Genomic DNA, 115343 nt, shown 5'->3' with positions numbered 1-115343 from the left:
TGTTAGAGTCTATTTATCACCTATTTCCTGCTACCATTCACCCTATGGTCGTACATTTCACAATTGCCATCAATTATCTGTCATTGCTGGCTGGATTCATTGGCGTGTTTCGTCCAGGAGATAGATTTTACGCGCGGTCTTACACCTATCTCCTCATATTGGCCATTTTATCCACCATTGCGGCAGGAGTTGCTGGTGTCATCAGTGAATCCTATCTAGTTCATATTTCTGCTGGGGCAAGAGCTATGTTGCCTGTGCACAGAAAGTTTGGTGAATTGACGGGAGTGGCTCTGGTCATTGCTCTGGCTTTCCAATGGCTACTAGCTCGCCGTAAAGATAGAATTTCTTTACTCGCATTTCTCTTTAGTATTGTAGCTGCGGTCCTGGTAACAATTACTGGCCATTTGGGAGGGACCATGGTCTACCATTACGGACTTGGCGTTCATACTTCTATCAAAGGTTAACGATGATTGGACGTTTCCGTTGTCCATCGGGGTGGTTTTCACTATCAGCGGCCACCCCTTCTATAACCGCAGTCAGGATATTTTAAGGAAGTGGTTTTTTTGAAAGGCAAGCAAGGTTACAAGCCTGGGAAAATCATCATGAAAAAACACTCAAGCCGTCATAAAAAACGCATGTTAGCTTTGCAGGTGGGTGGACTTGCGGCGCTTGGTCTAGTTATTTTGCGGATTGCCAACATTCAACACGCCATGGGCCATGAATTGCTCACAGCAGCGGCTAAGGTACAAGATGTATCCAAGGTAGAATTGGCTCCACGCGGAGAGATTCTGGATTCTGCAGGACAGCCCATTGCTTATGATGTGCCGGCTTATATGATGGATATTAAAATCTCCGATTTTTCTAATAAAAAAGCTTTAGCGCAAAATCTCTCCAAAATATTAAACCTTCCTTATAGCCAAATTTATCCCCTGATTGCTCAAAAGTATGATTGGATTCAATGGAACCAGCCTATTCTTGCGACCGCCAAAGATGCTATTGAAAAATTGTACGGCAATGGAAAGCATGCGACAGATTTCAGTTTTACAGCCACAGAAAAACGATTTTATCCTTTTGGTAGCTTTGCGGCGGCTACAGTAGGTTATGTCGGTCCTAATGGTCAGGGAGTAATGGGGATAGAGGCGGAGGAAAACAAGCTCTTAGAAGGGACTCCCGGAAAAATCGTCTATAAACAAGACGCGTTAGGATTCCCGTTGCCTGGAACGGTGCATACTCTTGTTGCGCCTAAACCGGGGGATTCTGTGGAACTGACCATCAATCCGGTCATTCAAGGTTTTGTCGATCACGTTATGAAAAATCTAAATGCAAAGCTTCACCCTGAGCATGCAACCATGATTGTCATGGATCCCTGGAACGGGCAAATCCTTGCCATGTCCAATCAGCCGGATTTTAATCCAAACCATTACTGGACCGCAACTTCCAACGCTCTCGATCAAAATTGGGGAGTGTCAGCCGCATTTGAACCGGGATCGACATTTAAACTATTTGTCTTGACGGCTGCATTGGCGACTCATTCCATTAACCTCAATCAAACCTATATGTCCGGGAAAATCACCATTGACGGACGAACCATTCATGATTGGAACTACTGGGGTTGGGGTAGAATCAGTTTTTTAAAGGCGCTTGAATACTCTAGCAACGTAGGTTTTGCAAAGATTGCCATGAGGGTGGGTTGGAGTAATTTAATGCATTATCTTCGCCTGTTTGGTCTTACCCAACCAACGGGTATCGATTTGCCGGATGAAGGTGACTCCATTCTCTTCCCGCCTTCACAGGAAGGTAAAATCGAATTGGCTACCACAGGTTTTGGTCAAGGTATTGCCGTGACCCCGATTCAACTTGTGGATGGTGTTTCCGCAATTGCCAATGGTGGAACATTGTATCGGCCTTATGTAGTCCAAAAAATTATTTCTCCACAGGGAAAAGTGATTAAAACCATAGAGCCTCATGTTGTCCGACGCGATATTGCGCCTGCTTCTGTATTGGCAACTGTGCGACACGGTATGATACTCGATGTTTCACAAGGTATTGACAACGCAGCGTATATTAAAGGCTATGAGATTGCCGGGAAAACAGGAACGGCTCAAGTGGTCAATCCAAAGACAGGGAAATTTTATAGTTCCAGGTTTATCACATCTTTTGTAGGCTTCGCTCCTGGGTGGGCGCCGAAAGTGGTTATCTATTGTGCGGTAGACTGGCCTAAATTGCCTGTCAACGATACATGGGGCAGCACAACGGCTACACCAGCCGTACGCCAAGTCATGAAAGATCTAATGAACTACTATGGCATAGCTCCGCGTACGGCTACCTCAGCCCAAACCTCTATGCTGACTCATCCTGCCCAAAAAACTGTCTATATCCAGAACCTGCCCAGTTTAATTGGAGATTCTGTTCAGGAAGCCCAAAAGGTGGCTCATGGTTTAGCAGGGTCGCTTGTGGTCAACGGTAACGGATCAACCATTCTCCGTCAGTGGCCGCTGGCTGGTAGTTCGGTCCAAGCTTCTCAACCCATTTATGTCTGGACAAGTACAGGCCGAACTCAAGAAAAAATGCCGTCGATCCGAGGTCTTACGTTAACACCTCTGCTACAACTCTTACACGATTTTGGCTTGCACCCCATCATTTCTGGCTCGGGATTTGTGGTCGGTAGTTCGATTGCTGCTGGTCAGCCCGTTTATCCAGGTGAACAGGTGCATGTATCCTTGCAGGCTCCGACACTTTCATAAGTCAACGCTCAGAGTGCTAGAGTGCAACCACGTGATGCTTGCCCTTTTCATTTCTCTCTATCCTTGTATAACAAAGGGATGGAATGGTGAAGATGACGTCTAGACAAGTCAATGTATAGATTTACATTTCTGGACGTTGGAGGGTACTTTGGATTGCGTGACATTCATGTAAAGCCTGTTTCTTACTATCCATCGGAAAATCTTGAATATCCAATGATGACAGAACCACAACTCATCACTCCCAATGAATTGTTTTACGTTAGAAATCATTTTGAATACCCTTTTGTGGATGTCCATCAATGGTCGCTTTCCGTAGAAGGTATGGTCGTTCAACCCCTTCAGTTAACTTATCAAGATTTACTGAAGATGAACTTGGTTACCTTGCCAGCGACTCTTGAATGTGCAGGTAATAAGAGGTCGTTATGGGACAAGAAAGCGCAAGGAGTTCAATTTGGTCTTGGTGCCATTAGCCATGCTGAATGGAGAGGCGTGCGACTCAAAGATGTCTTAGAACAAGCTGGAATATCCAATCAAGCGAAAGAAGTTGTTTTTCAAGGACTTGATAGTGGCCAGCGTCCGGATATGGAGGAACAGGTGTTTTTTGAAAGAAGCCTGCCTCTTGAAAAAGCGCTTCATCCCGATACGTTACTCGCACTAGAGATGAATGGTCAACCTCTGCCATTCAAACACGGATTCCCTTTGCGTCTTCTCGTGCCGGGGTACTATGCTATGGCTTCAGTGAAGTGGCTGCATCGTATTCGTGTAGTTCAAGAAGCATTTAAGGGGCCTTTTCAAAGTATCGATTATGTCATTCTAGAGAAACCCAATGATTATCCACATGCCAAGCCTGTTTCTTCCGTTGTCATCAATTCCTCGATAGCTTCTCCAACGGAAGAAGAAGAAATCGCTATTGGCCAGCATGTTATTTGCGGTTATGCCTGGGCTGGAGAGCATTCTGTGAGTAAAGTAGAAGTAAGCACGGATGGAGGGAAACATTGGAGAGAAGCTCAACTGCTCGATCCGGATATAGCGTATTCATGGCGGCGCTGGTCGCTGGATTGGCGTGTTGATCAACCGGGAGTCTATACATTGATGGCCAAAGCGACCAACGAACTTGGCGAATCTCAACCGATGAAAGCGAAATGGAATAGCAAAGGCTATCAAAATGATGCTGTTCACGTCGTACATGTTCATGTCGCCGATGCAAAACTGACAGAGAATTTACTGCACGGAAAGGCTTGATTTAAAGCGCTTGGTACAAATCTTCCATAGACAGAAAGATTCCAGCGGACAACTCAGTTCACGTTTTGGACATAGACAGACTGCGCTGTGCTAGGCTGTGAATGACTTGTATCCGTGTTGCCTTCTGATCCCTGATTGGAAGGTGATGTTGAAGATGAAGTCGTTGTGATGCTCACACTGGAGGGTGCCACATAATGACCGCGAATGGTCACCAGAGTTCCATAGTGGACAAGTGTCCAAACTTGTGCAGCATGAGCATACGGCAGTTCTACGCAACCAAGGCTCTGCGGGAACCCGTAACTGGCTCGAATAAACCCGTGTATAGCATCGCTTCCGTGAAAATAATTAACATCTGGGATACCGGGATCGACATATTTGCTGCCATTAGGATTTTCTCCACGCATGGTCTGTGATTGAAAGCGTAAATAGATAGCATATGTACCGTCCGGTGTACCCGCTCCAGGAATACCAGTGTTGCAAACAGACTGATAGATCCACTCACCATCTTTCCAGATGCGCAATGTTTCCGGTGCTGGATTTTTGGAAACCAACACGTATGTAAAGCGATGCGGATCTGCGACGGCGTTAGGGGAAAGAATAGCTTGCCATACGGCTGGTCCGGCAATTCCATCAATGGTGAGGTTATTGACATGTTCAACCGCAATGACAGCAGCTCTGGTTAATGCGGTATAAGTGTCAGGTTGCCACAAGTTTTGAAGGGTAGAGGGAATATTTCCATACTTCCAAACAAATGTGACTTGTGGTGGATTTTGAATGTTATTCAGAGTAATGTCCGGAGCGCTGCCTTCAATCGTCACAGGCAGATATCCCAATTCAGCTAAACGTTCGTTTAACGCCAGAACTTCAGGACCCGTGGTTCCCAAGCCAAAACTGGGGTATGGTGATGAGGGAGTGACAGAGTTCTGTTGATGGCTGTTGGAAGATGGACTGGTGCTTTGTTGTAAAGAGACCGTCTTCACTGTGGATTGAGTTGGATTTGTATGGTCAGAAGACTGCAAAACTTTAGGGGCCAGAGATTGTGGAACAGGAAAAAGAGATAATCTGGATTTTAAATAAAGTACACCACAACCAGTGGACAAAATAGCCAGACCCAAGGAAACGCCTACAACAGTGAAGCGAGAGAAACGCACATCATTCACCCCGTTTTGTTATCCATATCTATAGAAAAATTTCATGTTACTGGATAGACGTTATGGCGAGCTATTTTGTGACACAAAACTTATACATTGCTGTTGCTCGTTAGAATGGCGTAATGGGCAGGGTGGGTTAACACTCGCAGTTTTCCAGTCGATGTGATGTCGATATAGCGAGCAATGGTTGGCGTTTGCAAATTTTCCACCAAGGTGGACTGCCCGGTTTGCAAATCAAATTTGTAGACGGCAGTAGCTAAACCTTGCTGATTGATAGCGGCGTAATAAAAAGTATTTCCTACGCATCCTATCAAACCAGCGTTTTGCTGGATCAAATGCACTGACCAGTGATTGAGATGGGGACTTTGTGTTAAATATCCAACATTAAATGTTCCGCCGGCGTAATCTTCAAAGTAGAGAATATCTCCCGTTTCTGAAACAGAGATATTGCGGATATCTAAACCGCCAAAGTGGGTTTGAAACATATTTCCATCTGTATCGTAGTGATAGACTACACTGCTGCTTGAGTCGGCAATTAAAATGTACATGTCGTTGGTATAAGGACTATCAGTAATTTTAAGAAACTGCGCATTAGGGGAAAGACCAGCAAACGTTTGAATTAAGCGAGTAGAACCTGTCAAGAGATTGGCCGTCTTTAAAACCAATTGGCCATTACCATCATTTTCGCCTACAAAAACTTCATCATTGCGAATCCAGCGCAAAAACGTGATCGGATTGGAAAATGTTTTCGAGTAGAGCAATTTCTCGGTAGATAAGTTTTTGATTTTGAGCGTGCCATTGGAATTAACATAAGCCACATAATTTCGATTGGGTGAAGTCAATACCAAAGGAGAATATAACTTCTCTATAGAGTCTAGATGTTGTTGGGCTATCAGAGATATTTTTTGCTGCTGCTGGTTCAGTTGCAAACTAACCTTTTGTGCTCTCTGTTCGGAATGAATCAATAGAGCATTATAGTGTTGAAAAAACAAAAATTCCGCAACAGCAATGACAGCTGCCACCATGAACATGCGTCTGCCCAAATGCCTTTGTTTCTGCGCATGTTTTTGTGGTTTCTGTTGTTTAGGTATTGCCATGACAGTATGTGAACGTTTTACAGTCCTTGCCATAATCAATCATACCTTTCAATTACCGGCTGGAAAGATTAAGAAAGCAGTGGCGACTTCTCTTTCACCTAACACGTCTGTCGGTTGATTGACAAGTTTCCCGTTATACATCATTGTACTCGATGAACCGCCGTCTAAATTGGCGGCAGTAACAGCTCCAAGTCGCAACATTAAATTTTGCATTTGCAGAAGTGAGGCGCCAATGTCGTTAGGGCCGTGAATACCTCGACCATCCGTCACAATAAAAATCAATGTTCCATCAGATTTTTGTCCAATCACGGTTCGTGGCGCATATCCCCATCCACCATTGCCGTTTTTGATCATTCCTTGTCCATTTTGAACAAGCGTAGGTCCAAAAGTCAGTGCCTGCGTTACATGCAGTTTTTGCAATTGTGACAAGGTGTATGGGCCAGTAATTAATTGACCTTCGTTGGTTAAGGCAATGACGGTTTGGTTACTGGATTGTTGATCGGTAATGACTTTCCCGTCCATAATGGTAATACCTTGAGGCGACCCGCCAGTTCCCCGCCAGTGCTGGACATCCTGAAAAGCTCCGCCGTTAATGCCGCCGATAGCATGGTAATAATTCAACATTTCACTCAATGTCATGCCAAATTTACCGATATACTTTGTGACTCCCACTCGAACACGGGTCGGATCGGGAATAAACATAATATCGGCAGTGTATGTGCTGCCGTGATAAGTCTCTATACGGACAGCAGTCGTTTTAGAATGTAGAAAATTTTCTCGCACGACATGCGTTGATGCTTGTTGGATGTCGCGAAGATGAGGCTTTGCCGACTGAATGACTTTTTCAGGAAGTGTATCTAAAGCCAATGGTTCAAGTAAATATCCATGCATGGTGGTTTCCAGTGAATCAATCACATATTGTCGAACTGCTGGAAATGGCCCATGGAAAAGCAAAAGGGAGCCCAACACAAATGCGTACACAACCGCCATAATGCTGTATAAAATGAAACGGACGGCACGTCTTACAAACATAGGATAACGCAACTCCATTTCCTAAAAGTCGAGTTTCATGCTTATCGAAGAGATAAAACAAGAGAGAACCATGTTCTCGATCCGCTCTTAGGGCAACACACCTTCTTCAGGTTGCTTGTAAGCAAAGGAGTGCAGCCAGGCAGTTGCTTGAAAATGATCGGAAAGCCACTGACTTTGAGGGAAATATTCATGGTGCATCTCAAAATAAGCGTTAAAGAGTCGATGCGCAATATGGGACGCTGTAGTCGTACTTGCTCCACCGCCGGGAACCATTACGGCAATAGCAATCTGTGGGTGATGAAAGGGCGCAAAAGCAATGGTCACAGAATCGTCTACGCGTTTGCCATTCAGCACAATTTGTGCAGTTCCCGTTTTTCCGGCTGCATGGTAGGGCGATCCGGCAAATCCTCCTTGATACAGCAAACCGCCTGGAGCATTGGCCATGAGATACATGCCTTGATATACAGCGTGTAAATCTTTAGGATTGAGTTGAATGCGAGCCTGAACTTTCGGATGCATAGTATAGATAGGTTTGCTGCCTGGTGCTCCTGGTACTTCATTGGCCGGGTAAATAGCTTTAAGGATATAGGGTCGATACTTCACGCCTTTGTCGGCAAGTGTCATCACATATTGGGCCATTTCAATCGGCGTAAACTCTTGGGACTGTCCAATATCAGCAAATGCCAAGTCTGGTAAAGCGCCCCAGTTATTGAAGTACCCATATTTTTTCATACTTGCTTCTGCTTTGAGCAAAGGGTAAGGCACTTCTTCATAATTTTTCTTTGTGTCTTCTTCGTAGAATTGTCCTTTGACTTCTCCGGGAAGATCGATACCCGTTAATTGACCTAGCCCAAACTTGTATTCCCAGCCAAAGATGGTATCCATCGCTTTAACAAATCGAGTTTTAACCCATTGCGTATAGGATTCGTGATTCGGATAGTGCTGGTTTGTCCAGCCGCCAAACCACATGGCCAGTTGATAAAAGAAAGTATCGTCAGAATGCTCAAGGGCTAGAATTACATTGACAGGTCCAAAACCTGGAAGATACCAATTGTGAAAGATGCGGTTACCAATCTTCAGATAGCCTTTATCATCCACTATCGTATTGGGGGTAATCGTTCCCGTTTCCAATCCTGCAAGTGCATTGGCAGGTTTAACAGACGAACCAGGGTATTCAGGGCTTTGAATCGCATTATCAATTAAGGCTGAAGTTTGGTTAAGATATTTTTCATGTTTCATTAAGTTTCCATCCACAAACCAATTTGGATTGTAGAATGGATAACTGACCAAAGCCAATACGGCGCCTGTTTTGACGTTTAAAACTACGGCAGATGCCGAATTAATTTCATATCGCATCACATCGTCTCGTTGAATAAAATCCGAAACAATCTTTTGCGCCTCTGCTTGATAAGCCGAATTGATGGTAAGTTGGATATTATCCCCCGATTGAGGCGGGGGTAATAGACCCAAACTTTTAACACTGCCATTACTGTGTATTAAATACTGCTCATATCCAGCTTTTCCTTCTAAATATTTGTTGTACTCTGCTTCGATACCCGTTTCACCGACTGTTTGGTTATTTAAATAATGGAGTTTATTGACATAATACGATTCATTTTGTGGGGTAATAGGTCCCACGTAGCCGAGAATGTGTCCGGCCAAGTCGCCTAGTGGATATTGGCGTACATAATCAGTTTGAATCTCAATACCGGGGAGTTGATGATGATGTTCAGAAATATAAGAAATGGCGGTATAAGATAAATTTTGTGCAATCCTTACTTGCGGGGATAACGGACTGGTGTTCATTTTTTGTAAAAGTTTCTGAACTGTCGTATGAAAGATGGGAGCCAATAATTCAGCCATTTTCCGATAATCTTGGTGCACATGGGGGACTCTGGCCAGATAGGCATCATAGATATATTGATCGCGTGCAAGTATGGTGCCATTACTGCTGTAAATATAGCCTCGTGGAGGTAAAACGGGAGTGGAGACAACCGCTACATTGGAGGCATCCGTTCGGTATGTTGCGCCTTGCACAACCTGTAAATAACCCATTCGTAAAATCAAACTGGTAAACGCAAGAGTGGTCATGCCGGAAATAAACCAAAGTCGGCTGGCTGGCATTTTTCTCCTAGTTTTGGTCGATCTCTTTTTTGCCATAAGCTCCTCCGCGTTTTGAATAGGAAGATAAAAATATAAATCGATGAAGCGACTCTTTTATCATAATCAAATTTGCATTGAAAATGGTGAGTCAAGAAATGAACAATTTTAAAAACATCTTTTTATCTCAATTTATTGGCTGTTATGATTGGATAGTCTTGGTGCCAGGAGAATAAAGTGTTTGAAATGTATCCTCGATGGATAAGAAAGAAATGTCATTGGGAAACCTAATAGCAAACTTTTGTGAAAAAAATATTGCAAGCATGCACAAGTTTACTTTGGGTTTTAAATTGTGAGGTTGATTCTTCCATAAGGCTTCGATAAGATCGGGTCAGCAAGATAATATAGAAGTTAAAATATTCATATCTACAACTGATTGCTTGGTTTAGCCAGGACTGAAAGAATAAGATGGTTTCGGGTGATGCGGCGTGAGGAGGTCGTCTTTGTGAAAGTTTATATCGTTTATGACAGTGAAAACGGCCATACAGAAGTTTTAGCTAAAGCGATTGCAGAAGGGGCGCGCACTCAACCGCAGGCAGAAGTGTTTTTGCATCATGTCCAGGATGCCAACCCGCGTGATTTGACGGAGATGGACGCTATTATCTGGGGGTGTCCAGGACACTTTGGCACTATTTCGTCTGGACTGAAAGCGTGGATAGATCAATTAGGGCATCTCTGGGCAACAGGCAAATTGGTGGGCAAGGTGGGTGCAGCTTTTTGTACCACTGCAACTGTTCATGGGGGCATTGAAATGACCTTAATGAATTTACTGACGCCCATGTTGCACAACGGTATGATTATCGTTGGCTTGCCAGGCAATGTGCCGGAAAACGTATTGTACGGAAGTTATTATGGTCTTGGTGTAACTTGCCCAGTAGAAGAAGATGCTTCAGCTCCTATGAATGCACCAGCGGAAGAGTTTTTAGTACTCGGTCGCGTCCTTGGAAGACGTGTGGCTGATGTGGCGGGGAAGTTATTTGACCATGCATAAACCATGGTTTACAGCAGGAACACTGCGTATGGGCGGATGGGGGAAGAGAGCATGAATTTTCTGGTTATTTTTGTGTTGGCAGTTGTTGTAATTGGCATTCTTTTGATTTTCTTTAATTGGCGTGCGCTGGATTCCAATTCGGAAAACTCTCAGGGAAAAAAGGAGAACCGAGCTTCGGAAGCTATGGAAGTTGAAAATTCTGGTCATGCTCCTACAACAACCGACCGCCCACCGCTTACAGAAGAAGCGGCAGAGAACCTTGAGGCAACCGCGTCGTTCATTTCTCGTGAAGCACCGCGGGAAGAACTAGAACCTTCTCCGGAGCGCAAACCAGTTATGTCGGGTAGCAGTGATTCTTTTTATCGAGCCGCGTTGCGCTCCATGGCAGAACAGAAGAAACAACAGCCAGAGCATATTGCAGAAAATCAAACGGAAGATCAACAGGAGCGGTAAATGTCATCACGCGAGGAGTACAACGGAGTGGAGAGGGTCTTGCTCTGTCCGCATTGTAGCGCAAAAAATCGCGTTAAACTGGAAGCTGTGCAAAGGGCTCGTTGCGGAATTTGCCATGAGCCTTTATCGGATTCACTCTATCAAGTGCTTGGAGTATCAGCTTCCGCTGGCATGCCAGAAATCAAACGAGCGTATCATAAGCAAATTCTTGTCTGGCATCCAGACCGCCATGCAGGAGACGAATTGGCAGCCAAACGCTTTCAGGCATTGCAGGAAGCTTATCGTATTTTAAGTCATCCAGAGAGACGTGCCTCGTATGATCTGGCTCGCCAGGCAGAAATGGAGAACTGGGCCAAAGCTTCCCGCTCCTTTGAACATATGAAGAAAGAAGCAGATGGGAAAAAAGACTCAACTCAAAGTCCGCTGCCTCCTAAAAATCATCATCATGAAACGCCTATAGATTCATGGGATGTTCAGACTTCCATCGGGTTTGGGTCAGTCACCTACGGTTTGTTGTTTTTAGGAGCGGGTATTTTACTGTTTATTATTTGGGCAAGCCTTCGTACATCAAGTTCATGGGATGTTTCCTGGATATTGTGGACAAGCGCTGTTCTCGGTGGCATCGGCATATTAAGAATTCTTCTCTTTCTGTGGGATGAGTGGTCAAATCAAGATCCCTCGTCGAAATCGCGAGGATAGACGAAAAATGTGAAAAGTGGAAAGCGCCTGCATCTCAGTTCAATGGAGATGGCAGGCGCCTTTGTGCGTATGGGCAATTTTTACTAACTCTATGGTTATTGCTGCTGTGTCAAACTAGCCTGATTGGTAGAGATAAGCCCCGTTTCCATTTGTCCTGTCAATTGATTGGCAAATTGAATAGTGATATAGCCTTGGCTATTTGGCGCTGGGTTATTGCATACCACAAAATTGCCCGCATGTAACTGAGTCAACACTTGGCTCGGATTGGAAGCGTTATACACGGTTACTTCTGTGTTGGTTGAAGTTGGGTCAGGCACGGTAATACGATACACATTCTGTAACTGTATATAATTGGAGTCTACCCAACCGTACCCGGCCAGGTCATACCATTCAGTAACAATGCCGCCAGTCATTCCTTGTTTCATCTCTTCAACTTGAACAGTGGCGCCGTTTTTTAGCATTTGCGGTGGAGCAGGGTTAAACATTGCCCACATACTGTAATCCCACTGTCCATTGACAGGAAGGTTGTGGGATTGTTCAAATTGGTCAACAGCAGCTTGTGTATCCGGTCCGAATTGTCCGTCTACCGTAAGATTAGCATTGTCTACTTGATTCAGATACTCCTGTACGGAAGCGACATTGCTGCCAAAGGATCCTTCAGAGAGTGTGCCAAAAAACATGTTCGATTCGCCTTCGCCCATCGAACTGTAATAAGGCAAGCCGTTATAATCGGGATCGGCCACAACCTTGCCCACGGCTCCATTCATCAAAAAGACAGGTTCTGTTGTAGACGCAGGTTGTGGAGGGTTGTCATTCGGCGTGTACTGTACATAGTCATTGACTGAGCTTCCCAGAGATGTGGCAAATTGGTTCATTAAATTGCCAATGTCTGTCGCCCAGTTGGGATCGGTTGCGTAATTGACGTTCATGCCAGTCAGGGTGGGTGAGACGTAAAGTGAGCCGGACGGATCGAGATAGTTGTTGCGTACTTCCCAAGCTTGGAAACGAATGGCATACGCTTCACTCGGGAACATGCCAGCATCATTTCCTGGATTGCTGTCGTATGCTCCGTAACCAAACAAATTGTTTTTCGCAAGCGCGATTTGGCTCTTACCCCAGGCACTCTCTAAAATTGCGTGCGAGACAAGATAGTTTGCGTCTACACCGTAAGTATTCTGCGCCTGCATAAATACAGTTCCTAAGCCGGTCATGGGCGATCCGTTGCTCGACAGGTAGCTGTCGATGCTGCTTGCCGTAACGTCAGAAGGAGCTGGAAAACGCAAATCCACATTGGTAAAACTCGGTCCGTTATTTGCTGACGTACTGCTGGAACCAGTGTTTGATGAAGTGCCGCCAGCAGAACTGCTGCTTCCTGAAGTGTTACTGGAAGGTGGCGGATTGTTGTTGAATTGGAATCCATTTTTTTCTTCAGCTTGTAAAGTGGCTACCTGTAGTTGCTGCCAAGTGGTCTGGTCAACAATACCCGTCACAGGCAAACCTGCGGATTGCTGGAACGCTTTGACCCCTCCCTCAGTCATGGGGCCAAAAATTCCGTCAACGGGTCCTACATTGTCTCCAACAATGTTTAAATCATTTTGTAGCAATTGGACAGTTTGTCCGGTATCCCCGAATTGGGCAATAATGGGATCGTTGCTTGCCGAGTTATTGCTTGTCCCACTGCTGCTGGAACTCGGATTGGTTCCGTTTGAACTGCTGGGCGTTGAGCTAGAGCCTCCCTGTGGGTCACCGCTGCTGCCCGATCCTGAACTGGTACTGCCATTCGCAGAGGTACTTGGGTCTGGACTGCTATTCCCTTGCGAACTGCCACTTGGGTTACTCTTGCTGCTTGTGCCGCTGCTCGATGGACTAGTTGCACTGGGAGCAGGAATACTCCATTCACTGCCATTCCAAGTGGTTTGCAAGTTAACGCGCTTGAGCACCTGTTGAATATACCAGATGGGTACGTACGTAGTTGGGCTGTTGGAATCAGGATCGACTTGCACTGAAGTTGGCACAACCAAAACGGCTTGGCCATTCAGTTTGACAATAGCCGTATTGGGAGGAAGGGTTTTTGGCACGGAAGGCAGGTTGGAAAGCTTAGCCGTCATATTGGAAGGGGCTTGCAACGACCATTCACCCGGTTTCCAGGTGCCTGCAATGCCGGCTGCTTTCAGAGCTTGTCCTACGTACCAGAGAGGCATGTATGTCGTACCGTTTTCCACGAAACTATAAGGTGTAGAAATGACATTGCCAGAAAACGATATCGTTTTCTTCACCATTTGTATAGGTGGAGTACTGCTCGATTGGTTATCTGATAATTGCTGAGAAGATGCGGTAGATGAGGCCGATCCGCTAGTAGAACTTGCGCTGTTACCCGTTTTGCTTGTTGTTTGCTTGCTTTGAGAAGACTGGCTGCTTTCAGAACTTTTGCTGGAAGTTGTGCTGGTAACGGTCACACCGCTACTAGCTTGATTGCTAAGATACCAAGATTTCCCGTTCCATTCGCTTTGTACACCAAATCTTTGCAAAACTTGACTCACATACCAAATTGGAACGAATTCTACAGCTTGTCCACTGGCCGGATCGACATGAACCAAACCAGGAATGTAGTCAACCGTCTTTTGATTGAGACGAATGACAACTGTGGATGGCGAAAGTTTTTTTGGTTTCTGTGGCAAATGGGAATCGTTGACGGGAACAATGGAGGGTACTTGCAACGACCATACATTTTGCATCCATTTAGAAGAGACACCAATGCTTTGCAAAGCATATTGAATATACCAAAGTGGCATGTAGGTGGTGCCGTTTGCCACGACTGCATACGCTTGTGTAATTTTTTGCTGGTTAAAATAGATGGTTTTGGCGTGACTGGAAACTGTCATAGACGATGCGGATGGCTGGGTGGCTGCCTCCACCGTGTTGACCGATGCGGCTAGCATGATGACGGCCGGAAGACTGACAAGAAGAGATGTTTTTTTCATGACCTACCTCCGATTGCTGGAGTTTGCTGTGAATGAACAGGATTGTTGAATCCTCAAGTTTGGCTCTCTAATCAACAGGGTCGCTGGAAAACAAGAAACTGCGACCGTCGCAAGAAAAATTCTCCAACAGCCCGAGTGCGACATCCTGTCGATTTTGATGGAGTCCGCAAGGCAATTGAGGCGCGTGTATAGCAATAAAATGGAAGAGGTATAAGATTATAGGCTACAGTGGTAGGTTACACGATCCTAGTTAAACTGTAGCAGGAATGGTCGAATCCTGTCAATTTGAATCGTTTTATTTCTCAAAATTAAATAAGAAAAGTTTTATCTTTTACGTCATTGAGCCCTATAGCAAGCCGTGCTATCATCCGAATCAGTAGAGAAAAAGATAAAGAGTGGCGACGGGGAAGCGGAATTTCATTCTTTACGGGGGTTAATTGTATGAAGAAAAATAAAAAAATCTGGCCTGTTTGGGCTGCTGGTGTTATTGCGGCGGCAGCTATTGGAACAGGGATTTATGGACTGCAGCAAATCAAACATCCTCAAACCAACCCTGGGAATATGACGCAAGAACTCAGTTTGCAACCTAGCACGCAGCAGGCGCCGAAGGTACTGGGGATGCGTAAATTTCCATATCCCTATCAGGCTATGCTCGCCATTTCATCAGATGCAGATCATGAGACGCTGCGCAAATTCAATCTTATCCATGAGTTTATCAATACACACGACATGACGCCTTTTGGATACTATGGCATAGGCATTCCTTTTGCGGATTCTTTCTTTATGTATAACGGCAGTAACACTGACAAAGTTATCGACTACGGTAATGTTCGCAAACCACATGAACTTTCCTGGTTCAAAGGCACCAGTAATCAGCCCTACGCGGCAAGCATATTGAACTACTATATCCACGTAGGCTGGATAGACACGCTTCATTCGTGGGGCGATTTCACGATGAAAGACCCGTTTGAAACTCGTTTTTCACCCGAGCTTGCAGCACAGGCTATTCAAGCGTTGAAAGCCAATGGAGACTACCTTACTGTTTGGACAGACCATGGGAATCAAAGCAATGTAGATGATATGGGGGATTTTGGACTTACGCGGTTTTATCGATATCAACAAGGAGCCAATCCGTGGTCGCCATACTATCATGCTGATATGACCATTCCTTACGGTGTTCGCTTTATTTGGGCGGATGGAGCAAATGACCATTTTGGTATGTCATCCATGATTTATCCTATGCGATTGCCCAATGGCGATAAAGTTTGGGGTTTCTGGAGGTACACAAGCAACGGATGGAACCGCTACGGTCAACCGGAATGGAACTGGACGGTTGGTGATTTGTCGGAGCAGATTACTCGTCAAAAATTGGAATGGCTTGAGCAACATCATGATTACAGCATTATTGCCCAGCATTTGGAGGCTCTGAACACTAAATTGCCCTTACCACCGAATGCGATAGATGCTCTATGGTTGCTAGCCGGTCAGTACGACCAGAAAAAATTGCTCATCGCAACCACCAGCCAATTATTGAATTACAATGTCGTACAACAGTATGTTCGCTATCATGTCACTTATGGAGATGGCAAAGCGTACATTCACATCGATGGTGTGGTCGATCCAGTGGACGGGTCGTATATGCCAACGCTTGCAGATATACGCGGGTTAACATTCTATACAACCAATCCGAATAATACGGTGATTGAACTTGGCAACTTGCCGGTGCCAGACAGCCTCATTGTAAGAAATCCGAGTGATGGTCATGCACCGAGTATTGGGATTCGTTGGTTTACATGGAGCACCAAAAACTATGCAATCAATAGTAAATCGGTCTATTAATGTTTATCAGTGATTTTCGGCTGCCAGCAAGGCTTGTCTGCCTTTTGGCAGTTTCTTTTTTCTTAAAATAGTTCTCTAAAAACATGCCAAAGGTGAACAAATATAGGATGCCTAGAATATAAAGTTAAATTTTTTTGAAATGAGGAACAAGAACTGGTACAGACAGTATACTTTTGTGTGAATTTCATGTTAAAGTCAATCTGGACAGTGATTTCCTAGCAATAGCTTCCTTTGCATAATAAAAATGTCGAATCTTGTTGAATGTTGTAAAAATATGTAGAAATCAGGTTGGTTGGAGTAGAGAATCATTTGTCCTCAATCGTTTCGGCATACGGATTAACTTCCCAATTGGGGTGATAAGACTGGACAATCTCTCTTCTCCAAATAGCATGAAAGATGCCATAAACCACATGCTCTCTATATCGGATTTTTCTATTCTCTCTCGATTAACAGAAGATGCCTTCTATATCTGCAAACTAGATCCCTATAAAACTCCAAGTGTGATTTTGGATGTCAATCCATCTGCTTGTTGTATGCTTGGGTATTCCCGAGAAGAATTGATAGGGAAAAGTACTAAAGAAATTGTGCATCCTAATTTGCATAATCGGCTCTCTTCTTTTTTCGAAACTTTGGAAGAGGCTGTTCCTAAGCAGTACCATTCTGTACATGTTTGTAAGGGTGGTAAATTGTTGACTGTTGAAGTCACAGCACAACTTCTGACTGTTCAGGATGAGGTTTATGCGTTTGCTATATGCCGTGATATTACGCCACAGATTCGTTCAGAACAGGCTTTATATCATCTGGCTTATTTTGATAGCCGGACGAATTTTCCCAATCAAAGTTGGCTGCAAGAAAAAATCAGCAGTGTCTTTGGACGTTTGCAAGATGAGAGAAAACTACTGTTTCTTGCGATTTCGTTTGATAATTTTTACATTGTGGCAGATGCTTACGGTTGGAAAATGGCTAACCATGTAATGGAAGAATTGATGTTGCAAGCGCAAACTTGTGATACTGAAATATATCTTGGTCAGTCAGAACGGAACGAATTTCTACTCGTTCATCCGATTCAGGATGAGGAAGAAGCTGTAAACTGGGCTGCTCGATTGATGAAAAAATTAGAGAAAAACAATTTTTCACAGACACTTTTATTTCGTCCACGCATTATAGGTGGTCTCTATATCAATTCTATTGTTGAATTAGATGCTTTTGAGAAAATCAACTCAGCCATAGAACGTTCATTGACAGCATTACACTTAGCACGTAGCAGCGGCAAATCTCAGCTTTGTTATCATCCGCAGATGGTCATGGATGTACTTCGTCGTCAGCATTTTTATAATTTGCTCAGAGATGCTATGGATGAAAAACAATTTTATCTAGCATATCAACCGATTTTTGATATCAACCAGAAATTAGTAGCTGCAGAAACCTTGCTTCGACTGAATGGACCGAATGGTGCAATTTCTCCTGCTGAATTTATTCCAGTGGTAGAACGAACAGGCATGATTCATGACTTGGGCGAGTACGTCTTACAACAGGCTTTTCAAGATTTCTCATCGTTATATCGTCAAAATTTGGAGTCTCCATTGATACTTTCGATTAATTGTTCTGTACATCAATTGGAGCATCCGAAATTTTATCCCTATTTATTGAAACTATTTTCTCAACATATCATTCCTCCCACTATAAATTAATGTTTTCTTCTATTTACTCTCTCATTCTCACGATTACGCACCTTGACAATTTGAGAGGGATTGCCAGAATGCTAGATGTGCCAATTTTCAAACGGATACTCCGTGGCAGGAACAGAGATTGGCGTTAATTTACCAATACATGGAACATAATGATGTTCGCACCTTTGGATGTCCACACGTTCCCTTGCGGTTTACCCTCCCATGTCACACTGGGTCTATGCCCTCACATTCCTTCGTTCTACCTCTCAAGGGGTGGATGCCGTTTCTTGCTCCTTTGCTGGGTCGTTGCCCTTATGGAATAGTTACTACGGCTTATCCGTGCTTTCGTTTGTCTTGGTCTTTCATCGTGTCTCACAAGCGAGTAAGTTGAAGTACGAGTTTGAATCAGTTAAGCAGCCATCTGTAGTTGGGACTTCCGAAGCGGTCCCAGTAAATCTTCAGAGTTGTACGGTACTTGCTTTGTCCCCAATGTGTGCAGGACACGAATGAGCTTTCCACACAGCGCAATGAGCGACTGTTTCTTCTTCAAGGGATTGCATGTTCGTGTCGTATAGTAATGGTGCAAAGCCTTGAACTCTGGATTCGTAGCTACCATCGGTAATATCGCTCGGAATAGAAGTGCCCTCAGCCGTGAGCGTCCACGTTTAGAGATGCCAGTTTTCCCTTTTCTCTTGCCAGAGCTGTTTTCTTTCAAATTGAGTCCAGCAAGCCGAATGATCTGCTGCCCATGGTCATATCCCTGAAGGTCACCGACTTCAGCCAGGAAGCCAGCAAGTGTCGTTACACCCATCCCTGGTACACTCAGCATCTCGTCAGTGCCTGGAATCTGGTTGAGCAGTTGCTCCACCTGAGCCATGATTTCGTCACGTTGCCGAGTGAACATGTCGTATTGCTCCAGTAGAGCCGTCAGTTCCAACCGAGCAGCCTTGAGTCCCTCTTTCAGACCAATGGACTTTTCAGCGGCTGTTACGAGCCATTTTGCTCGCTTTATACCGACAGCCCGTTTCACACCGCCACTTTTCCACTGGTTCACAATCTCACTGGCGCCTAGTAAGACGAGGTCCTGTGGAAACGGAGACTCACGCAGTGTAATGAGAGATGCCTTGCCTTCCCAATCCTTGAACACCTGGGTGTATTCCGGAAAGAACCGGTCGAGCCAGTTCTGTATCCGCCGCTGCACCTGACCTAGATTCACCATAACCTTTTCCCTCAGGTTCATGAGGATTCGTAAATCCGCATAGACACCTGTTGGGAGTTTGGGCTCGGTGTACTTGCCGTCCTTCACGAGATTCGCAATGACCTTAGCATCCTTGTAGTCGTTCTTCGTCGGCGAGTTATCCTCCAACTCTTTGCTCTTGTTGACGTGATGCGGATTCACGAGCACGAATCGAACGTTCAAGTCTTGAATGAAGGCACCTAACGGGAACCAGTAGTGTCCGGTCGGCTCAACGCCAAAGACGACATCCGTCTTGCCGTGCAGCCGTTGCAACTCCGTCATCCACGTTACGAGTTTCGTCAGACCCTCATCGTCATTGCTAAAAACGCACTCTCTACCGAGCTCAATTCCACGAAAATCAATGGCTCTCGCTACATGCGTTTGCTTCGCAATGTCCGCTCCCACAATGATGGTAGCGTCGGTAATTTGTTGGATTCGTTGATTTTGCTTCTGTTGCATCTTATACTTCACGTTGAGCGTCCTCCTCAATTAGGGAATGAATGTCCTGCATTCGGAACCCAGCATACAGGAGGCGCTCTTTTTGTTTCAAACCCGAAATTAATTCATTACAGGAATGGCTCCTTCTCAAGTAAAACTCGAACTCACAGAGACCGTCATGCTCAACAGTGCCGTCCATCTGGAAATGATCAAAAAGCTGAAAGACCTCGGTGTGATGATAGCCATTGATGATTTTGGCACTGGATACGCCTCTTTCACTTATCTGCTCGATATTCGACCGGATGTCATCAAAATCGATCAATCATTTATCCGTAAATTGGCTCAGGTGGACAAGCCGGATCGGGACAATGAGCGAATTGTGGCTTCGATGCTGACACTGGCTCGTCAGCTAGGAATTTCCACTGTCGCAGAAGGAGTAGAAACAGTACCGCAATTGCAATGGCTACAGCAACACGGCTGCGATTATATACAAGGATATTTGCTAGGCAAACCTATGCCATTTGTTGAATTTGAAAAAGTAGTCAAATATTCGACTTCTGTTTCAGGCAGTATGGAATCGCAAGAAAATATACTGTGATTTTCTCTTTTCCAACTCATGATGTAAGCTAAAAATCAATGGCGCACCGAAATCGGTGCGCCATTATTTCACAACTGGATCGAACCGGAGTGGCTCAAAAAATTCACTAGGGCATTAAGAATCGCAAGTTCGTAAGCAGTGCATAGCTACTATGCAGATTTTGCCGCTCTTTGACAAAAGCCAGAACAGTAGGATTTTGAAGGGCGGGGAGTCCTCCCTGTTGGGCAATTAAAGTTATCATTTTGGCTACGTCTCGAGTATGTTTGTCGCTGTTTGCCAGTTCTTTAGCGGCAAATTGTATGGCCATCTGGTTGTTGCCAATGCCAAGTTCTGCAGTTGCCAGTGAGTCGAAGGTGAACGAATCGAGCACATACGGTTGCATCGGCGGCAGATAGGGCGGCAAATGCTGAACGATTGACAAGTTTTTTTGGTACTGCTGATAGAGTGAGAGAGCAGCAACAAGTCTTTGTCTTGCCACGCTAGGATTACTCGGAGCTTTTTGCATTCCGTCAATGGTGGCGGCGTTAATCGCAAGACTGACATTTGAAGGGAAGAAAGGAGCGTTACGGAAAGCTCGCGCTGCAGCCTCGTAGGCGAGAGAATAATGCCTATCCTCAAATGCGATGGTCGCCAATTGAGATTGCACTGTAGCGTTATATGGGTCGAAATGTAAAGTTTTTTGCAAGATAGAGATGGCTTGTTGCAAATTCTGTTGGCTTGATCCGTTTGCCAAAAATGCGTTGGCTTCATCTGTTAAATAGGTTGTATTGTAAGGGACTATATGCACGGCTTCAGCGTATAGATTGATGCGTCCCTCTTCGCTGAGTGTGGCGTTTGCGTTTCGCACTAAATTCTCTGCGTGGACAGTTTGCGCTGATTGATACAATCCAGTCAGACAAAGCAGACATGTGATTGTCGTTGCCGTTCGCATCAACCAACCATGTAAAGGAACAGAGAATCCTTGTCCAGATAGATGTGAACGCAAGGAAAAAGCAGAACCGACACCGAGGAAAAACAGAAATTCCATGGAAAGAAAGGCAAAATCCCAATCCATCAGACTGTGGGCAAACAGCATCAAAGCCATAACGGATAGTGCCCGTCTGCCAGCAATAGAGACATCTGTCTCAAGAATGGTGCGCCATGGGGCAATCACAGTTCGCAAGAGTGGCCATAAGACGAAGAGCAGGGCACAGATTCCCAAGATGCCAATATTCATTAAGGTGTCCATGAAAAACGAGTGTACCTGCGTGCTGTAATATGGGTAGGATTCTACTCTTTCAAACATGGCTGCCCATGCTCCGTAACCTTTTCCACTGATAGGGTTATAGGCAAAAATGCGCAATCCGTCTCGCCAGAAAATAAAACGTTGTATGACTGACAATTGATGGACATGATAGCTGTGAATCTTGTGTAGAAAACTTTTTGACTTAATAGCTGCTATGCCAAGGATACCGATCATGTAGACAATGGTAATAACAGGTAGAGTTTTTTTGGCAGATAGGAGAACGCTCGTATAGTCTCGAAAGGGAACAGAAAAAGCGAGAACTAAAAAGAATGGCAGTACGATTCCAATGACAAAGGCAACCCAGCCGTTACCAACATCCTGATGCAAAATGGCTGAGCGTAGAAGCGTGTAAGATAAACCAGCTCCCACCCATGCAGCGGCAAAAAAGAGCAGAAATCGCGAACGGGCAACCTGGCTGCCTTCTTGTGTCTTTAGTCCAATCAAAAGACAGATGAGAACAATAACAAAAAACAGTAATGCGCCACGAGAATCAGAAAGAAGCAAGCCAGCAAAATCAAGAGCGGCCATGCCTGTAAAAAACGCGCGCAACATAATCCATCGTGGTGAAAGTGCGCAATACGCCATTAGTCCAAGTCCAATCGCCGTTACAAATGACGCGTACGTGTTATGGTACTGGAAAACAGACGATACTTGCAGACTTGGTGAAAGAGTGATAGCGCTTGGAAATAATAGTTGCCCCCAGCCGTTGGCAAAGCCAATAGCATTGATACCTATAGACGAAATCCCGAGTGCACACAATAGATAAGTTGATGCAAGCGAGAAGTGCCCATAATTACGCATCAGCGCAAAGGGAAAGATAAGCGCTAAAGCATCCAGAGCGCCCTCAACTGCCAGCGGCAGGCTGGCTGCATAAAAAAGCGAGAGGAGATAAAGGATAACATACACAGCAAAAGCTACATCAAACCAACTTAGATGTACGTATAAAGGTTTTTCCCCGGTTGAGGGCTTGTCCACAAACCAAGAAATGATTCGAAAGACAAGATAGAATGAAAGCAGAATAAGCAAAACGAGATCGATATGCGCGTGACCGCGGCTAAAAAAGACGCCATTGTTATAAAAAGGCATCCAGGCAATGAAAGCGGATAGCGCAATCCAAAAAAGATGTTGACTCAAATTTCGGATGCTGGATGACTGCAACGGACAATTCCTCCAATACTGTGTTCGAATCATGTGTATTGTATCACGGGGCAAGGAGAGCTAGATCGAAAAATGTCACATTTTGTTGAAACCGAGCCTTTTTGACTTTGCCCTTTGGACAAGCTCGGTTATAGTAAGAAGGGCTGGAAATGAATCGCAGCCTGTTTTGCATTTCATTAAGCATTCGGGCTAGCAAGCATGGGCTAAGTGCTTCCATACAGAGAAATATTTCTGAGACAAGCCCAAAGCGAGGAGAGGTGACAAGAAAAATGAAAAAACTTCTTTTATCCCTGACAACTGTAGCTACACTCGGTCTAGTTGCTGGTTGTGGCACTGTCAATCAAACTGCCAATCAAGCGGCCAATCAGGTTCAAAAGACTGCTAACCAGGCCATCAAGACACCCGGAGGAGTCATGGTAGGTGCTACCGCATATTATGGCGCAGCAAATCTTAAAAAATTTGAGAACGCGGCCAAGGCGCAACCTAAGAGCGAGAAGGCGCAGATGGATGCAGGTATTAGTGCCTTTGATAACCAGCAGTTTGAGAAAGCCATCACTTATTATCAGAAGGCGGCTCAATTAAACCCTAAAGACCCAATTCCTTTAAACAATATAGGTAATGTCTATTTCCGGGGGTTGAAACAGCCAAGCCAGGCTTTAGCGTATTACAAAAAAGCTACACAAATAGGTCCAACATACGGAGTTGCGTGGCTTAACTTATATCTCGTACAGATACAACTGAACCAAAAACAAGCAGCCAAGCAAACTCTTCAACAGGCTTTGAAAGTAGTGCCAAAATCCAACGCTTACTATTCAGACTTGCAAAAAGATCTGAATTCCCTGAAGTAATGTGCTTTCTATATAGATCGATCCTCCGCAAGACTGTGTTCTAGTTTTGCGGGGGATTTTTTAATTCTAAAAATAGAATGAACCTTTTGTGCATAAGATATTGAGAATTCTATAAGCTAACTGTACAATAGGAGAAAGTTTGTCTTTCCATTAGTGGATATTCCATACAACGACTAGTATTTATAAAAATAGATGAGAGATTGTCGGAGGGAAAAGGGGAAATGGACGTGCTCAAAATTCCACAAGCCAAATCTTTGTTGAATTCTGAGGATGCCCATGCCTCCAAGGAATGGCCACCCAAGGTTCGACGTGAAGTAAATCCTGCTCTCTCTGGTGAAGATGCTGTTCATCGTCGCCGTTCACCGATGGAAACCAGTGAGCGGTTAGGAGAGGAAGGGCTGGAAATGGCCGCGAGTGATGCTGCGCAATTAGCGCTGTACGAACACTTGGATTTGCTTTCCGACATTCTCAAACATATGTCCGATCCGTTGGCAGTTGTCCGCCAGGGGCCAGATGGTGAGTATACTTACATTTTTGGCAACCCATCAGCGGAAGCGCGTATTGGGGGCTGGCAGGGACTTACTGGACGTTCTTTGCATGATGTGCACAGTATCCATGTGCTCGAACAACTCATTCCACTTATGCGCACTGTAACGCAAAACAGCGGGCGGCATGTGATGGATATGGATTTTGAAGGCTGGTGCGGCGAAGTGGTTGTTGACCCTCTTCCGCAGCGGCTTGCTGAGCATCGCTATTTTCTTCTAACTATACGTGATATATCTGAGCGTAAACGCTATGAAAAGAAACTGAAAAAGGCTGCCTATCGCGATCCGCTGACTAAGCTCCACAATCGTCGATACTTAGATCGGTGCCTACGACTTCTTCGTAATTCTCGCGCAACATATGGACTTTTTTATATTGACTGCGATAATTTTAAATTTATCAATGATCGTTATGGTCATGACGCAGGCGATGCGTTTTTGGTGCAATTTTCAGAACGTTTACGTGGAGCGGTGCGCCAAAGAGATGTGGTTGTGCGCCACGGTGGAGATGAATTTATTGTGCTCTGCCGAATACACGGACTGGAAGAGTGTAATCTGGTAGGACAACGTCTCGTTCGTGCGTTGAGTGGACAATATACCATCGCTGGGCAGACCATTGAGGGCGCGGTTAGTGTAGGGGCGGCCTGTTATCCGGTGCAAGTGGAGTCGCTGGAAGACTTGATTTTGGCTGCAAACGAAGCTATGCATCAATCCAAACATGAGCGTAAAGGACAATTGACCGTGTACCGGTTTGTTTCGCCAAAGCTGGAATCGTTGCTGAAACGTTGAAACCGCTTGTTTCTCTGTTGGCGAGATATTGCTTATCAAAGCAGTACACGGTCAAATGCCATTCTTACCCTTTAATCTCCGGAGTTATCCCCTGTATTGCCATATACTGATCCTGTGGTTGACCCGTCTCCTGAATCACTGCCGTTATTCTGTTGTGAATTGTTTTGTCCGTCTTGTCCATCATTTTGATGATCTTGACTGTCGCCGTGATCTCCATGTTTTTGAGAAAATTGTTGAATCAGGTTTTGCAGAACTGAGTTTGCGTAGCCCGGATTTCCTTCCGTTTCTTGTTCAGCTCTTAACAATCCTTTGGCCCAAACATTTAAATCACTCGTGCTGTTATCCGATGTGCTCGTGTTGGTGGACGTACTCGTACTGCTTAGCAATCCATTTAATTGATTCAATACTTGTTGCTGGTCATTGCTCGGAAGTTTCTCAATACTTTTTAGAATATCTTTAAAATCTCCCACCTGTTGATCTAGGTTGCTGTTCTCACTGGAAAGTTGTTGTAGGCTCTGTGATGGAGAATCCATAGAGAAGTTTTTGACGTCGCCATTCCACTGGTTCACAATACCTTGTTTTTGGAGCACTTGCTGTACTGCATAAAGTTCAGCATAAGTTGTGCCGCCATAAACAAGAGCACTGCCCTTGATGCCGTCGTAATTTGCGATTTCTTTCTGAGCCTGGACAAAGTTGCTGGTAGCTGCAAACACAGCACCTCCCGCAAGCAGCGAGCCAAAGAGCGTACCAACGACTGCACCGGTAAGGAGAGATTTTTTGTCTGGCTGTAATTGACTGAACCATTTCTTCATCAAGTTTACCCAACCCCTTTTACTTCGATGGATGAAGCCAGTAAGCTATTGAATCTGGCTTGAAAGAAAAGAAAAACTGGCAGACAGGCTGGAGGACACCTGATTGCCAGTTAAACCACGTAATCATTCATGAGTGGCAACTGGCAAGCATGGCGATTCTCTCGCTTTAGCCCCTTTAGCTTTGCGTCCCTGCATTTCCACAGGTTTGCCTTTGACACATGTTAAATTTAATTCTTAAATTTGTTTTTATCATAATCATTCTATTCGGGCTTGTCTATAAAAAATAGAATATAATTAAATATTTTTGCATATTTCAACCTTTCTCCATCCGCGAACCGAATTGATAAACCATAGATGCTCCGCATGCAACACGTCGTCCAACGTTAGCACGCTTTCTTCTACAAGTCCTCGTTTTAAAAGATGTTGGCGCAGCGTACCTGCTAAAAGGCCACAATGGCGATGGGGTGTCCAATAGCGACCCTTATCCCATACGACTAAATTACCAATCGTGAATTCAGTTACTTCACCACGCTCATTCCAAAGTAAAGTATCAAGTACATTAGGATTGGTTGAAACGTGTACTTGATAAAGGTTTCGATAGGTTGTTTTGTGATAGAGAAACAAGTTTGTTGAGTCCACGGGGTTTTGGGCAAGCATGATTTTTAAGACAGGGTTTTGCCTGGTGCTTTCTGGGTTTGGCAGTGCATCGGTTCTACCGTGCATACGTTCTGTAGGTTGAAAGTTGATATCATATCCTCCTTTTGCATCCACAGTCAGACGTACGCGCAAAGCTGCTTCATGAAAATTGGCGATGCTCAGTGAATGCAAATCAGCAAGAATGCGTTCTTCTGGCAACGGGAAATGGAAAAAGGCTGCGGATGATCGCAATCTTTCCATATGTTCCTCTAATAGCACAAACTGTCCATCTTGCAGTAAGAGTGTTTCTAGTAAAGCAAATTCCTTATGGTAAAAAGGTGAACGATTTTGTCTGAGAAATGCTGTTTTCGCCTGAGTCTCACGCCACTCTTCGGTTGGTGTAGAATCTATGGTTATGCCTCCGCCAACACCGTATTCAGCTTGCCAAGTGTTACCCTCTTGATGCAATGTCACGGTACGAATGGCCACGTTGAATAACGCATCTCCGCCTGGTTTGACATAGCCAATAGCTCCACAGTAAACTCCGCGCGGTTCAGCTTCCAATTCAGTAATACGCCGCATTGTTTGAATTTTTGGCGCTCCAGTAATCGACCCGCAAGGGAACAAGGCGCTAAAAATGTCTTCCAAACGGACGTTGGGTTGCAAGTTTCCACAAATGGTGGAGGTCATTTGCCAAACGGTAGGATATTCTTCAATTTCAAACAGCACAGGTACATGTACGCTGCCGATTTTACAAATCCGGCTCATATCGTTGCGCAGCAAGTCGACAATCATTAAATTTTCCGCTCGATTTTTTTCGGATTGCTTCAACCAATCTCTGTTGTACAGGGTTTCCTCCAGCCATCGACCTTTCTCGGCGGTTCCTTTCATCGGTTTGGTCAAAAGAATACGTTCAGAACTTTCTCTAGATGCAGAGGTACGGAAAAACAGTTCGGGTGAGAAAGAAAGCAGACGCCAACCGGGAAATTCTAAATAAGCTGCATACGGGCAATTTTGCTGTTCTTTCCAGTATTCATAGAGAGTCTGCGGATTTTCATTCAATATGGTATGCAACCGATAAGTGTAGTTCATCTGATAGGTTTCGCCGGCTTCAATCAACCGTCTTATAGTATCGAGATCATCCGCAAATTGCTGTTCCGTCTTGGACGGCGTCCATTGATTGGGCAAATTTATGGAAGCGGTTTGCGGAGATTTTGCAGCTGAATGTCCATGCTGGACGTCTGCAAAAATGGCAAACCAAGCTAGTGGCAGTTCTGTTTGCTGCGCACAGACTTGATAAGCGTCGTCAAAAGCTGGGGCGGCTTCATAACTCAGAAAACCGGCTGCGTAATAGCCCGAGCGACTCCATGATTCAACATTTTGGAGGACAGGCCGTACTTCGGATAGCTGGTGTGCGGCAAAAATTTTGATCGGTTGTGAGAAGCAAAGTTGTTCAGGCTGATTGTTTTCATCATAGAAGTCAAAACACAGTTTGACAGAATCTTTCATTGACACGTTAGAATCACCTTCAAAAAAGTTGATCACTTCGCTATACTGTACACAGTGAAACTTTGTCAAATCTTAAAATTTCGGATAACCTGAGTAAAGAGATAGAACAAGCATGGTAAAGGGTTGAAGGCGCAGGAGGGAAACCGTTGTTTCGAACCTACCAGGTCTTCTGGAATCGTATGTTTCAGGTCATAGACGCCTGCATTGTCATTTTGTCGTTTTTTGTCGCTTGGCGTATCAAATTTGATACTGGACTTCTTCCTTACCGCGGACACGAACCATTGGCTAGCTTTTTGCCGGCCATTTTAATCAGTTTGCCGCTCTTCTGGCTGGCTAACTGGATAGGTGGTCTTTATAAGCCAATTCGTTCTCGCACTTTTTTTCAAGAAGGTGCGGCGCTCATTCGTTCGCTGTTTTTTGGCATGTTGTTTTTCATGAGTTTGCTCTATTTTCTCCATTTGGCTCAATTTTCGCGTGCCGTTCTGATTTTATTTGCAGTTGTCTATGCGGCGCTCATTGTTGTGGAGAGAATAGCTGTCCGCGGTGCGCTCAGTTTGCTGCGCAGTCGCGGTTTTAACAAGAAATTTATTTTGCTCGTAGGATATACGCCTGCCACAGCGCGGTTTATTGAAGCTATGGATGCGCATCCCTGGTTTGGCTATCATGTACTAGGATGTGTTTTACCGCAGGGGGCAAGTTTTATCACTCGTGAAAAACCTGCCTTGCCAGTTCTTGATTCAATAGACAATCTAGGTAATGTGCTTCATGAGCATTTGGTCGATCACGTTCTTATCTCGCTCTCCCGCCAGGATGTGTCTTATCTTCCGCATGTCATGAGTGTTTGTGAAGCGCATGGCGTGCAGTCGCTGATTCTCCCTGATTATTTCGATGTTCTGCCTGCTCGTCCACGCTTTGAGACATTCGCGGGTATGCCGTTGATTGATACGCGCTATGTGCCGCTGGATGACGCTCTCAACGCTATGTTTAAGCGAGTGTTTGATATTTTATTTTCTGTACTTGTTTTAGTAGGCTTGTCTCCGCTCTATTTGGCTATTGCACTGGCGGTCAAACTGACCTCTCCTGGTCCTATCTTATTTAAACAGGAGCGAGTTGGCAAAAACCGCCGCTTGTTCACCATGTATAAGTTTCGTACCATGGTGGTGAATCCCTCAGTTTCATCGGTTGTTGAGAATGTTGATGGCAACCATGAAGTGGCGGTCACTCAGTTGGAAGCGGATTTGGGTTGGACGGTTCCCAACGATTCAAGGCGCACAGCGCTTGGCAAGTGGCTGCGAAAAACCAGTCTTGATGAGTTGCCGCAATTTTGGAATGTTTTGATTGGCGATATGAGTGTCATTGGCCCGCGTCCAGAACGTCCTCAGTTTGTCGATAAGTTCAAGGAGGAAGTTCCTAAATACATGGTCAAACACCGTGTGCGTCCGGGTATTACAGGTTGGGCGCAAGTCAATGGTTGGCGTGGCGATACTTCCATAGCGGAGCGAATCAAGTTTGACATCGATTATATTGAAAATTGGTCATTGCTCCTCGATTTTCAAATCGTCTGGAAAACGCTGACGAGAGGGTTTGTGGATGAGAATGCGTATTGAAAAGAAAGATGAAAAATCTGGATTGGCAGACTATTCATCGTCTAATCAACCCTTCGTACAGGTGCAAATGGTAACTTATAATCATGAAAATTGGATAGAACGCACCTTATTATCTATTCTTCATCAAACATATCCACTTATAAGAATATTAGTCATAGATAACAATTCTTCCGATCAAACAGTTTCCAAAATACATGCTCTTTTTCCGGATATAGAAGTCATTGAAAATCAGAGAAATATTGGATATTCTGCTGCGCATAATCTTGGTTTCCAAAATGCTTTGGAATCTGATATAGAATGGGTCATGACCATCAATCCGGATGTCGAACTATTACCTGATTATGTTGAAAAGATCATGTATCGTATACATGATTTTCCGGATGCAGGTGGTTTTACGGGGAAATTGCTAAGGGGTAAAGAAAATCCGTACAACCAGATTGTTGATAGCACAGGCTTGGTTAAAGGCCCATTTTTTCATGTTTTCGATCGCGGCGCTAATTGTAAAGATTCTCCTTCTAACAGTTTTTCAAATGAGGTTTGGGGAGTTTGCGGTGCTGCTGCAATTTACTTTTTACCTATGTTCATGGATATTCAAATGTGGAATGGAAATTATTTTGATGAATCTTTTTTTATTTACAAAGAAGATGTTGATGTTTGCTGGCGTTCACAAATTCGCGGATGGAAATTTTACTATATTCCTGATGCTGTTGCCTACCATAATCGAGGATGGAAAAAGAATTCACCGCCTTCTCAACTAGCAATAATTCATTCGTTTGCCAATCAAATTGCGCTATTGATGACATATGCAGAGAACCCACTCTATAAATTCCTTTGTATGATGGTAGAGTTCATTAGGTTGACGAGAATATTCATTGTTCATCCAAGTTTAGCCACACAGATATTACAAAAAATATTTAAACAATATCAATTTGTCATACAAAAGAAAGCTTTTTATCGGGAAAATTCAGAATGGCGGGAGGTGAGCAGCTAAATGGTCTCTGTACTCTTAGTTACTTATCAATCATCAAAAGTATTAGAATCATGCTTAAAACATTTGGCGGATTGTTCCATGGCAGATCAATTGGAAATCATATTGGTGGATAATGCATCAAGAATGGAAGATTGGGAGTATACAAAAAAATTATTGGATATGTATCAAGAGAATTTCTATAGTGTAAAGTCAATGAGACTAGATAAAAATCTTGGTTATGCTTATGCGAATAACAGAGGGGCGGAGAATGCTGAGGGAGAGTATTTGTTATTACTCAACCCAGATTGTTATGTAGGAAAGGATGCTATTGAAAAATGCTTGCATGTTCTTGAAAACAGACAAGATATAGGGGCAGTTGGCTGTCAATTAAGGATGCCAAATGGTGAACTTGATTTAGCCTGCAAGCGTTCACTTCCTACATTATGGAATTCAGCAATGAAATTTTCAGGAATGGCTAAAAGATTTTCTCGAGCAAAATGGATTGCCAGTTACAATTTGACCTATTTACCAGATGATATTTCTTGTGAAGTAGGTTGTATTTGTGGAGCATTCCTATTAACACGCATGAGTCTATATCGAAAACTATCTGGATTAGATGAAGATTATTTTATGTATGGTGAAGATATTGATTTTTGTAAGAGATTAAAAGATAGAGGATTTTTGATTTGGTATTTAGGTGAAACGACATCTATTCATGTGAAGGGTGGTAATGGAGGGAAAAAATCAAAGAAAAGTTTGCATTCCTTTTATAATTCCATGGATATTTATTTTCGAAAAAATTCTAACCATGCTCGTTTGAGCATTTGGATGGTTCAATGTCTTATACAAATCATTTTATTTCTTCATAAATTAAAATTTGATTGGGTTTCCAAAAGTATTAAAAATGTATGATTGTAAAGGAGATTATAAATGAAGGCACTCATATTGAGCGGTGGGACAGGAAGTCGATTAAGACCTTTAACATACACGAATGCCAAACAATTAATTCCAGTTGCTAATAAACCGATTCTTTATTATGCTATCGAGGCCATTAAGGAAGCGGGTATAGAAGAAATAGGGGTTATTGTTGGAGAAACCAAAGATGAAGTGATTTCTGCATTAGGTGATGGTAGTGAGTGGGGAGTGAGTTTTACATACATTCCTCAAGAGGCGCCACTTGGATTGGCGCATGCTGTTAAAATAGCGGAAGATTTTATTGGAAAAGATGATTTTCTTATGTTTTTAGGAGACAATTTGGTTAGACAGGGAGTTAAATCATTTGTTGAACAATTTCAGAGAGAGAAGCCTAATTCACTAATTCTTTTGTCACGTGTAGATGAACCACAAAGATTTGGTGTTGCTGAACTGGATGGTGGAAGAGTTATACGTTTGGTTGAGAAACCCAAAAACCCACCAAGTGATTTGGCGCTTGTTGGAGTATATCTTTTTGATAATCATATTTTTCAAGCTGTACATTCAATTCAGCCTTCTTGGCGTAATGAATTAGAGATAACAGACGCTATTCAATATCTTGTTGATCAAAACTTTAGAGTAGATGCGCACATTATTGATGGATGGTGGAAAGATACAGGGAAACCAGAGGATGTCTTGGAAGCTAACAGAATGATGCTGGAACAAATTGATTCTCGAGTGGACGGTTATGTATGTGAACATTCACAAATTATAGGACGAGTTGTTGTTGAAAAAGGGGCAAAAGTCATCAAAAGCACATTGCGAGGTCCACTGATTATAGGTAGCGGAAGTGTTGTTGAGGATACGTATATTGGACCATTTACAGCCATTTCGGAGAATGTAGAAATAAAAAATAGTGAAATAGAAAATAGCATAGTATTAAAAGAAGTGAAAATTTCCGATATACAGTGCAGGATTGATTTTAGTTTAATTGGCAAGGGAGTAAAAATTCAAAAACAGAATAATAAACCAAAAGCATATAATTTTGTTATTGGAGATAATGGGCAAATAGATTTGTAAAATTGGAGGATATAATGTTTTCGAGAATTCGAGAGGTTTACGATTATCGAACTATGTTTTGGGGATTGGTTACCTCAGATTTAAGAACAAGATATAAAGGATCAGTGCTTGGGTTCCTGTGGACATTTTTAAATCCTTTATTGATGCTATTGGTCTATTCAGCAGTTTTTTCGTTAATTATGAGATCGAATATCCCGCATTATGCAGCTTTTCTTTTTATAGGCTTGTTAGCATGGAATTTATTTTCAACTTCATTGAGTTCTGCATCTGGTGTTATTGTAAGACAAGCATCTTTAGTCAAAAAAATCTACTTTCCAAGAGAAATTTTACCACTTGCTATTGTGGCTTCAAGTGTAATTAATTATATATTTTCACTAGCGATATTAATACCGTTCTTGATATTATCAGGAATTTATCCTTCGTGGTCCTGGTTTATGTTACCGTTGGTTTTGATGTTTGAGGCAATTGCAACAGCAGGTTTTGCACTTTTGTTTTCATCTATTAATGTATATTTAAGAGATGTAGAGCATGTTCTTAATATATTTTTAATGGCTTGGTTTTATGTAACACCTGTTGTTTATTCCTTGAGTATGATTCCACATAAGTATGCAGAGTTTTTTAAATTAAATCCAATAACGGATTTTGTTGTTTCTTTTCAAGGAATCCTTTATTATCATCAGCCGCTTAGATGGAAGCTGTTCGCATATGCAGTATTATTTAGTTTGATAATTTTAGGGATTGGCTGGATGGTATTTAATAAATTGAATCGTCGATTTGCGGAGGAAGTTTAGAATGGCAGAAGTGGATTATGCAATTAGAGTGAAGAATGTAACAAAGAAATTTAAGATATACGGCGAGAGAAACCAGACTTTAAAAGAGAAGCTTCTATATGCAGGCAGAGCAAAACACAAAGAATTTATTGCACTTGATAATGTATCTTTAGATATAGAGAGAGGTACAACTATAGGGCTTATTGGTGTGAATGGTTCTGGTAAAAGCACATTGTTAAAAATTATTTCAAGAATATTATATCCAGATACAGGGACTGTAGAAGTAAATGGTAGAGTTTCAAGTTTGTTGGAACTTGGAGCTGGATTTCATCCGGAGTTTACTGGCTTGGAAAATATTTTTCTTAATGGTTCATTAATGGGGCTTTCTAAAAAAGAATTAAGCAAACGCGTGGATGAGATAATTGAGTTTTCCGAACTCGGTGATTTTATTTATGAACCGATTCGTGGCTATTCATCTGGAATGTATATGAGACTAGCGTTTTCTATAGCAACACTGATTGAGCCAGATATATTGTTGCTAGATGAAGTCCTAGCCGTCGGAGATGCAGCATTTCAAGCAAAATGTATGAGAAAAATGGAAGAATTAAGAAATAAAAATAGGACAATTGTACTGGTAAGTCATGATTCAAACGCTGTAAGGAGGATATGTGATAATGCTGTATTATTACATAAATCAAAAATTATTGAAAAAGGAAGTTGCGATTTAGTGATAAATAGATATAGTCATGTTATGTTTCAATAATGGAAAGGAGAAATTTACTATTAATAAGAAGTTCATAAATAGTATCTATGAATTTGGATTAATAAATACTATCAAAAGATCGATTTTGTATACATTAAGATTAATGTATAATCCTATTTACCATTATTTATCTATAAATTTTATAATTAACAGAAAAAAGCAGATAAAAATAATTAATAAATTTATATACAAACCGAAATTTAGCATTATTATGCCGGTTTATAATGTGGGAATAGAACATTTAGAAGAAGCAATAAATTCAGTTGTAAATCAAACATATCCAAATTGGGAATTATGTATTTATGATGATAATTCTACTGATTTAAATATCAAAACAAAACTAAAAGAATTAGAAAAAACAGATAAAAGAATTAACGTTAAATTCGGTGATGAAAATAAAGGAATTTCAATTGCTTCAAATGAGGCGATTAAAATGTCAAGTGGTGAATATATATGCTTTCTTGATCATGATGATTTAATAACTGTAAATGCGTTGTTTGAAATTGCGAAAGTATTACAAAAATGTAAATGGGATTTAATTTATACAAATGAAGACAAAATAAATTTAAAAGGGAAATTTTGTTTTCCGTTTTATAAAAAAGATTGGTGTGTTGATCTTTTGTTAAAATCAAATTATATAACACATTTCTCATGTTATAAGAAAGAAGTTGGAGAAGAAATAGGATGGTTTAGAAAGGGATATGAAGGAAGTCAAGACTATGACCTTGTTCTTAGATTTTCGAAAAAAAATAGAAGTGTATATCATATTAAAAAAGTGCTATACCACTGGAGAATGACCGAACAATCAACTGCATTAAGTTCTGATAATAAGCCATATGCTTATGATTCTGCAATACGAAGTTTGAAGGAATATTACTTGGAGAAGGGGCTAGTAGGTGAGATAAAAATGATATATCCGGGACATTATATTTTTATTAAAGGTGATGATTTTAAATGAAGATCTCTGCGGTAATACCTGTTTATAATGGAGAAAAATTCATAATAGAAGCTATTAATAGTGTATTAAATCAAACAAAAAAGCCAATTGAATTGATTATTGTAGATGATGGCTCTACAGATGGTTCTGAATTTATTTTAAAAGATATAAAATCTGAAACAATAGAGATTAAAATAATTAAGACGGAAAATGGCGGTCAATCAAGAGCAAGAAATTTGGGTGTAAATATTTCAAAAGGAGATTACATCGCATTTTTAGATCAAGATGATGTATGGTATGAAAATCATTTGGAAATTTTATCTAAGCCTTTTTATAATTGTAATAATATTGGGTGGGTATATAGTGACTTAGATGAATGCGATAAAAATGGTCTAATAATTACAAAAAATTTTTTAAGCACTTTACCAATTAAACATCCCAAAAAAAAATTGGCAGATCTATTATCAAATGATATGTTCATACTGCCTTCAGCATCTTTGATTAATAAAAAAGCATTTTTATCAGTTGGAGGATTTGATGAAAGATTATCGGGATATGAAGACGATGATTTGTTTTTAAGAATGTTTAGAAATGGGTTTGATAATTATTTTATACCGAAAGCACTTTCAAAATGGCGAATTTATAATGAAAGTACATCATACTCTTATAGAATGGCAAAAAGCAGGAGGATTTATGCTGAGAAGTTAATAAATAATTTCCCTGATGATTATTTTATGGGTAGAAATTGGGTAAGGGATTGTATTGCTCCTAGATTTTATAATAACGCTATTTCTCAATATTTGTTGCTTAATGATATGAAAAAATATAATCAATGTAAGGAAATTTACCCTGATATTATTATTTATAATCGACTATTAAAGAATTCAATTTATAGAAAAACAAAGGTAAAGATAATGAAATATCCAGCATTATATTATTTGTTAAGAAAGATAAAATCAAGATAACCGGAGGTTCTCATGCGCATTCTTGTCACTGGCGGTGCTGGTTTTATTGGTAGTAATTTTGTACGCTATACGCTTTTGCATCATCCTGATGACACTCTTGTCAATTATGATGCTTTAACGTATGCAGGCAATTTAGAAAGCCTGCAAGATATACAACAACATCCCCATTACCAGTTTGTTCATGGAGATATCCGTGATGGCCAGAAACTCAGCGAGATCGTCCAAAAACATGGGATTGAGGCTATAGTCCATTTTGCGGCAGAGTCGCATGTCGACCGCAGTATTCACGAGCCAGCCGCGTTTGTGGAAACCAACGTGCTCGGGACACAAGTGCTTCTTGACGTGGCCAGACAGGCGAGAATTCAAAAGTTTGTTCATGTGTCCACAGACGAGGTGTATGGCACGCTTGGCTCAACCGGTTATTTTACCGAGGAAACGCCGCTTTCGCCCAATAGTCCCTACTCCGCGAGTAAGGCTGGTTCAGATTTACTCGTCCGAGCCTATCATGAAACCTATGGGTTAAACGTCAATATTACGCGTTGTTCCAATAACTATGGCCCCTATCAGTTTCCCGAAAAGCTCATCCCTCTGATGATTTTAAATGCGTTGGAGAATAAGCCGCTGCCCGTTTACGGGACCGGAGAGAACGTACGCGATTGGCTGCATGTAGAAGATCATTGTCGGGCGGTCGATCTCGTTTTGCGCAGTGGTGTTCCAGGACGTGTCTACAACATTGGTGGTCACAATGAACGTCGCAACATCGATGTGGTACGAGAAATTTTGCGTGTGCTAGGCAAACCAGAAAGTCTGATTCAATTTGTGACCGACAGACCGGGACATGATTTGCGTTATGCGATAGACCCGACGCGAATTGAACAGGAACTTGGCTGGAAACCGAACCACACTTTTGAGACAGGTTTACGCGAAACGGTTGAATGGTATGTAACGCATCAGGAATGGTGTGAACGTGTCAAGTCTGGAGAGTATCAACGATTCTACGCATTGCAATACGGTGGAGACGCGTCATGAAAGTGTTGGTGACAGGCGCAAACGGTCAACTAGGTTATGATGTGGTTCGTCTGGCCCTGCAGACAGGCCATGAAGTTTTTGCTGCTACACGTCACGAGCTGGACATCACCCATTTGGACGAAACGCGGCGTGTAATTTCTATGCAAATGCCTGAGGCAGTGATTCACTGTGCCGCCTATACAGCGGTGGATGCGGCTGAGTCGGACGCAGACACTGCGTTTCGCGTGAACGCCTATGGTACACGCAATGTAGCGTTAGCTTCCGAAGAAGTTGGAGCGCGGCTTGTCTATGTGAGTACTGATTATGTTTTTGACGGTTGCGCAAACCAACCGTATAGCGAACATCATCCAACCGCGCCACAATCGGTCTACGGAAAATCTAAGCGTGCTGGTGAGGAACTGGCGCAGATGGTTTGCCGGCGCCTTATGATTGCTCGCACCGCTTGGGTGTACGGCGAACATGGAAATAATTTTGTGCGTACCATGCTGCAGCTTGGACGTACACGCGAAGTCGTGCGTGTAGTGGATGATCAAATTGGCAGCCCCACCTATACTAGGCATTTGGCCGCCGCACTATTAGCGTTGTCTGAGCAGGATGTGTACGGCATTTATCATCTGACAGGTGGCGGTCACTGTTCATGGTACGACTTTGCGGCGGAAATTTTTCGCCTTGCCAGTTTGCCTGCGCGACTGGAGCCTTGCAGCACAATCGAATTTCCCCGCCCGGCGCCCCGTCCCGCCTATTCAGTGTTGGACAATTTAGCGCTTCGCGTCAACGGAATGCCGCGATTACCGGCTTGGCAAGATGGCTTGCGAGCGTATTTGCAAGAAATAGGCGAATACAAAGAAGGGAATGTTGACGTGTGAAAGTGATAGACCGTTGCCTAAACGGGGTTCTTTTGCTTGAACCCGTTGTCCATGGAGATCATCGAGGATTTTTTCTGGAAAGCTTTCGTCGCGATCAGCTGAAAGATTTGGGTGTAGCAGAAGAATTTGTCCAAGACAATCATTCCCTCTCTGCAGAAGCCGGAACACTTCGTGGTTTGCACTACCAAAAGCCACCTGCTGCACAGGGCAAATTGGTACGTGTGACGAGCGGTGCTATCTACGATGTGGTGGTGGACATTCGCAAGTCATCGCCGACATTCGGACAGTGGCGGGGGTTTCTGCTCACCGCCAGCAATTTTCGCCAGCTTTGGGTTCCGCGCGGGTTTGCGCATGGTTTTTGCACACTCGTTCCTCAAACTGAAGTTCAATACAAAGTGGATGCGCCCTACAGTCCTGAGCTTGACTGCGGCATTCTTTGGTCCGATCCGTCGCTTGCTATCGATTGGCCGTACAGTCAGCCTGTTCTTTCTGACAAAGACAAACGCCATCCTCTGTTTAACGATGCGGAACATTTTGAATCCATCATTGAATAGCGGATCGGCAAAATGACCGGCTTTTTTCCGCTCATTGCCTTGGCACTTGCGCCGCGAGCGCATTCTGTGTAAGGTGACGAAAAAGGAAATAGATATGTAGGAGTCGGATGGATATGAAAGGTGAGAGTGACCGTTGGTCTCATCCGGATGAGCGGAATCTAGTGAGCCAAACCAGCGACGGGAATTACGGCAACGGCCATGAGACATGGAAGATTGGAAGCGCTTGGACCAAATTCCTTTTCCCCTTTCTTTTTGATGTGGATATTGCAGGCTACGCGGATTCGGCACATCCCAAAGTGAGTGACTATTTTGTGGAATCACAATGGGTGCGCCGAGTGTGGGTAGAACACGAGTACGACCTTGCAGAATTAGACAACATGCTCCCCTACGTCAAACAGTATCTAAAATTACCAGATAACCACAGGCGTTTTCGAATGAATGACGCTTGCATCAGTCCACGATTGGTGTTTGCTTTTCAACAGCCCTCCTTGGCTTGCGCATTTCGCATCGCTTCCATTGAGATGGATATATTCTATAACGGTGTAGGCTTTATCTCCATTGAAATTGAACCGCTTGCTGAAGGTGGCCCATGTCCTAAAGCGCCTCTCACCATCGAACAAGTGGAACAAACCAATGCCCAATTGGCTTCTATTACGAATGGTGTTCCCTTTCGCGTGGTGGGTAGTGTGTTTCAGGAAGAAGAGATGGACAGAGAATCGAAACTTTTTCTAGATAACGAATATGCGGATTGGTGCGATTTACATAAGTCTTACACACTGAAATCTTTGCTGGATGAATTACTATTATTGCCATTTCGGGAAGACGACCATCTTTCCATCACCCCAATGATCGATCGTTTTTTGCCGATTTACGGTGCACTGCTTCTTCACCCAACGCGCGCTTCAGAGCCGATTGAACGGCTGGACGAACAGTTTTTTCACTTCGCGGAAAGCCATTTGACGATTCTTCGCAAGACGTTTACGCCCAATCATATCAGTCGTTTTTCGCAATTGCACGTGGATGAAGAAGGGCATAATTATATGCCTTACCACAATGTGATTCATTCTCAATCTTTAGATGGCGGTTTTGTGCTTGCCTACGATAATGGACTGGCCCATTACCAAGGTGAGCGGCCGCGAGCTATGGAGTCGTTTCGCACAAACTATTTTTATATGATGCTGGTTCCCTTTCATCAGCGTCTCTCCATATTGCGCTATGCTTCAGAGATGGCGAATCTGGCAGTTTCACCGAGGCGCGGCGAACGAGCTCGCAAAATTCGTGAGCAGATTTACGATTTCTCGTCTCGGTGTTATTTTCGTCAAGCCTCCGTCAGTGAAGAAAGAAATACGATTTATCGACGTTGGCAGTCCATCTTTCATGTTACCGAAATGTTTCTCGATCTTAAACAAGAGGTTCACGACATTGATAATTATCTGGCCGAACTCTATCGTTCCCGTGATGCGGCTTTGCGCGACAAGATGATGCGCCGTGATATGCGCTCATCTCAATTGTTTGGCCTCATCACACTCGTTTTTCTGCCGATTACGATTACTACGCAAATCATCATGAGTATTCCTGTACTGCAAAGTTGGATTCAGCCAGAACGCCATCCGCTTCATTCCCTGATGATTTTATTTCTCATGATTCTCTTTGTGGCCTGCATGTTATATTTCATTTTGCGTTACGTGCGGCGAGCTGCTATCAAGGATGTCTAATGAGCCCATGGAAGTAAGCGGTGGATTTTGGGGTATTCTACTATGGATGATTGAAAACTTCCTTTCATTTGTTTGGTAGTCCAATGAATTCGGCGGTATGATAAGGGAAGAAAGACAATAGGATACTGTTGGCAGGAGAGTGGTGGAGAATGAACGCACTGCAACAATTGCATCAACTTGGTCAGAGTATATGGTATGACAATGTAGAACGCGGTCTGATTGAATCGGGTGAAATGGCTAAACTGATTAGTCAAGGAGTGCGTGGAGTCACCTCCAACCCAACCATTTTTGAAAAGGCGATTCTGGGCGGACACCATTATGATGAAGCGATTGCCGAAGCGGTTCGCAAAAATTTTACACTCGATGAATTGTATGATGATCTTGTCTTTCACGATATTCTGGCTGTGGCCAAATTATTGCGTCCTGTGTATGATGAGTCCAAAGGCGAAGATGGATACGTTAGTCTGGAAGTTTCACCCCGTCTGGCTCAAGACCAAGAGGGTACTGTAAAAGAAGCATTACGTCTCTGGCGAGCTTTGCAACAACCCAATTTGATGATTAAAGTTCCGGCAACTGACGCGGGCATCGGAGCGGTTCAAGAATTGATTCGAGAAGGTGTTAACGTTAACGTAACGTTAATTTTTGGCTTGCATCAATACGCTCAAGTGCTCGAAGCGTATATTCGCGGTTTGGAAGCTCGCCATCAAGCAGGGCAGTCTCTGCATGTGGCTTCTGTAGCCAGTTTCTTCGTCAGTCGAGTAGACACGCATGTAGACCATCAGTTGCAGGAAAAAGGTAACCAGGAGCTGCAGGGCAAAGCTGCGGTGGCCAACGCTCAACTTGCGTATCAGCACTTTATGAAAGTTAGTCAGAGTGATAGATGGAAAAAACTTTCTGATGCAGGAGCCCAACCCCAACGTCCGCTGTGGGCGTCTACCAGCACAAAAAACCCTAGTTATTCACCATTACTTTATGTGGAGACGTTGGTAGGCCCGCAAACTGTCAACACAGTCCCTCCAGTGACACTTGAGCATATTCTCAAAGCAGAACAATTTTCGCGCACTGTTGATGCGGATGTGTCTAACGCAGAGAAAACGGTCCATGATTTGCGCGCAATTGGACTGGATTTAGAGGAAGTTGGCAAGGTTTTACTGAGAGAAGGATTGGATAGTTTTAGCAAGTCGTTTACCACACTTTGGGACGCGTTGCAGAAGCGAATTGACGAAGCGAAAAAATAAAATAAAATGAGGTAATTTCTGATAAAAGCGCTTTCTAAGCATTGACAAACTTGTGTGGACTGCGCATAATAAGCGTGTCATTGACTATGAAGAATAAATGGTCTTGTGTCCAGTCACCTTTGATAATTCTGTTCATATCATGGCAACATAAAAACTGAATGCAAGTGAAGTCCTCGTTAGGCGAGGCTTCTATACGAAAAGATGCCACTGCCCGGAAACGTGGAAACACGCCAATGGGTTGAACAGGTACTGCCGGCTTAAGGCTTTACTTAATGTGGCTGGGGGAATCCCTAAGTCGTATAGTGCCAAAGCTCAACCAGGGGGATAATGAATGTAGACGCGTGTTATATTTGCGCGTTCACATAACCCCCTAGGACTGTGGTCTTAGGGGGTTTCGTAGTGTCGGGCTCAAAACAAGGAAGGAGGTGGTAGGTATGGATAGTTCCCCTAGTCGAACTAGTCAAATTTTTTCATTGTCGTTTTGCATGAGTTTTCTTTACAGGGGGAGACTGTCCTCCTATCCCGAATTCCGAGGTGAGTCCAATGGCAAAAAATCTAAACTATATTGAAACAGACGCACAACTGGATTGGAAAATTCGCCAGCAGGATATGCAACGTGTTGCCTCCCTCCATGCTAAGCGTGGAATTTGGGCCAAAATCATGTTGCTTCTCGTTTTGATAGGCCCTGGCGTTTTGACCATGATTGCTGATAATGACGCAGGCGGCGTCATCACCTATGCGCAGACTGGCGCGACTTACGGTATAGGTTTCTTTATCCCATCGCTGATTATTGCTGGCTTTATTGCTTATGTCGTACAGGAAATGACCGTTCGTCTTGGTGCTGTTACCCATCGCGGTCATGCCGAAATGATATGGGGTCGATATGGTTCCTTTTGGGGCTGGTTTTCACTGGTCGATCTCGTTATCGCGAATGTCTTGACCCTGGTTACTGAGTTCATTGGCATTAAAATTGGCATGGGTGTATTTGGAGTACCCACTTGGATCAGCGATGTTCTGGCGATTGCTTTGGACGTTTTTGTCCTGCTGGTTCTGCGCTACTACACTTGGGAGCGCATCTCACTCTGGATTGCGGCAGGTAACTTGATTTTTATCCCGCTTGTGCTGATGGCTAAACCTCATTGGTCGGTGGTGGCGGCATCTTTTGCCAACTGGAACATTCCTGGCGGATTTACAGCCATGTTCTTGTTCATTGTATTGGCTAACTTTGGAACAACCATTGCTCCGTGGATGCTCTTCTTTCAGCAATCCTCGGTGGTAGATAAAGGTTTGACGGTGAAAGATATTAAACACGGACGTCTGGATACAGGCATTGGTACGCTGGCTATGGTTCTTGTAGCACTGGCTATCATCGTTTTGACGGGTTCGCTTGTTCATGGTACGGGTAACGCCAATCTCAATATCTCGCAAATTATGGATATTATTGGACGTCGCTTAGGGCCCACTGGAGAGAAATTGTTTGCTCTAGGATTGGTTGAAGCGGGTACGATAGCGGCCATTGCCTTGACGGCCAGTACATCTTGGGCTATGGGGGAAGCGTTCCATTGGCCAAAGAGCATCAACATGCCAGCTCTGAAAGCCTGGAAGTTTTATTTGCCGGGAATTCTTAGTGCGGTTTTGGCGGCTGCTATTGTCATGATTCCGCATGCTCCACTTGGTTTCTTGAATATGCTGGTGCAGGTAATTGCGTCCATCTTTATGCCTGCCGCATTGCTCTTCTTGCTCTTGCTTCTGAATGACAAAGAGGTTATGGGGGAATATGTCAATCAAAAATGGCAAAATATTTCCGGATTCGTCATTATTGGCCTGCTCGTAGTGCTGAATGGTCTGTATGGTTTGACGGTTATATTCCCCAATCTCTTCTCGTGACGAGAGAAACAATGAGTGAGTTCATTTCGATAGACAGGGAGGTTGAACCACATGTTGAACAACGGATCGGCAGAAAAAAATGATGTTTTGGTAGAACTCAACAAGGTGACACCCATTCCCGTTCATGCACCTTTACAAAGAGCCAAAGTAAAGGGTTGGGTCAATGTGGTGTTCTGGGGATTGCGGATCTACATTCTGGCTATGGTTGTTCTGGTCATCATAGGTTTTGCCAGGGGGACTTTGTGAGATGGATATAGACGGTTCTCGATGTAAAGATGATGTGAAATTCAAAGGCACCGACAGTTAAACGCTCTGGAATCTCAGGTCGTAATTATCTGTCGGTGTTTTCCTAATCAAATACAGGGACAAATTATTTTTCTTCTATATGAACATTTTCCCGGGTCATATGATACACTAGATCTACCCCGTACATTTTCATTTCATGAACATACTACACGTTTATTTTAGTTGTCAATTCATGGGTATGTTCACCCAAACACCTCATTGTAAGTGAATATTGCAGATAAAAGGAAGACTACACTCTTGAAATGGCGGACAAGATTTTGGGCAGGATTGTTTTTGACCGGAGTGTTATATACTTTCACATTTTTACAAACGAATCATAACCATTTGTTGATTCTGTTATTTTTGTTTGTGTTGGCGCAGGTTTTCATTTTATTTCCAGTTAAAATAGGCAGGCTAATCATTTTTCCAGGCACATTGGTGGCAAATTTATTAATCTTTCGCAGTGCACCGCTTTGGCTTAGTCTTGCTTTATTGGTGGGTACTCTGCTTTCTTCCAATTGGATTGTATCACGTGAACTATCTATTCGTATAAATTTTGCCCAATCTGTCCGGCGCTATTTTTCTTTTGCTGTAGGCTACCTGATTACAGATGGATTTATGAACCTTGCTGAGGGCTGGCCGCCATTGGCACTGGCGGTTTCATCAGTATTTCTGTTTGAATTTATTCAGTGGCTTATAGATACAAGACAAGTTGTGATTCGCAATCCCAAAAAGTTCTTTTATGGTGGATGGCGATATGTTTTGTTGCGTCAATCCTATTGGCTCTGGCCGCTTCTGGCTGCCGTTATAGGACTTTGGCGCTCGTTAATCGTGGTAACCACCAATGATACAAATATTCGCAACGACCTGTTCTGGATTGCGCTTCCTTATATCAGCTTCTCCATGCTGATTTATCATTTCAATGAATTGCGCGAAAAGCAGCAGGAGCTCCATTTTCATTATCGGCTGGTTGCGGAGAATATCAATCGATACATCGTGTTTGTGGATAAATCGCAAATCATTCGATATTGCTCTGGCAATTTAATTGAAAAATGGGGTGATTTTTGTGGGCAGTCACTGGAAGCGGTTGCTTGGAAATTTCTTTCCGAAGATAACATGTCAAAAATTGTGAAAGGTTATCAAAAGGCTCTGGAAACAGAAAAATCACAACAGTTTACATTTCATGAGCATCGCGCAAATCATTTTATTGCGTTCGATCTCGATATATCTCCCGTCATGAATGAGCAGGAGCGTTTGCTTGGTGTGGTACTCGTGGTTAATAACGTGACAGAACGAGAGCAGTGGCGAGAGAAAGTGGCTAAGGCGGATCGGTTGGCAGTGGTCAGTCAAATGGCTGCGGGTGTCGCTCATGAAATTCGTAATCCAGTTACTTCAATTAAAGGTTTTTTGCAACTTTCACGTGATTTATATAAAGATCATCCAAAATATTGGCAAATGATGTATAGTGAACTGACCAATATAGAACAGGTGATTAACGACTATTTGCAACTAGCGCATTCTCTTTCCGCATCGACTGCTATTTACTTCAATTTGCGCGAATGGTTGTACATATGGATGGAAGAAGTACGGAGTAAAGCGCAGCAACAGAGTGTTTATGTGGATGAACGAGTGGTGGAAGAAGATGTGTGGATTTTAGGCCATCCGCACGCTTTGGGCAGAGCGTTTGCTTGTATTTGGCAAAATGCGCTTGAAGCTATGGGTCAGGGTGGGAGATTAACCATTTTACTTGAAATAAGAGAAAATAAAGTCGTTTGGCAAATTATTGACACTGGAGTTGGCATGTCCATAGAACGTGTTCGCCACCTGGGAGAACCTTTTTACGGCACTTCCGAGCGAGGGATAGGAATTGGTTTAATGATTGCCAATAAATTAGTATCTGAGCATCAAGGGGAGTTGGTTATTGAAAGTAAACCAGGTCACGGTACCCAAGTAACCATTCGATTGCCAAGATACACCTATCCTCTGCCCAAACCTCAGGGTTCAAATGGCATCAATTCTTAGACTGTGATTTAATGCGGCAAAGTAAGCGGGGTTGGAAATTCGCCGCTCTCTTTTAAACTTTCTATATCCACCAGCAGCAGAGAACGAAGTACAAGCTGGGCAGCGCCATGTACAACCGTCTCAGGTGAGGCAATGTGTACTTTGACACGGCGATTGAGGGAAACAGCGCGATTGGCGACTGTGCGTTCAATATCGGGCAAGATATAGTTTCCTGCTAACACAATCGGTCCACCAATCATGGCAATTTGCGGATTCAATCCATTTAATACATTAGCAAGCCCAATGCCAATATGTTGACCAAGAGTTTGGAAGGCGCGAATATAGAGAGCATCGCCCATATCAGCGCGTAGAACACACTCCTCAATAAAATGCGCACTTGGGAATGAGGGGAGATTATAAGCCCCAACCTCCTGAAGGTAACGAAGAAGTGCCCGTTCGGAAGCGTATTGTTCCCAACATCCATATGAGCCGCAAGAACATTTCAGCCCCATTGCAGCAATGGTTGTGTGTCCAAATTCTCCTGCAATTCCATCGTATCCATGAATCAGATTGCCATTGGTGATAATACCCACACCTGTTCCCATGCCTACGTTGACAAAGACCAGATGGTTCAGATGGCAGGTTTGTTGTACAGCTAATGCGCCACAATTCGCGTCGTTGTCAATAAAAATAGGGATTTTTAGATTTGCGCGCAAGCTTTCTAAGAAGTTCCACTCATGAATTTCAAGGTTCGGCAAATAATGCAGATATCCGGTTTGTGAATTGACCATGCCAGGGATGGCCACACCTGCTCCAATGACGCCGTATTTACTCGTTGGTGCTTTAGAAATCACCTTTTTTGAAGCAGCAATAAGACTCTGCAACAGTGCTTCCTGAACACTCATTCCATCAGACAGATAGATGGGTTCGTGATGTTGTTCTATGATTTTGCCGCTCAGGTTGCAGAGGGCAACAGTCACATGAGTAATCTGTACATCGATACCAATGCAGTAGCCGGCGTTTTCGTTCAGGGAGAGCAACATGGGTTTGCGGCCGCCGCGTGATTCACCATAACCAATCTCGATAACAAACTCTTCCGCAATGAGTTCGTCAACAATGGAAGAGATGGTTGCTTTATTCATTTCAAGTAAATTGGCAATATCCACTCGAGAGATAGGGGCATTTTGGTAGATGGTTCGAAAGACAGCTGTTTTATTGAAACGTCGCATCATGGCGCTGTCGATGGAGGTGGTCAAGGTTTCTCACTCCCAACCTAAAATAGCGAAAAAATTTTCGAAAACGAATTGAAATTTCGTTGAAATAAGATTGAAGATAGTTTATCATACAAACCAAGTTCAGAAAAAGAGGACGCTTTCATAAGATTGGAGACCTTTTTTACTCATCTTTACTTGAGGTTTCGTTGAATCGAGCAACCATGGTCCTATTTTTTCGCCCAATTTGACAACCAATGAAATCGAAAGAAAGTTTCTCCTGTAAGCGTTCTCCAGGTCAATCTTTACTTTAAATCTTTTCGTTCCATAAGGCGCGCGTTTCTGCTTGCTGATTCGATAGCATGCAGAATCGTGAATGAACACGCCAATAGGAGGGGTCATACGTGAAAAAATTTAGAAAAATAGGTGTCGCGGCAGTAGGAGTTTTGACATTGACTGCGCTCGTTTCTGGTTGTGGAACTGCCAATACGACGAATTCTACACCAAGCTCCAGTGCTCCGGTACCAACAGGAAATGCTGGAACAACTGGCAAATTGGAGATTTTCTCTTGGTGGACAGGTGTTGCATCATCTAAAGCGTTGAAAGCTTTGATTCATGTTTTTAATGAAAAATATCCTCACGTCCAAGTTATCAATGAAGCAGTGGCGGGTGGAGCAGGTTCAAATGCGCATGCCGTTTTGGCTAGCCGCATGACAAACAACAATCCTCCAGGAACCTTCCAAGTGCACGCCGGTAATGGATCTTTGTATTCTTGGGTACAAGCTGGAGACTTGGATTCCTTAAACAACCTTTACCAAAGTCAAGGATGGTTGAATAAGTATCCGAAATCATTACTCAATTTGATTACCTTTAATGGGAATATTTACGCTGTGCCTGTAGATATGCAGAGAGCCAATGTGCTTTGGTACAATCCGTCCATTTTCAAGAAATACAATCTGACACCACCAACTACCTTTAGTCAGTTTTTCCAAGACGCTAAAGTATTAAAAGCGCATGGTATTACTCCGCTTGCTTTGGCCAATCATGGAAACTGGGAAACGACGCTTCTCTTTAGCGACGTATTGTTAGGTACGGTTGGATATACGGATTACAACAAATTATTGCATGGTCAAATGTCTTGGAACAGTCCTGGTGTTGTGCAGGCTGCGAATACCTTCACCAAAATGATGCAATATACCAATTCCGATGCTTCTGCCTTGCACTGGCAGCAGGCTGATCAATTGGTGGCGAATGGTCAAGCGGCTATGAACGTAATGGGTGACTGGGCACAAGGTTACTTTAAGACCACGTTGAACCTGACACCGGGCAAAGACTTTGGTTGGGCGCCGACACCTGGTACTCAAGGAGTGTTCTCAGTAGTTTCCGACGTCTTTGCTCTGCCTTCCAAACTCAGCGCTTCACAAAAAGCAGTGGCTCTGAATTTCTTGAAAGTCCTTGGATCGGCCGAGGGGCAAAAAGTTTTCAATCCATTGAAAGGTACTTTCTCGCCTCGTCTTGATGCAAATCCAAGTGATTACGATGCGTACTCTCAAGCGGCCATGAAGTCGTATCAAAAAGACCAGCTCACACTTTGTATTGGTCAGGGTGCTGTAAACCCAGGCTTTACTACAGCCTTTGAGAATGCTATGGCCATTTTTGTTACAAACCACAATACCAAGCAGTTTATTCAATCTATTGAGAATGCGGCTCAAACCAATCCTTTGAGCTAAACTGCTAGGATGCTAAAAAAGAAGAAGGCTGCCCCGTCTGTGCAAAAGCCAGGCGGGGAACCTTTTTGCAGCGGTATAAGTCCGCTAAGAATATGTGAGATTGGCAGGTGAGAGCGCTTGAGTCAAGTGGTGGATGTGCAATTAGCCAAAACAGGACCTGAACGTCGGAGAAAACGGCTCTCGTCAGGGAAAATTTGGTCTATGATCACGTTGATTCCGTCCATGATTCTCTTACTCATTTTTGTGTATGGTTTTATTGGCTGGACGGGTTGGGTTTCAACAACCGCTTGGAACAGCATCATTCCCAATTTTCTTTCAGTAGGTTTAAAGAATTATCAGATAGTCTTTCAAACGTTTCGTTTTCAATCAGATATTCGGAATATGGTTGTTTTTACCGTTCTATTCATTCTCATCTGTCTGATTGTAGGCTTGTGTCTGGCATTATTAATTGATCAGCGCATTAAAGCGGAGTCTTTTTTCCGCAGTCTCTATCTCTTTCCCATGGCGATTTCTGCAGTTGCCACGGGTGTTGTTTGGTCTTGGCTGCTGAATCCAGACACTGGCGTGAACTTGATATTAAAAGCTTTTGGGTTTAAACATGTGCCCCAATGGTTTCTGAGTACTCGAATAGTTCCAGGTATTCCGGGTGGACAAATTCAAATTGGTATTCCTATTGCTCTTTTGGCTGTGCTGATAGCATCCGTTTGGCAGATGTCAGGCTTTGCAATGGCCGTATATCTTGCTGGATTACGCGGTATACCTGATGAATTAAAAGAGGCGGCAAAAATTGACGGTGCTAATGCCTGGAGAACTTTTTGGTCAGTCATTCTCCCGCAATTGAAGGCCACGACAACAACCATCATTATTATTTTGACTGCAGCATCCTTGAAGGTGTTTGGCTTGATTTATGCCATGACAGGTCCCGGACAGGATTTTGTCACGGATATGCCAAGTATGAATATGTTTCAAACGACCTATCAGGGAGATCAGTTTGCGCAAGGTGCGGTTATTTCCATTGTCATGTTAATTTTGATAGCTCTCTTTATCATTCCCTATCTCATTTCGACTCTACGGGAGGAGGAGTAAACCATGTTGGCGATTCGAAGAATCAATCGCGGGCTGCTCTACGTATTGCTGCTGCTCATTGCCTGTTTTTACCTCATTCCCGTATATGTTGTTTTGGTCACCAGTTTTAAAACCAATACAGAAGTCAGTCTGTCGCAAATGTGGTGGCTTCCACACCAATGGAGTTTACAGGCGCTTGGTGCTGCTTGGCATGCTTTGGGCCCTAATTTTGGTAACAGCTTTATGTTGGCCGTTCCTGCCACCATCTTGGCGTCACTATTTGGCTCCATTAATGGCTACGCATTATCTAAATGGAAGTTTAAAGGCGCCAATGTGGTGTTCTTTCTCATATTGTTTGGAATGTTTATTCCTTATCAAAGCGTATTGATTCCGCTCTTGAAAGTACTTGATTTGATTTCTCTGTACAACACGATTCCTGGCCTGATTTTGGTTCACGTGGTGTATGGAATTCCTATTTGTACACTCATATTCCGTAATTTTTACGCTTCGATTCCAACGGATATTATTGAATCTGCGCAAATTGACGGAACAGGGTATTGGGGGATCTATCGGCATATCATTTTGCCGCTTTCTATTTCTGGATTTGTGGTAGCGGGAATTTGGGAGTTTACACAAGTATGGAATAACTTCCTCTTTGCCGTGGCTGTGACCAATCCACCTCATCAGCCTGTGACAGTAGCCCTTGTCAATATCGCGGGCAGTCAAACTGTGCAATTTAACGAGCAGATGGCCAGTGCCTTGATTGCGTCGATTCCAACGTTGATTGTTTATATCTTCCTGGGTAAATATTTTGTTCGAGGACTACTGGCGGGATCGGTTAAAGGTTAATCAAAAAGATTATGCAGAAGATGTTTCTATTTAGCCGTGCCCAGCAAATGAGCCATTCGGTTCATGAGCGGGTGCGGTTTGATTTTGAAGAAGATAAACGACGTAAAAGGTTTAATAATGCAGAAATACTCACCCACATTGAACCCCAAACAAAAGAAGAGGCAAGAGCGGTACTAAAATGGAAATAAAGATTTGCTGGATTCCCATCCACCGTTATATTAGAGAGAAAGGGAGCATTAAGCGGAGTATGGAGACCCATGCCTGTTAAACTGGATTGGTGGAAGAGGTTAAGTATGTGCTCCCGCAACCAGCCAAACAGGCGGGCGAAACCGGCTGCAACAAGGTACCATGGATAAAGAAAAGCAATCAAGACAGCAACAATGGGCGCAAAAGAGATGACACCGAGATCGAGCAAAAGTATACAGGCCCACCAATACCAGCGGATTCGCAAATAGCGTTCTAGTTTTTCTTTGATGAGTGTAGCGCCCCAGATAGCCAGATAAGGGAGCGGTACAACACAAAGTAAGCGCCAACGAATCGTTTGACGTTTACGCGACAGTGTTTGTGGATTGTAAAAGTTTGTCTCCGTGTCTGGTGGCTGGATATCCAATCGTGGTTTTTCCACTGTAGATGCATTTTCCGCACCGGACATCCGCTCTTTGCGCTTCCATCCAGAATAGACGACGGGGCGCTCAGAGTTGGCTTCCGGTAATTCTTCCACGGTGTTTGAATGTGCATCTGAACGTCGTAACGCTGTACAATAGGCGAGTCCAGCTAAGAATTCACTTTTCGTCATACGTCTTTGAAACAGTTCATGATCTGAGAGATCAAATCCATCCATATCCAAAATCCACAGACCGTAGGTTTGTTCCCATTCCCGTAAAGTTTTTCTTTCTTCTGTAGGGCGACTGTATCTGCGCACGTCTTTCACCTCTGCAGCATGCTCTGCTAGCAGAATACCTATCCTATCGATTTGCTGCAACTGGTAAAAAAAGAGCGATCCAATTGGATCGCTGTAAGGGGGTTAGGGCTGTTCCATGGGAATGATTATAAGTTAGAAATATTGAAAGAGCATTGAAAAAATCAACACTCGGCCAACAGGACAAATTCTCATTTCTGTTCTCTTTAAAATAAAATAGACAAAAAACTTCGACACCTATTTACAATTTTCGTATGTTTGATAAAATAATAGACATCAAGTCGCATATTCCACCAACGATGCTCAGGGCAAACCAGTAGAAATGCTGGGACGCAAAGCTTCGGGTCTACGGGTTAATACCTATGATAGCCGGGCTGCCATGGTTGCTGATGTTAAAGAGCAATCTTCCCTGGGGAGATTGCTCTTTTTTCTCCAAACCCAAGGCTGGTTGTCCTTTGCTTCGGCACCGCTGCTCACCCTCCGAATGTCTGCATCCCCCCAGTCAATGCTGTGCAGACATTCGGCACCACGCGGTGTGGTGGCTTTGGAGGAAAAATAGACATGGCAAAGCATGGATGGGCTGTAGGGGTAGCAACGATTTCAACACTTTCCATAGGGGCGTTCTGTGCGCCACAAGTTTTCGCAGATGGTCTTTCCACATCTCATTTTCCCAATCAAGCACAATCCGATAGTATGTATTGGTCAAGAGCTAGCAATGACTTTTATATACAAGCCAGCAGTGTACCTTATACAGAGAGTGGGACGCAAACACTGCTTAATATTCAACCTGGAGAGCCGTTATACTTAATGGCCTATACAGGTGACAAAAATCTGACTTCAGTTCGTTGGTTGGTCAATAGTCCGGATGCTGCCATTGTGCCGGATTCACCAGATGAAATCTGGAAGTATGGCTCCAACACAGTCCAAATGGCTGTTTTCACAGCCAGTGAGCCTGGTATTTATACAGTGCAAGCTAGCTCCGAGGGTCAATACAGTGTGCCTTTGGTACTGATAGTAGGGTTACAACAGTTAGCAGGTCAAATTTCTCCTCAATCAGCTAAATGGACAGGTGTACAGCCCTTCTCTGCAACTGATGCCGGACCAGCGTTAGCTACTGGCGAGACGGGTAATATTCAATATGTAGAGTACAACCCCATAGCCAATACAGACTGGATTCCTGTACAGGGAACGGTCATGGGGGATGAATCTCATGTTGTCGTTCAGCTATCCAGTAACAGTGGACAAGGTATATGGAATTATCTTCTCCCTGTGCAAAATCACGAATTCTCGGCAGATATTCGTTCTCCCTTTACTGGAAGTATAAGTATTTCCTATATTTCACAATTTTATCACCAGCTAAATACTTCTGGAGATTACACATGGCAAGGGGGATATACACTTTCTATCAATGGACCGCAAACAAGTGAGTCCAGAAAGGCGTTACTGTATTCAGCGTTTATGGATGGAAATGTAAATCCGAATGCCAGTATGATAGCGAGCCAAATTTTCGCCAATTCTCCATCTCAAGAAACGGCTGCGGCAGCTATTGCAAATTACGCCAGTGAGAGCATGTCGTATGATTGGTCCATGGTAGATGGGGGCAAGTATTTGTTTGAAGATGTTGCATCAGCGTTCTCTTTGCGTAGTGGTGTTTGCGAAGAGATTGCCGAATTAGCAGCAACGATGATGAAATCAGTAGGCATTCCCGCAGAAACTGTGATTGGTAAAGCCCCAGTCAATAGTGCGGAAGATAATCATGAGTGGCTTCAAGCGGACGTGGGAGGCCGTTGGGTAGTCATGGATCCGACTTGGGATAGTCCCAATCAAGGCCCCAATACTTTATTGTCCAACGAATATATGACAGAAACCGTTTCTCTTGAGACTAGCCATCTGCCTGATAATCGCCTGGTGGGCAGTATTCAGTAATCGCAGCTTAATGATGTGTTCCTGCATGGGGTTTATGAAAATAAACCTTCATAAGGTGATTCAAAAAGCTAAGACGCAGGTATTGCGCCTTAGCTTTTTTGTTTGGACCATTGATTGAATTCTTCCCACCATTCGGGATGAGCTTCAATAAACTCCATCAGGTTGCTGATTTTTTTCATGGCGTTGCGTGAAAAATAATGTTCAATACCTTCCACCGTTCGGTCAATCTCCTCTGTGTCCGTGAGACCAAGCGATTGAAGAAAAGACTCCAACATCTGATGTCGTTTGGATAGATGCAAACCAAGGGAATAGCCTTCTTGTGTCAGGTTAAGACCTCGGTAACGCTCGTAAATCAACAGTCCATCTTCATCTAATTTTTGAATCATTTTGGAAACCGAAGCATTATTGATACCGAGTCGGTCAGCAATATCGGTAACTCGTGCATAACCTTTATTTTGAATCAGAATCCAAATGGCTTCAATATAGTCTTCCTGACTCGGGGTGGTGGACACCGAGCAACACTCCTCTCCGCCTCGACCGCTGGGTTCGCGGAATTTGTGCGGACATCATTGATGTTGGTTGCGCGTTGTCTCAACCATTCGAGTCATTTATCGAAGGTTATTGACAACCGTGAATGCTACGGCAACCAACATGAAAACGACGTAAAGCCGCAGACCCCAAATTAAGGTCTTTAATCCCCAGCCGAGTGGCATACGGCCCATATTTTCCAAGCGCTGCATCGCTTCTTTTTGTTCAGTGAGCAACGCTTCAACAAGCTCCGGATGCTTCTCCATCTCTCTTTGTGTTCGTATTGTAACAGAACTTGTATCGTTCGTCGCTATGGAAGTTGTTGTCATGTTGTTCACCTCTTATAACGTGAAGTTGGGGAAAATGGCTGTCAAAGCGTACAGGATACCAGCTATGCAAATGAAGACGCCGATACTGATTGCTAATGTGTTGGCCCATGCCTTGTTGCGGTATTCGCCCATAATCTCCTTGTCATTGACGAGCAGGAGCAGAAAGCCTAATGCTGGTGGCATGGTGAGTACGGCGATCACGTTGACAATGAGTACCACCCATTCTAGTGGGAAATGGGGGATGAGGACAATGCCTCCAGCCACCAGAACAATGGCGAATAGTGTTAAGTAAAAAGATTTAGCTTCTTTGAATGAACTGTTCAAGCTATGATTTTTCCTCTGAACTTCACCATATGCGTAAGCAGAAGAAGTTGAAATGGCAGTAGCAGCTACAAGCCCAGCTTCCATAATTCCTAGTGCAAACAAAGTGGAACCTGTTCGCCCAATGTACGGTTGGAGAGCTTGCGCAAACTGAGCCGCGCCAAACGACGCGCTGTTCATGTGATGAATAAACAAAGGTGATGTAGCAATGATGCAAGCCACTGCAGCTAGCGTAGCCAAAATTGCGCCAAGCAAAGTATCCAGTTGGCCGTGACGTATATCGTGTTTCGATAAGCCTTTATCTGTAACAGCACCTTGCTGGAAAAAGAGCATCCAGGGAGTGATTGTGGCGCCAATATCAGAAAGAAAGATGACCAGATTATTGTTATTTAGACCGCCGGCAGGAAACGGTTGAAATGTCAGAAAAGACTTTCCTACCGCACTCCAGTCGGGGTGAGCTAGCACTGCAATGGGAATAAACACTAGATTAAAGAGAGCCAATGCCATGGTAATTCTTTCCCATGACCAGTAACGGCGGAAGCTATAGGCCAAAAGAATGATTACAATGGCAACAGGGATAGCTATAAATTTAGAAATATGAAAATAGCTCGCTCCCGCCACCACACCGACAAACTCGGTAATAAGTGTTAGGAAATTGGTGAAAATCAAATCTATCATGGCAAAGTTGCCCCAAAATCGTCCAAAACGTTTGTATATCAATTCCGCATGTCCTGCTTTGGATACGGCTCCAAGTCGGACAGTAATTTCTTGAACCACAAAGGCCATCAAAAAAGTTAGAACAACAAACGGAAGAAACACGCCGATTCCATATTGTGAGCCGGAAGCAGAGTAAGAGAGCATGGAAGGTGCGTCATTCTCACCCAACATAACCAGTACACCTGGACCAATCAACAACCAAAGTAAACGTGCGTATTTACCTTTTGTTTTAGCATCCATAACTTTCCAACGATCCAGTGCTCTGGAGGTATTTTCACGCGCGTTCAAAAGATCACCTCTTTTCCTATAGTTGCACTTCATCCAAACTGAATGGGATAGGTTACATCGGCAATATTTCATTTGTGAATCAAAATTAGCCTAGAGAAACTTTTTTTGAAAGAAAAATGCCGCACAGTAAGGTTTTATCCAGATCACAATCTTTCCTGTGGGCAACTTCTATAGTTCATCTTATGTCGTCTATAAGAAAGTTGCAACCCATTTTTTAAAATTTGTTGGGCATCCATTATTGCGAGAAAATTTGATTACCTATTTTTGTAATTTCTGGTTTACTCCATATCCAGGGTGACGTAGAGGTTGCCGGGTTGAAATAGTAGAGAGCTGAACCGACTGGATCCCAACCATGAATTGCGTCCATGACAGCCTGCAACGATTCAGCATTGTATGGTTCGTTGATGGTACCATTGCTAACACACTGAAAGGCTCCAGGCTGATAGATAATACCGGGTATACTTTGCGGAAATTTAGGATCTTTAAGTCGGTTGAGAATAACGTCTGCAACTCCTACCTGCCCCAGAAGGGGCTCGCCTTTGGCTTCTGCGTGCACGACATGAGCCATCAGATCAATATCAGCTGGCGTAAGCGCGCTGGTTCCAGAATTCGATACGGCAGCGCCTGTCACTACATCGCTGTTGGCAGGGACACTTTGACCGCTTGCTACGCTTTCCGCATTGCTTTGGCTGTTCTGTGGATTGGGAACGATTTGGCCATCCGGAAGTTCCTCCATACCGTGTGGTAAAGGTCCGACATAATGCCATCCCTGAGTTGCCTTGACCAATTGCATTTTAGTCGCCATATTCACATAACCAGTGGGCTGCATGCCAAACGCGTATTGAAAATCACGTACCGCCCAATAAACATCCCACGTGAAAATACCGTTGATGGGACCGTGGTAGTATCCCAAATATTTTAAGCGGTTCTGCAATTCGTAAACGCTGTATCCAATACAGCCGTAGGAAAGATTGCGATCGGAAAAAGCTTGGACAGGGCTGTTGGGCAAAACGGCGAAACAGCTACCAGCTACCATACATGCCAGAAGCCACTGCAGACCGAATTTTTTTCTCACAATCCATCACCTCTCTTTATCAGCGTTTGCGAAAAACGGATGCCTTATGTACGAATCAGTGGCTTCGAGTAAAAACTCGCAGCCATAAATTTGACGTTTTATCAACGTTTTTTTGTCGGAAATATGACGAATTGGTAACTATCATCTAAAACCTCCATGCATCCACGAAGATTTCTATAAAATGGGATTCATGAGATTTTGCTATGTTTTGCATGTGGAATGAGGAGGACATCATGAAAAGACAGCGAGTCATTCAAATGGCATTGGCGTCTTTGTCGAGCGTAGCCTGGTTGGGAGTGAGTTCATGGACAAGTGCCGATGCTGCTTCCATCTGGACGAATCTAGCGAGTCAAGCTACTTTGAAAATTTCCGTCACAGGCTATCCGGATCAACAGTTTGCTGAACAGGAAGATGCTTATCAAGGGAATCTATTGCAAGGCAGTGCTTGGCAGGGTTTTAGTCATCAGGGGGGGCGAGAGTTAGATATTCATTTGCCTCAACCAGCTGTGGTACATGCCTTATCCATCGATGTGCGACAATATTTACCAATGGGAATTTACTACCCATCATATGTCCAGTTTGAAGTTAGAGAGAATGGAGTTTGGCATACGCTCGGACGAGTTTATAATGATCGATCTCGTATCGGCCTCAGAGATAGTTCGCAACGCTTTACACTTTATTTTCCACCTACGCAAGGTCAGACGTTTCGGATTCTTTTTCCTGTCCATGTCTGGGTTTTTGCCCGTCAAATCGCTTGTATGGGAACCTATCAGGCTGTTTCTGACGCGAAGACGGCTAATGATTATCCGATTTCCAGCGTGACTCCTGCGAATACGACGGGTCAAGCTTTAACACCTGCATCCGCCAATCAAATAGAGAACATGTTGCTTGTTAACGTATCACCGGACAGTCCGCTCTACACCTCAAGTCAGTTTGCCTCATTAGTAGCTTATGATAATCAGCAGAATGAGCCGGTAGCTCCTTTTTTCAATACGATTCTTTTCCTTGCAGATGGTTCTGTGCAAGATAACAAAAGTGCTTGGAATCAATATTTGGGAAACTTGTTTTCTTCTCAAGGCCAATTAGCTCAACTGCAGGAGGCAGTTTATCAAGACAATGCCAAGCTTGGTACTCCAAATGCTGTAGAGAATGTCGTTTTGACCCTACCATCCACTCCGTACAACGGTGGCGATTTTGGTGAAATAGACGGTCAGGACTTGTCATTCAATCCAACTTTGACGCATCCCTTTGCTGTACAAGCACGAGAAGCTGCCATTCAATGGTTTTTGCAAAAAGCTGTACAGGATTTCGCGGCAGGTGCTTATCCCAATTTGCGCTTGGCTGGCTTTTACTGGCAGCGAGAAGATTGTCCATCCGACGCTCTAGGAGAGAAACAACTGATTCAATATAGCAGTGCCCTGTTGGCTAAGGACAAGCTGCCACTTCTATGGATACCCTTTTACGCGGCCAGTGGCGTCACAGCATGGAAGCATCTGGGTTTTCAGGCTGCATGGCTGCAACCCAATTATGCTGAACTTGGCAATCAGGCTTTTCCGGCACGATTGACAAACGCAGCAGACATTGCAGAGCGTTATGGTATGGGATTGGAACTGGAATGGACGCGTCTGACTCCTAATGGCGAAACGCTCTATGTCCAACAACTGCAACAATTTGCAGCGGATGGATTAGGTCAAGGTGTTTCCCACGCTTTTTACGATGGCGCCAATTTTTTATCTCACGCTGAAGCTTCGGCTAATCCATTTACACGCGCGATTTATGATGATACTTATGATTTTGTTTCTGGACAATATAACAAGATAGGAGCACCCATTCAATGAGAATCGTACGTTCCCTTTGTACTGCGGCTCTATTGATGACCTTCTGCCCGACTGTGGTTTTGGCCAGTACTCAAACCTCCCATCATCTTGAAGGTTCACAAGAGTTTGTGACAACCATTCGTATCAACGGCAAAGGTATGGATAGACCTTATGGGCGAGTTTATCAAAACACGACTTTTATACCGATTTGGTATGTGATGCAGGCGTTGAATTCTTTTCAATATCAGAGTCAGTGGAACGGGAAACAATGGGAAATCACTGCACCATCCGTTTCTTCTTCCTCACTATCCCGCATAGGTGGTAAAGGGAACATGACCATCTTCCTCAACGGCCAAAAGGTGGCCCAAGTTCCTTCTTTCGTTGCGCCCGATCCGTTAACGAAGAAGCCCACAACGTATGCGCCGATTTGGTATGTCATGCAAATACTCAAACAAGCTGGGGTAATTTCTATATGGAAAGATCACATCTGGTCCATGCAAACCGTCACGCCTTCCAAACAAACTTCTCCAACTCTATCTCTTCCACCTGTACTCCCTTCCAACGAGGTGGCTGCAGGTTCCTTTGTCTTGCAATTTTTGACTGAGGAAGGGGAATTGCCACCCCATAGTACTCCTTTGCAGGCCATGTCATTCGCAATTCAAAATGGTTGGTGGGACACGAATTCTACACAGCATACAGAATACTTGGGTGCCTATGAACCACTTACTGTTGAAGAGGCGGAGCAATTAGACTGGAATTTTCTCGGCATGAGTAATCCTGCCTTTCAACCCGGCGGAAGTATGTCGGCTTGGGCTCAATTTATTGGCCTCAATCCTGCTGGTTTAAGTTTGACGGCTGATGTTACACCTTCTGAAGCCGATGCCATGTTACATGTGATAGCAGATGACTCACAGGGCTATCAGGCTTTAAAAGAGCATCAATGGCAGATTGTATATCCACCAGAAAATGAAGCTATGGCTACCTTTCAAGGGGATATGACAGCCAATGGTCAACCTTTTTTCACATCCAATCAAGCTGTTCAACAAGTGATTCAAGACACCTATCAATTTTTTGATGGTATCCAAGTTCAGGCTTCATCGAATGGTAAGCAATGGATTGTCACTCTGCCCAACGTCAGTGCGGCAGGTGAGTTTTACATAGCCAGTTCGAACAATGCGAATTACAGTGTGAATGGCGGGCAAACGTGGCAGACTGTCAATCGTTTAGACAGTCTGCGTTTGAATGAGCATTCATCTGTACAAATACAACTACCTGATACGTCTGCCCTTTCACTGAGCTATAATGTTCTATTGCCCAATTTGGGGGGCTCTACAACGCTTGGTGAAATGACCTTACGTCTCAATTCAGCTGAACAGTTGCAAGTTCATCGTGATCAACTAGATTAGTTTGTTTCCATTTGTCGAAAACGCTTGGCAAATGGCCAATGATGAGCCAATCCTACAATGGCTGTTGCGGACGGCAGAAATAGGCCAAGCAAAATAAGAGCGTAGAGCATGAGACCTATAATCACAGCCAAACCAATTTCCATCAATGAAGTGACGCCAGAGACGATTAGGCTGCCAAATGTCCCTGCCATAATGATGGCTGCAGAGAAGACAACTCCCCCCATACGCAACATAGCCGCACGCATAGCGCTTGCTGGAGCGTCTGGCGATTTTTTGAGTTCTTCATCAAAGCGCGCCATCAAGAACATGGAATAATCAACTCCAAGAGCAACCAGCAACAAGAAGACAAAGAAGGGCACAGGCCAGGAAAGACCTGGCTTGTGCAGCACATGTATGGTCAATGTCTGTACCAAGCCCATGCTGACGAAATAGGTTCCCATTAACGAGATCATGATATAAAGCGGTGCCAAAATGGACTGCAACATGAAAATCAACAACAAAAAGATACAAGCAGAGATAATCGATACGGTACGGACAAAGTCATCCGTCGAAACTTGATTGAGCGCGTTTTGAACGGCCGTAGGTCCTGCAGTATAGATATTGCTTCCCTGATAAGGTGTAGCGGCAAGAGCAGTAGCGGCGTCTTGTTGGAGTTCTCCTAACTGTTGCATGGCCGTCAGGGAATAAGGATTATGATTCAGAACTACACTGATGGTTGCAACATGGCCATTGGCTGAAATATAGGCGTTCATCGCCTGCTGTAAACCTTGGTTACTATTCAATGTATGGGCAGGCACAAAAAATCCTGGATTCCCCTGACTTGCAGCCATGCTGGATTCCCTCAAGGCATTTTGGATCTGTTGAACACCTTGCTGTAATCGACTCATACCTTTTCCTGCTTTTTGTAAATTCTGATCCACAGGTGCGAGAGCTGCCGTAAATTGTTCTACTCCAAGGGCAACTTGTCGATTTCCGTTTGCCAATTGAGATGCCCCGTTGGCTAATTGACGAGTCCCCGCTGCCAAGGCCTGTCCAGCTTCGTTCAATCGACTCGCTCCATTGGCAATTCCTTCAATACCTGAGGTTAATTGCGTTGCGCCGTGATTCAGTTGCTGATTGGCTTTAGCCAACTGACTTGCGCCACTCGCAAGTGGTCCCAGTCCTTCTGTTAATTTTTTCGTACCAGCAGCCAATGCTTCCGTACCGCTTGCCACCTTTGTCGATCCGTTTTTGGCTGCTGTGGCGAGGGCTAAAATCTGTTGCCAAGCTGGATTGGTATTGTCGTTAGGATGCGACTGGCTCCATGCTGCAAGGGCATTTGCCAATTGATTCGCTGCCTGTGCTAACTGATTGGCGCCGTTTGCTGTTTGCTCGCTGCCGTCTGCCAGTGTGCTTGCAGCCTGGTTGGCGTTTGTCAAACCCTGTGCTAATTGATTGGCTCCATTGGCACTTTGAGCAGCACTTTTTGCCAACTGTTGCGTACCTTGATTGAATTGCTGGGCTCCGGATGCTAATTGACTTGTTCCTTTGGAAAGTTGGCTAGCTCCTACTGCTGCTTGACTGATTTTTCCTGATAATTGTTGAGCTCCGTTGGCGACACGCTGGGCACCTTTTTGTAAAGCGGTGAGTCCCTCTTGATTGCCGCTGCTTTGACTGAAGCCGGATTGTAATTGTTGTAATCCGGCAGACACCTGTTGCAGACCGTTGGCTGCAATTTGATTTTGTTTCGCTAATGTGAATAAGGAAATCGCTTTGCCGGTAGGTTGTGTGGCACTCATGACCTCACTTACACCAGGTTCAGAGGAAAGTGTATGTGAAACATCTTGAATAGCGGCAAGCCCTGCTTGGCTGCGGAAATTTTTTTGGCTATAAAGAACGATGGTGGAGGGGAGAACATGTCCCTGACCGAAGGCGTTGGCCACTACATGAAAGCCTTGTACAGATGGAGCGTTAGGGATATCGTCCATAGGATTGAAGGTTCGGTCATCGCTAAATAGCATACCTATCGGGGTAAGGATGGCTAGAAGTACAAGCATGGTCCACCAAGGACGGCGTGTAGCGATACTACCTGTTTTCCCCCAGATACGTGAGGGAGGATGTTCACTTCCTGGCATCGGACGGCGAGGCCAAAAAAGGCTTCGGCCCAAAATGGACATCCATGCGGGGGTAAAGGTGAGAATCGCGAGCAGAGCTATAAAAATACCAATGGAAACACCAACAGCGGATCGATAAAGTCCAAAATGGGCAAAGCTGAGAGCTGCAAATGAGACGAGTACTGTCGAGGCGCTAAAAAGAACTGTACGGCTAACAGAACGAAGCGTGGCTTCAATAGCGTCCGTTAATGTTTCGTGATTTCTCGTTAATTCCTCTCGAAATCGATTGAGAAAGATAATGGAGTAGTCTGTTCCGGCTCCGAATAGCACGGCGATAAGAAAGGTCTGTGTAAAAGTAGAGACGGGTAAGCCGCGCTCTGCCAACCATGCTACCACCGACGAAGAAATGAGAAAGGATATACCGATGCTTAGCAAAGTTACCAGAGGTGCGAGCAAGGAACGAAAAACTATCAACAGAATAATCAGTACCAGGGCAACGGTCACTCCAGCGGTCTTTTCCACACCTTGCTGAGATATGGTTGAATCATCCCATTGGATGGGCACATCGCCAGTAAAGTAGATATGGCTTCCGGACGGGTTTTCGGTAAACCACTGTTTCAGTTTTTGTAGACTTTTATCGGTAGAACCAGCAATATCTCCACCAGGAAAGTTAACAATAGCGATTTCCGTTGTTTTATCTTGGCTGATAAAGGCACTCTGGTCAGCCTTGGTGTTCTCTGCGTCTGCCATGCTGCTGATGCCATAAGTTTGTTTGTGGGCATTCATATAGTTTAATTTATTTGAAAAGTACGTTTGATCTGCATGGGTGAGTCCGCCCTTTTGATAAATGGCAATTACAGCTGAACTTTGGCCGTTTTTACCCGGATTCACTTCTTTTAACAGGCGGCTTGCCACCATTACCTGGTTGTTGTTGGGTAAATAGTTAGTTTGTACGTGTAGAACGACACGGTTTAAATTCGGCAACCCTATCAAGCCGGCAACAGTTAGGGCCAGCCATAAGAGAAGAACCAGCCAGCGAAATCTGACAATAAAACGCGTATAAACCCCCATGAATTCTCTTCCCTCGTTTCTTGACTTTATAGTTATGTATTTAAATTATTTAGAGACAAAACATCATAACGACAGATTAACGACTTCTTTACTTGAGCTCAAGTAAAAAAAGGAAAATAATCTGGGTTGATGATAGGGTGTCGAGTAATCGTCAAAATTGCATGTCTGTCTGTATGGGCAAGTCCGTTATAATGTAAAAGCAGCGATGATAAGATTCGTGTTTGGAAAGCGCATCTCGCTTTGATGCGAGGGAATTTATTTGTCAGTCAGGAGAGAGGTGAGTAAAGTGACAGCTGAGATTCTCAGTTCACTAATTGCCGTCGTTTTTGCTTTGACTGTCATTTTTGTGCGTGTTCGGGCAAGTCGAAAACCAACAAACGCGCGAAAAATTTTAATTCCGCCAGTAGCCATGAGTACAGGATTTCTGATGTATATCGCGCCACAGACGCATGAACCATTTCTATACGCCGTCGCTGCTTTTCTGGTAGGTGTCATTTTTAGCTATCCGCTCATCTCCACCTCGAAAATGTATCGGGCTGAAGATGGCCATATTTATCTCAAACGCTCTCGCGGTTTTATAGCCATTCTGCTGATTCTGCTTGCTTTACGGATTATTCTGCACACTTATGTAGAACAGTATGTGACCATCCTGCAGACAGGGTCTCTGTTCTTTGTTCTTGCTTTTGGAATGATTTTACCATGGCGAATTGTTATGTATTTGAGGTATCGTCATCTTGCTGGACAACGAGTGGCTGCTGCTTCTGAGTCAGCATCATGAATGGTCTTGATAGCAAGATTATGTATAAAATGTTTTTCAGCCCTATCTAAGTTCTGGATGAGACGTCAAACCTAAAAAGAGAGTAAACCTGACGGCTGGCTTTTCATACGAAGGCAGATCAGGTGGTGGGAGGTACAGTGTGCGAATTCGTTGGATAGTATTACTCATTGTCTTGTTGGTGATTGCACTACCTGTTGTACAGTTGCTTCGTCCCATACCTTCAATTACTGCTACACCCATACTGGCATCAGATGCGCAGGTTCCTGGACAGGCTTCCATACGCTGGCCACAGCAAGGCGAAGCGGCTCTGGAAGTTCTCGGGATCGGCGAAATGGGTCATTTTGGTTCCAACACTCCACTGCCCATTGCCAGTGTGACCAAGCTTATGACAGCTTATCTGACTTTGAAAAAATATCCTCTCGGCGTGGGTGAAAGTGGTCCGGAATTAACCATGACACCTAAAGATGTGCAAGTTTATCAAGAAGATGTGGCTCAAGGCGAATCTGTGATGAAAGTGGTTGCGGGGGAAAAACTTTCCGAGCGCCAGCTTTTAGAAGGTTTGTTACTTCCTTCAGGTAACAATGTTGCTTACATTCTGGCTCACTGGGTTGCCGGCAGTCAGTCTGCTTTTGTCCAGCAGATGAACGCTGAAGCTAAAAAACTTGGCATGACTCATACGCATTACGTGGATGCGAGCGGTTTTAACCCTGGCAGTGCGAGTGATGCTCAGGACTTGTTAAAGCTGTTCAACAAAGTGATTCAAATTCGGGCTTTTCGAGATATTTCCGGCATGGCCCAGGCTACTGTGCCTGTTGCAGGAACGATATATAATGTAGATTATAATTTAGGTCAAGGTGGTATTTTTGCTGGTAAAACTGGAAGTACGCCACAGGCGGGTGGTTGTTTCGTCTTTGCATCCAAAAAGATGGTAGATGGCAAAAAAGCGACCATTCTGGGTGTGGTCCTGGGGCAGGAAGGGTTACAACCTTTAATGAATGCCTTAAATGAAGGTGTATCTCTTTCTGAGCAGGCGCAAAAAATGATTCGCGTAGTTCAAGTTTTACCTGCTCAAACACCTGTGGCTCAATTGTCTGTACCATGGATGTCGAATCCAATAACAGTGACAACCACTTCACCCATTAGCATGGTTGGTTGGCCTGGAATGACTGTCCATCGCGTTGTACACTTAGATTCAATGAAGGCACATAGCATTGCCGCTGGGCAAACCATTGGTACTGTAACCGTGATTGCGGGAAATCAAAAGATCAGTGAAACATTAACAGCACCAACCAGTATTCCCGCACCATCGTATAGTTGGCGTTTAAAACATATTTAAGGTAAGAAAACACAAAAGAGTTGGGGGCACGGGTAAAGAAGTCTATGTGATGGCTTCCCGTGCCCTTTTCCTCATCTTCTGTTAGACTGTCAGAAAGTATCATTATCGATGAATAAGGCTCCGGCCAAGGAGGGAACCTTTTGCGATCGAAGCGACCTACAGCACCTGCTGGAAAAAATACGACCAAAGCAGTAAAAGGCGGATTTTCCATTGGAAAGTTAATTTTGACGCTGATTATTGTTCTTTTGGTAGTGGTTATCCTATTTACTGTAGGATTCTTTCTGTTGGTGCAGTTTACACCTTTTAATGCAGCTAAAATGAATGATTTTAATTCGCCAACCGTTGTCTATGATGGTAATGGACAAAAATATATAACGATTGGCAATGGTTCATCCTCGATTCCCTATCAGGATATTCCAAAGGATTTACAGAACGCTTTAGTGGCTACAGAAGACCATACCTTCTGGAGTTCGCCATCGAGTATCGATTTCCGTTCTATTTTACGTGCAGCTTATGTCGATCTGCTTGCTGGCGGAGCCGATCAAGGTGCTAGCACCATTCAGGAACAATTGGCGAAGATGGTCTACTTAACCGACAACAAGTCGATTTCTTACAAGGTTAAACAAGTGGTCTTGGGTGTTCAATTATCTCGTCATTACACCAAACAAGAGATTTTAACCATGTATCTGAATCGAGTTTTTTTGGGATCTAATGCTACAGGTGTCGAACAGGCGGCCAAATTGTATTTTGGCGTAGACTTGCGCAAAGATCCTCACTTGACGCTAGATCAGGCTGCGCTTTTAGCTGGCTTGCCTCAAGCGCCTTCTGCATACGATCCGTTGTTGCATCCGCATGCAGCCATAGCGCGGCGCAATATTGTCTTGCAAAATATGGCTAACTACGGCTATATCTCGCAGGCCAAAGCAGATTGGGCTATGAAGCAACCTTTGGGTGTTTCTGCACATTCTATGGGTGAAAGTGGTTGGAGCCAACATCCACTTTTCACGAATTTTCTCTTTGATTGGGCTCAGCGTCATGGCATCTCGCCAGAAGAACTTTCACAGGGCGGCTTGAAAATTTATACGACGATTGACCCCAATGTTCAGGCGGCTTTGCATCAAGTATTCTTTACGAATAAATATGACAATGATTGGCCAGGCCCCACAACCGGTACAGTAGTTGAAGGCGGCGCCATCTTCCTTGATCCAAAAACGGGTGCAATCTTAGGCGCAGCAGGCAGCCGTAAACAAGATTACACAAGACTAGGCATTGATCGTGTCTATTCGCTTAGTTCACCGGGATCGTCCATCAAACCGATTATGGATTACGGCCCTGCTATCGAAAGTGGCAAATGGAACTATTTGTCCGTTTTGGACGATACTCCACATGATTTTGGCGGTGGGTATACACCGGAAAACTGGAATCCCAATGCGCCACCGAAAATTACCTTACAATACGGTATCCAGTGGTCCCAGAATGTCGCCTCTGTCTGGTTGCTGCAGCAAATCGGCATTCAAAACGGTGTGAGCTTTGCGGAAAATGATGGTATACCTGTCAGCCAACAGGCGTCTCATCAGTTGGGTATTGCTATTGGTGGGAATCTCGATGTCAGTCCGATCATGATGGCGCAGGCGTATGAGCCGTTTGATGACAATGGCGTTCAAATGGAAGCGCATCTTATCAATAAAATTGTCAACGCATCCGGTCAGGTCATTTATCGCGATCCGGTTCAAGCCAAGCAGGTCATGACACCTCATACGGCTCACGTATTAACCCGTTTGATGCAAGATGTTGTCGATTTTGGAACGGGTCAGTTAGCGCAAATTCAGGGATGGGGTGTGGCTGGTAAAACAGGGACAGTCCAGTATTCTCCTGGATTGGTAGGCAATCATCCAAATTGGGTAAGAACGGGCTGGTTTGACGGTTACACGCCGAATATTGTGGGTTCCATTTACATCGGCTATGACGTGACAACCCCAGAACATCATATGTCTTGGGTGACGCTCGACCCATCAGGCAATGCGGCTGAACTTTGGCGAGACGTGATGGTTAACGCGCTTGCTGGTCAGACGCCGCAACAATTTCCGGAAGGTCCCTATCCTTATGCAACAGGTCTGCCGAATGCAGCTATGAACACTTCACAGCCTATTTCTGGTTTACAGGCTAGTTACAACGCCAGCCAAAATCAGGTTATTCTCAACTGGAAGGCGAATGGCCAAAACAATGGTTGGGTCTATCAAATTTCGCGCGCAGAAGACAGTTCATCCAATGCAAGCAACAGCAATAACAGCGCAAGCAATACAACAAACAACAGTTCTTCTGCAAACAGCAGTAATTCAAGTTCAAGCAGCTTGACTTTCATTGGTCAAACGCAAAATACCACGTTTGTCGATCCCGGTGTTGTGCAGGGGAACACGTACACGTATCAAGTTCAGGCGTATGATCCTTCTACGCAGCAGACAGTGGGCTCTCCCTTGACAGTAACCATTAATGTGCCGTCTGCCACTTTGCCCAATCAAGGCAACGGTCCAGGTAACAACAATCCCGGCAACCCTCCTGGACAGGGACCAAATGGACCGGGAAGTGGTCAGGGAAACGGCACAGGCCCGGGAAACACCACGGGAAATAATACGAATGGTGGCAACCCGGGCAACACCACTGGAAATTCTTCGAGTACTGGGAATACGAGTTCTCCACCTTCACCGCCAGCGCCTGGAGGACAGGGGAATTCAGTGCCTGTAGGAAACTCGGTGCTACCGACATCGGCACCTGCACCCAGTAAACCAAAATCGAGCAAACATTAATGAAATTTCTAGAATAGAGATTTTCCACACCTCACCCTTCTTTAACTCAGGGGGTGAGGTTTTTTGAGTTGTCTGTAATTGTTATTGTGAGCTAAAGAAATATGGGCAATTTAATGAAATCAAAAAAAATCCGTAAAGAAATCGCTTCCTTACGTTGACGTAAGGTTACATTTTCGTTAGTATCTTTTTGTGAGGCGAAATATCAGAGTGTCTAAAATCAACAACGAGGTGGGGAGAGTGGAACAAGCGGAGGCGGAACTGTCTGTAGAAGCCGTCTGCCAGCGGCTTGGGCTGACGGCGAGAACACTGCATTATTACGAAGAAATTGGCCTGATTTCGCCAAAATCTCGAACAAGCGGTGGACACCGCCTATACGATGAAAAGGTCGTGGGCAAGCTTGAGCAAATTGTCCGCTTAAAAAATCATCTGGGATACTCTCTCAATGAGATTCGTCATATGCTGGATGTGGAGTCTAGGCTTGACCAGATTCGTCTCAATGCGGACAATGCGTGTCTCAGTGAAGAGATTCGCCGTTCTGAGCTTGAGGAAGCGGCTGATATGCTGCGCAGCACACTTTCTCAAATTCAGTTAAAAATGCAAAATCTGCAAAATATGAAAAATCGTTACGAAGAAAAACTTCGCATGACAGAAAAAGCTTTAGAGACAAAAAAATATACATTTATTTCACAGAAGGGGAGTGAGTAGGCGCATGTCTACATCAGTTGCAGCCGTCAATGCATCAGGGCGTGGCTCATCTTATAAATGGGTAGCATTATCTAACACGACGCTCGGTGTTTTGATGGCCTCTATTAACCAGACCATTCTTATTATTGCTTTACCTGCCATTTTTAAAGGTATTCAAGTCGATCCGCTGGCGGGCAATCAGACTTCGCTTTTACTCTGGGTTTTACTTGGTTTCAATGTGGCTACTACTGTTTTTCTTGTTACTTTTGGACGACTGTCGGACATGTTTGGGCGAGTTCGGCTTTATAATCTTGGGTTTTTCATCTTTACCATTGGCTCAATTCTATGTTCAATCACCTGGAGCAAAGGTGTGGCCGGTGAGGTTGAATTAATCATCTTCCGCTTGGTGCAGGGTGTCGGCGGCGCATTGCTGTTTGCAAACAGTTCTGCGATTTTAACAGATGCTTTTCCAATGGAACAACGCGGTTTTGCTTTAGGATTAAACCAGATTGCTGCAGTGGGTGGCAGCGTTATTGGTCTAGTTGTTGGTGGTTTGTTGGCTGATGCTGGAGATTGGCGCTGGATTTTCTTAGTCAATGTTCCGGTGGGTATTTTTGGAACCATATGGGCGTATCTGGCTTTGAAAGAGATTGGCGTCAAGGTAAAAGCTTCGCTTGATTTGCTCGGGAATTTGTTTTTGGGATTGGGAATTCTTGGTATTATGCTGGGTTTGACATATGGTATCATGCCTTATGGCACAAGCTCCATGGGCTGGGGAAATCCGTGGGTTGTCACAGCTTTGGCTGGCGGCGTAGTCTGTTTGATTGTGTTTGTCTTTGTAGAGATGAACGTGGAGCATCCGCTTTTCCAGTTGCATTTATTTGCGCACCGTTCGTTCACATTAGGCAATATTGCCTCACTTTTTGCTGCCTTGGCTCGCGGTGGTTTGTCATTTATGTTAATCATTTGGCTGCAAGGTATCTGGTTGCCGCTCCATAACGTTTCGTTCTCTCATACACCATTACAGGCAGGCATTGACACGCTGCCGCAGATGGTCGGATTCTTGGTAGCAGGACCTATTAGCGGGTATTTGTCAGACAAAGCAGGCGCGAAATGGTACACGTTTGCTGGCATGATTATTACAGCTGGTGGTTTTGCACTTATCAATACTTTACCGTTCAATTTTCATTATTGGACGTTCGCAACGTATCTTTTCATCATTGGTATAGGTATGGGTGTCTTCTCTTCGCCAAACTCAGCCATTATCATGAATTCTGTGCCACCGCGTTATCGAGGGGTTGCCTCGGGAATGCGAGCCACTTTCATGAATGCTGGACAGTTAATGAGTATGGGTCTCTTCTTCAGTATTGTAATTAGCGGATTGGCCAGTCGTTTGCCGCAAGCGTATTTGAATGGGTTGAGCCAACATGGCGTGCCTCTTCCGTATGCAGAAATGGTCTCCAAACTTCCGCCTACAGCGTCTCTCTTTGCTGCGCTTCTTGGCTATAATCCAATGGCTCATTTGTTGCCAGCGCAGATTTTGAACAATCTGTCCGCGGCGAATCGTTCTACATTACTCGGTATGCATTTCTTCCCAAACATGATTGGGCCTGCATTCCATCATGGGTTGGCTTTAGCGTTCTGGATTTCAGGCGGTCTTGCTCTTCTGGCAGCTATTGCCACTGTCTTTTGTAAAACCAATCGTGTGGCTGCGGTTGCCGAGCAAATGCAGTCAAAAGCGGATTTGCCGAAATCCACAGGTTTGCTCAGTTCAGTAGAAATTGCTCGTATGGAAAGATTGGGTCTGATTGCTTTGCATCAAGCACGCACAGGACTTTTACCGGATGCTCCGGAGGAAGAAAAGGAAAAAGCGCGCCGCGCGATTCAATTATTGCAGCAAGTTTTGGAACATAAACAGAATGTCAGTCTAAGCAGCTAGCTGATGGGTTCATCGTGATCGGGCAGAAAGAAAGGGGATGGAAGCTATGGATATCCAACGTTTGGCGGAAAATGTATTGGAAGATTTGGAGCACAGCAAGACTTCAGGTCATCATCATAAAACGGAAAAAAGTTCGCTGGATGTGGCTATGGAGCGTGTATTAAAGCAAATGATTGAGCCGCAGGCAGCAGAACCAACCAAGAAGCCGGAGGAACAGTCGCTGGCCTCGCAGGCGGCGACCGTACTTCGCCAACTGGCGCAGACACATGAGATAGCGCCCATTCAAACAGAGGTAGCAGCCACCAGTAACGTGGATACGGATGACGTGCAACATTTTTTATCGCTGCTTCTCGAAGACGTAGAGCGAATGACTGAAGAACACCGAACAGAGCCGTTAGCTCATCAGCCGTTTGTCTCATCTTCATTGAACGAGACTCCTGTTGCTTCTGCTAGTAACGTTTCCAGTGGGGTCAAGCGTGTACCTGTAAATAGACATCCATTCCGTCTGGTCTCACAAGGATTGCAAAGTGGAAAATTGGATGATTGGATTCAACGCTTTTACAAGTTGCATGAAGAAACTCGCGTACTCGGATGGATGGCCTATCAAAATGGACACAGTATTGCTTCGGACAGAGATTATGATGAAGAAATTGAGATTGTCCTGTTGCAATATCTGCAGACACTCCAGAATTTGCAACAACAAATTGAGGGCATGAATTTGGATAAATCATCTATTCATAGTGTACAGGGTCAAATCAACTTCTATTGGATGGAAGATAATATGGTCCTGATTGTATTTACAGATTCAGATCATCATGAGCGGGATTGGTTGCAGGATTTACTTTCTGCGCCGGTTGCTGCTACTGTAGCGCACGGACAATAACTGTTTCAAGCCATTGAGAAATCGAGCAGATACGGATAGAGCCTGGCAGGGATGATTGAATCCTTGCCAGGCTGTTTTTTAACTATTTCTTCTTTTCAATGATTTGGTATATGATGAAAGACAGACAAGCAGACATTGTGTCAGTCACTGAAGTATTCTTTACGAATTTGGATTTGAAAGTGGGTCAAAGGAGCGCGATGGATATGAAAGGAAAGCATACTACGCGCCTGATTGCTGGCGCAGTGGGTGCAGCAGGGTTAGTGGCGCTACTGAGCGCACCAACGGTTATGGCGGCAACGCAAGCCCCCATGGAAGGCACCTTGGTGGCACTGGGGGATTCTATTACGTTTGGGTATAACTTGCCAGATACTGCTGGCAATACAACTCCCTCTGTGGAAGCGTTTCCTGATTGGATGGCAAAACAATATCACCTTTCTGTTACGAATCTTGGCGTGCCTGGATGGACGTCAAAAGATTTGCTGCTCAATTTGCAACAACCAGACATTTCTTCGAGTATTCAACACGCAAGTCTGATTACACTGGACATTGGCAGCAACGATTTACTTCATTTTGCCGCTCGCTATAATCTGTTGCAAGATGCTTCCACAGTTGCTACCACCTATGGGCTGCAACTGACGCCGTCAGAGATGCAAAGTGGTATGCAGCTCGTTGACCAATTTAAAGAAAATTTGCAGGCCACATTAGCTGCCATTCGTAAAGAAAGTCAGGCACCCATTGTTTTATATACGCTCTATAATCCCTTTCCTTCTGGTAGCCCCTTGCATCAGGTGACCAATCAATTTCAAGGAATGATGGATGACATTATTCGCCAGGAGGCAGCCTCTTTCCCTAAAGTGGTTGTAGCTCATGCGCATTCAGCTTTTGCCGGTCATCAATTGGAATATGTTGATCTAAACCTGCACGATGTCCATCCCACTCTGCAAGGACAAGAAGTTTTGGCACAGGTTGGTGAGTCAGCACTGGCTAAAGCTCATCTTAGCCCTCTTTCCATTCCTGTCACGTCTTCTGTCAGCGCCGATGCACAAATGAAACCAAGTGGCAGCGTGGTTACCGGACAGTTGGGTGCTCTCAAATACACCGTTTCCGCATCTGCAGGTGCAGTGAGTTCAAAATCAGAAGTGCTGTTTGTGAGTCTGCCTCCCTCGCAAGTTCAAGGAATGATACCAGCGGGCGATCGCGTGGTAACCAGTTTCTCCCTCAATCTTTCAGCCAATACAAGCTTAAAAGCGCCTTTAAGTGTCCAATTACAATTCCCTTCTCTGCAAACAGGAGATGAATTGGTTCAGAAAACCCCCGGTGGTTGGCAATCGGTGCAAACGGCGTCGTTTCAACCCGGCAGCGTCAAGTTCTCAGTTTCTACACCAGGTGAATATGTGGTTCTTTCACCGGTCATACAAACTGTTTCAGCAACCAAGCCAGTTACGGGAGTTCCTGTATTGCCGGAAGCTGCTATGGCATTAGCTTTTCTAGGATTTGGCGCGGGTGTTTTGCGGATTGCCCGGCGCAGGTAAGTCATGCAAAAGCTTTCCAAACGTTGGTTGACTATTATCGGCATTGCGCTCTGCGTCATAGGGCTTGGCATAGCAGCTAGAATTCCATTTTTTTATCTGAGAAGTCGCGTTATTGGGCAAGCCGAATTGGCGAAAGCCAAACAAATGTTGCGTTCCAGTCGGCAGTCTCTGGCTCCACTTTCTCCTGCAGCCTCAGCGTTAGCAGCATCTCTTGGGGGCGTACCATCCGCCCCCCTGATGGGTATACTGCAAATTCCAAGTCTATCTGTTCGCGTACCCGTTTTGCAGGGAACTGACGATACGGTGCTCAATGTAGCTGCTGGACATCTAAAAAACAGTGCTGAACCGGGACAACCTGGTGCTAGTGTCATTGCCGCGCACAACGCAACCTGGTTTCGCCACATCAATCGACTGAAGAGTGGTGACCAACTGGTATTTGAGTCTTATGGACAAACCTATATATATCAGGTTACAGGACATGAAATCGCACATGTGGGTGAAAGCGTACCCAATACGGTAGCTCCCAGCATGATTTTGGAAGCTTGTTATCCCCTCGATGCGCTCTATTTAACACCCTATCGCTATCTGGTTTTTGCTCGGCTTGTTGCTGTACAGGCTACGTCTCAATCCGTACTTGCTGCTCATACGAGTGACATTTACAGCGTGCAATTGCCGAAAAAACTTATGGATTCGCCACAAATTCAACTGGCCAACAATCCATTACCCATGGGCACGTTGACATACACAGGCAATCCTTCTCCTGCCTATCAACAGAGCAATGCGCCGCTGTCCGCCGCCAATGCCATTACAGAATTATTTCTGGCATTTGTGCATATGTCAGCAGAAAATCGAATCCCAGAACTTTACGCGTTACTTCATCCTGATGCAAAAGTGATCCCTGTTGCCTGGCAGAAACAAATCACACAGATGGATCCCCTGCTGCATCATTCCATCCAACAAGTGCATTATGCATCCCAGTTTGATGTTCAACTTGATGTTCAAGGAACACGTCTTTTGTTGGTCAAAGGTCGCGTAAAGATTCGCGTAGCAGGCCAAAATGAATGGCTGCGCGTACAAGCCAGTGTTTCAGCACAGAATGTCGTGACACTTCACACATTCCAATTTATTCCCGAATCGCAATCAAATCCCTGATTATGGCTGACCATTTAAGGCCATACTCTCATCGATCCTGACTGCTCTGGAGTATGGATGAAGGGAGTGGCCTTGATGCGCTCAGCGTGGCAACGTTTCGCTTTGCTTGCTCTCGGATTCATCTCGGCACTGTCTATGGTGCCATCCTGCCAGGAGCATGGCATGGTGCCTTGGAAGCGTGTGTCTGGACATCCGGGAAGAATTCTCGAATCCTCCAATCAGCCTGTACAACTGCGTCCCTATCCGTATCCCTATCATGCCATGTTAGCCATTGCCAGCGACGCAGATCATCAGACGTTACGCAAATTTAATCAAATTCACCAGTTTCTCAACACGTATGATATGACGCCATACGGACGGGGACTTGGTTTGGATATTGCCGATTCTTTTTTTATTTATAACGGAAGCAACATTCAACGAAATATTGATGTAGGCGGTGTTCCGTTACATCAACAGCTTGCCTATTTTTACGGCTTGAGTCTCAAACCTTATGCAGCTAGCGCAATTCGCCATTATCTATCCTGTGGATGGATAGACAGTTTGCATAGTTATGGCGATTTCAGTACCGTAACAGAAAAAGGTACACGTTTTCATCGATTGCTTGCAGTAAAGGCTGTTCAACGTATGCTCTCGGATGGTGTCCAGGTTCCCGTATGGATCGATCACGGTAATATGGCTAATGTTGATAACTTTGGTTCCCGTCATTTGCGCCCGTTTTTTCATTATCAAATGGGAGCGGTACCGCAATCTCCGTACTATCATTTAGATGTAACACGTAAATTGGGTATTCGTTATATGTGGACAGACATCGACAGTACATCCTTTGGATTGAAAAAAGTAATGAAACCGGTACATATGCCGGATGGATCCATTTTGTACGGATTTTCTCGTTATACTCATGAAAAGATTGGCAGTCGAGGAGAAGTTCTTTGGCAGTGGACCGCGGGGGATTTGGATGATGAACTTTCGCTTGTGCATCTGAGAAAATTGGTTCGTGAAGGTAAATCGGTGGTCGTTGCTCAACATTTAGCTGCCAATCAGGAATTTCTCTGTCTTCCAAAAAACGCGGTCCAAGCTTTGCAGACCTTGGCGCACTGGCAGGATGATGGGAAAATATTGGTGGCTCGAACGAGTCGATTACTGACTTATGAACGGGTTCACAGTCAACTCCACTATCATTTGCTTCAACGGGGGCGGTGGCTGGAAATTCATATTGACCCTTTGTACGATCCGGTGTTTGGTAAACATTGGCCAAGTCTGTCTGAATTGAGAGGAATAACGTTTTACACACCCCATCCCATGCACACCATCATCTTTGTGGGCTCGACACGCATCCCTGATGGTCAATTGGTGGTTTCTCCAAGTGACGGACATGCTCCAAGTATAGGTATACGCTGGTTTACACCCCATGTTCAAAATGAGGCCGTTGTGTTGCCGAAGGTATTGTAGGGAGAAGCACATCAGCAGGTTTCAATAGGTTCGTGGCGAAACTTTCATTCAGATGGTTTACTTTTTAGGTTATTACTCGTCATAGAGTGCGCAAGAAAGGTGCGTTTGGTGTGAAAATCATTCTTCTTTCCGGAGGTTCTGGAAAACGGCTTTGGCCCATGTCCAATGAAGCGAGATCGAAACAATTTCTTAAAGTACTGCCAGACAAGGAAACGGGTCAACCTGTGTCTATGTTGCAACGAGTGTGGAAGCAGTTGGAAGACGTGGGTATGCAAAATAACGCCTATGTTTGTGCGTCCAAAGCACAGTGGGAATTGGTGCAAAGTCAACTGGGAGAAATTTCTTTTATTCAAGAACCAGCTCGCAGGGATACATTTCCTGCCATCAGCTTGGCTGCTTTATATCTGTTGGATAGAGAAGGAATTTCACCAGATGAAGTGGTGGCCGTGGTACCAGTTGATCATTTTGTGGAGAATCATTATTTTCAACAAATTGTTCGTTTGGAGCAAGTTCTACAGGAATCGTCAGCCGATATGGTATTAATGGGAGTCGTTCCTGAAGAGCCCACAAGCAAATTTGGCTACATTGTTCCTGGTGAATCCACGGATGGTATAGCGTGGGTGGAACAATTTGTGGAAAAACCTTCATCAGATATTGCACAAAAATTGATGGACCGCGGCGCTTTATGGAATTGCGGAGTGTTTGCATTTCGTCTTTCTTTTTTGCGCCATTGGCTGTCAAGCAGAGGTTATCAAGCCACTTATCAAGGATTGCGAGGACAATTTTTAGAGTTGCCGAAAAGATCGTTCGACTACGAAGTTGTAGAGAAAACGGGAAAAATTGCCGTTTTACCTTATCGAGGAGTATGGAAAGATTTAGGTACATGGGCGAGTTTGTCTGAAGAAATGAGTCAGCCGTTACTTGGTTCGGGTGTGCTAAAAGATTGCCAGGAGACGCATGTGTTAAACGAACTGGGTATTCCCGTGGTAGCGCTGGGTGTGCAGGGAATGATGATTGCGGCCACACCGGATGGCATACTCGTTGCAGATAAAGAGGCTAGCGCCCACTTAAAAGATGTGGTCGAACCTTTTCAAGGAAGACCTATGTATGAAGAACGGCGCTGGGGAAGTTATCGAGTGCTTGATTATCAAAAACTTGAAGAGGGAGAAGTATTGACCAAGTGGATTGAAATTTCCCCTGGTTGCAACCTTTCCTACCAAAAACATTTCCATCGCACGGAGACTTGGACGATATTAGAAGGACACGGAGAAGTAGCTTTGGACAATCGTATTTTCCCCATTGGTGCAGGTGATGTGGTTCGAGTATATGCTGAACAGTGGCACGCCATTCGTGCGTTGGATAGACTGAAACTCGTCGAAGTACAGCGTGGAAGTGAATTGATAGAAGAAGATATTTTGCGCCGCTATATGGAATGGCGCGAAATAGTCGAGGCATGTTCTTTAGGACGAGAGAGCTCCATAGCCGTCTCCACTTCGGTGTTGTAATCTTTACACATTCCTCATCATAAGTTTACAAATATTTACGAGAAATTTATTTATCATTTATATTCATTTGTTAGTCTACACGCGCAAGCCTTTAGAGGGTTTGCGCGTGTTTTGTTCATAAGCATGTCTACAGAAGGAGTGGAGATTGATTGAACATGAGATATGGCAAATTGTTGGGTATTTTCGGTTCATTATTAGGTTTGGGCTTTTTGGTATCAGGATGTCAAACTGCTGCATCCACGACAAATGCAAATGCCAGTCAAAAACAGAACCACACTACATCAGTAAGCTCAACTGGTCATCAGCAATTGGTGCTCTATTCAGCGCAAGGCTATGATTCAGCCATGGCTCAAGCGTTTGAAAAAGCAACAGGAATTCAAGTGAAACTAGACGATAATTCAACAGGTACGATTGTCGCCAAATTGGAAGCTGAAAAAAGCAATCCTCATTGGGACGTTGCCTGGTTTGATGGAGCAGCTACCATGCAGGCGCTTGCCAATCAAGGGATGCTTCTGGAGGGCTGGAAGCCTAGCGATTATGACAACTATACAAGTCTGGGCAAATCATTGGTTCCCTCTAGTGACGCCTATTTTCCAGGTGGTGTAACAGCAGCTGCAGCTATTGCTGTCAATACCAAACTTGTTCCTCCGTCTGAATATCCTACCGATTGGAGCAGTTTGCTTAAACCCTATTGGAAGAATGAGATTGCTATGAACGATCCGGCTATTTCAGGACCTACCTTTCCTTTTGTAGCGGGGATTTTACAGTTGATGGGCAAACAGCAGGGGGAAGCTTTTTTCACTCGTCTAAAGGCAAATGGGTTAAAAATATTTCCAACCAATGGTGTCACATTGCAGGCTTTAGAAAAAGGTCAGGTCAAGGCTATTATGATTCAGGATTCTGCATTAGTAGCTGCAAAAGAGAAGGGCGCACCTATTCAAATCATTTATCCTTCATCTGGCGTATTCACGTTACCGGATGTTTTGGGCATCGATAAAAACGCTCCAGATATGGCTGCAGCCAAAAAATTCGTTGAATTTGTTCTATCTCATCAAGGGCAACAGGTAATGTTGAATCCGCAAAATGGTGGAGGAGATTCATATTTTAATCCTATTATTCAAGGAGAATCTCCCAATCCAGCGCGACAACAAAATGGTATTCACTGGGTAAGGGTCAATCCTGTACAAGCTGCCAATCAGGAAAATCAAATTCAGGAATGGTTCCATGACAGCATTACGGAATAAGCAGAAGTGGAGGCCATTTTTCAGCGGGCTGGGTTCTTTGCCCGGTTTGCTGATTTTTTTTCTTCTCATTCTCTATCCGCTGGCAGCGTTGTTGCTTCAAGTAGGATTTCCTAATGTTTTTAATACACCTATGTCTTGGAAACCATCATGGCAGCCCTTGCAACAACTTTTTGCTAATCCTCTGAATGGGCAAGCCATAGTCAATTCTCTTGTTTTAGGAGCTGGTTCTGCCATCTTGGCAACTTTTTTGGCGACGTTGGTTGCTTTTGCAAGAGTTCGTGGTGGAAAGAAAATGGGCAAAATTTTAGACACTTCCGTATGGATTGTCTTTTTTGCTCCTTCCTATGTCATCGCCCAGGGCTGGGTGAGTTTGATGCAAGAAGGAGGTATTCTTAGTGAATGGTTGAATTTGCCAAACGGATTGACACAATGGTTTTTTTCAAAAGAAGGACTCGTTGTGGTCATGGCCTTGCGGTATATTCCTTTTATTTATTTTGCTCTTGTGCCGTCCATTCAAAATATTGGCTTAGAGTATGAACAAGCAGGCCGATTATTAGGCGCTAATGCAGGGTATCGTTTGCGACGCATTACATTGCCTTTGCTTTTACCAGCTCTTTTAGCGGGTGCGTCGTTGGCGTTTGCTGAAGGATTCGGAGATTTTGGTATGGCTGCAGCCATCACTCCGCAGATGCACATTCCGCTTATTACGTATCAAATATACGCTTCTCTAGACCAGACGCCTGTAAATTATCCTTCAGCTGCCAGTTTGTCGCTGATTTTAATCGTCATCATGGGCTTAGCTTTTTATCTGCAATTTCATTTTTTGAAAACACGTTCTTTTGCCACCATCAGTACACACAGTAAAGAACAAACCGAAATACGCAACCATCATCGTGGTTTCAGTCTTGTGGCTTTTTTTATACTTTTTCTAGCGTTTTTTTTACCCATCGGATCGACCATCATTCAATCACTTTTGAAAAATTATGTGACTCATCTTGATGCCCATAGTTGGACGCTAGTCCACTATAAGAGTCTATTCAAACCAGGAGGCAGTGGTCTTCAAGCGCTTTTACGCACGTTGGTCTACGCGTTGACAAATGCATTTTTAACGATGATTTTAGGGCTTTTTTTGGCCTATCAGATGATGTTTCGTCGCTCTAAAATCAATCAATTTATCAATTTGTTAATGATAGCTACCATTGCAGTTCCGGGTATTGTTTTAGCAGCCGGTTTCATCTTTGCTTACAATGCAACATGGCTTATTCCACTTCATTTCGTCATTTACGGCACGCCGATATGTCTGGGTATGGCTTATTTAGCAGGCTCATTGCCGTACGCTGTACGTTTGCAGATAGGGAGCATGCAGCAAGTGTCTGGGAATCTTGCGACTGCCGCATTTAGTTTAGGTGCTTCCAACTTGCGAGTGATTGCACAAATTGTCATGCCATTGGTGCGAACGACGACGGTCTCAACATTTTTTATGACCATGACCGGCACAATGTTTGAGCTTCCTGCCTCATCTTTGCTTTATCCACCAGGTTCGCCACCTTTTCCAGAGACGATTCAACAGAAATTCAATGCTTTTGAATTTGCGCGGGGGTCAGCAATGTCCATTCTTGGACTCATCATTGTACTCCTTCTGTATATGCTGGGAAGATGGGTAGAGTCTATGCTTTTACGTTCTTCCAACTCTGTTGGAGTCGAGTAGAAACTTTGTTGAACGGTACGTTAGACATGCGAAAGGAGAATATGCCCTATGCTGATTGAGTTTCGGGGAGTGAGTAAAAGCTATGGAGACAAAGAAGTTTTACAAAACATTACCTTGAATATTCCTTCTGGGGCTTTTTTAGCTCTATTAGGTCCATCAGGGTGTGGAAAAACCACATTGCTGTCGATTTTAGCAGGGTTTCAAGACATTCAAGCAGGTGAATTAAGAGTTGCTGGAGAGGTTTGGGCTAGACCCGGTTATATTGTACCACCAGAAGTGCGCAATGTGGGTATGGTGTTTCAGGATTTTGCACTCTGGCCACATATGTCGGTATTTGAAAACGTTGCGTTTGGACTTAAGGTGAAAAGATTGCCTCGCCAACAGATTGTCGATCGTGTGGAGGAAGTCCTTTCTCTGGTTCGCATGCAGGAATATCGACATGCTATGGTTCATCAACTCTCAGGAGGACAAAAGCAGAGAATTGCTATAGCCAGAGCCCTGGCTCCAAATCCACAGATTCTTTTGATGGATGAACCTCTTTCTTCCTTAGATACTAAATTGCGTGAACAAATGCGCTGGGAAATACTAGAATTTTCATCTGCAGCTAAGACGACAACCATTTACGTGACACACGATCAAATTGAAGCCTTGTCCATGGCTAGCCATATCGTACTGTTGAATGCGGGAAAAGTGGAACAGACAGGTTCTCCTCAAGGGCTGTATACTCAGCCCGGTACGGCTTTTGCGGCGCATTTTATGGGAGCTGCCAATGTTTTACCCGTACAAGTTGTACGTTCAGATCATTCATCGATTATGGTAGACTGGAAAGGATATCAGATGTTGCTTGATGGCAAAAAAGTTGTCCAGCGTATGCCGTACTTGCTTCTCCTCCGTCCTCATCACTTACATCTCCATACTTATGATGGAACTGTGGAATGGAAGGACAGATTTCATCCGTCCCTCTCTTCTGGCGATCATATTTTTAGCTGGACAGGTGTCATTGTGCAAAGAGCTTATCATGGAGCACAGTGGCTTTATAAAGTGGAAATCTTGTTGCCTCATGGAAAAGAAATTTTAGAGGTTTGGCAGTCAGAAGCGTACCCCATAAAGAGTAGGGTATGGGTATGGACGGAAAAGAAATCTTGTACCTTAGTTGCAGGAGGTGAGAGTGAGCAGTCACGATACCAAAAAAAATTGGGGTGATCTATTCATGAACGGGTTTGCTGTTCTCTCTAGCTTTTTAGGTACAGGTGTGGAATTCATTGAAGCGTTGACCATTGTTCTCGCCGTAGCGGCCATTCGCGGGTGGAAAAATGCGCTGCTTGGCGCCTTCTCTGCTGTCTTGGTTTTAGCGATTTTGGTTACGCTGATAGGTGCGCCTTTAGCTAAGGTGATTGATTTATTTTGGGTGCAGTTGATGGTTGGTTTGTTTATGCTGCTGTTTGGTATACGTTGGTTACGCAAGGCAATTCTTCGTTATGCGGGACTGAAAGCATTGCATAATGAAGCCGAAAGCTATGAAGAAGAAGTACAGCGTCAGAAGGCGGCTGGAGAAGTAAAGCCTGGTATAGATCGATTTGCCTTTGCCACAACGTTTAGCGGAACATTTTTAGAGGGTCTTGAGGCTATTTTTATTGTCATCACATTCGGATTGGCCTCGCATTCGATTTCATCCGCTGTGCTTGGCGCTCTTATAGCCACGGTTGTTGTCATCTTACTCGGTATCATTGCAAAGCAGCCCTTATCTAAAATTCCTGAAAACACAATGAAATTTATTGTCGGCATTATGCTCACCTCTTTCGGAACCTACTGGTTAGGAGAAAGTTTTCATGTCCGGTGGCCTAATCAGGATTTGTCTATTATTTATTTAATTGTAACTTTGCTCCTGCTCTCATATATATTGGTCACTCGTTGTAAGCGAGCTCTACGTTCTTCGCATGGAGAGGATTCATCGCAAACTCCTGGGGAGGTCAGCCAATCATGAGTGTTTTGAAAACCCTATGGGGACTTCTAGTAGATGATGGGCGCCTTGCTTCTATTTTAGTTGTTGGCATCCTGCTAGCTGCAATTTCTGCTGTTTTGCATCATCACACTATAGCGGCAGGTATTTTATGGCTATCTTTGATGGTTTCTTTGTGGGTTTCAGTCTCTCATCAGTTGCGTTTAAAGACGAAAAAGTAACATTTTTTAAACTTACTTTTGATGATGCATATGTAATCTGACTTTGGCAAGATGAAACAGGGGTTGTCCGCAAATCAGTCCATAACTGAGGGACAGCCCCTTTTGTTTTCGATTTTGCGTCACAATAAACCTGGTATACAAAACTTCCCTTAACTCTCATATCCGGCGTGCTTGGCGTTTAAATTCAGGTCAGGTATGACGAACACTGGTTGTCCCAAAAGATTGCAAAACTCGGTCTTCAGCAATCGACCATTCCATGGGACAATCGTGACTTACACTAACGACAACGCCGTGGTTTTGCAAGTTGTAAGTGGCTGTGTTGCTCTTGAATTGATTGTGATCGACCTCTGAAACTGCATTCTCTACAGCTAAATTGTACTGAGGGACTAAACTGGCAAGTACATGTTGTGGGAATCTACTGGCCGCATCGTAACCTGTGTTCATAATTTGTAGAGATGAAGTTTCGGCTGCTTGTAAGAGTGGTCCTGTTTCCACGTTGCCTGCGCCATATATCAAAAACGCTCCCTTTTCCGTAGCGTTGTGGATGGCAGATTGGATAGACATGGATGCAAACGGAGTCGGGAGACGCATGAGCATAGGCTTTTGTCCTGGATATGCTTGTGAAAATCCCTTGGCAAACGCATGAGCATTCGCTAATTCTTGTGCACTTTGTGAATTATAGAGAACTGCTACTTTCTGGGGCTTATTCATATTCTTTGACTTGTCTGCTAAACCTGCCAGATATCCCATGGCGTATGCTGCCTGTTGAGTGTCAAAAACAGCACCAGCAACATTCGCTTGACCTGTCGTTGCTTGACCCAGCAACAGAAAATGCGTAAGTGGATATTTCTTGGCAGCTGCTCGAACAGCAGATTCTCGAACTCCACTGGAAGCTACGATGAATTGAACATGCTGCTCGCCCAACTGTTCGAGATTGCTCATTTCATCCGCAACTGTATGAGATTGTACGACGCCTGGTTGAGTGTCTGCCATCTCATGCGACTTAACTAGTCCATTCCAGGCACCATCGTTTGCACCGAGATCGTTCATACCTTGTCTATTGGTGACCAACACGGTTTCAAAAGGGAGCGCTCTTGCCCCTGTTGCTTTCACTTCTGTATTCGTGCCGTTGCGCTGGTGTTGTCTGGGCACGCTGCAACCGCTAACAGCCAATAGTGTAACAGCGGTTACCGCAAAGTAACGTATCCAATGTTGATTCATCGTACATCCCTCCGCTGTGCCTAATGTGCTTCTTTGCGGCAAGGTTTATGCAGTTGTTGGCAGAGTATTTGTTTGATATAGCTTTACATTTAATGGATGTTTGATATTTTTTATAGACCTTGCTAGGGTAGAAAATGAACCGGGAAGGATTTTGCTAAACCATCCATTTGGAACCCGAACAAAGAGGAGGCAATGGCCGTGCAAACAACGATTTTGATACTGCTGATTGCGGTTATCTTTATTCTCGTAGTTTTGCCGATTGGAGTATTGGGTTATCTCTATGTGCTCTCCAGAAAACCTCAGCATTCTGTGATACGTGCGCATCCCTATCTCGGATGGATGCGATATTTTTTGGAGAAACTCGGTCCAGAGTTTCGTCAGTATTGGTTTGACAATGATACGGAAGGACGACCTTTTTCCCGGGCTGATTTTTTAGCAGTTGTCTTTGCGGGGAAATATCGTACGGATTTAATCAGTTTTGGTGGGAAACGTGATTTTGAAAAGCCAGGTCTTTATTTGGCTAATGATGTTTTTCCAAAACTGACCAGCGAGTTGCGTGCTGCGAATGATGAAGCCATTCCAGCTAAAAAATACACCATTGTTCATGAAGGGTTATTCACGCGTCATGAAAAGATTGTGAATGATTCGGCCAAACGTTGGTTGTATTCAGAAGAGGACGCTGTGGTGGTGGGTGAATCGCGGCCACATCCCTGGAAGTTACGAGGTATGTTTGGAGTCTCTGCTACCTCTTATGGTTCCGTCGGAGAGCACTATATTCTTTCTACAGGACGTGGAGCGGCTATGGCTGGCGGTGCGTGGCTGAACACGGGTGAGGGAGGTGTAGCACCAGAGCATTTATCCACAGGCGTAGATGTGATAGCCCAAATTGGGCCTGGTTTGTTTGGTTTTCGGGACGATCACGGTCAGTTTTCTTTCGAGGAATTTGCTGCCCATGCGGCTCAACCCAACATTGTGGCTTTTGAGTTGAAATTTCATCAAGGTGCCAAAATCCGCGGCGGCCATCTGGAAGGTTCTAAAGTCAACGAGAAAATTGCCCATATACGAAAAGTTCCTGTGGGACAGACGGTCAACTCTCCGAATCGGTTTCCGTTCCTTCATAACGAAGAAGAAGCGTTGGAGTTTGTGAAAAAGTTGCAGGAAAAAGGCGGAAAACCTGTGGGTTTGAAAATTGTTGTGGGTAACGTGGAACGTTTGCAAAAACTGTTTATAGCTATGAAGAAGTTGAATATCTGTCCGGATTTCCTAACTGTGGATGGCAGCGAAGGAGGTTCCGGCGCGACATTCAAAGCTATGGCCGATGGCATGGGATTGCCGCTTTTCTCAGCCCTGGTCGAGGTCGATAATGCGGCACGCCGTTATGGACTCCGTGATCGCATTAAAATTTTTGCATCTGGCAAGTTGATTACCCCTGACAAAGTTGCGATTGCCCTTGCGCTTGGTGCGGATGCTGTCAACTCTGCCCGCGGATTTATGATTGCCAACGGATGTATTATGGCCATGCAGTGCCATACAGGAAAATGTCCTACGGGTATTACCACGACAGATCCCAAATACATGTCAGCGCTTGTACCGGAAGAGAAACAATATCGCGTTATGAATTACATTCTTCATGTGCGTGAAAGTGTTTTTGCTTTGGCGGCGGCCTGTGGGTTAGCCAGTCCGCGTGAATTTTCACGTGAACATGTGGTCTTTAAAGATACAGAGGGTCGAATTGTGAGTGCACTCGATCTCTTCCCCTATCCAAAACCGTTGGTGGGTGCAGAAGATACAGCGGTTTATCAATCATCTGCACAGTAAATAGATGGGCGGTAAAGTCAGATAAGAAGAGAGGCGATGTTTATGAAAGAGAAAATTATAGAATCGTTGCAGGGTATGCCAGAAGAAGAGTTACAGGCTATCTATCGCTTGATTGAGGCAAAAAAAGCGACTTATCACCGCCCATTGGCGTTTGTACAAGAGATGATGAAATTTGAAAATTGTGGACTGCATGATGGAGCCTATATTTACGAAATGACTGTTCAAGAAGAAATGCTCAATCGTTATGGCATTCTCCATGGTGGATTGATGACAGCTTTTATTGACACCGCTATGGCAGAAACAGCGTTTGCGGTCGATCATTCTGTAGGCAGGGCATTAACACTCAATTTGTCAGTCGATTTTATAGCCCCAGGACGTCTTTCAGATGTTTTGCAAGCACGCATCATGCCGATTCAAAACAGCCGTGCCATCCTTGTTTTTCGTGGCGAGGTTTTGAATCATGAGCAAAAACTCTTGGCAACCGCCTTGGCTCATTTTTACAAACAGCCAAGACGTACCGATGAACATGCATGAAAGAGAGGTTACAAAATTGACAAACACAACTGATACGGTACTCATCACTGGTGGCGCTACAGGTATTGGATTGGCTTTAGCTGAACGCTTTTTAGCACAGGGTTGTCAGGTGATTGTGGTTGGTCGACGTGCCGAGAAATTAGCAGAGGCTCAAGACAAGCATCCGCGTCTGATTACACGTGTTGCTGATGTTGCAGATGAAGAAAGTCGCGTGGAACTTTACCATTGGGTTGTGGAAAATTACCCAGAGTGCAATTTGCTGGTGAATAACGCAGGCATTCAAAAGCGGATCAATCTGACAAAAATCTCTGACCGTTCCTGGTCAGAATTGCGAGAGGAAATTGCTATCAATTTAGAGGCGGCAATCCATTTGACGCTTCTATTTTTACCGCATTTGCGCAGTAAGGAGCGTGCGACCATCATTCAAGTTACATCGGGTCTCTCCTTGATTCCCGCACCCTTTGCGCCTATATACAGTGCTACCAAAGCAGCGCTGCGCTCTTTCACCCTCTCTTTACGCGAACAATTGGCGGATACCCAAGTGCGTGTGGTAGAAATTTTGCCACCTGCTGTCAATACCGATTTAGGTGGTGTTGGTTTGCATACGTTTGGTGAACCGTTGGATGCTTTTGCTGATGGAGTATTTGCGGATTATCTGCGTGGTGAAACTGAAATTGGCTACGGCGATGCCAAACAACGATTAGCCATGATGCCAAGTGAAATGCATCAGAGAATAGCAGGTATGTGGCGCGGTTTTCTCCAAAATAATCCGGATTTTTAACCTGTTGCGGTTGATGGAAGAGTATAAATGACCTATGGTTCGGCCTATACTGTCTATGAAAACTTTGTCATAGGGAGACAGCTGATGATGGCCGAAATTGTCAAGGGTGAACAGAATCATCTGGAGTCCGATCTCGATGATTGGCGCCGCCGCCGCCGCTATGCGTGGTTTTTTATAGCTGTGGGTGCTCTATTGTTTCTCATCGGTCCAATGGCTACGAGACCTATGTATTCGTTGCTAGGTATGTTGACGATTGCTGTAGCTGCTATGGTATTGAAGCGAGTACGAACAGAAATGAATGTACTTGGAGCAGGTCTGGCAGGGGAAGAGGCAGCCATTCTCGCTTTTAGCGAATTACCCAGTGGATACACGGTATATTCTGATCTGGTTGTAGAATGGGACGGGAAATCGAGCCAGATTGATCACGTGATTGTTGCTCCTCATGGTGTGTTTGTTGTAGAAACCAAAAATATTGTAGGAACGATAGTCGGTCAAACGGAAGAATCGGATTGGATTCAATATAAAACAACTGCAAGCGGTCACACGTATGAAAAACGTGTATACTCTCCTCTCAAACAGGTGGGAACGCATGTCTACCGATTGGCAGAGCGGCTGAAAGAAGAAGGTGTGCGTGTTTGGGTGCAAGGCATTGTCTATTTTTCAAATCCAGATGTTCATTTGGATGTGGATGGCGATAGCCGAATGCCGATGTTTTTAGTGAGCCAGGGAGGGGCAGAAAAACTTTTGGATTACGTGGAAAATTACGAAGGCAAAGAACTCTCCAAAGACGAACGAAGACGTATTGATCGGGTACTCCGAGAAAGTATGTTTGACCCCGATTAATCTTTTCCTGGATCCAACAAAAGTTTTCCAATAGAAAGGGTATTTCCTCCCAACGCTTGGTACATCCTGTTGCTACAGGATGTATTTTGTATCCCTAAAAAAGGGAGGAGAATTGCCATGAATCGTTTGAGATGGCGAAAAACCAGGCGTGGCCATCACTATCGTCGCAAAATAGGGAAGCGTACAAGGGTTGCTGTTGCAGGGTTGCTATCGCTTGTTGTGATAGGTGGCTGCGTGCGTTTGGTACAGGCGGTAGAAGGGGGAAATCTATATTCAGCCAGTCAGGGAGCGGAACTTAGTCGAATTCGGGAGGCGGCGAATCATAGCCATTTGGCCAATGTTTTGCTGCCCAACGGCAAAATTGGATTGGGCGATTTTCAATCTGTTTCAGCTGACGGGGGAGGTATATTGACCCTCAATTATGCGGATTACGTAGTCTATGAGTCAAATCATTCTCTTGTTCTTGACTCACCGGATATGGTAGAACATTTGGGCCCAATGGAAACGGCGCAAACGGTTGACTGGGAAACTTTCCAAACGCCTAATCAACCGACGCGCCACGCTCTTTTTATACAATATCAAAATGGACAAAATATATTGGTGATTGTAAGGAATCCATCAGAAAATTGGGGTTTAGAGGATATCCAATCCTTTGTCCAAAACTTGACGCCTCTGACCTGATGTGCTGTTTTTGACATGCAGTTGCAGATTGTCAATGAGGCGTGCCTTGCCGAGATAAACTGCAACGGCCAACATGATATCGCCTTCGATTTGCGCGGCAGGTTGTAAATCAGAGAGTCGCACCACTTCCACATAGTCAATTCGCAATTCTGGCTGGTCTTGCAAATGACTGTAGATGATTTGCCGAACACGATTTGGATCGGTCTCTCCTGCTTCAATAGCCGCTTTACCTTTCAATAATGCCTGATAAATTTGCGGCGCAGTTTGTCGTTGATGTTCATTCAGATAAACATTGCGTGAACTTTTAGCCAGTCCATCTTCTTCACGAACGGTAGGCACACCAATAATTTGGACAGGAAAGTTGAGATCTTCCACCATACGTTTGACTATGGCGAGTTGTTGTCCATCTTTCATACCAAAGAAGGCAAATTCTGGCTGGACTATATGGAGCAATTTAGCAACAACCGTAGCTACGCCCTGAAAATGTGTGGGTCGCGATTTTCCGCAAAGTTGGCTCGCCAGTTCGGGAAGTTCAATTCTTGTCAACGAAGGAGTTGGATACATCTCCTTTTCATCTGGACGAAAGAGAAGTTGACATCCCACTTTTTTTAGCAATGCTTCGTCTCGTTCAGCGTCTCTTGGATACGTGGATAAATCCTCACCAGGCGCAAACTGAGTAGGATTTACAAAAATACTGACCACTACAAAATCACAATGTTTTCCTGCAACTTCCACAAGTCGAGCATGTCCCTCATGCAAGTAGCCCATGGTTGGAACAAAGCCAATTTTTTTGCCGGCTGCTTTGGCTTCTGCCAATCTTTCCCGAGTTTCCTGAATCGTGCATGTTATTCTCATGGGCGCATCTCTCCTTGCCTATCATGAGTTGCGGCGTGTTGCTGCAATTTCGTCAGCATACTCTTTTCATCCGAACGAAGATGTATAGATTGTTGTGGTCCAGGGAATTCTCCGTTTTGCACTTCCTCAACATATTTCATCCCCGCCTCTTTGAGGATGTCGGCCAGATGAGCATAGGCCTTATTGTGTTTGGGAATGTAACCGGAAGTATAGCCTGCCATATCGTGAAAGACGAGCACTTGACCGTCACAATGAGGGCCTGCACCAATGCCGATGGTTGGTATGGATAATGCTTCTGTCACCACTTGAGCCACTTCTGCGGGCACGACTTCCAGGACTATGGCAAAAGCTCCTGCATCCTGCAGTGCCAAAGCGTCTTCTAGAAGTCGAATGGCAGCTTCTTCTGTCCGTCCTTGCACATGGAACCCACCAAGAGCATGTACCGACTGCGGTGTTAAGCCAATATGACCCATCACAGGTATACCTGCTCCTACCAAGCGTTCCACAGTCGTTGACAATTCACGGCCACCTTCAATTTTGACGCCTTGTGCACCGCCTTCTTGCATGATTCTCCCAGCTGCACGCAATGCATCCTCTGTCGATACGTTATGTGTCAAAAAGGGCATATCAGCCACAACCATGGCTCTTTCGACGGCGCGGGAAACCATTTGCGTATGGTAGACCATGTGATCCAAAGTTACAGGTAAGGTTGTTGAATGGCCTTGCACAACCATGCCGAGTGAGTCACCGATTAACAAAATATGTAATCCTGATTGATCCATGATTCGCGCAGTTGGATAATCATAAGCAGTAAGCATAGCAATCTTTTCTTTCTTCTGTTTCATCTGTAAAAGATTGCGTATCGTGATTTGGGTCATTTTTGTTCTACCTCCACTCCTTATTTTTCTCCATCACGATTTCTTTTCTTTCTATCATGAGACAGTTCATCAACAAAGATGCGTTGTAATTGAATTTTTCGGACATTCGTTGAATGGTCGGCGTCGGCCATCTCAGCCATCCATAAGCTCAACTGAGCATAGCAGGATTGCAGAATCGGAAAAGCCTGCAGAGCATTGTAATGTTTTTCGATGGTTGCAAAATCTTTGCGTACCACTGGTCCAGTCAGCGCGTCATGTGTACCCAATTTTGCGACAGATTCTAGAGTCTGTCGCATGATGGGCAGGAATGGTGCAATACCATACTGGGTTGGCTGAATGGTTGCCACCGCATCAGCAAGCGCAACCAGCGCATTGGAGGCTAAAACGGCTGCTGCGTGATAACGCACTTTATCTGATTCTGCAAGATGGATGGTGTGTCCTTCAGCTTTACCCACTAAGATTTGTGCCCATTCACAGGCCAATGATTCTCCTTCAAGAGCAAAATACATCCCTCGTACCCATTGATCTGGAAGTTGCCAAGTTAAGGCTGCCAATGGATGGACGCTGGCTACAGAAATAGAGAATCTTTTAAGTGGGTTTAACTGTTGAGAAGACAGTGCTCCGGAAAGTTGCCAGGCCACTTGGGGAAATTTTGAAATCTTTTCTATTTCATGCGCAAAACGTTCAGCAGTGGGCGCTATTTCAGTGTCCGGCGTACAAAAAATGACGCCGTCAATAGCAGCATCTTGTAAACGATAAGGCAAATGGTCCCAAGATAGTTGCTCAATTTTTGGAAATCGTTCTGCATAACGTATCGCGCTTTGACTTTTTTCGCTTGATATGACCACCATCACTACAGATTCACCAATCTGTAGAAACCAGCGCGTCACAGCAGCGGCAGCTTGTCCTGAACCTAACAAAAGCCATCTCATGCTGCCCGACTCCTTTGTCTTAATCGTTTACAATGACAGTTTATCAAATAATCAGTATCTAGACGTCTATCCATGACAATTCAGAACAAGAGTGCATTTATTACAACGTGCGTTGCACCAAATCTTTAAGGAGGGAATTCCATATGTACGGAGTATTTGGTGGGTACACACGTTGGGCTGTGGTGTTCCTGATCATCTTTGTTCTCTTCTTCTTGTTGGTTCCAACCTACACCACAACTTGCAACACCACACCTGTTCTTCCTTGAGTAAATTTAACTCAAATCCATTCGGCAGACATTCCAATGGTGAAGCATTCTCCATTGGAATGCTTTATTTTTGACCAAAGAAATGGCAGTGCGAACAACCGATGTCTGGGATCCATTTTATATTACTAAAGACATCGGGTTGTTCGCACTTCAGTTTGTCTGGGCGAAAACTTGTCAAAAACTAAAAGGAAATCCGCCAAACCCGCCATTCATGGGTCGATTAGGTGGATTTTGACCATTGAAAAACGGGAAGCCCCCCATTCCCATAGACTTTTGCCAGGCAAAGGGAGACCAGATTCCACCAAACCCTCCATCTTGCCAGCCAGAGTTGGGAGTAGACGGTTGATTGGAGGCAGGATTCTGCCCATTTCCCCATCCTCCCATACCGCCGAAATTCATCCATCCACGATTGCCGCTCCATCGGCGTAGTCCTCCACTAAAAAGAGGCAGCAGCATCAGAGGAAGGAAACAGGGTTCAGCATCTACAGAGATAGATGAAGAAGCAGGTTTTACTGGTTTACTGGTTATTCTTCTCTCAGATTTTGTATGATGAGATTTATGTTTTATCGATTGATGATGTTTCATAAGCCACACCTCCATGCTCCTTATCTTCTACTTTATGATCTCTTGACACGGCGCATGGCGGAATACTTCCGCATTGCGTGGATGGGTCAGGCATTGAAATATCGCTTGAGAATAGCATGTTTTCTTCTCTATACTAGATAAGGGATGTTGCAAGTGTGTTGATGCTTATAGGAGGTTGATGGGCAGTGTCTGAAGAAATAGTCATTAAGGTTAATGATAATGGTTCATTGCGGGTCAAAGGTCCGGTTATCTTGGAAGATGCTGAGGGTAATCGGTTTACAGTGAAAGAATCGTTCTCACTTTGCCGTTGCGGCCATTCTCAGAACAAGCCCTTCTGCGACGGTAGTCATCGTTCGGCAGGATTCAGCGACTGTGCACGCGCCAAATAGATTTTTCAATGGCTAGCGCGGGTTGATTTCCTGCTATACAGATGAACCGGGCCCAATCCGGGTTAGAAAAATTTAGGCGATGGAGGGAGAAAATGGCGGACGGAGTTTCATTGCGAATTGAATACTGCACGTCCTGCGGCTTTCTGTCCGTCGCCATGCGTGTGGCTGAGGAATTGTTGAATCGTTATCGCAGCGGTATAGCAAAACTCGTATTCGTACCTCATTTTGGCGATGGATCTTTTGACGTTTATTTAGACGATGAATGCATTTTCTCAAAGCATGAACAGGGGCGTTTCCCGGAACGCATGGAAATTTGCAAAATATTGGAACCCTATATACGACTTATTTAGAAGATTGTCAATTTGTATAGCCTAACTATTCAGCGATGGATGGTTATATGCAAAACATTAGCTTTGCATAATCCTCCATCGCTATTGTATTTTGTAACTGTATTTTTACTTTTTCTTTTTTATGACGGGTGTACAATTCGCTTTCTGCAGAAAGGAGCCGTAAGGCGTATGGATAAATATTTAGAAAAAACGCTGAGTGAAAATTGGCGCAGAGAAATGCAGGCAGCCCATCTATATCAAGTTTCTGCTGAAAAGGAGCAAGATGCGCGGCGCAAAAATATTTTGCAAAGACTGGCGGAGGTAGAGTATAAACACGCACAAATGTGGGCGGAAAAAATAGCCGATCTCGGTGGCACGGTAGAAGGGCTCAGTTACCCCAAGGTAGAATTGCCAGCCCATAGTGACGTTACTCAATTGATGGATGCCATTGAACGTGTGGAACAGGGGAATGAAGCTTGGTATGCTTCACAACGCAACGTCATTGATGACGATGATATCCATCGGATTCTCGATATCATTGACGAGGACGAGAAAAACCATCACGGTTTAGACGAACTCTTTAAACCAGCCATTGCTCCGCAGAAAAAGTTAAGTCGTATATGGGACAATGAGCGTTGGCATCGAAATAAAAGTGGCGGCTGGTTAGGTGATGCGATTTACGGAGTCAACGACGGATTAGGGGCTATTTTTGGAATTATTGCAGGTGTGGCAGGTTACACCAATCAAAATACGACCATACTCATTTCCGGATTTTTTGGCGCACTTGCTTCTACGCTATCCATGGGCGCTGGGGCTTGGTTGGCCACCAAATCGGAAAATGAACTGATGGAGTCAGAACTGGCTGCAGAGCGCAGGGAAATTGAAGAAGATCCCGATCATGAACGGGAAGAATTGGCGCTTCTCTATGAATTAAAAGGTTTCGAGCCGGCGGAAGCGGAGCGCATTGCTTCGCAAATTTCGGCGGATAAAGAGCAATTTATCAAAGCCATGGCCCAGGAGGAACTTGGAATTCACGAAACGAGTGAAGGCAATCCGTGGCAATCGGCTATTTTTGGTTCAGCATCGACATTTGTAGGAGCCATTGTGCCGTTGATTCCTTTCTTTTTCATGCAAGGGGTCGCGGCGTTGATTACAGCTGCGGTGGTCTCGATTGTTGCTCATTTTGTCGTGGGCGCTCTGAAAAGTCGTATGACGGTACGTTCTTGGTGGGCGAGTGGTTTGGAAATGACGCTGGTTGGTATTTTAGTGGGTGGTGTCTCCTACGGTCTGGGTGAACTGGGAAGAATCATTTTCTTACCGCATGCCTGAGACGTGAAATCAAGAAGTTTTGTTGACCATTCATGAATTAGAACCATTGCTCTTTGAAGGATTGCTTGATACGATAGGCCCAATCATTTTCCAGTGCAACGCAGAAACGGAGAGGATTGGGCTTTATGGTATGGTGGCGTAACCAAATTCCTCAACTTCATCCTGTCGTGTGGTTTCTTATTGCAGGTACTGGATTTACTCGCTTTGCCCAATTCATGGTCATGCCGTTTCTTGCACTTTACATGTCTCACGAAACGCAGGCTAGTCCAGCGGTAATAGGTCTAGCGGTAGGTTCGGCACCACTGGTAGGAACCTTATTTGGACTCTTTACGGGAATCTTCTCTGACAAAATAGGCAGAAAGCGCTTTATGCTATTCGGCATGTTGCTGGGTACAGTTGCTATGATTGGCTTTGCAAATGCACGCAGTGTTGTTGCGTTTATTGTTTTTAGCAGTGTGAATGGGCTGGTTCGTCCACTTTTTGAACCGTCTGCACAGGCCACCATTGCTGATTTTACACCGGCTGATATGCGGGGGGCAGCTTTTGCGCTTCGCTACTGGGCCATTAATGTTGGTGCAGCCGTGGGCCCGTTGGTGGGCGCTTGGTTAGGCACGGTATCCAGTGGTTGGACTTTTTATATCACAGCTTCTGTAGATGCCTTATACGTTATCTTTCTCTTGGTGAAAGTGCCAGCCAATATTCAAAGTATGGATGTTCAACAGCCTATATCGACAGGGCTGAAAACACCTTCTCCTCTCCAGCTATTAGGAATTCTTGGTCGCGATAGAGCCTTTCTTATTTTTTTATTTGCCGTCCTTACGGAGACATTTGGATATGCTCAAATTAACTCTACGCTTCCGGAAAGCTTGGCTATGCACTATACGGTTTCTGTTTCTGCCCATATCTTCAGCTTGCTTGTTTTCACCAATGCGGTAGAAGTTGTAGTTTGTCAATGGTTTATCCACAAATCTGTGCAACGTTTGTCTGCCTTATCACAAATCGTGATCGGACAAATTCTATTTGCCGCAGGGTATGCTTTGTTTGGAATCCTCCATAGTCTCCCTGGAGAATTTCTGGGTATGGTTGTTCTCACGTTTGGGGAAATTTGTTCGTTCCCTCCCAGATCGCGCTATATTGCCGAGATAGCACCTTTGGGTGCGCGAGCTACTTATTATGGAGCCAGCAGTTTATCCTCGTTCGGTTTTTTTCTTGGTCCTTGGCTCGGTGGAGTGGTTTTGCGGGATTGGGGAGACGCCTGGATGTTTCGCTGTGTTGCCATGCTTGTACTCGCAGGAGTACCTCTGTTCTTATTGAGCCACTACATTCGCAAACTACATGTGAGTGTTGCTGAGAATACCCCCATACAAGGTTGAAAGCAGAAAATGGTGGTTCCACGCGTCGATCTGATTAGAATTCTAGGTTGGCGCATGGAACCTTAGGGCATCAGAAGACTACTTGAATCATTCCTCCAGCGCGTCTGACAACATTGCGAATCATCTGTTCGGGTAATCTGAAGAGGATACCCGATGGATCGGAATGAACCCATTGGACAATACTATCCATATCTTTTTCCTGGATGTTGTAATCCGTCAATGTATCTGGTAGATGAATTTTAGCGCGTAAATTCTGAATGGCTTCCACGATGGCTTGAAGGCCGGCTTGTGGGGTTTCAGACGAAGCGTTGCAGCCTAGAATAGCGGCAAATTTTTGCGCTCGAGTTAAGTAAAAATCGGGTAATTCTTCGAGCACATAAGGCAATAAAACAGCATTCGCCAGTCCGTGCGGAATATTGAATTTTGCTCCTAAGGCGTGTGCCAGGTTATGAACGGGAATAGCATTCAGTGCTGTGCTGAAAGCGGTGATGGCCATGGCGCTGGCAATCAACAGGTTGGAACGAGCTTCCAGGTGTTGTCCGTTTGCTACAGCAAGAGGAAGATTTTCCACTATCATTTGTGCGGACTGAATCGCAAAGGCGTCTGTGATTGGGTCTGCAACTGGCGAGAAATAAGCTTCTAATGCGTGCGTTAGTGCATCCATACCCGTGAATGCCGTTATAAAAGCTGGTAAACCGACTGTCAAATCGGGATCGAGCAAAGCAAAATCGGCTGCTGCGTATGGATGAATGAGATTGGTCTTGACCTGTAGCATTTCATTGAATACGACGGAAATAGGTGAGACTTCTGCCCCAGTACCTGCGGTGGTAGGTAGGGCGATGTGTGGAATCGACATGCGCGTAGCGCGGGGAAAAGTCTCAATGGTGTTGGTAACCAGCGCCATGCGAATATCTGTTAAACCTTTATGCATCATCCACTTCATGGCTTTGACTGTATCGAGTACGCTGCCGCCGCCAAGAGCAATCAGGCAGTCAGCAGCAAGTGATTTGTAAACGCTGACAGCACGATTGATAATGGCACCTTTGGCATCCTGTTCAACTTCATCAAAAACGCCAACAAGTTGAACTGGTTGTGGCAAGCCTTCAAAGAGAGATGTAATCTGCTGGACGACACCTGCCTTTTTCAGGCCTTGATCGGTTACCAGCAAGGCGCGTTTTCCGCCAAGGCCGCGCAATAATTCCGGCAGCAGTGTGCGGCAACCCACACCACTATGAATTATCGTTGGCAGATTGAACTGGAAGTGAGATGTTGTCATTCCCTTTTTCTACTCCTTTCTATGCCTTTTCTATGGGGCTCTCCAAAAGTAAATCCCACGCTACGCGACGTTTTTCTTCTGTGACGAGAGAAGCGTGAACATGTTTTAACTGTGAATATTCATCCAATGCGTATTTCCCCAATTCTCGACCAAATCCGCTCTGCTTGAAACCACCAAAAGGAGCATCGGAGCGCAGCATGTGCCAATCATTAATCCATACGGTGCCTGCACGTAATTGTCGGGCAATGCGGTATGCTTCATTGATATTTTGTGTCCAGACTCCAGCGGCCAGGCCGTAAATGGATTCGTTGGCCTTTTGCACTGCTTCGTCTACGTCTTTATACCGAATAACGGACAGGACTGGGCCAAAAATTTCTTCTTGAGCAATGCGCATCTGGTTGTCTACATCAGCAAAAATGGTCGGTGGAATGAAATATCCACCTTCGCATCCAGGAATCTGTACGGGCTTGCCGCCACAAACCAAACGAGCACCTTCTTGTTGTCCGATCTCGATATAGTTCAGTACGGTTTCCATCTGCTGTTTAGATACGAGTGGGCCCATGCGTGTTTCCATGTCAAACGGATCGCCCATACGAATAGCTTGAGCTTGTTCGGCCAGTTTGGCCAAGACTTGGTCGTACTGCGATTCATGTACAAATAGACGTGTGCCTGATTCGCAAATTTGTCCGCTATGCAAAAAGACGCCAAATAAGCTGCCGGGTATAGCTAATCTCAAATCGGCATCCGGCAAAAGAATGGAGGGAGATTTTCCGCCTAGCTCTAGAGTAACGCGTTTTATAGTGCCTGCTGCTTGACGCATAATGTTACGTCCTACTGTAGTTGATCCGGTAAAAGCTATTTTGTCCACGTCTGGATGCGTGACGAGCGCTTCGCCAACTTGACTGCCAGCGCCAGTGACCACATTCAAAACACCTGCGGGTATTCCGGCGCGAACAGCTAATTCAGCGAGTTTGAGAGTGGATAGAGGTGTATGGGATGCAGGTTTAATAACCATAGAATTACCCATGGCTAGAGCAGGAACGATTTTCCACATAGCTAAAATCATTGGGAAATTCCATGGAGTGATGGCTGCGCAAACGCCTATAGGTTCACGCCAAACTTGACCGTTGGCAGGGCCGGGATAGGGTGGGATGGGCAGGTATTCAACATATGGGTATGATTTCATAAATTCTGCTGTTTGCAAAAGGAGATCGGCGATTTGCAGGATATCCATGTTCCGGACTCTGCGGAGAGTTCCCCCGGAACTGAGTACTTCTAAATAAGCGAGTTCATCAGCATTTTGCATAATTTGTTGGGCAAAGCTGAGGAGCAAAGCCGCTCGGATTTCAATCGATTGTTTGGACCAGATACCGCTTTCAAAAGTGCGTCGGGCAATCGCTACAGCTTTGTCTACATCTTCCTTGTGGCCACTTGCTACTCGTGCTACCGTCTGACCATTACCTGGATAGATAATGTCAAACCATTCACCGGATTCTGCCGCTTGCCATTTTCCGTCCATAAACATTGGGAATTCTTTCACTTGTAGTACGGTTGACAATGGGATGCCTCCCTCCCAAAAATCATTCATACGACCGTTTGTTTGATGGAGGGCACGATTGGGTCGTACGTTTTCTGTTTTTACGAACAGATAAGATCAATATATTCTATTAATTCAGATTTATCTATAAAAAATTCTAAAATACTTTATAGAAAGAGATCTAGCTGTATTTCTGCGTAAAAAAACAGGTGTTACGCAACACCTGTTTTAGAGTTGTGCTCAGTTCACAAATTAAAGCACTGTTAGAATCTCTGGTCCATTTTCTGTGATGGCCAGAGTATGTTCATATTGAATAGAGAGTCCACCATCTGCTGTGCGTGCAGTCCAACCATCTTCGTCAACGCGGCATTCGTATGTTCCTGTATTTACCATCGGTTCGATAGTAAAAGTCATGCCTTTTTTGATGCGTGGTCCTTTATGGGGTGGACCAAAATGTAAGACTTCTGGACTTTCATGCATTTTTCGCCCAATCCCGTGGCCAATAAAATCTCGTACTACTGAAAATCCTTGCGCTTCAACATATTGTTGGATAGCATGGCCGATATCGCTGATATGATGATCGATGACCGCCTCTTCGATACCTATCATGAGTGCACGTTCTGTCACTTCCATTAATTTTTGGGCGGTTTCACTGATGTCTCCAACGGCATAACTCCATGCAGAATCTGCATGCAATCCTTTATATTGAGCAACCATGTCTATGGTGATAATATCGCCGGATTGAAGTCGATATTCACTGGGGAAACCATGGCATACGACATCATTAACAGAGGTACAGGCGGCAAATGGGTAACCTTTATAACCCTTTTGGGCAGGAATCATATGGTGGCGAGTCAGAAAATTTTCTACAAATTGATCGATTTCGAGCGTGCTCACGCCTTCTCGTACAAACTCTTTTAAAGCAGCGTGGCATTCAGCAACGACTTTACCAGCTTCTCGCATAATGCCAATTTCATGTCGGCTTTTCAGAACAATCAAGATACAGCCTCCTGTATAATCATTTTACATACCCTATTTTGGACAAACTGTGCTACATTACCTACAGAAGTATCTGAGGCGAATGTAGGGGGAACGGATATGGCATCACAAGTTTGTCCAGGTTGCAATGCTTCATTTATGCCGCTGCCGCCGTTTGATGTAGCGTGGACATGTCCATCCTGCGGTCAGGTTCTGCCGCCGGAAGAGAGGTACAATCCGCTTCATGATTCAAAATATCGATTGAAATATATCATGGAGCAATATGTGCGTTACTGGCTTCACAATGGTACGCAATGACAGAGGTTTGGGCCCGAACCAAAATTCGGCAAAAACTTTAACCTCTGAAAGTTCATTAAATGCCAATTGGTGTCTGATAGAGCGTTTGAGTAGAAAAGAATACTTCTGCGAGAATGAGTCCTAAGATAAAAATCGCAGTTCTTCGTGGCCAACTGAGACGTCTTCCGTCCGGTCGCAACTCAACAGCCGCAATGAGCAGAATTCCAGTTATGATAGCAAATACTATTTTGATACCATAGTGTAACAACGTATGCATATTCCATCGTCCTTTCAACATGTAGAATGGGATGAATCAGAACCAGCTTATTGAATGTAGTTTTTCCAACCTGCCATTGTTCGAGTAAAATAAAAATTCTACTCTATTCTATCTGCCGTGCGAACTTTTGCCAAACTGGGCGGCAGAATTTCTTTTTCCATTGTGCTTTCATATGATGCGCTGAGCAAAGTAAGCAAATTATAGGATGAAACTCGTATGGAGGAGAAGCATGATTTTAGGACTTGGCACGGACGTTGTAGAAATAGAGCGGATTGCCCGATTGATAAATTCCCAAAAAACGTCATTCAGCAAGCGCATATTGGGACCGGAAGAGCAAAAAACCTTCTGTCTGTTAGAAGGCAGACGTTTACACGAGTTTGTAGCTGGTCGGTTTGCGGCAAAAGAAGCTCTGGCTAAAGCGATTGGATGTGGATTGGCCAAGCTTCATCCTCATCAAGTGGATATTCTTCTTGGCAGTGCGGGTCTTACTGCGCGTTTCTACCATTCGGATGCGTTGTTACCTGTTGGCACTGAGGTGCGTTTAAGTTTGTCGCATGCTGCAGGAGTAGCATTTGCTGTTGCGATTTTATCGAATTGAAGAGCCATACATAATGAACGGACGGGCTGAATATCTATGAAACAAGCCTCGGGAGGGTACTCTTGTGTATCTGGTCACGAGTGAACAAATGAGAGAGCTCGATAGACACGCTGTAACGTCGCTTCACATTCCTGAGATTGTCCTTTTGCATCTGGCAGGCAAAGCTATTGCCGATGTGTTGGTACAGCGCGGACCGCGCGGCCATATCGTCGTACTGGCAGGAAAGGGGAACAATGGAGGAGACGGATATGCCGCAGCCCGTTGGTTAAAACATTACCAGTACTCCGTAGAAGTTGTCTCTTTGGTTCATCCTGAAACGCTAACAGGTAGTGTGGCTTTGGCTGCGCAAAGCGCCATAGCAGCCGGTGTGCCCGTTCGGGTATATAGCGGGCAACCGCTGCCTGAGGCTCAGCTCTACCTGGACGCGTTGCTTGGTACGGGCCAAAATCGACCGCCTGCTGATCGATTATTACAGATGTTGGAGTCGCTTTCTCACACATCTACACCAATTTGGGCGGTTGATGTACCGACAGGAGTAGATACGGATACGGGAGCTGTTTATCCGGGCGCGGTCCAGGCAGTACTTACCATCGCCATGGCTGCGCAGAAAATCGGCACAGCGGTGACTCCTGGATGTTTGCAGGCTGGCGAGGTAGTGGTAGCTGATATTGGCATTCCGATTCTGCACAATCCATCCTTTGCGACTTGGATTGAACCTGCTGAATTGGCTGCTCGTGCGGCATATCGACCTGTCACAGCGCATAAGGGATTGGCTGGTCATGTGGCAGTTATTGTCGGTTGTTTGCCGGGTGCAGCGAAGCTTGCAGCGTTGGCTGCAGCTCGGAGTGGAGCAGGGCGCATTTCACTGTTAACCGCTTCAGCCATTGAACCGCCGCTACCCGATATGCTGATGATTCCAGTAAATGGAGCGTTGCGTAACAGTTTGCCAGAAGGAGCCGTTTTCTTAATGGGTCCCGGTATGCTTGACGCTTGGCCGATTGAGGTGGTATGGAGTGTTGTGGAAAGTGGCGGTAAGGTAGTGTTGGATGCGGAAGCGATGGATGCCTGGTTAAGCGCTCCAGAGGAGCGGCGTTTGGCTGATCCGTTCCTGGCAGAACGGGTGGTGCTTACTCCGCATCCTAAGGAATGTGCTCGATTAATCGGTTGGACAGTTGATTCTGTTCAGAAACATCGCCTTGCTGCCGCCCGACGACTCAGCCAACAGGCAAATGCCACTGTACTGTTGAAAGGTTATCGGAGTATAGTGAATTCTCAGCAGAGTGTATCTGTCAATCCGGTAGGCGGACCTTCGCTTGCTGTAGCCGGCTCAGGAGATGTTTTAGCAGGGGTTATCGCGGCGTTACTCGCTCAAGGATTGTCAGCCTACGATGCAGCCCGATTAGGTTGTTGGCTGCACGGAAGGGCTGGGGATCGACTGGCAAGGCGGATACCGGCTGCTGCTTGTATGGCTTCCGATGTTGTGCAAGAATTGCCGCAGGCTTTAGCTGATGCGCTAGGTGTAAAGATGAAATCGACGGATAAGTGAAAGCGTTGCGTTACTCGCGTGTGTCTGTCGCGGAAAGGCGAGGTGGCACATGCGTAAATGGGCAGTCGCGTTGGGCGTCCTGGTCGTTGTGGGTGGACTTGTAGTAGGTTGCGGCACACAGAATGGTGAAAAAAGTGTAGCCAGCAAGCTAGAAGCGCACGTCAAGACATTGGACGGATCGAACTATAAAAGTACAGCCATGATGACTGTGCAGATGGATAATGGTTCGCAAACTTACTATGTCGAGACGTGGTATGAATCTCCAGAGGTTTATCGCATTGCTTTGGGTGACGCCAACAAGCAAATTAACCAAATCATTGTCCACAACCAAAATGGCATGTTCATTGTCTCGCCCTCGTTGGGCAAAGTGTTCCGTTTCAACGGGAATTGGGCACAAAACCAAGGACACATATATCTTTATAATCAAATTTTGTCAAACATTGTATCTAGCAAGGATATTCAATTTACTAAAAGTGACGGCAATTACAATTTTGAATTGCCAGTTTCTCCAGCTAATGATGTGGTAACTCGCGAACGTGTGCAGTTGGATGCAAAGACGCTTAATCCAGAGCAGATTGTCTTGATGGATAAATCATCCACGCCCGTAGTTACCCTTAAGTATGAATCGTTCCAGACGGGTATTAAATTTTCTCCCGATGACTTCAATCCGCAGGCTCTGGTTGGTGGAGAGAAAGCTAAAACGACGCTTTCTACAGGGGATAGCGCAGCTTCGGATGGTCCGGGCTATATCAATCCCACCCTTACTTACGGCGATAAGCTGGACAGTATGTGGCAAGTGAGTGACACGGATGCCATCATGCGATTTACGGGCGATCACGCTTTCACTTTAGAAGAATGGCGTCCTGTTTCTACTGTATCAGGGTTGCCGTCTGGTGAAATGATCAACCTTTATGGTGTACCTGCTGTGTATACGGATGGCGGCGGTGCAAGACAGTTATTCTGGTTGAACAACGGCGTTGAGTTTTCCATTACCTCCAGCGCGCTTTCTCTGAATCAGATGGCAGATGTAGCCATGTCTACTTTCAATCAGGTTGGCAAATAACCAGTGTCTAGTGATTACCAATGATATGAAAAATGGCGTACCTGTTAGATGGTGCGCCTTTTTTATGCAAAAGATGCAACAGAAGTTCTAAAACACGCTGCCTTCCTGAATATGTATTTTTCGAAAAACACAACTATGCGATGGCGACGTTTTTGTGAATGACGTTGCAAAACAAAGATTTTTATGTCAGTTGACACGGAGTAGCTTTGTAAAAGTTAAGCGAATTTCTCCATCATTAAACGAATTCGCTTTTTTGATATAAGATAAAACATAACAAACAAGCTCTAAATGGAGAGCGAGGTTTTAACTCTGAAACTTAAAAAGGTAGTTTATTTTGTTGCTCGTAGTGAAAATGTTCCTCATGTTTTACAAGAAGCGTTATTTCGATCCCCTACTCAAAATGTCACTATTTTTTTCGATTTGGATGGGGCTCGAGCATTAGATGAGCATTATGCTAGGTTGATTTCACAGGAGAAAAAAATAAATTTATTTCAATTGCTTCAACAAGCCAGAGATGCTGGTATTGAAATGTTTGTTTGTCAAATGAATGTAATGGAAAGTTGTCAGATTCATTGTTTAGATGGAATAGCATCTGCTGGCGTGGTTACCTTTTTAGAGTATAGTTATGAAGCAGATGCGATTTTTAGTTACTAAGGGTGTATGGTGATGGCTACAAAAAAAGTTGTTTTGCTGGTTTTGCACAGTGAACTAGAATCGGCATACCCGCCATTGAATATAGCAGTAGGTGCAATATCATCAGGAGCGAATGTCATATTAGCCTTTAGTCATGAAGGCGTAGATATACTTTTACCGAATTATATACCGATACCATCCGTAGGAAGCATTGATATTGCCAACGGTTTATCAGATTTTGGGGCACCTAGTATTGAGGAATTGATAACGATTGCATCAGAATCGGGAGTTCGTTTGATTATCGTCGATAATATGATTCTGACTAATTGGAATGTTGAGCGAAAAGAGTTGCGTTGGGTATTGAATGAAGCTGCAGACGCCGATTTATTTCTTCACTTTTGAATACGTTTCGATCTGCAGGTATGGTATCCGATGGGGCACTTCGTTGCTTCATGGGTTACAACATAGTGTATTGGGAAGCCGACGAAGGCCGCTTAAAGTTCCGTTGTCCACATGCAGTAGGAAAGGTTGACTTCCCACTTGGGTCTGTTGCTTGCTCTCATTCCAACTACGGAATGGTGGTCAAAAAAAGTATCGCCGAGAATGTCAGGCGTTACGCCAATCCGCACCGAAACACTCGGCGTTGGATAGAACTCTACAGAGAATGAACTTCGGTGGAGCAATGGAAATCCCGGCTCAAAGAAAATCTTACAGCCAATGACACGCACGTCCGTGGTATTGAGAAGGTCACCACATACGTTTACCTCAATGCGTAGGTTCTACTTGCTTCTGCACTAGCGATGAACACGACAGCAAGCTCGCTGAAGATGGCATAATCCCTTGATTCTTGGCGCTCTGTGATTGATAAGGGCATGTGGAACCTATGCAACACAAATCACATAGCTGCATTCATTTCGGTGTCCATGGTAGAATCCAATCAGAATCAATATCTAAATTTTATATGCAAATTCCCAATGATAAACTTTCATATTTTTTATCGGAGGTGTTGGTATGCTTGTTCAGCAAACTATTCGGCAAGCCATCATCTCTCGCCATCGTATCTTGTTAGTAATAGGGTCGTTTTTATTGCTTTTGTTTTTCTCCGTTCAATTGCAGCTTGTGCATCCAGAAGCCATTTGGATGCTAGGCATTTTGTTGCTTTTTTTAGAGTGGTTTCCTGTTGGATTGGGAAGAATTAATTTTTCGCTCTGTTTCCCACTTTTTTTTGGACTATTTTTCATGCTGGGCCCAAGTATGACCCTTTGGTTGGACGCTTTCATTTTGTTGTTGGTTCAAGCAGCAAGGCGTAAACCATGGGAAGTATTCTCGTACAATTTCTCCAGCCGTATGATTGCGCTTGCCCTATCCGGATGGTTTTGGCTATGGGCAAATGCGAATGTCATTCAGGAAGGACATAAGCACCTTATCATTGACAGCCTCTGGCTGTTGATGGTGACTGCTCTCATCTATTCTACAAGCGCAAATTTACTGATTCTGCTTGTTTGGAGGCAACGTCGTTCCTGGCGAGTCAGTGCCCGGCTTTTTTTGTCCGCACTCGGTATTGATTTGGGCTTGGCGACTCTCTATAACGGTTTAATGATTTGGCTGGCGAGCAATCCCGTCAATGTTCACACCGGAAGTATTGGATCTTTCTTTTTCTTTCTACCGCTTGTGGCGATTTCATTAGTGGCTCACCTAGTGGCTAATCTTTTACGCGAAAAGCATCGTTTAGAATCAGTCTTTTCCATTACAGAATCTATCCGTCAACCCAATCATTTAGATAGTGTTTTACCCCAAATCGCCAATGCCGCTAAAGAGTTGTTCCGCAGTTCTTTTGGTGTTATTTACCAAGTGGATGAGTGGGGATTGCTTTATCGGGAAATGGGAAACAAACGGTATACTTTGCCAAGAGGTCAGGGGATTTCTGGGTGGGCTGTACAGACCGGTCGTTTGCAAATGGTTGCCGACGTGGAGAGGGATAGTCGTTTTTTACCTCAGGAAGCAGACAAAGATATTCGCTCGTTGTTTGTGGCGCCTATTTATATTGATGAACAAGTAGTGGGAGTTATTACACTTGGTAAACCAATTGTCAATGGCTTTCATCCACAAGATGAAAAATTGATGACGCTTTTTTCCAGCTATGCCAGTGTAGCAATGCGTAATGCCCTTTATTTAGAAGAGCAGAAGCGAAGAATTTTACTTGAGGAACGTAATCGGCTGGCCCGTGAAATCCATGACGGGATCGCACAAAATCTAGCAGGTGCACTCCTTCGTGTGGAAAGTATTTTGCGTCATTCTGAACCCGCCATGCAGAAACAGCTTCTTGACTTGCAAAAGTTGTTGCAAGAAACCGTAGGTTCCGTGCGCTCATCTATTTATTCCTTGCGTCCGCAGCCCTATGTTGAGCAAGGATTGGAAAAAGCTATTCGCAATTTGCTTAAAGATTTGCTCGAAGATACAGAAATACAGGTGGAATTTAGTGTTCATCAAGAAACGAATTTATTGCTCCATCCGGAAATTTCCCGCACAGTGTATGAAATGATTGCTGAAGGCACGCGAAATATGCGCAAACATGCGCATGCTCGCCATTTTAAAGTAAGATTAGACCTTTTGCCCGATCGCGTGAAAGTACTTATGTTGGATGATGGGTGCGGATTTCATTTTGCGCGCGCGATTCAAAATGCAATTCGCGGAACTTCCTTTGGAATTGACATGATCCATCAGATGGCGGCTCAGTGGAAGGGTCGTGTGGAATATATCACTTCACCAGGTTCAGGAACAGAAATCTGGATTGAACTTCCTATCGGAGATGAGGTGGAGGAGAATGTCCATTCGAGTGCTTTTGTGTGATGATCATCAAGTTTTGCGCGACAGTCTTGCCTATTTATGCAATGAAGAGCCGGATATGGAGGTTGTAGCCACCTGTAGCCGAGGTTCAGAACTGATGTCATGTGTTACAGAGATTCCAATTGATGTAATCTTGCTCGACATCAATTTACCGGATGGCAATGGTATTGAATTTGCTGAAGAGTTGAAAAATCTTCAAGAACGTCCCAAATTGATTGTGTTAACCATGTATAACTATGATGAGTATCTATTTCGCGCTATTCGCGCGGGTGCAGATGGGTATATGCTGAAAGATGCTCCAGTATCCGAAGTGTTGGCAGCCATTCGCGCGGTCCATGCTGGACAATCGGCCTTACCAGCCAATTTGACGCAGCGACTGATTCAGTCAGTGCGTGGCGATTTGCCCACGCGTGAACGACTGTCACCTCGTGAGACAGAGGTATTACAGCTTTTAGTCAATGGATGCAGTAATAAAGATATTGCTGGTCAACTTTATATTTCTGAGACAACCGTAAAGCTGCACATTAGCAATATCTTTCGCAAGTTGCAAGTGCGTAGCCGTTCTCAAGCTATACTGGTGGCAATTCGAGAAGGATTGGTTCCGCATCTGTTGGATTACCATGAATGATCCTTTTTATTTTCCAGTGTTTGCGTCCCCCATCAGTATGGCTTTTTCCCACATAGGCCAGGTATGTTCTCCGACAATAAAATCCACCTGTTTGCCATCTGCAAAGGCGAGGAAGGGGAAACCGTCAATATACTTTTTTTCGGCTGTCCCTATGAGAAAATACGGTTTTGTAAAAGATAAATGAAACGTCTCTTTTTCTTCGTCGGCAATTTTTACAGCTGAAGATAATGGGAATCCGTTGGCATATCCTACGTAGACAATCGTAGGCCAATCATTTGGCGAATGAAAATGTTGATTCATTAAGACAAGGGTTCTCTGGCAATGTGGGCACCAATAGGCAACAAAAAGAATCGGATGCTGTTTCGCGTTCAACGTGACCCACTGGCCACTTTCTGTTTGTACCCGTATAGCGCTTTCCGCAGCTTGGTTAGGAACAGGCTTAGCATCCCATGTAGAAATAGGTTGAACGAGATCGACATCCAAAAGGTTTGTAAATTGAGGAGTTTGTCTGGCGACAGTAACCGGATTGACAGAAGCTGGCTTACTGTTTGAAGTTGTCTGTTGAACTGTTTGACAACCTGTAAGCGCCAGAGCGACAAGAAGAGTGCCAACTAAAGATATGGTTTGAATCCGTTTATGACGAAGTGTTGTTAAGAATTTATGATGAGTTTTCACACGAGTCATCCTTTTTCATAGTTTTACTCACCAGAGTGCAGAAGATTGGTTCTCTTGTCAATACGACAAAAGTTATAGTTTTTATCTGAACTTTTAGTGAATACATTTCTATCTATTTTTCAATAAAATTTTAAGTAATTTGAAAAGGGGGTAGAATCCGTGAAATTACGCTCTAAATATTTGCGAGTCACAGCGGCTACAGCGTTGCTCGCCACACCTATTGGAGTTATGGGGTCCATGCCGACAGCACAAGCAGATACAACCAATTGGGTGGCTACGCATACGCAAGCTTTTGTACCTACCAACGCAACCAACTTGGGTTCGTTGCCCGCTTCTACGGAATTGACGGTGGTGATTGGCCTGCAAATGCAGAATCAGTCGGGACTGGAGCAGTATATCCAGGATATCAGCACGCCGGGCAACGCGCTCTATGGACAGACGCTGACACCATCTCAATTTGAAGCCACCTACAGTCCTTCGAGCAGTACGGTGGACGCTGTGACTTCCTATTTGGAAAGTCAGGGGTTGAGCAATATTCAGGTATCTGCCAACCGCCTATTAATCACAGCTACCGGTACAGCGCAACAGTTGGAAAGTGCCTTCAACACGCAAATTGATCAATTTTCCATGAATGGCCGTACGGTTTATGCTAATGTCGATCCGGCCTACGTTCCATCCTCACTTGGTGGAGCTGTGGTAGCAGTGCTGGGACTAACCAATGCAGCTCAAATGCAGTTGCCCCTGGCAACACCGACGCCAACGACTTCCACCTCACTGCCCAATTATCCAGCCAGTTATAACCCACAAGGTTTTTGGAAGGCTTACAATGTTGGCAATACTCCGCAAGCAACAGGAACCAATATTGCTATTTTTGCAGAAGGTAACTTGACGCAAGTAGTTCAAGATTTGCGTACAGAAGAGGCTGCTAACCAGTTGCCGCAAGTTCCTTATACGATTGTGCAGGTGGGCATTGCCAGCAATGATACTTCTGGAGCAGATGAGTGGGATTTGGACACGCAGTATTCCACGGGGATGGCAGGCAATGTGGCGCATCTCTATATTTATGACACCACATCCTTGACGGATTCTGACATTGCTCGTGAGTTTAATAAATTTGCTGAACAGGATGTTGCTAAAGCGGGAAGTGCCTCTTTTGGCGAATGTGAATACGACGCCTATTTGGATGGCTCGATGCTTGTTGATGATGAAGTGTTTGCCGAAGCTGCTGCACAAGGACAGACGACTTTCGCTTCCGCAGGTGATACGGGAGGATTTTGTGCAGTTACGCCGACGAATGGAGTCCCCGCTGGTGTACCGGATGTCAATTACCCGGCATCCTCACCGTATGTAGTGGCAGTTGGCGGTACAACATTGATTACCAACAGCGATGGCAGCTATGACGAAGAATTAGCTTGGACAGGCGGCGGCGGTGGTACAAGTTACTTTGAATCTGCTCCGTATTGGCAAAATGGCATTGTGCCGCCAACCACGAATGTCGGCAAAGGTTTGCCAGATATCGCTATGGATGCAGATCCAAACAGTGGTGCTAACGTCTATGTTGACGGCTCTCCAGAAGTTGTAGGCGGAACAAGTCTCGCATCACCGCTTGCCTTAGGTGTTTGGGCAAGGCTGGAGACGAGTCACAACAATCAACTTGGCTTTGCTGCCCCGCTCCTTTATGGTGTCTATGGCAGTGACGGTTTCCATGATATCACACTTGGTGATAGTGGTCCCTATCCTGCTACACCAGGTTGGGATTTTGCAACAGGACTCGGCAGCTTTGATGTAAGCAATATGAATACCGTTATGGATCAATACGCACCTATGCAAACTGCGCCAGCTCCTGCACCAGCTCCAGGACCGGCTCCTGCACCAGGTTCGCAACCTGCGCCTTAATTTTGCTGGCTACTTGCGTCCATGCTAGATTCTCGCTGACAATAAGAGAATCATACTCAACTCGGCTGCAAGCCATGGCATGGAGGCGTCCATCATGTTTCGCGGTACGTTTGCGGTAATTGATTTATCAGCTCTGGTCAATAATGTAAAAAAAATTCAAAGTGTTCTCCCACAGGGAACGAAAATATTGGTTGCAGTGAAAGCCAACGCATATGGCCATGGCGATATCGCCGTGGCCAAAGCTATTGAAAAAAGTGGATCTGCGCACATGCTGGGACTTGCTTCTCTGGAAGAAGCGTTGCGTCTGCGGGAGGCAGGTGTGCGCATTCCTCTGCTTGTTTTGGGGTATGTCGATCCGCTCTCTTTTCCAGTTGCGTCCCAGCATCAAATTGAATTGACCTTTACAGGTTCGTCTGAAGACCTGCTTCAAGTCTCACAACTCTCTACGCCGTTACAACTTCATTTAAAAGTGGATACGGGTATGGGACGTCTGGGGTTGCGCAGTGTGTCAGACGTTCTGAAGGTTGCTGAATCCATCCATCAGCGTCCTGATCTACACTTGCAGGGACTTTTTACACATTTGGCAAAAGCGGACAGTCCTGAGGACGGTCATACATCTGCCCAGTTACGGCGTTTTGAGGAGGCATGTTCAGCGTTAGCCGCACGTGGACTATTGCCGCCACTTTTGCATGCGGCGAATACGGCAGCTGCTTTGCAACGTCAGGATGCTTTTTATCATATGGTGCGTATTGGAATTGGCGCATATGGATATGCTCCTAATGCGGATTGGCCTCCAAGCCTATCTTTGCAACGGGTTATGCACCTATACAGCACAATCACTCGTATCGCTTGGTTGAAGGCTGGAGATAGTGTCAGTTATGGAGCCACTTTTGTAGCCAAGCAAGACTGCAGAGTGGCTACTGTATGCATAGGCTATGCCGACGGCTATCCGCGCTCGCTCTCCAATCGGGGCTTTGCTATGGTCAGAGGAAGAAAAGCGCCTTTGCTTGGGCGGGTCTGCATGGATCAATTAATGCTCGATGTCACGCATATTCCTGAAGCTGAGTTGGGCGATCCGGTCACCCTGTTTGGACATTTAGCCCCTGACATCTGGAATGGTGGGGCGCTTTTCAAACAACGTCCAGAAGAACGTGAGCGTTGGATTGGAGAAACTTTTTCAGCAGCATCCAATCGGGCGGAAATGCCATTAGATACCTTATCCAGATTGGCGGGAACGATTTCATACGAGATGTTGACCTCCATCAGCAATAGAGTACCGCGAATAGAAATTTCTTTTTGATTGGATTGTTATCCCCAAAAACAAATCGATATAATAGAGAAGATTACATCGGCAGGGAAATAGGTGGAGGTGCCGGGCGTGTCAGATAGCAAACGGGTGGTTGTCTATGTTCCTGAGCAATTGCTCGAACAAGTGGACGTCGTAGCTTCCAAGTCCAGAGAGAGTCGCAGCGAGATTGTCCGTGCAGCGCTTACGAAGTACGTACAAGAAGAGCGCAAATATCAAATTCGTAAAATGATGCAACAGGGGTACCAGGAAATGGGGAGACTCAATCTTTGCTTGGCCTCGGAAGCATTCTCCGTGGAGCAGGAAGCAGGAGGTACGGTAGAACGCTTGGTCAGCGGGGGGTGATACGGTGATCGTGAAGCGAGGAGACGTGTTTTTTGCCGATTTATCTCCAGTTGTAGGCTCTGAACAAGGAGGATTTCGGCCGGTTTTGGTTATCCAGAACGACATCGGCAATCGCTTCAGTCCAACGGTCATTGTGGCTGCCATAACCGCTCAGATACAAAAGGCCAAGTTACCAACACATGTTGAGTTGCCGGCACAGCCCTACGGGCTTGATAGAGATTCAGTTGTTTTGCTTGAACAGATCCGTACAATTGACAAACAACGACTGACAGATCGCATCACGCACTTGGATGATGCCATGATGAAACGTGTCAATGATGCGTTACTCATTTCCTTAGGACTTGTCGACTTCTAGTTCTGGTTCATGAAGCTAAAAAAGTTTATCCTTCTCTTAGCCAGAAATTTGCACGCTTTTCTTATTGGAATCATTCCACGGCCTCCCGCCATTTTATGAATGGATGGGAGGCCGTAGTTATAGTTAAAAATTATTCAACTATTAAAACCAAGTCTCCCGGTTCTACCATACTGCCTGGTTTGCAATAGATTTCTTTGACAGTTCCTGATTTTGGAGATGCCAACTGCACCTCCATTTTCATAGCTTCTGTAATCGCTACTACTTGTCCGCGTTCAACAGTGTCGCCAGGTTGGACAAGTAGAGAAATGACAGTGCCTGGCATACTGGCCCCAAGTTCGCCCGCTTGACCGCTCACTTTACGACGCGCGTCTTGAGAGAGGGGCACTGTTCGATCAAGAATGCGCACATCACGCTGTTGGCCGTTCAGTTCGTAAAAGACGGTTCGGTAGCCATCTTGGTCAGCATCGCTGATCGAAAGAAGCCGAATAATCAATGTTTTGCCGGGTTCAATCGATACGCGGATTTCCTCGCCAGGACGCATACCATAGAAAAAGGTCAGCGTATCTAACTGTGAGAGATCGCCAAATTGTTGACGATGTTTAAGAAATTCTACTGTGACCTGCGGGTACATGACGTAAGAAAGCAACTCTTCTTTATTGCTGTTGCGACCCATTTTCTCTTCAAGTTGCTGGCGTTCTGATTCCCAGTCCACTGGAGGTAAGGTTTCACCCGCCCTACCCTGCAAAGGTTGTCTGCCTTTCAGTACGGCGCGTTGTAGAACTTCAGGAAAGCCTCCGTACGGTTGCCCCATTTTTCCTTCAAAGAAATCGACCACTGAGGCTGGAAAATCGAGATCAGCCGCTTTTTCCAATAGAGAGTGCTCATCCAGCCCATTTTGTACCATAAAGATGGCAAAGTCGCCAACCATCTTAGAAGAGGGGGTCACTTTAATCACGTCACCGAGGATTCGGTTAACGGTACGATACGCTTTTTTGACCTCGTCAAAGCGTTGACCAAGTCCAAGTGCTGCTGCCTGTTCACGCAAGTTGGTATATTGCCCGCCTGGCATTTCATGCAAATATACCTCGGCGGATGCTGAAGTCAGGCCGCTCTCATATTTACTGTAATACTTTCGCACGGTTTCCCAGTAGTCGGCCAATGCCTGAAGTTCTTGCAAATCATCAGCTGGTTGCCGATCCGTTCCTTGCAAAGCGGCAACCAAGGCGTTCCAACTCGGCTGTGAAGTGTTCCCGGACATGGAGGAAATAGCTACATCCACAATATCTACTCCTGCTGTGGCAGCCATCAACAATGTCGCAATACCATTTCCGCTTGAATCGTGTGTGTGCAAATGTATAGGCAAAGACACAGCTTCTTTCAATGCTGTAATCAAGCGGACAGCAGCTATCGGTTTGAGCAAGCCTGCCATATCTTTAATGGCAAGAATATGTGCGCCAGCTTGTTCTAAATCTTTGGCAAGTTGGATGTAGTAGGCAAGATTATATTTACTTCGTGTTTCATCCAGAATGTCTCCCGTATAACAGATGGCCGCTTCAGCTATTTTGCCAACTTTTCGAACCTCATCTATGGCTACTTCCATGTTGGGTAACCAGTTGAGACTGTCGAAAATTCTAAAGACATCAATTCCTGCTTCTGCGGCTTGACGTGTGAATGCACGCACGGCATTATCGGGGTAATTCTTATAGCCTACTGCATTCGCACCGCGTAGCAACATTTGAAAGAGCAGGTGCGGAATTGCCTCGCGGAAACGATGCAGCCTTTCCCAAGGATCTTCTTTGAGAAACCGCATACTCGCATCAAATGTAGCGCCTCCCCAAACTTCCATGGAAAAAAGATTACGACCTGCTATACCCGTGGCGGGGGCTATAGCCAGCAAATCACGGGTGCGAACACGTGTCGCCAGCAAGGATTGATGAGCATCGCGAAACGTCGTGTCAGTTAATAAAAGCCGGCGCTCGGCGCGAATGTGCTCAAGGAAACGTTCTGTACCGAGGGACTGCCAAAGTTGTCGCAATCCGCTAGGTGTTGGCGACACAGTGGATAATTCAGGTGGTATCGCTACAGGCACTTCTGGTTTGGCTTCTGCTCTGTTACCATCAGGGCCATTAATCGTTACTTCTCCGATATAGTTGAGCAATTTGCTCGCTCTGTCCTTTCGTTGCGGGAAGGACAAAAGTTCTGGATGCTCTTCGATAAAGTGGACCGTGCACTGGCCAGCCAAAAATTCCGGATGTCGCACAACATTGGCTAGGAAAGGAATATTGGTTTTGACACCACGAATTCGAAATTCTTGCAAAGCTCGGAACATTTTGCGTGCTGCTTGTTCAAAATTGAGTGCAAAAGCGGATACTTTGACTAATAACGAATCGTAATAAGGAAGGACGCGAGCCCCCGTATAACCATTCCCCGTATCTAGGCGGATACCAAAACCGGCAGCTGAACGATAAGTGGTAATACGTCCTGTGTCAGGGAGAAATCCGTTTTGCGGATCCTCTGTTGTCACACGGCATTGAATCGCTACCCCACGAGTCGTAATGCTTTCCTGGCCATGAATGCCAATTTCTGAATCGTCCAAACGATGTCCTTCGGCAATGCGAATTTGCGCTTGCACGAGATCGATTCCGGTAATCAGTTCTGTGATGGTATGCTCCACTTGAATGCGAGGGTTGACTTCAATGAAGAAAAACTGACCATCTGGCTGCAGGAGAAATTCTACCGTTCCTGCATTGACATAGCCAGCATGTTTCATCAATTGTACCGCCGCGTTGCAGATGGCGGCACGAGTTGGCTCGGGTAGAGAAGAAGGTGCGATTTCCACCACTTTCTGATGGCGGCGCTGAATGGAACAGTCTCGTTCATAGAGGTGAACGAGTTTGCCATGATGGTCACCTAAAATCTGAACTTCGATATGTTTGGGACGTTGTACATATTTTTCAATGTAAACCTCAGCAGCGCCAAAGGCAGACTTTGCTTCCGAACTTGCTCGGTCGTATGCTTCATACAATTCTTCTTGTGAATGGACTAAGCGCATACCACGACCGCCGCCGCCGCTGACAGCTTTAAGCATGACAGGGTAGCCGACTTTTTGAGCAAAAGCACTTGCTTCTTCTTTACTGACAGGTCCGTCTGTACCTGGCACAATAGGTACACCAGCAGCCTTGGCAACCTGACGGGCTTTGACTTTATCGCCAAACATCTGTAAATGTTCAATGCGCGGACCTATAAAGGTAATACCAGCCTCCTGACAGGCGCGTGCTAATTCCTCGCTTTCAGATAGAAAGCCGTAGCCTGGGTGAATTGCGTCGCATTCCGTCTCTTGGGCAACGCGAATAAGGCTGGGAATGTTTAAGTAGGCTTCTACGGCTCCAAGACCTTCGCCAATATAGTAAGCCTCATCTGCTTTGTAACGATGTAATGCCAGTTTGTCCTCTTCGGTATAAACGGCGACAGTGCGGATGCCAAGCTCTGTGCAAGCTCTGCAGATTCGTATGGCAATCTCACCACGATTGGCTACGAGTACTTTCTGAAAATGACGCACCTTGACACCCCCAGATTAAATTTTTCGAATTATACTATAACACGTAGAGCTGTTGCTCAGAAAATGTGGTACAGAAAAAGAAAAAGCAGTAGAATGAAAGAATACGCAATTTTATGCAAAAGCATTACAAGACATAGAAAGCTGGGATGATTTTGACCACAATTCAAGACGCTGCAAAACTCTCGCAAATTCGTGATTTAGCTCTGGCACCACGGGGGCATGAAAAAATCGATTGGGCATTGGCTCACATGCCCATTCTTCGCCAATTACAAGAAGAATTTTCTCAAACTCGGCCATTTGCAGGGATGCGCATTGGCGTTTGTTTGCACATTGAAGCTAAAACCGCCTGTTTGGCATTGGCTGTGCAAGCTGCCGGAGCTGAAGTGGCGATTGCCGCCAGCAATCCGTTATCAACGCAGGATGACGTTGTGGCAGCGCTTGTAGAGCGGGGAATCGTGGCTTTTGCCAAACGTGGTGTAAACGAGGAAGAGTTTGCCCGGCAAATAGATCAAGTACTCGACTTTAATCCTCAAGCACTCATTGATGATGGTGCTGATTTAAGCAGCAAACTCCATCTTCATCGCCCTGAGCAGGCCAATCAAATCATCGGTGGATGTGAAGAAACGACTACAGGTATCACTCGATTGTCCGCTATGGCACGTTCAGGCGAGTTGCGTTATCCC

At 44.8% G+C, this 115343-nt stretch carries 98 protein-coding genes, 1 pseudogene and 3 riboswitches (2 of these 102 running past the window's edge); of the genes and pseudogenes, 72 read left to right on the top strand and 27 right to left on the bottom strand.

Features of this window, described 5'->3' with window-relative positions:
• The 3 genes from ACOJUR_RS15200 to ACOJUR_RS15190 form a co-directional block, all read left to right on the top strand.
• Nucleotides 1-464: the 3' portion of a DUF2231 domain-containing protein gene (locus ACOJUR_RS15200; protein ID WP_072873265.1), read on the top strand. 1 nt of this gene lie to the left of the window's left edge; the window shows 464 of its 465 coding nt (coding positions 2-465); only part of the start codon is in view: it crosses the left edge, with 2 bases visible at nucleotides 1-2; it ends in the stop codon at nucleotides 462-464.
• Between the two features lie 99 nt (nucleotides 465-563).
• Nucleotides 564-2744 carry a penicillin-binding transpeptidase domain-containing protein gene (locus ACOJUR_RS15195; RefSeq protein WP_306953254.1) on the top strand — a complete coding sequence of 727 codons (2181 nt, stop codon included), beginning with the start codon at nucleotides 564-566 and terminating at the stop codon, nucleotides 2742-2744.
• Between the two features lie 153 nt (nucleotides 2745-2897).
• The gene (locus tag ACOJUR_RS15190; RefSeq protein ID WP_420950460.1) at nucleotides 2898-3986 is read left to right on the top strand and encodes a sulfite oxidase; all 1089 of its coding nucleotides are present in this window, start codon (nucleotides 2898-2900) and stop codon (nucleotides 3984-3986) included.
• Nucleotides 3987-4039: 53 nt separating this feature from the next.
• Here the strand turns inward: ACOJUR_RS15190 and ACOJUR_RS15185 are convergent, their stop codons facing one another.
• The 4 genes from ACOJUR_RS15185 to ACOJUR_RS15170 form a co-directional block, all read right to left on the bottom strand.
• On the bottom strand, nucleotides 4040-5146 hold the full coding sequence (locus ACOJUR_RS15185; protein WP_420950459.1) for a L,D-transpeptidase family protein: 1107 nt from the start codon (nucleotides 5144-5146) through the stop codon (nucleotides 4040-4042).
• Nucleotides 5147-5226: 80 nt separating this feature from the next.
• Nucleotides 5227-6234 carry a hypothetical protein gene (locus ACOJUR_RS15180; protein ID WP_420950458.1) on the bottom strand — a complete coding sequence of 336 codons (1008 nt, stop codon included), beginning with the start codon at nucleotides 6232-6234 and terminating at the stop codon, nucleotides 5227-5229.
• 48 nt (nucleotides 6235-6282) lie between these two features.
• The gene (locus ACOJUR_RS15175) at nucleotides 6283-7266 is read right to left on the bottom strand and encodes a phosphodiester glycosidase family protein (protein ID WP_072873269.1); all 984 of its coding nucleotides are present in this window, start codon (nucleotides 7264-7266) and stop codon (nucleotides 6283-6285) included.
• Between the two features lie 87 nt (nucleotides 7267-7353).
• Nucleotides 7354-9426 carry a peptidoglycan D,D-transpeptidase FtsI family protein gene (locus ACOJUR_RS15170; RefSeq protein ID WP_420950457.1) on the bottom strand — a complete coding sequence of 691 codons (2073 nt, stop codon included), beginning with the start codon at nucleotides 9424-9426 and terminating at the stop codon, nucleotides 7354-7356.
• Nucleotides 9427-9871: 445 nt separating this feature from the next.
• On the opposite strand from ACOJUR_RS15170, the gene ACOJUR_RS15165 reads away from it, so the two are divergent.
• Genes ACOJUR_RS15165 through ACOJUR_RS15155 form a run of 3 tightly spaced genes read left to right on the top strand, consistent with a single transcriptional unit; the run spans nucleotide 9872 to nucleotide 11569 of the window.
• Nucleotides 9872-10417 (top strand): NAD(P)H-dependent oxidoreductase, encoded by a 546-nt coding sequence (locus ACOJUR_RS15165; RefSeq protein WP_203114783.1) that lies wholly within the window; start codon nucleotides 9872-9874, stop codon nucleotides 10415-10417.
• Nucleotides 10418-10468: 51 nt separating this feature from the next.
• Nucleotides 10469-10870 (top strand): hypothetical protein, encoded by a 402-nt coding sequence (locus tag ACOJUR_RS15160; RefSeq protein ID WP_420950456.1) that lies wholly within the window; start codon nucleotides 10469-10471, stop codon nucleotides 10868-10870.
• Nucleotides 10871-11569 carry a J domain-containing protein gene (locus tag ACOJUR_RS15155; RefSeq protein ID WP_420950455.1) on the top strand — a complete coding sequence of 233 codons (699 nt, stop codon included), beginning with the start codon at nucleotides 10871-10873 and terminating at the stop codon, nucleotides 11567-11569.
• 95 nt (nucleotides 11570-11664) lie between these two features.
• Here ACOJUR_RS15155 and ACOJUR_RS15150 read toward each other — a convergent pair whose 3' ends face one another.
• Nucleotides 11665-14550: a peptidoglycan-binding protein gene (locus ACOJUR_RS15150; RefSeq protein ID WP_420950454.1), complete on the bottom strand. Its 2886-nt coding sequence runs from the start codon at nucleotides 14548-14550 to the stop codon at nucleotides 11665-11667.
• A 441-nt stretch (nucleotides 14551-14991) separates the two neighbouring features.
• Here ACOJUR_RS15150 and ACOJUR_RS15145 point away from each other — a divergent pair, with 441 nt between their 5' ends.
• On the top strand, nucleotides 14992-16389 hold the full coding sequence (locus tag ACOJUR_RS15145) for a hypothetical protein (RefSeq protein WP_420950453.1): 1398 nt from the start codon (nucleotides 14992-14994) through the stop codon (nucleotides 16387-16389).
• A gap of 389 nt (nucleotides 16390-16778) precedes the next feature.
• Complete coding sequence (locus tag ACOJUR_RS15140) at nucleotides 16779-18080, top strand: EAL domain-containing protein (protein ID WP_420950452.1); 1302 nt, start codon at nucleotides 16779-16781, stop codon at nucleotides 18078-18080.
• Between the two features lie 388 nt (nucleotides 18081-18468).
• On the opposite strand, the gene ACOJUR_RS15135 is transcribed toward ACOJUR_RS15140, so the two are convergent.
• Nucleotides 18469-19755: an IS110 family RNA-guided transposase gene (locus tag ACOJUR_RS15135; RefSeq protein WP_420950471.1), complete on the bottom strand. Its 1287-nt coding sequence runs from the start codon at nucleotides 19753-19755 to the stop codon at nucleotides 18469-18471.
• Between the two features lie 115 nt (nucleotides 19756-19870).
• On the opposite strand from ACOJUR_RS15135, the gene ACOJUR_RS15130 reads away from it, so the two are divergent.
• Nucleotides 19871-20332 carry an EAL domain-containing protein gene (locus tag ACOJUR_RS15130; RefSeq protein WP_420950451.1) on the top strand — a complete coding sequence of 154 codons (462 nt, stop codon included), beginning with the start codon at nucleotides 19871-19873 and terminating at the stop codon, nucleotides 20330-20332.
• Nucleotides 20333-20438: 106 nt separating this feature from the next.
• Here the strand turns inward: ACOJUR_RS15130 and ACOJUR_RS15125 are convergent, their stop codons facing one another.
• The gene (locus ACOJUR_RS15125) at nucleotides 20439-22775 is read right to left on the bottom strand and encodes an O-antigen ligase family protein (RefSeq protein ID WP_420950450.1); all 2337 of its coding nucleotides are present in this window, start codon (nucleotides 22773-22775) and stop codon (nucleotides 20439-20441) included.
• 269 nt (nucleotides 22776-23044) lie between these two features.
• On the opposite strand from ACOJUR_RS15125, the gene ACOJUR_RS15120 reads away from it, so the two are divergent.
• The gene (locus ACOJUR_RS15120; protein WP_420950449.1) at nucleotides 23045-23623 is read left to right on the top strand and encodes a tetratricopeptide repeat protein; all 579 of its coding nucleotides are present in this window, start codon (nucleotides 23045-23047) and stop codon (nucleotides 23621-23623) included.
• 227 nt (nucleotides 23624-23850) lie between these two features.
• Nucleotides 23851-24954: a diguanylate cyclase gene (locus tag ACOJUR_RS15115; RefSeq protein ID WP_165611942.1), complete on the top strand. Its 1104-nt coding sequence runs from the start codon at nucleotides 23851-23853 to the stop codon at nucleotides 24952-24954.
• Nucleotides 24955-25025: 71 nt separating this feature from the next.
• On the opposite strand, the gene ACOJUR_RS15110 is transcribed toward ACOJUR_RS15115, so the two are convergent.
• Both ACOJUR_RS15110 and pabB read right to left on the bottom strand, forming a co-directional pair.
• Complete coding sequence (locus tag ACOJUR_RS15110; RefSeq protein ID WP_420950448.1) at nucleotides 25026-25769, bottom strand: hypothetical protein; 744 nt, start codon at nucleotides 25767-25769, stop codon at nucleotides 25026-25028.
• 129 nt (nucleotides 25770-25898) lie between these two features.
• A riboswitch (cyclic di-GMP riboswitch) is annotated at nucleotides 25899-25986 on the bottom strand.
• 74 nt (nucleotides 25987-26060) lie between these two features.
• On the bottom strand, nucleotides 26061-27911 hold the full coding sequence (pabB, locus tag ACOJUR_RS15105; RefSeq protein ID WP_420950564.1) for an aminodeoxychorismate synthase component I: 1851 nt from the start codon (nucleotides 27909-27911) through the stop codon (nucleotides 26061-26063).
• A 146-nt stretch (nucleotides 27912-28057) separates the two neighbouring features.
• On the opposite strand from pabB, the gene ACOJUR_RS15100 reads away from it, so the two are divergent.
• The 16 genes from ACOJUR_RS15100 (at nucleotide 28058) to ACOJUR_RS15025 (ending at nucleotide 45511) form a co-directional block, all read left to right on the top strand.
• On the top strand, nucleotides 28058-29518 hold the full coding sequence (locus ACOJUR_RS15100) for an undecaprenyl-phosphate glucose phosphotransferase (protein WP_420950447.1): 1461 nt from the start codon (nucleotides 28058-28060) through the stop codon (nucleotides 29516-29518).
• Entirely contained in the window at nucleotides 29502-30509 is a 1008-nt protein-coding gene (locus ACOJUR_RS15095; protein WP_420950446.1) for a glycosyltransferase family 2 protein, read from the top strand. The genes ACOJUR_RS15100 and ACOJUR_RS15095 overlap by 17 nt, the downstream gene beginning before the upstream one ends.
• Nucleotides 30510-31400: a glycosyltransferase family 2 protein gene (locus ACOJUR_RS15090; protein ID WP_420950445.1), complete on the top strand. Its 891-nt coding sequence runs from the start codon at nucleotides 30510-30512 to the stop codon at nucleotides 31398-31400.
• A gap of 33 nt (nucleotides 31401-31433) precedes the next feature.
• Complete coding sequence (locus ACOJUR_RS15085; RefSeq protein ID WP_420950444.1) at nucleotides 31434-32480, top strand: glucose-1-phosphate thymidylyltransferase; 1047 nt, start codon at nucleotides 31434-31436, stop codon at nucleotides 32478-32480.
• 14 nt (nucleotides 32481-32494) lie between these two features.
• Entirely contained in the window at nucleotides 32495-33271 is a 777-nt protein-coding gene (locus ACOJUR_RS15080; RefSeq protein WP_420950443.1) for an ABC transporter permease, read from the top strand.
• Nucleotide 33272: 1 nt separating this feature from the next.
• Nucleotides 33273-34013, top strand: a complete 741-nt coding sequence (locus tag ACOJUR_RS15075; protein WP_420950442.1) for an ABC transporter ATP-binding protein — start codon at nucleotides 33273-33275, stop codon at nucleotides 34011-34013.
• Nucleotides 34014-34224: 211 nt separating this feature from the next.
• On the top strand, nucleotides 34225-34971 hold the full coding sequence (locus ACOJUR_RS15070) for a glycosyltransferase family 2 protein (RefSeq protein ID WP_420950441.1): 747 nt from the start codon (nucleotides 34225-34227) through the stop codon (nucleotides 34969-34971).
• Nucleotides 34968-35915: a glycosyltransferase family 2 protein gene (locus tag ACOJUR_RS15065; protein WP_420950440.1), complete on the top strand. Its 948-nt coding sequence runs from the start codon at nucleotides 34968-34970 to the stop codon at nucleotides 35913-35915. The genes ACOJUR_RS15070 and ACOJUR_RS15065 overlap by 4 nt, the downstream gene beginning before the upstream one ends.
• Nucleotides 35916-35927: 12 nt before the next feature.
• Complete coding sequence (gene rfbB, locus ACOJUR_RS15060) at nucleotides 35928-36944, top strand: dTDP-glucose 4,6-dehydratase (protein WP_420950439.1); 1017 nt, start codon at nucleotides 35928-35930, stop codon at nucleotides 36942-36944.
• Nucleotides 36941-37810, top strand: a complete 870-nt coding sequence (gene rfbD / locus ACOJUR_RS15055; RefSeq protein WP_420950438.1) for a dTDP-4-dehydrorhamnose reductase — start codon at nucleotides 36941-36943, stop codon at nucleotides 37808-37810. The genes rfbB and rfbD overlap by 4 nt, the downstream gene beginning before the upstream one ends.
• Nucleotides 37807-38364, top strand: coding sequence for a dTDP-4-dehydrorhamnose 3,5-epimerase (gene rfbC, locus ACOJUR_RS15050; protein ID WP_420950437.1), 558 nt, complete (start codon nucleotides 37807-37809; stop codon nucleotides 38362-38364). The genes rfbD and rfbC overlap by 4 nt, the downstream gene beginning before the upstream one ends.
• 113 nt (nucleotides 38365-38477) lie before the next feature.
• Complete coding sequence (locus ACOJUR_RS15045; RefSeq protein ID WP_420950436.1) at nucleotides 38478-40079, top strand: hypothetical protein; 1602 nt, start codon at nucleotides 38478-38480, stop codon at nucleotides 40077-40079.
• Nucleotides 40080-40228: 149 nt separating this feature from the next.
• Nucleotides 40229-41317 (top strand): transaldolase, encoded by a 1089-nt coding sequence (tal, locus tag ACOJUR_RS15040; protein ID WP_420950435.1) that lies wholly within the window; start codon nucleotides 40229-40231, stop codon nucleotides 41315-41317.
• Between the two features lie 165 nt (nucleotides 41318-41482).
• A riboswitch (M-box (ykoK) riboswitch) is annotated at nucleotides 41483-41647 on the top strand.
• A gap of 213 nt (nucleotides 41648-41860) precedes the next feature.
• A complete protein-coding gene (locus tag ACOJUR_RS15035) occupies nucleotides 41861-43204 on the top strand; it encodes an NRAMP family divalent metal transporter (RefSeq protein ID WP_072873292.1) in 1344 nt (447 codons plus the stop codon).
• 51 nt (nucleotides 43205-43255) lie between these two features.
• The gene (locus ACOJUR_RS15030; RefSeq protein WP_072873293.1) at nucleotides 43256-43450 is read left to right on the top strand and encodes a hypothetical protein; all 195 of its coding nucleotides are present in this window, start codon (nucleotides 43256-43258) and stop codon (nucleotides 43448-43450) included.
• A 297-nt stretch (nucleotides 43451-43747) separates the two neighbouring features.
• Complete coding sequence (locus tag ACOJUR_RS15025) at nucleotides 43748-45511, top strand: ATP-binding protein (protein ID WP_420950434.1); 1764 nt, start codon at nucleotides 43748-43750, stop codon at nucleotides 45509-45511.
• An 8-nt stretch (nucleotides 45512-45519) separates the two neighbouring features.
• On the opposite strand, the gene ACOJUR_RS15020 is transcribed toward ACOJUR_RS15025, so the two are convergent.
• Nucleotides 45520-46746, bottom strand: coding sequence for an ROK family protein (locus tag ACOJUR_RS15020; RefSeq protein ID WP_420950433.1), 1227 nt, complete (start codon nucleotides 46744-46746; stop codon nucleotides 45520-45522).
• Nucleotides 46747-47105: 359 nt separating this feature from the next.
• Between ACOJUR_RS15020 and ACOJUR_RS15015 the strand changes: the two genes are divergently transcribed.
• From ACOJUR_RS15015 to ACOJUR_RS15005, 3 genes are all read left to right on the top strand, one after another.
• Nucleotides 47106-48431 (top strand): ABC transporter substrate-binding protein, encoded by a 1326-nt coding sequence (locus tag ACOJUR_RS15015; protein WP_072873296.1) that lies wholly within the window; start codon nucleotides 47106-47108, stop codon nucleotides 48429-48431.
• Nucleotides 48432-48632: 201 nt separating this feature from the next.
• On the top strand, nucleotides 48633-49517 hold the full coding sequence (locus ACOJUR_RS15010; RefSeq protein ID WP_370541886.1) for a carbohydrate ABC transporter permease: 885 nt from the start codon (nucleotides 48633-48635) through the stop codon (nucleotides 49515-49517).
• Between the two features lie 6 nt (nucleotides 49518-49523).
• A complete protein-coding gene (locus tag ACOJUR_RS15005; protein ID WP_420950563.1) occupies nucleotides 49524-50345 on the top strand; it encodes a carbohydrate ABC transporter permease in 822 nt (273 codons plus the stop codon).
• A gap of 61 nt (nucleotides 50346-50406) precedes the next feature.
• On the opposite strand, the gene ACOJUR_RS15000 is transcribed toward ACOJUR_RS15005, so the two are convergent.
• Nucleotides 50407-51327 carry a hypothetical protein gene (locus ACOJUR_RS15000; protein ID WP_420950432.1) on the bottom strand — a complete coding sequence of 307 codons (921 nt, stop codon included), beginning with the start codon at nucleotides 51325-51327 and terminating at the stop codon, nucleotides 50407-50409.
• Nucleotides 51328-51561: 234 nt separating this feature from the next.
• Nucleotides 51562-51646, top strand: a riboswitch (cyclic di-GMP riboswitch).
• A 179-nt stretch (nucleotides 51647-51825) separates the two neighbouring features.
• On the opposite strand from ACOJUR_RS15000, the gene ACOJUR_RS14995 reads away from it, so the two are divergent.
• Nucleotides 51826-53190, top strand: coding sequence for a transglutaminase domain-containing protein (locus tag ACOJUR_RS14995; RefSeq protein ID WP_420950431.1), 1365 nt, complete (start codon nucleotides 51826-51828; stop codon nucleotides 53188-53190).
• Nucleotides 53191-53279: 89 nt separating this feature from the next.
• On the opposite strand, the gene mntR is transcribed toward ACOJUR_RS14995, so the two are convergent.
• From mntR to sleB, 4 genes are all read right to left on the bottom strand, one after another.
• Complete coding sequence (gene mntR / locus ACOJUR_RS14990) at nucleotides 53280-53702, bottom strand: transcriptional regulator MntR (protein WP_072873301.1); 423 nt, start codon at nucleotides 53700-53702, stop codon at nucleotides 53280-53282.
• A 96-nt stretch (nucleotides 53703-53798) separates the two neighbouring features.
• On the bottom strand, nucleotides 53799-54047 hold the full coding sequence (locus ACOJUR_RS14985; RefSeq protein WP_072873302.1) for a hypothetical protein: 249 nt from the start codon (nucleotides 54045-54047) through the stop codon (nucleotides 53799-53801).
• Nucleotides 54048-54059: 12 nt separating this feature from the next.
• Nucleotides 54060-55373 carry an NRAMP family divalent metal transporter gene (locus tag ACOJUR_RS14980; protein WP_420950430.1) on the bottom strand — a complete coding sequence of 438 codons (1314 nt, stop codon included), beginning with the start codon at nucleotides 55371-55373 and terminating at the stop codon, nucleotides 54060-54062.
• 235 nt (nucleotides 55374-55608) lie between these two features.
• Entirely contained in the window at nucleotides 55609-56448 is an 840-nt protein-coding gene (gene sleB / locus ACOJUR_RS14975) for a spore cortex-lytic enzyme (protein WP_420950429.1), read from the bottom strand.
• Between the two features lie 233 nt (nucleotides 56449-56681).
• Between sleB and ACOJUR_RS14970 the strand changes: the two genes are divergently transcribed.
• Together ACOJUR_RS14970 and ACOJUR_RS14965 are read left to right on the top strand one after the other, a co-directional pair.
• Nucleotides 56682-58286 (top strand): DUF4855 domain-containing protein, encoded by a 1605-nt coding sequence (locus ACOJUR_RS14970; RefSeq protein ID WP_420950428.1) that lies wholly within the window; start codon nucleotides 56682-56684, stop codon nucleotides 58284-58286.
• Complete coding sequence (locus ACOJUR_RS14965) at nucleotides 58283-59671, top strand: hypothetical protein (RefSeq protein ID WP_420950427.1); 1389 nt, start codon at nucleotides 58283-58285, stop codon at nucleotides 59669-59671. The genes ACOJUR_RS14970 and ACOJUR_RS14965 overlap by 4 nt, the downstream gene beginning before the upstream one ends.
• On the opposite strand, the gene ACOJUR_RS14960 is transcribed toward ACOJUR_RS14965, so the two are convergent.
• Nucleotides 59668-62835 carry an MMPL family transporter gene (locus ACOJUR_RS14960; RefSeq protein ID WP_420950426.1) on the bottom strand — a complete coding sequence of 1056 codons (3168 nt, stop codon included), beginning with the start codon at nucleotides 62833-62835 and terminating at the stop codon, nucleotides 59668-59670. The two genes, ACOJUR_RS14965 and ACOJUR_RS14960, sit on opposite strands and share 4 nt — an antisense overlap.
• Before the next feature lie 277 nt (nucleotides 62836-63112).
• Here ACOJUR_RS14960 and ACOJUR_RS14955 point away from each other — a divergent pair, with 277 nt between their 5' ends.
• The 15 genes from ACOJUR_RS14955 to ACOJUR_RS14885 all read left to right on the top strand — a co-directional run bounded on the left by ACOJUR_RS14955 (nucleotide 63113) and on the right by ACOJUR_RS14885 (nucleotide 82030).
• Complete coding sequence (locus tag ACOJUR_RS14955) at nucleotides 63113-63613, top strand: CcdC family protein (protein ID WP_420950425.1); 501 nt, start codon at nucleotides 63113-63115, stop codon at nucleotides 63611-63613.
• Between the two features lie 139 nt (nucleotides 63614-63752).
• Complete coding sequence (locus ACOJUR_RS14950) at nucleotides 63753-64949, top strand: D-alanyl-D-alanine carboxypeptidase family protein (RefSeq protein ID WP_083574061.1); 1197 nt, start codon at nucleotides 63753-63755, stop codon at nucleotides 64947-64949.
• 140 nt (nucleotides 64950-65089) lie between these two features.
• Complete coding sequence (locus ACOJUR_RS14945) at nucleotides 65090-67753, top strand: transglycosylase domain-containing protein (protein ID WP_306953639.1); 2664 nt, start codon at nucleotides 65090-65092, stop codon at nucleotides 67751-67753.
• Between the two features lie 237 nt (nucleotides 67754-67990).
• Complete coding sequence (locus ACOJUR_RS14940; protein ID WP_072873311.1) at nucleotides 67991-68458, top strand: helix-turn-helix domain-containing protein; 468 nt, start codon at nucleotides 67991-67993, stop codon at nucleotides 68456-68458.
• Between the two features lie 4 nt (nucleotides 68459-68462).
• Entirely contained in the window at nucleotides 68463-70376 is a 1914-nt protein-coding gene (locus ACOJUR_RS14935; RefSeq protein ID WP_072873312.1) for an MFS transporter, read from the top strand.
• A gap of 46 nt (nucleotides 70377-70422) precedes the next feature.
• Nucleotides 70423-71259, top strand: a complete 837-nt coding sequence (locus tag ACOJUR_RS14930; RefSeq protein WP_072873313.1) for a hypothetical protein — start codon at nucleotides 70423-70425, stop codon at nucleotides 71257-71259.
• A 113-nt stretch (nucleotides 71260-71372) separates the two neighbouring features.
• Nucleotides 71373-72791: an SGNH/GDSL hydrolase family protein gene (locus tag ACOJUR_RS14925; protein WP_420950424.1), complete on the top strand. Its 1419-nt coding sequence runs from the start codon at nucleotides 71373-71375 to the stop codon at nucleotides 72789-72791.
• Nucleotides 72792-72794: 3 nt separating this feature from the next.
• On the top strand, nucleotides 72795-73943 hold the full coding sequence (locus ACOJUR_RS14920) for a class D sortase (protein ID WP_420950423.1): 1149 nt from the start codon (nucleotides 72795-72797) through the stop codon (nucleotides 73941-73943).
• Nucleotides 73944-74018: 75 nt separating this feature from the next.
• Nucleotides 74019-75392 (top strand): hypothetical protein, encoded by a 1374-nt coding sequence (locus tag ACOJUR_RS14915; RefSeq protein ID WP_306953630.1) that lies wholly within the window; start codon nucleotides 74019-74021, stop codon nucleotides 75390-75392.
• 110 nt (nucleotides 75393-75502) lie between these two features.
• Entirely contained in the window at nucleotides 75503-76897 is a 1395-nt protein-coding gene (locus ACOJUR_RS14910; protein ID WP_306953629.1) for a sugar phosphate nucleotidyltransferase, read from the top strand.
• A gap of 155 nt (nucleotides 76898-77052) precedes the next feature.
• A complete protein-coding gene (locus ACOJUR_RS14905) occupies nucleotides 77053-78141 on the top strand; it encodes an ABC transporter substrate-binding protein (protein WP_420950562.1) in 1089 nt (362 codons plus the stop codon).
• A complete protein-coding gene (locus tag ACOJUR_RS14900) occupies nucleotides 78122-79849 on the top strand; it encodes an ABC transporter permease (protein WP_420950422.1) in 1728 nt (575 codons plus the stop codon). The genes ACOJUR_RS14905 and ACOJUR_RS14900 overlap by 20 nt, the downstream gene beginning before the upstream one ends.
• A gap of 48 nt (nucleotides 79850-79897) precedes the next feature.
• Nucleotides 79898-81052, top strand: coding sequence for an ABC transporter ATP-binding protein (locus ACOJUR_RS14895; RefSeq protein WP_420950421.1), 1155 nt, complete (start codon nucleotides 79898-79900; stop codon nucleotides 81050-81052).
• 7 nt (nucleotides 81053-81059) lie between these two features.
• A complete protein-coding gene (locus tag ACOJUR_RS14890; protein ID WP_072873366.1) occupies nucleotides 81060-81833 on the top strand; it encodes a COG4280 domain-containing protein in 774 nt (257 codons plus the stop codon).
• Nucleotides 81830-82030, top strand: a complete 201-nt coding sequence (locus ACOJUR_RS14885; protein ID WP_072873321.1) for a hypothetical protein — start codon at nucleotides 81830-81832, stop codon at nucleotides 82028-82030. The genes ACOJUR_RS14890 and ACOJUR_RS14885 overlap by 4 nt, the downstream gene beginning before the upstream one ends.
• Before the next feature lie 189 nt (nucleotides 82031-82219).
• Here the strand turns inward: ACOJUR_RS14885 and ACOJUR_RS14880 are convergent, their stop codons facing one another.
• Entirely contained in the window at nucleotides 82220-83251 is a 1032-nt protein-coding gene (locus tag ACOJUR_RS14880; protein ID WP_420950420.1) for a BMP family ABC transporter substrate-binding protein, read from the bottom strand.
• A gap of 192 nt (nucleotides 83252-83443) precedes the next feature.
• Here ACOJUR_RS14880 and ACOJUR_RS14875 point away from each other — a divergent pair, with 192 nt between their 5' ends.
• The 5 genes from ACOJUR_RS14875 to ACOJUR_RS14855 all read left to right on the top strand — a co-directional run bounded on the left by ACOJUR_RS14875 (nucleotide 83444) and on the right by ACOJUR_RS14855 (nucleotide 87908).
• Nucleotides 83444-85069 (top strand): glutamate synthase-related protein, encoded by a 1626-nt coding sequence (locus ACOJUR_RS14875; RefSeq protein WP_420950419.1) that lies wholly within the window; start codon nucleotides 83444-83446, stop codon nucleotides 85067-85069.
• A 42-nt stretch (nucleotides 85070-85111) separates the two neighbouring features.
• The gene (locus ACOJUR_RS14870; RefSeq protein WP_072873324.1) at nucleotides 85112-85603 is read left to right on the top strand and encodes a PaaI family thioesterase; all 492 of its coding nucleotides are present in this window, start codon (nucleotides 85112-85114) and stop codon (nucleotides 85601-85603) included.
• Nucleotides 85596-86384 carry an SDR family oxidoreductase gene (locus ACOJUR_RS14865; RefSeq protein ID WP_072873325.1) on the top strand — a complete coding sequence of 263 codons (789 nt, stop codon included), beginning with the start codon at nucleotides 85596-85598 and terminating at the stop codon, nucleotides 86382-86384. The genes ACOJUR_RS14870 and ACOJUR_RS14865 overlap by 8 nt, the downstream gene beginning before the upstream one ends.
• A 27-nt stretch (nucleotides 86385-86411) precedes the next feature.
• The gene (locus ACOJUR_RS14860) at nucleotides 86412-87227 is read left to right on the top strand and encodes a nuclease-related domain-containing protein (protein ID WP_203114739.1); all 816 of its coding nucleotides are present in this window, start codon (nucleotides 86412-86414) and stop codon (nucleotides 87225-87227) included.
• A 117-nt stretch (nucleotides 87228-87344) separates the two neighbouring features.
• Complete coding sequence (locus ACOJUR_RS14855) at nucleotides 87345-87908, top strand: hypothetical protein (RefSeq protein WP_072873327.1); 564 nt, start codon at nucleotides 87345-87347, stop codon at nucleotides 87906-87908.
• Here the strand turns inward: ACOJUR_RS14855 and panC are convergent.
• Genes panC through ACOJUR_RS14840 form a run of 3 tightly spaced genes read right to left on the bottom strand, consistent with a single transcriptional unit; the run spans nucleotide 87861 to nucleotide 90573 of the window.
• Nucleotides 87861-88763 (bottom strand): pantoate--beta-alanine ligase, encoded by a 903-nt coding sequence (gene panC / locus ACOJUR_RS14850; RefSeq protein ID WP_072873328.1) that lies wholly within the window; start codon nucleotides 88761-88763, stop codon nucleotides 87861-87863. The two genes, ACOJUR_RS14855 and panC, sit on opposite strands and share 48 nt — an antisense overlap.
• Nucleotides 88760-89641: a 3-methyl-2-oxobutanoate hydroxymethyltransferase gene (panB, locus tag ACOJUR_RS14845; protein ID WP_203114737.1), complete on the bottom strand. Its 882-nt coding sequence runs from the start codon at nucleotides 89639-89641 to the stop codon at nucleotides 88760-88762. The genes panC and panB overlap by 4 nt, the downstream gene beginning before the upstream one ends.
• Nucleotides 89642-89661: 20 nt before the next feature.
• On the bottom strand, nucleotides 89662-90573 hold the full coding sequence (locus ACOJUR_RS14840) for a DUF2520 domain-containing protein (RefSeq protein WP_420950418.1): 912 nt from the start codon (nucleotides 90571-90573) through the stop codon (nucleotides 89662-89664).
• A gap of 143 nt (nucleotides 90574-90716) precedes the next feature.
• Between ACOJUR_RS14840 and ACOJUR_RS14835 the strand changes: the two genes are divergently transcribed.
• On the top strand, nucleotides 90717-90839 hold the full coding sequence (locus ACOJUR_RS14835) for a hypothetical protein (RefSeq protein WP_255567373.1): 123 nt from the start codon (nucleotides 90717-90719) through the stop codon (nucleotides 90837-90839).
• Nucleotides 90840-91013: 174 nt separating this feature from the next.
• Here ACOJUR_RS14835 and ACOJUR_RS14830 read toward each other — a convergent pair whose 3' ends face one another.
• Nucleotides 91014-91424: a hypothetical protein gene (locus tag ACOJUR_RS14830; RefSeq protein ID WP_420950417.1), complete on the bottom strand. Its 411-nt coding sequence runs from the start codon at nucleotides 91422-91424 to the stop codon at nucleotides 91014-91016.
• A gap of 185 nt (nucleotides 91425-91609) precedes the next feature.
• Here ACOJUR_RS14830 and ACOJUR_RS14825 point away from each other — a divergent pair, with 185 nt between their 5' ends.
• The 4 genes from ACOJUR_RS14825 to ACOJUR_RS14810 all read left to right on the top strand — a co-directional run bounded on the left by ACOJUR_RS14825 (nucleotide 91610) and on the right by ACOJUR_RS14810 (nucleotide 94844).
• Nucleotides 91610-91813: a CDGSH iron-sulfur domain-containing protein gene (locus tag ACOJUR_RS14825; RefSeq protein WP_072873331.1), complete on the top strand. Its 204-nt coding sequence runs from the start codon at nucleotides 91610-91612 to the stop codon at nucleotides 91811-91813.
• A gap of 92 nt (nucleotides 91814-91905) precedes the next feature.
• A complete protein-coding gene (locus ACOJUR_RS14820) occupies nucleotides 91906-92163 on the top strand; it encodes an Rdx family protein (RefSeq protein ID WP_203114734.1) in 258 nt (85 codons plus the stop codon).
• A 168-nt stretch (nucleotides 92164-92331) separates the two neighbouring features.
• Entirely contained in the window at nucleotides 92332-93471 is a 1140-nt protein-coding gene (locus ACOJUR_RS14815; protein WP_072873333.1) for a VIT1/CCC1 transporter family protein, read from the top strand.
• 125 nt (nucleotides 93472-93596) lie between these two features.
• Nucleotides 93597-94844, top strand: a complete 1248-nt coding sequence (locus ACOJUR_RS14810) for an MDR family MFS transporter (RefSeq protein WP_420950416.1) — start codon at nucleotides 93597-93599, stop codon at nucleotides 94842-94844.
• A gap of 70 nt (nucleotides 94845-94914) precedes the next feature.
• Here the strand turns inward: ACOJUR_RS14810 and ACOJUR_RS14805 are convergent, their stop codons facing one another.
• The 3 genes from ACOJUR_RS14805 to map form a co-directional block, all read right to left on the bottom strand.
• Nucleotides 94915-96120 (bottom strand): iron-containing alcohol dehydrogenase, encoded by a 1206-nt coding sequence (locus ACOJUR_RS14805; protein WP_420950415.1) that lies wholly within the window; start codon nucleotides 96118-96120, stop codon nucleotides 94915-94917.
• Between the two features lie 19 nt (nucleotides 96121-96139).
• The gene (locus tag ACOJUR_RS14800) at nucleotides 96140-97645 is read right to left on the bottom strand and encodes an aldehyde dehydrogenase family protein (protein WP_370541575.1); all 1506 of its coding nucleotides are present in this window, start codon (nucleotides 97643-97645) and stop codon (nucleotides 96140-96142) included.
• Between the two features lie 264 nt (nucleotides 97646-97909).
• Nucleotides 97910-98656 carry a type I methionyl aminopeptidase gene (map, locus tag ACOJUR_RS14795; RefSeq protein WP_203114729.1) on the bottom strand — a complete coding sequence of 249 codons (747 nt, stop codon included), beginning with the start codon at nucleotides 98654-98656 and terminating at the stop codon, nucleotides 97910-97912.
• 99 nt (nucleotides 98657-98755) lie between these two features.
• Between map and ACOJUR_RS14790 the strand changes: the two genes are divergently transcribed.
• On the top strand, nucleotides 98756-98953 hold the full coding sequence (locus tag ACOJUR_RS14790; protein WP_072873338.1) for a hypothetical protein: 198 nt from the start codon (nucleotides 98756-98758) through the stop codon (nucleotides 98951-98953).
• Nucleotides 98954-99008: 55 nt separating this feature from the next.
• Here the strand turns inward: ACOJUR_RS14790 and ACOJUR_RS14785 are convergent, their stop codons facing one another.
• Nucleotides 99009-99209 (bottom strand): hypothetical protein, encoded by a 201-nt coding sequence (locus ACOJUR_RS14785; RefSeq protein ID WP_072873339.1) that lies wholly within the window; start codon nucleotides 99207-99209, stop codon nucleotides 99009-99011.
• Between the two features lie 229 nt (nucleotides 99210-99438).
• Here ACOJUR_RS14785 and acpS point away from each other — a divergent pair, with 229 nt between their 5' ends.
• The 8 genes and pseudogenes from acpS (at nucleotide 99439) to ACOJUR_RS14745 (ending at nucleotide 106524) form a co-directional block, all read left to right on the top strand.
• Nucleotides 99439-99807, top strand: coding sequence for a holo-ACP synthase (acpS, locus tag ACOJUR_RS14780; protein WP_072873340.1), 369 nt, complete (start codon nucleotides 99439-99441; stop codon nucleotides 99805-99807).
• A 64-nt stretch (nucleotides 99808-99871) separates the two neighbouring features.
• Nucleotides 99872-101353: an NAD(P)H-hydrate dehydratase gene (locus ACOJUR_RS14775; RefSeq protein ID WP_420950414.1), complete on the top strand. Its 1482-nt coding sequence runs from the start codon at nucleotides 99872-99874 to the stop codon at nucleotides 101351-101353.
• Between the two features lie 49 nt (nucleotides 101354-101402).
• On the top strand, nucleotides 101403-102416 hold the full coding sequence (locus tag ACOJUR_RS14770; protein WP_083574069.1) for a LolA family protein: 1014 nt from the start codon (nucleotides 101403-101405) through the stop codon (nucleotides 102414-102416).
• 288 nt (nucleotides 102417-102704) lie between these two features.
• Nucleotides 102705-103070 carry a DsrE/DsrF/DrsH-like family protein gene (locus ACOJUR_RS14765; protein ID WP_072873342.1) on the top strand — a complete coding sequence of 122 codons (366 nt, stop codon included), beginning with the start codon at nucleotides 102705-102707 and terminating at the stop codon, nucleotides 103068-103070.
• 12 nt (nucleotides 103071-103082) lie between these two features.
• Complete coding sequence (locus ACOJUR_RS14760; RefSeq protein ID WP_072873343.1) at nucleotides 103083-103451, top strand: peroxiredoxin family protein; 369 nt, start codon at nucleotides 103083-103085, stop codon at nucleotides 103449-103451.
• Nucleotides 103452-103465: 14 nt separating this feature from the next.
• Nucleotides 103466-103825, top strand: a pseudogene (locus ACOJUR_RS14755) (transposase); the annotation flags it as partial.
• A 235-nt stretch (nucleotides 103826-104060) separates the two neighbouring features.
• Nucleotides 104061-105899 carry a GAF domain-containing sensor histidine kinase gene (locus tag ACOJUR_RS14750; protein WP_420950413.1) on the top strand — a complete coding sequence of 613 codons (1839 nt, stop codon included), beginning with the start codon at nucleotides 104061-104063 and terminating at the stop codon, nucleotides 105897-105899.
• The gene (locus ACOJUR_RS14745) at nucleotides 105874-106524 is read left to right on the top strand and encodes a response regulator (RefSeq protein ID WP_420950412.1); all 651 of its coding nucleotides are present in this window, start codon (nucleotides 105874-105876) and stop codon (nucleotides 106522-106524) included. Before ACOJUR_RS14750 ends, ACOJUR_RS14745 begins: the two co-directional genes overlap by 26 nt.
• Before the next feature lie 6 nt (nucleotides 106525-106530).
• Here ACOJUR_RS14745 and ACOJUR_RS14740 read toward each other — a convergent pair whose 3' ends face one another.
• Complete coding sequence (locus ACOJUR_RS14740) at nucleotides 106531-107199, bottom strand: hypothetical protein (protein ID WP_306953590.1); 669 nt, start codon at nucleotides 107197-107199, stop codon at nucleotides 106531-106533.
• 159 nt (nucleotides 107200-107358) lie between these two features.
• Here ACOJUR_RS14740 and ACOJUR_RS14735 point away from each other — a divergent pair, with 159 nt between their 5' ends.
• From ACOJUR_RS14735 to ACOJUR_RS14720, 4 genes are all read left to right on the top strand, one after another.
• Nucleotides 107359-109095 carry a S53 family peptidase gene (locus tag ACOJUR_RS14735; RefSeq protein WP_203114724.1) on the top strand — a complete coding sequence of 579 codons (1737 nt, stop codon included), beginning with the start codon at nucleotides 107359-107361 and terminating at the stop codon, nucleotides 109093-109095.
• 94 nt (nucleotides 109096-109189) lie between these two features.
• Nucleotides 109190-110395: an alanine racemase gene (gene alr, locus ACOJUR_RS14730; RefSeq protein ID WP_072873348.1), complete on the top strand. Its 1206-nt coding sequence runs from the start codon at nucleotides 109190-109192 to the stop codon at nucleotides 110393-110395.
• Between the two features lie 78 nt (nucleotides 110396-110473).
• Entirely contained in the window at nucleotides 110474-110746 is a 273-nt protein-coding gene (locus tag ACOJUR_RS14725; RefSeq protein WP_242650244.1) for a CopG family ribbon-helix-helix protein, read from the top strand.
• 4 nt (nucleotides 110747-110750) lie between these two features.
• Complete coding sequence (locus ACOJUR_RS14720; protein ID WP_072873350.1) at nucleotides 110751-111101, top strand: type II toxin-antitoxin system PemK/MazF family toxin; 351 nt, start codon at nucleotides 110751-110753, stop codon at nucleotides 111099-111101.
• A 130-nt stretch (nucleotides 111102-111231) separates the two neighbouring features.
• On the opposite strand, the gene ACOJUR_RS14715 is transcribed toward ACOJUR_RS14720, so the two are convergent.
• The gene (locus ACOJUR_RS14715; protein WP_420950411.1) at nucleotides 111232-114660 is read right to left on the bottom strand and encodes a pyruvate carboxylase; all 3429 of its coding nucleotides are present in this window, start codon (nucleotides 114658-114660) and stop codon (nucleotides 111232-111234) included.
• A gap of 146 nt (nucleotides 114661-114806) precedes the next feature.
• On the opposite strand from ACOJUR_RS14715, the gene ACOJUR_RS14710 reads away from it, so the two are divergent.
• Nucleotides 114807-115343: the beginning of an adenosylhomocysteinase gene (locus ACOJUR_RS14710; protein ID WP_203114720.1), read on the top strand. The gene runs 732 nt beyond the window's last position; 537 of the gene's 1269 nt are visible here — the first part of the coding sequence; the start codon lies at nucleotides 114807-114809; its stop codon lies beyond the right edge, outside the window.

The sequence above is a fragment of the Alicyclobacillus tolerans genome, from assembly GCF_048984885.1.
Lineage (GTDB): Bacteria > Bacillota > Bacilli > Alicyclobacillales > Alicyclobacillaceae > Alicyclobacillus_I > Alicyclobacillus_I tolerans.
The sequence above is the reverse complement of the archived record's forward strand: the minus strand, read 5'-3'. Positions and strand labels throughout refer to the sequence as shown.

What these genes read in the sequence shown, in the direction of transcription:
- ACOJUR_RS15180 (WP_420950458.1), bottom strand. Translation starts at nt 6,234, where the DNA reads ATGGCAATACCTAAACAACAGAAACCACAAAAACATGCGCAGAAACAA.
- ACOJUR_RS15175 (WP_072873269.1), bottom strand. Translation starts at nt 7,266, where the DNA reads ATGTTTGTAAGACGTGCCGTCCGTTTCATTTTATACAGCATTATGGCG.
- ACOJUR_RS15170 (WP_420950457.1), bottom strand. Translation starts at nt 9,426, where the DNA reads ATGGCAAAAAAGAGATCGACCAAAACTAGGAGAAAAATGCCAGCCAGC.
- ACOJUR_RS15160 (WP_420950456.1), top strand. Translation starts at nt 10,469, where the DNA reads ATGAATTTTCTGGTTATTTTTGTGTTGGCAGTTGTTGTAATTGGCATT.
- ACOJUR_RS15155 (WP_420950455.1), top strand. Translation starts at nt 10,871, where the DNA reads ATGTCATCACGCGAGGAGTACAACGGAGTGGAGAGGGTCTTGCTCTGT.
- ACOJUR_RS15150 (WP_420950454.1), bottom strand. Translation starts at nt 14,550, where the DNA reads ATGAAAAAAACATCTCTTCTTGTCAGTCTTCCGGCCGTCATCATGCTA.
- ACOJUR_RS15145 (WP_420950453.1), top strand. Translation starts at nt 14,992, where the DNA reads ATGAAGAAAAATAAAAAAATCTGGCCTGTTTGGGCTGCTGGTGTTATT.
- ACOJUR_RS15140 (WP_420950452.1), top strand. Translation starts at nt 16,779, where the DNA reads ATGAAAGATGCCATAAACCACATGCTCTCTATATCGGATTTTTCTATT.
- ACOJUR_RS15135 (WP_420950471.1), bottom strand. Translation starts at nt 19,755, where the DNA reads ATGCAACAGAAGCAAAATCAACGAATCCAACAAATTACCGACGCTACC.
- ACOJUR_RS15130 (WP_420950451.1), top strand. Translation starts at nt 19,871, where the DNA reads ATGGCTCCTTCTCAAGTAAAACTCGAACTCACAGAGACCGTCATGCTC.
- ACOJUR_RS15120 (WP_420950449.1), top strand. Translation starts at nt 23,045, where the DNA reads ATGAAAAAACTTCTTTTATCCCTGACAACTGTAGCTACACTCGGTCTA.
- pabB (WP_420950564.1), bottom strand. Translation starts at nt 27,911, where the DNA reads ATGAAAGATTCTGTCAAACTGTGTTTTGACTTCTATGATGAAAACAAT.
- ACOJUR_RS15095 (WP_420950446.1), top strand. Translation starts at nt 29,502, where the DNA reads ATGAGAATGCGTATTGAAAAGAAAGATGAAAAATCTGGATTGGCAGAC.
- ACOJUR_RS15090 (WP_420950445.1), top strand. Translation starts at nt 30,510, where the DNA reads ATGGTCTCTGTACTCTTAGTTACTTATCAATCATCAAAAGTATTAGAA.
- ACOJUR_RS15080 (WP_420950443.1), top strand. Translation starts at nt 32,495, where the DNA reads ATGTTTTCGAGAATTCGAGAGGTTTACGATTATCGAACTATGTTTTGG.
- ACOJUR_RS15075 (WP_420950442.1), top strand. Translation starts at nt 33,273, where the DNA reads ATGGCAGAAGTGGATTATGCAATTAGAGTGAAGAATGTAACAAAGAAA.
- ACOJUR_RS15070 (WP_420950441.1), top strand. Translation starts at nt 34,225, where the DNA reads ATGCCGGTTTATAATGTGGGAATAGAACATTTAGAAGAAGCAATAAAT.
- ACOJUR_RS15065 (WP_420950440.1), top strand. Translation starts at nt 34,968, where the DNA reads ATGAAGATCTCTGCGGTAATACCTGTTTATAATGGAGAAAAATTCATA.
- rfbB (WP_420950439.1), top strand. Translation starts at nt 35,928, where the DNA reads ATGCGCATTCTTGTCACTGGCGGTGCTGGTTTTATTGGTAGTAATTTT.
- rfbD (WP_420950438.1), top strand. Translation starts at nt 36,941, where the DNA reads ATGAAAGTGTTGGTGACAGGCGCAAACGGTCAACTAGGTTATGATGTG.
- ACOJUR_RS15045 (WP_420950436.1), top strand. Translation starts at nt 38,478, where the DNA reads ATGAAAGGTGAGAGTGACCGTTGGTCTCATCCGGATGAGCGGAATCTA.
- tal (WP_420950435.1), top strand. Translation starts at nt 40,229, where the DNA reads ATGAACGCACTGCAACAATTGCATCAACTTGGTCAGAGTATATGGTAT.
- ACOJUR_RS15035 (WP_072873292.1), top strand. Translation starts at nt 41,861, where the DNA reads ATGGCAAAAAATCTAAACTATATTGAAACAGACGCACAACTGGATTGG.
- ACOJUR_RS15030 (WP_072873293.1), top strand. Translation starts at nt 43,256, where the DNA reads ATGTTGAACAACGGATCGGCAGAAAAAAATGATGTTTTGGTAGAACTC.
- ACOJUR_RS15010 (WP_370541886.1), top strand. Translation starts at nt 48,633, where the DNA reads ATGATCACGTTGATTCCGTCCATGATTCTCTTACTCATTTTTGTGTAT.
- ACOJUR_RS14995 (WP_420950431.1), top strand. Translation starts at nt 51,826, where the DNA reads ATGGCAAAGCATGGATGGGCTGTAGGGGTAGCAACGATTTCAACACTT.
- ACOJUR_RS14985 (WP_072873302.1), bottom strand. Translation starts at nt 54,047, where the DNA reads ATGACAACAACTTCCATAGCGACGAACGATACAAGTTCTGTTACAATA.
- ACOJUR_RS14970 (WP_420950428.1), top strand. Translation starts at nt 56,682, where the DNA reads ATGAAAAGACAGCGAGTCATTCAAATGGCATTGGCGTCTTTGTCGAGC.
- ACOJUR_RS14965 (WP_420950427.1), top strand. Translation starts at nt 58,283, where the DNA reads ATGAGAATCGTACGTTCCCTTTGTACTGCGGCTCTATTGATGACCTTC.
- ACOJUR_RS14960 (WP_420950426.1), bottom strand. Translation starts at nt 62,835, where the DNA reads ATGGGGGTTTATACGCGTTTTATTGTCAGATTTCGCTGGCTGGTTCTT.
- ACOJUR_RS14935 (WP_072873312.1), top strand. Translation starts at nt 68,463, where the DNA reads ATGTCTACATCAGTTGCAGCCGTCAATGCATCAGGGCGTGGCTCATCT.
- ACOJUR_RS14930 (WP_072873313.1), top strand. Translation starts at nt 70,423, where the DNA reads ATGGATATCCAACGTTTGGCGGAAAATGTATTGGAAGATTTGGAGCAC.
- ACOJUR_RS14925 (WP_420950424.1), top strand. Translation starts at nt 71,373, where the DNA reads ATGAAAGACAGACAAGCAGACATTGTGTCAGTCACTGAAGTATTCTTT.
- ACOJUR_RS14920 (WP_420950423.1), top strand. Translation starts at nt 72,795, where the DNA reads ATGCAAAAGCTTTCCAAACGTTGGTTGACTATTATCGGCATTGCGCTC.
- ACOJUR_RS14915 (WP_306953630.1), top strand. Translation starts at nt 74,019, where the DNA reads ATGCGCTCAGCGTGGCAACGTTTCGCTTTGCTTGCTCTCGGATTCATC.
- ACOJUR_RS14905 (WP_420950562.1), top strand. Translation starts at nt 77,053, where the DNA reads ATGAGATATGGCAAATTGTTGGGTATTTTCGGTTCATTATTAGGTTTG.
- ACOJUR_RS14900 (WP_420950422.1), top strand. Translation starts at nt 78,122, where the DNA reads ATGACAGCATTACGGAATAAGCAGAAGTGGAGGCCATTTTTCAGCGGG.
- ACOJUR_RS14895 (WP_420950421.1), top strand. Translation starts at nt 79,898, where the DNA reads ATGCTGATTGAGTTTCGGGGAGTGAGTAAAAGCTATGGAGACAAAGAA.
- ACOJUR_RS14890 (WP_072873366.1), top strand. Translation starts at nt 81,060, where the DNA reads ATGAACGGGTTTGCTGTTCTCTCTAGCTTTTTAGGTACAGGTGTGGAA.
- ACOJUR_RS14885 (WP_072873321.1), top strand. Translation starts at nt 81,830, where the DNA reads ATGAGTGTTTTGAAAACCCTATGGGGACTTCTAGTAGATGATGGGCGC.
- ACOJUR_RS14880 (WP_420950420.1), bottom strand. Translation starts at nt 83,251, where the DNA reads ATGAATCAACATTGGATACGTTACTTTGCGGTAACCGCTGTTACACTA.
- ACOJUR_RS14875 (WP_420950419.1), top strand. Translation starts at nt 83,444, where the DNA reads ATGGCCGTGCAAACAACGATTTTGATACTGCTGATTGCGGTTATCTTT.
- ACOJUR_RS14870 (WP_072873324.1), top strand. Translation starts at nt 85,112, where the DNA reads ATGAAAGAGAAAATTATAGAATCGTTGCAGGGTATGCCAGAAGAAGAG.
- ACOJUR_RS14865 (WP_072873325.1), top strand. Translation starts at nt 85,596, where the DNA reads ATGCATGAAAGAGAGGTTACAAAATTGACAAACACAACTGATACGGTA.
- ACOJUR_RS14860 (WP_203114739.1), top strand. Translation starts at nt 86,412, where the DNA reads ATGACCTATGGTTCGGCCTATACTGTCTATGAAAACTTTGTCATAGGG.
- ACOJUR_RS14855 (WP_072873327.1), top strand. Translation starts at nt 87,345, where the DNA reads ATGAATCGTTTGAGATGGCGAAAAACCAGGCGTGGCCATCACTATCGT.
- panC (WP_072873328.1), bottom strand. Translation starts at nt 88,763, where the DNA reads ATGAGAATAACATGCACGATTCAGGAAACTCGGGAAAGATTGGCAGAA.
- panB (WP_203114737.1), bottom strand. Translation starts at nt 89,641, where the DNA reads ATGACCCAAATCACGATACGCAATCTTTTACAGATGAAACAGAAGAAA.
- ACOJUR_RS14840 (WP_420950418.1), bottom strand. Translation starts at nt 90,573, where the DNA reads ATGAGATGGCTTTTGTTAGGTTCAGGACAAGCTGCCGCTGCTGTGACG.
- ACOJUR_RS14835 (WP_255567373.1), top strand. Translation starts at nt 90,717, where the DNA reads ATGTACGGAGTATTTGGTGGGTACACACGTTGGGCTGTGGTGTTCCTG.
- ACOJUR_RS14830 (WP_420950417.1), bottom strand. Translation starts at nt 91,424, where the DNA reads ATGAAACATCATCAATCGATAAAACATAAATCTCATCATACAAAATCT.
- ACOJUR_RS14820 (WP_203114734.1), top strand. Translation starts at nt 91,906, where the DNA reads ATGGCGGACGGAGTTTCATTGCGAATTGAATACTGCACGTCCTGCGGC.
- ACOJUR_RS14815 (WP_072873333.1), top strand. Translation starts at nt 92,332, where the DNA reads ATGGATAAATATTTAGAAAAAACGCTGAGTGAAAATTGGCGCAGAGAA.
- ACOJUR_RS14810 (WP_420950416.1), top strand. Translation starts at nt 93,597, where the DNA reads ATGGTATGGTGGCGTAACCAAATTCCTCAACTTCATCCTGTCGTGTGG.
- ACOJUR_RS14805 (WP_420950415.1), bottom strand. Translation starts at nt 96,120, where the DNA reads ATGACAACATCTCACTTCCAGTTCAATCTGCCAACGATAATTCATAGT.
- ACOJUR_RS14800 (WP_370541575.1), bottom strand. Translation starts at nt 97,645, where the DNA reads ATGTTTATGGACGGAAAATGGCAAGCGGCAGAATCCGGTGAATGGTTT.
- ACOJUR_RS14790 (WP_072873338.1), top strand. Translation starts at nt 98,756, where the DNA reads ATGGCATCACAAGTTTGTCCAGGTTGCAATGCTTCATTTATGCCGCTG.
- ACOJUR_RS14785 (WP_072873339.1), bottom strand. Translation starts at nt 99,209, where the DNA reads ATGCATACGTTGTTACACTATGGTATCAAAATAGTATTTGCTATCATA.
- acpS (WP_072873340.1), top strand. Translation starts at nt 99,439, where the DNA reads ATGATTTTAGGACTTGGCACGGACGTTGTAGAAATAGAGCGGATTGCC.
- ACOJUR_RS14770 (WP_083574069.1), top strand. Translation starts at nt 101,403, where the DNA reads ATGCGTAAATGGGCAGTCGCGTTGGGCGTCCTGGTCGTTGTGGGTGGA.
- ACOJUR_RS14765 (WP_072873342.1), top strand. Translation starts at nt 102,705, where the DNA reads ATGGAGAGCGAGGTTTTAACTCTGAAACTTAAAAAGGTAGTTTATTTT.
- ACOJUR_RS14760 (WP_072873343.1), top strand. Translation starts at nt 103,083, where the DNA reads ATGGCTACAAAAAAAGTTGTTTTGCTGGTTTTGCACAGTGAACTAGAA.
- ACOJUR_RS14750 (WP_420950413.1), top strand. Translation starts at nt 104,061, where the DNA reads ATGCTTGTTCAGCAAACTATTCGGCAAGCCATCATCTCTCGCCATCGT.
- ACOJUR_RS14745 (WP_420950412.1), top strand. Translation starts at nt 105,874, where the DNA reads ATGTCCATTCGAGTGCTTTTGTGTGATGATCATCAAGTTTTGCGCGAC.
- alr (WP_072873348.1), top strand. Translation starts at nt 109,190, where the DNA reads ATGTTTCGCGGTACGTTTGCGGTAATTGATTTATCAGCTCTGGTCAAT.